This is a genomic window from Roseovarius sp. (assembly GCF_030373445.1).
Lineage (GTDB): Bacteria > Pseudomonadota > Alphaproteobacteria > Rhodobacterales > Rhodobacteraceae > Roseovarius.
This window is the reverse complement of the sequence record NZ_JAUCYU010000008.1, coordinates 55,398-166,476: the sequence shown is the minus strand read 5'-3', so window position 1 is coordinate 166,476 and position 111,079 is coordinate 55,398. Positions and strand designations below refer to the sequence as shown.

Sequence of the window (111,079 nt, the reverse complement as noted above, 5' to 3'; positions counted from 1 at the left end):
CATGTCCGGAAACAGCAAGAAGCCGCCGCGCCAGCAACAGGTGTTCACCCTACTGGTCGAGATCGGCCGGAAGGCTGGGGACGGGCTGCCGGACAAGGCCACCGGCGCGGCGCTGGTGGTTTACGCCAGCGGCGTGGACGAGGCCGAGGCCGTGCGCGAGACGGTGGCGATCCTGAAGCAGGCGGATACCGCGCCGCTGGACGTGTCGGGGTATGGCACGCTGGAGGAGCGGAAGGCCGAGGGGCACGAGATCAGCGACGAGGAGCGCGCGCTGATGCAGCGGGCACTGGACGAGAACGCGGTGATCGTGGCGCAGATGACGCCGTTCTACGACTAGGTTTTCAGAGGTCGACGATGACCCTCGTGCCCGGCCCCGATCCGTCGACCTTGAGCGTGGCGCCGAGGGAGTCGGTGAGCGCGGTGACGATGCTGCCGCCGACGCCCGGCACGCGGTCGTGGCCCGTGGTGTCGAGCCGGCCGCCGCTGTGTTCGGCGCGGTCACGCTGTTCCCTGATGCTGGCGGCGCCGAAAGGCCAGTTGTAGCCGTCGGGCATACCGTTGCCGTCATCCTGGACGGTGAGGCGGACGGTGCCGTCGTCGAGCCGCGTGAAGCGGACATCGACGGCGCCGGACTCGCGGCCCTCGAAGGCGTGTTCGAAGGCGTTGGTCACGAATTCCGACAGCAAGAGGCCAAGCCGGGCGGCGTGATCGACCGGAAGCGAGATGTCGTCGCACTCGACGTTGAGGCGGATCGCGCTGCGAGGCTCGAGACTGGCCACGACCGAGGCGATGCGGCTGAGATAGGCCCCGGCGGCGAGGTTCCTGTCGGGGTCGCCGGTATCGTTGGTATTGAGTAGCTCGTCGTAGAGGACCGAAAGCGCCTCGATCCGCCGGCTGATGGACTTGAGCGACTCGGCGGTGACCTCGCGCCGGGCCTGGATGCGGATCATGCTGACGATCATGGACAGGTGGTTCTTCACCCGGTGCTGCAATTCGCGGAGCAGCTGGAGCGACGTGTCCTCGGTGGCCTGCTGATCGTCCGTGTCGGGCACGGGCACGCTGCGCTGAAGGCCGAAATACCCGTTGAGCTGGCCCTGGGGGTCGTGGATGGGGGCGAGGAGAAGCTGGTTGCGGAAGGTGGTGCCGTCGGCGCGGTGATTGGTGAGGGTGATCTCGAATTCTTCCTCCGCGCGCAGCCCCTCGCGGATGCGGTCGATGGCCTCGGGCTCGGTTTCGGGGCCCTGCAGGAAGCGGCAGTTCCGGCCGACCGCGTAGTCGCGGCTGTAGAGGGTGAGCGCCTCGAACGCCTTGTTGACATAGGTGATCGGATTGTCGGGCAGGCGGGGATCGGTCAGCACCATCGCCAGCGGAGAACGGCGAATTGCGGTCGTAATCAATTGATCGTCGTCGCCGAGCCTTTCCTGATCCATCCGCAAAATCCCCTGAGATCGGCCGGACGGGTGGACGTGTTCCAGTGACGCCGACCGATTAATGTTAACGTGTCCTAATGATTTGATCTGTACGATATCGTACTAATTCGAAAATCCAAGCCCCCGGCCTCATGCGTTCGGTAGAAGCGTGTCGTAGGCGCTGCGCACGCGGTCGTAGCACTCGCAGCTGGCCTTGCGCAGCCCCTTGTGATCGGTGACGGCCATCCGGCCGTGGGAATAGGTAATGAGCCCCTCCTCTCGCAACTCCGCCGCGACCTTTGACACGGTCGCCCGGCGCACGCCCAGCATGTGCGAAAGGAATTCGTGGGTCAGGTTCATGTGCTGGCCGTCGGCGCGGTCATGCATGGTCAGCAGCCAGCGGGACAGGCGCTGTCGCGCGTCATGGGCCCCGTTGCAGGCGCCGGATACCATGACCTGGAACAGCACCGCCTGCACGGTGGAAAACAGCACGTGGCGGAAGTATTCTTCTTCCAGCAGGCTGACGAAGCGCGCAGCGGGAAGTTTCAGGGCCGTACCGCCGACCTGGATTTCATTGACGGTCAGCTGGGTCTCGCGGCCGAGCGTCAGGTTGATACCGGTACAGGCCTCGCGCCCGATATTGGCCATCTCGATGGTCGAGCCGTCGCCATAGGTGGCCAGCACCGAGATGACGGCGGATTCGGGAAAGTAGACCGCGTTGGTCTTTTCCCCGACCTGGTGAAGCACGGTGCGGGCGTCGAATTCGACAAGCTCGCACTGTTCCATCACCTCCTTGCGCGTGGCAGGCGGTAATGCCTTCAATACCCTGTTCTGTGTTTCCTGCACCATGCGGTTTGAACGCAAGCGGACGGAATTTGGTTCCGGGGGGTCAGGCCGCGCGGCTGCTGGCGAGGGTCACGGCCTCGAACGGTTTGAGGATCGGCCATGCGGGCTGGGCATGTTCAGGCAGGCGGTTCCGGTCAAACCCCGCGAGAACACTGGCCGCCAGCGCGTCGGGCTTGCGGCGGATACGGCCGATGAGCAGGCTGGAGAGGGCGCAGCCCGAGGCGATCACCGCCTCGTGGCCGGGCAGAAGGACCTGGTAGTAGGTCACCATCGCGGGCCCCTTGGCCCAGAAGGCCGAGACATTGTTGACGAGGTGCCGGGCGGGGACGAGCACGGCTTCGCGCCCGAACATGTATTCCACGTCGGAGCCGCGCATCACCAGCTTCTGGTTGGGCGAGACCGCGATATCGCGGGTCAGGCCGAAATAGCCGGCACGCAGGCGGATCGGGTGGAAACTGCCCTTGGCGGGGACGGTGCGGCGGACGACCTGGAGCACCGGCACCTGTTCGCCCCGGTCGGTGATCACCACGTCGCCGCGCCGGATGCGGTGGACGGGTGTCTCGCCCATGCTGGTCAGGATCGGGGTCTGCGAGGTGAGCCCCGGCATCGGGGCGACCGGCTCGATCCGGTCGGAGACGGCGTAGAAGGTCACCTCGCGGTCCATCTCGGTCTGGCCGCGGCGGAGGGAGATCTCGCGCAGGTCGTCGAGCACCATGGGGCGCGAGTTGGGCAGATCGACGGAATGGGTGCTGTTGGGATAGGGGCGTTCGATGCTCAGCCGGCCGGTGCGGCCGGGGGCATCCCAGCTGTAGGTCAGGCGCACCACGTCGGTGCGGTCATTGTAGGGGCAGGGCAGGATGGCGGTGCGGGTGTCGTCGCCCTGCGCCTCGATCAGCACGACGCTGCCGCCGGGCAGGGCCTGGAGCGAGAAGGTACCGGACCACGGGTGCGAGCGGCGGAAGGCCAGCAGGGTCTGGGGCCGATTGTCGGGGGACAGGCGGGTTTCGACCAGCAGGGTGCCGCGGGGCAGAAGGCTGTCGGGCGGGAAGCTCTCGGCCGCGGCCGGCGCGCCGGCGGGGCCCTCGAGCGAGAACCACGCGGAATTGCGATCCGTGACGCCGATCCAGGTCATGCGCGGACCGGCGCGGGTGTTATCGGACACTCGACATTCTCGATCATGCCTGCTTGCCCCGTCCCTTTTTGGTCGAGGCAGGCACCATGGCCGTGGCCGGACGCGAATGCTGCGCCCATGCCCATCGGGACAGTGTCGGATTGTCCGCTCGGTCCCCGGCCTGTTGCGGCCAGTATGGTTTGCCCTGCCTCGGGTTGTTTATTGAGGGTTGCCTAGCAGATTTGTGCTTGATTGTTAAGCGTTATTCGCGAGGTTGAAGAAACCGGCCAGACCCTGTGACCGGTGCCCGACCCAGCCGAAAGGAGCCTGCATGACCCAGCCCACCGACCCTGTCGCCCTGACCGCCGAGCTTATCCGTTGCCCCTCGGTGACGCCGGAGGAGGGCGGCGCGCTGGCGCTGTTGGAGACCAGGCTCAGCGAGGCGGGGTTTGCCTGTGCGCGGGCCGACCGGAACGGGGTGGCGAACCTTTTTGCCCGCTGGGGTGAGAAAGGGGCGGCGAAGAGCTTCGGTTTCAACGGGCACACCGACGTGGTGCCGGTGGGGGACGAGGCGGCGTGGACCGTCGCGCCCTTCGGGGCGGAGGAGAAGGACGGTTTCCTGTGGGGACGGGGAGCGACCGACATGAAGTCGGGCGTGGCCGCCTTTGCCGCCGCCGCGATCGATTTCGTGACGCAGACGCCGCCGGAGGGGGCCGTGATCCTGGCGATCACCGGCGACGAGGAGGGCGACGCGGTGGATGGCACGGCGGCGCTGCTCGACTGGATGGCGGGGGAAGGGGAGCGGATGGATGTCTGCCTTGTGGGCGAGCCGACCTGCCCCGACCGGATGGGCGAGATGATCAAGATCGGGCGGCGCGGGTCGCTTTCGGCGTGGTTCACGATCACCGGGGTGCAGGGGCATTCCGCCTATCCGCACCGGGCGAAGAACCCGCTGCCGGCGATGGCGCGGCTGATGGACAGGCTGGCGAGCGAGACGCTGGACGAGGGGACCGAGCATTTCGATCCCTCGACGCTGGCGGTGGTGACGATCGACACCGGGAACCCGGCGACGAATGTCATTCCGGCACAGAGCAGGGCGACGGTGAATATCCGGTTCAACGATGCGCATGAGAGCCGGGGGCTGATCGACTGGATGCAGGGGGAGCTGGACCGGGTGACCGAAGAGTTCGGTGTGACCGGCGAGATGGTGGTGAAGGTGTCGGGCGAGAGCTTCATCACCCCGCCGGGCGCGTTGTCGGAGATGGTGGCGAAGGCCGTGGAGGCCGAGACCGGCGTGGTGCCGGTGCTGTCGACCACGGGCGGAACATCGGATGCGCGCTTCGTCAAGGATCACTGCCCGGTGGTGGAGTTCGGCCTTGTGGGCCAGACCATGCACCAGGTGGACGAGCGGGTCGAGGTGGAGCAGATCCACCAGTTGAAGGCGGTCTATGGCCGGATCCTGCGGGAGTATTTCGGGTGACCCTGGAGATCGGGCCGACGGAGGAGATTGCCGCCTGTGCCGCCTTGCGCCGGGCGGTGTTCATCGAGGAGCAGGCCGTGCCGGAGGACGTGGAGCAGGATGGGCGTGACGGTGAGGCGCGTCACGTGCTGGCGGTGCTGGACGGGGTGCCCGTGGGGTGCGGGCGGATATTGCTCGACGGGGCAGCGGGGAAGATCGGGCGGGTCTGTGTCTTGCCGGAGCAACGCGGGCAGGGGATCGGGCTGGCGCTTGTCGGGGCCTGCCTGGAGGTGCTGCGCGGGGTGCCGGGGGTGACCCGGGCGGAGCTGGGGGCGCAGAGCTACGCGATCGGGCTTTACGAGCAATTAGGGTTTACGGCGTATGGCCCGGAATTCGCCGATGCCGGCGGGCAGCCGCACCGGATGATGGGCCGCAGCCTGTGAGGGCGCGGCGGCAGGTCGTGGTGATGCTGAAGGAGCCGCGGGCGGGGCGGGTGAAGACGCGGCTGGGCCGGGAGATCGGGATGGTCGAGGCGGCGTGGTGGTTTCGGCACCAGACGGCAAGGCTGTTGCGGCGAGTGGAAGACCCGCGCTGGCGGTTGGTGCTGGCGGTGACGCCGGACCGGGGCGGGATGGCCAGCCGGGTCTGGCCCGGGCACCTGCCGCGGGTGGCGCAGGGCGGCGGGGACCTGGGACACCGGATGGGGCGGCTGCTCAGGGGAATGCCGCCGGGGCCGGTCTGCATCATCGGGGGGGATATCCCGGGGGTGCGGAAGGCCCATTTGGCCAAGGCTTTCAGGATGTTGGGTCAGAATGACGCGGTCTTCGGACCGGCGGAGGACGGCGGCTTCTGGCTGGTCGGGATGAAGCGCGTGGCGCGGCCGCCGGCGGGGGTGTTCCGGGGCGTGCGGTGGTCGACGGGGGCGGCGCTGGAGGACAGCGTGGCGAGCCTTTCGGGGTGCCGCGTGGGGTATTGTGACACGTTGCGGGATGTGGACCGGGCGGCGGATTTGGTCGGGTAGGGGGTGATTTTCCCGCGGGGTGAGAGGTGGGTTTCACCCACCCTACGGGCCGGGATTCCGACGTCGGTATTACGTCGGTATTTTGTCGGTATTGCGTCGGTGCGGGGGACCGGGCGGCGGGGTTACGGATTGGGGTGTTTTCGCTTTGTTGCGGGTCCGAGCCGGGGGCTCATGCGGGGCGAGGTCCAGGCTCGGGGGCCGGGACGGGTGGGGGTGTGGTCGAGGTCCCGGCTCGGGGCCGGGACGGGGTGTGGTTGTCTGGGGGCGAGAGGTTTGGTTTTGCCGCCGATGCGGTTTGGGACGCGCCCGGAACAGGGCCGCGCCTTGGCGTGGCGCCGATGGCGGGACGGGACCGACATCGGGGTATCGTTGCCGGTTGGCAGCGGCTCCTGATCTGCCCGCCCCGGGCCTGACCCGGGGCCTCTGGAGGGGCGAGGTTCCCGCTGGGGCGCCGGGGCGGGGCAGTGTGAGGCGAAGTCCCGGCTCGGGGGCCGGGACGGGTGGGGCAGGGTGCGCCGGGTGGGCTTGCGCCTTGCCGGTGTCCGTGCGACGTAACCGCGACCACAAGCGGAGTTGACGATGCGCGTGCGGCTTGCCGTTCTTTGCCTGGCCTACGTGCTGAGCCAGTTCTTCCGGGCCTTCCTGGCCGTTCTGAGCGAGCCGCTGGGCCGCGATCTGGGCGTTACGGCGGAGGACCTGTCCTTTGCCTCGGGCCTGTGGTTCGTGACCTTCGCGCTGATGCAGCTGCCGGTGGGCTGGGCGCTGGACCGGATCGGGCCGCGGTGGACCGCGTCGGTGCTGCTGGGGATCGGCGGTGGCGGGGGAGCGGCGCTGTTCGCGGTGGCGACGCAGGGCTGGCATATCGACCTCGCCATGGTGCTGATCGGGATCGGGTGTTCGCCGGTGCTGATGGCCTCCTACTACATCTTCGCGCGGCAGTTTCCGCCCGCGCGGTTCGCGACGCTGGCGGCGCTGATGCTGGGGGTGGGGTCGGTGGGCAACCTCGTGGCCTCCTACCCCATGGCTCTGGCGGCGGAGACGATGGGATGGCGGGCGGCGCTGCTGGGGCTGGCCGGGGTCTCGCTGATCGTCTCGGTCGGGATCGGGGCATGGGTGCGCGACCCGGAGGCGCCCGAGGGGGAGGCGAAGGGATCGCTGGCCGACCTCCTGCGGATGCCGGTCCTGTGGACGATCATACCGCTGATGTTCATCGCCTATGCCCCATCGGCGGCCATCCGGGGGCTTTGGATGGGGCCGTACCTGGCGGATATCCACGGGCTGGATACCGGGCAGGTGGGGCAGGCGACGCTGGTGATGGGGATCGCGATGATCGCGGGCACGCTGGCCTATGGCCCGCTCGACCGGGTGTTCGGGAGCCGCAAGTGGGTCGTGTTCGGCGGCAACCTTCTGGCGGCCATCTGCCTGTTCCTGCTTGCCGCGATGGCGGAGGGTGGCGTGGCCGCCGTGGTGGTGCTGTGCGCGGCGATGGGGTTCTTCGGCGCCTCCTTCCCGATGATCATCGCGCATTCGCGGGGCTTCTTTCCGCCGCATCTTGCGGGGCGGGGCGTGACGCTGATGAACATGTTCGGGATCGGCGGCGCCGGCGTGGCGCAGTTCGGCTCGGGGCCGCTTCATGCCGCCGTGACGGCGCAGGCCGGGGCGGGCGCGGCCTATGCGGTGTTGTTCTCGGTTTTCGGCGCGGTCTTGCTGCTGGGGCTGGTGATCTATCTCTTCAGCCGCGACTCGATGGAATGAGATAACCGCTTTCACTCGGGCCGCTGACACTGTATGGAGGCCGCCGTTGATCCATTCCGATCAGGAGTCTGAATTATGGGATACAAGGTCGTCGTCGCGGGTGCCACGGGCAACGTGGGCCGTGAAATGCTGAACATCCTGGCCGAGCGCCAGTTTCCGGTGGACGAGATCGCCGCGCTTGCGTCGCGCCGTTCTCTGGGCACCGAGGTGAGCTTTGGCGACAAGACCCTCAAGACCCAGGATCTCGACACGTTCGATTTCACCGGCTGGGATATCGCGCTGTTCGCCATCGGCTCGGACGCGACCAAGACCTATGCGCCCAAGGCCGCCAAGGCGGGCTGCGTGGTGATCGACAACTCGTCGCTATACCGTTACGACCCGGACGTGCCGCTGGTGGTGCCGGAGTGCAACCCCGAGGCGGTCGAGGGCTATGCCAAGAAGAACATCATCGCCAACCCCAACTGCTCGACCGCGCAGATGGTCGTGGCGCTGAAGCCGATCCATGACCGCGCCAAGATCAAGCGCGTGGTGGTGAGCACCTACCAGTCCGTCTCGGGCGCCGGGAAGGAAGGGATGGACGAGCTTTGGGATCAGACCAAGGACATCTACAACCCGACCCGCGAGATCGCGCCGAAGAAATTCCAGAAGCAGATCGCGTTCAACGTGATCCCGCATATCGACGTGTTCATGGAAGACGGTTCCACCAAGGAAGAGTGGAAGATGGTGGTCGAGACCAAGAAGATCATCGACCCGTCGATCAAGGTCACGGCGACCTGCGTGCGGGTGCCGGTGCTGGTGGGTCACGCCGAGGCGGTGAACATCGAGACGGAAGAGTTCCTCGACGAGGACGAGGCGCGCGATATCCTGCGCGAGAGCCCGGGCATCATGGTCGTCGACAAGCGCGAGGATGGCGGCTATGTCACGCCGATCGAATGCGTGGGCGATTACGCGACCTTCATCAGCCGCATCCGGCAGGACCCGACGATCGACAACGGGCTGAACCTGTGGTGCGTCAGTGACAACCTGCGCAAGGGCGCGGCGCTGAACGCGGTGCAGATTGCCGAGACGCTGGGCAACCGGGTGCTGAAGAAGGCCTGACCGGCGCGTCAAGAGAGGTAAGAAAGGGGCGCCTTGGGGCGCCCTTTTTGCGTGGGTCAGAAGGGTTCGATCACCTCGCAGTCTTCATCCCGAGGGGCGGGGGAGAGCATGCGCTCGGCCAGCCAGGTGTGGCTGTGGCCGGGGAAGGGGGCGCCGAAGCGGCGCATGAGGCGGGCATAGCTGAAGCCCAGTTCGGACGCCTTGCAGAGGCGGCGGCCGCCGGGGTGGTCGTGCAGGGCAAGGCCGCCGCCGGCGGCGCGGAGGGCATAGCCCTTGTCGCGCAGGCGGCGCTCGAGGTCGGGCCAGTCCCGCGCATGGGCGAGGTCATCTGCGAGGCGCGCGCGCAAGGGCGCGAGGAGCCGCTCATCCGCCCTTACGGGCGGCTTCGCGTTTCGGGTGCGGGTGATTTCCCTTGAAAGCAGGTCGCGGACGAGCTGGCCCACGGAGATGTCGCGCCTTGCGGCCAGCGCATTGGCCGCGCGGTGCAAGTCGTCATGCAGGAGAATCTCGATCCGGGTTTCGCTCATTCCCCGATCAAACACCGGGTTTGATAAAAAATGCGTAAATTTGCGCAAGCCCGCCAAGAACCTTGTCTTCGGACGCGTCTAACGGAGATAGTCGACACGAAACACCCAGGAGCTTTCCCCATGCAACGTCTCGCTTTCGCCCTTGCCCTGTTGCCCACGGCCGTGCTGGCCGAGGATATCCCGCTGGCCAGTGACGTCACCGGCGTCACGCTTTACCCCAACGGCGCGACCGTGACGCGCCGGGTGCCGTTCAGCGCGCCGGCGGGGGCGCATCAGCTGGTGCTGACCGACCTTCCGCGCAGCACGCCGCTGGCCTCGGTCCGGGTGGCGGTCGAGGGGGCGCAGATGGGCAGTGTCAGCACGCGCAACGATTTCGTGCCGCCGCGGACGGAGGAGACCAATGCCGCCATCGAGGCCGCGGAGGACCGGGTCGAGCTTCTGGAAGAGGAGTTGCGGAACCGGGAGGCGGCGATCGAGTCGATCCGGCTGGAGGCGAAGGCGGCCGAGGCGCGGGTGGACTTTCTCGAGTCGCTCGGCAAGGGCGAAGGCGTGGCGGCGCTGGATGTGGAGAAGCTGATGGCGCTGTCGGAGATGATCGGCAGCGAGACGCTGGAAGCGTTGCAGGCCGCGCAGGGCGCCAGGCGCCGGGCCGAGGCGGCGGCAAGGGATCTGAAGGACCTGCAGGAGGATCTGAGGCGCGCGCGGCAGGCGTTGGCGGCGCTGGTGCCGGAGCAGGAGGACCGGGCGATGCTGGCCGTGGCCGTTCGGTCGGACGCGCCGGCGGAGGGCATGCTGACGGTGACCTACAATATCTACGAGGCGGGGTGGCAACCGGTCTATGATCTGCGGCTGGAGCGGGACACGGGCGACCTGGATATCGAGCGCGGCGCGCTGGTCTACCAGCAGACCGGCGAGAACTGGAGCGACGTGGCGCTTACGCTGTCGACGACGCGGCCGACCGAGCAGACGGTGCCCGGCGAGGTGTGGCCGTGGCTGCGGCGGATCTTCGACCCCGAGGTGCCCGTGCCGATGCCGAAGCCGCTGGTGCGCGCCGAGCCGGAGGCGGGCTATGCCGCCGACGCCGCGATGGAAGAGGCGCTGGTGGAGGCGGCGCCGGTGCAGGCGGCGGCGCAGTTCGACGGGCTGTCGGTGACCTACAGCTATCCGGAGACGGTCAATGTGGCCACGGGCGCCGACAACCTGCGGATCACGCTGGGCACGCTGGAGGCCGAGGCCGAGATGGTGGCGCAGGCGGTGCCGCTGACCGACACCAATGCCTATCTCATGGCGGAGTTCACCAACGAGGCCGAGGAGCTGATCCTGCCGACGCACGAGGCGAGCTTCTACCTCGACGGGCGGTTCATCGGGAAGCGCCCGCTGGACCTGATCCCCGCCGGGGGCGAGGCGGAGCTGTCCTTCGGGCCGATCGAGGGGCTGCGGCTGGAGCGCACGGTGCTGGGCCGGAACGAGGGGGATCGGGGCATGATCTCGCGCTCGACCGAGCTGACCGAGGAGGTGCGGATCGAGATCGAGAACCTGACCGGGGAAGCCTGGCCGATGCGGGTGCTCGACCGGGTGCCCTATTCGGAGCAGGAAGACCTCGAGATCGATTGGAACGCCGCGCCGCATGCCTCGGAGATGGACGTGGACGGCAAGCGCGGGGTGCTGGCGTGGGAGTTCGAGATCGCGGCGGGCGAGGAGAAGGAGATCACCCTGACGCATACGCTGGAATGGCCGGAGGGCATGGTTCTGCAGTGACCGGGGGCGATCTTCTCGATCCCGGCGGGCGGGAGCACCTTTTTGACGGGCTCGACCCCTCGCCCGCCGCGCTGTGCGGGGTTCTGCACGGGGTGATGATCCACGATCATTTCGGTGCGGTCTGCTACCCCGCGGTGCCGCCCGGCTTCGCCGATGCCTCGCGCGTGACGGTGCCGGTGGCGGTGCGGCTGGAGCAGATCGACAGGGGCGGGGCCGGGCTGGCACAGCGGCCGCCCGAGCAGCGCATCGTCGGCACCTGCCGCGACTTTGCCCTGATGTTCTGTGCCATGGCGCGGCATCACGGGTTGGAGGCCCGTCTTCGGTGCGGTTTCGCCGCCTACCTCGATCCGCCGGGGTGGGAGGATCACTGGGTTGCCGAGTATCGCGGGGCCGAGGCGGAAACCTGGGCACGGGCCGATGCGCAGATCGACGGGGCCCACATGGACCATCTGAAGGTCGGCTTCGATCCCGCGAGGCTTCCGGCGGGGGCGTTCCTGACGGGATGCGAGGCCTGGGCCGCCCTGCGCCGGGGAGAGGCCACGGCGGAGACGTTCGGCCACGGCAGCGCGCGCGGGGCGTGGTTCGTGAAGGTCAACCTGATGCGAGACCTGCTCTGCCGCCAGGGGCGGCCGGTGTCGGACTGGGACCGGTGGCGGGAGGTTGCGCCCGATGACCTGCACCGCGCGTTGCCCGATGCGTTGTGCGACAGGCTGGCGGAGGCGCCCCATGACATCCCGGCGCCGCCGCTTGGCGGCCGCGCCGGTTGAGCGGTCCGCCCCCCTTCAGATCGCCTCGAACACGTTCTTCCCGGCGTTGTACTGTTCCACCCCGCCCTCGCCGATATCGTGCCAGAGGCCGTGGAGGGTGAGGTCGCCCTTGTCGACGGCCTCCTTCACGAAGGGGAAGGTCATCAGGTTTTCCAGCGACACGAGGATCGCCTGTTTCTCGAGCGCCTTGGTGCGCTCGGTCTCGTCCTTGATCTTCTTCACCCGTTCGTAGCCGGGGCGCAGGATGTCCATCCAGCGGCCGACGAAGCTGGTCTTTTCCTCGAGTGCCGGGGCCTTGCCCGAGCACATTTCCTCGCAGCCCTTGACGCCGCCGCAGTTGGAATGGCCGAGCACGATGACATGCGCCACCTTGAGCGCGGTCACCGCGTATTCGACCGCCGCCGAGGTGCCGTGCTGGGCGCCGTCGGTGACGTAGGGGGGCACGAGGTTGGCGATGTTGCGGTGCAGGAAGAATTCGCCCTGGTCGGCGCCGAAGATCGAGGTGACATGCACGCGGCTGTCGCAGCAGCTGATGACCATGGCGCGTGGGTGTTGCCCCTGTTGCGCGAGATGGCGATACCACGCCGCGTTGTCCTTGTACTTGGTGGCCTTCCAGCCGTGGTAGCGTTCGACGAGATAGCCGGGCAGTGGCCGCGCGTTCTCCATGACGTCCCTCTTTCGCATCTGGTCTCAATCCGCGGTGATAGCCCGAATTCACCTAAGATTCGAGCGAGAAATCACCCGCGGCGCAACCCTTTGGGAACCGCGATCGGCGAAAACGGCGTCCGGGCCTTGGGGGGCTTTGGAATATGGGGTGTGACCGTGGAGCATGTGACGCTGTTGAAACAGAGTGAGAGGGTGCGGCTTGATCCGGACCGGCTGGACGAGCTGTACCTGCAGCTTGGCCAGCAACAGGCCGAGGACGTGGTTTGCCGGGCGCTGGAGGAGCTGGCGGCGCGGCTGACCCATGTCGAGCGGTTCTACAGGCAGGGCAAGACGCGGGAGATGCGCAAATGTGCCCGCAGCCTTGGGGCGATTGCCGGTCAGCTTGGCATGGATGCGCTGGCCCGGGTGGCGCGCGACGTGGGCGGCTGTTCGGAGGCCGGCGACGCGGTGGCGCTGGCGGCGGTGCTGGCGCGGCTGTTGCGGGTGGGCGAGATGTCCCTGACCGAGATCTGGGACGTGCCGGCCTATTGAGGCGAAAGGTAAAGGGCCCGACACCTTCGTGCCGGGCCCTTGCCGGTGACGTGCTGAGTGTGAGCGCGTTACCCGTATTGGTCGGTCGGTCTTACTCGGCCAGCGCCTCGAGCCGGGTGCGGAGTTCTGCATTCTCGGCCTCGAGCCGGGCCGTGCGGTCCTGCAGCGCGTCGGTGCGGTGGGCGAGCGCCTGGATCGCCGCCAGCGCGACACCGCTGGCATCGAGCGTGGCGATGGTGCGTTCGGAATCACCGGTGTTGAAGATGCGGTGGAAATCCTCGGCGAAGGGGCCGATATGGCGGATATCCTCGGCGTCCTTCCAGCTCCAGTGCGCGACCGGCAGGGCGGTGACTTTCTGCAGGATGTCGGAATGGTCGACCGGCGAGATCGCCGTCTTGCGCGCCCGGCTGGAGCCCTGGCTGAGCGAGCCGGTGATCGACAGGTTTCCGTTGGCGTCGAGCGACATTTCAGGGCCGTCGCCGTCGACGATGTTGTAGCGCAGTTCACCATCGGCGCCGGCATCGGTGAAAGTCACGTCGGCGCTGCTGTTCGGCGAGGCGCCGTTGGCCGTGAGCCTGAGGTTGTTGAAGGTTTCCGAGGACGTCAATTCGAGCGAGCCGTTGTGGTCGAGCGACATCTCGGGCCCGTCGCCATCGACGATGTTGTAGCGCAGCTCGCCCGAAGCGCCGCCGTCGGTATAGGTGATGTCGACCGACTGGTTGGGGTCGGCCGTCGTGGCGGTCATGCGCATGAAGACGTAGCTGTCGCCGCGTTCGATCTCGAGCGGGGCCAGCGGGTTGGTCCCGGCGCCGATGCCGACATCGCCGGCGGCGTCGATCACCAGCGCCTGGCTTGGGGCGCCGCCGGTCATGATCCGGAAGGGCAGGGTCGAGCCGCTGGTCGCGTCACGGATGAAGAAGCTGGTTTCGTTGCCGGCAATGTCCCATGTCTGGGCGGCGAAGCCCGAAGAGGTGTCCTGCTGCAGGCGGAGGGTCGGGGTGTTGCCTGTCTTGACGTCGATTTCGACAGCCGGGACCGAGGTGCCGAGGCCGAGGTCACCCTGGCTATCGACGTAGAGCGCGTTGGCCCGGGCGCCGGCATCGACGCGGAACACCTGCCGGTTGGCGGAGCGGTCGACGACGGCGAAGTAGTTGGCGCCGCCATTGTCGGTATCGTTGGCGTGGAGCCCCCAGTCGTTCCTGGGGAAAGAGCCCGAGGCCGACGTGTCGTCGAAAAAGACCCGGAGGTTGTTTTCCTTGAGGATGACCGTGTCGAACCCGAAGGCTTGTCCGAAGACGCAGTCGAATCCGACGCAGAGACTTCCGTCGATATAGACATTGCTTGAGAAGTTCGGCCCGGCGGCGTGGGCCTGCATGGCGCAGAATGTCGAAACGGTGGTGGCTAGCAGGAGGGCGCGGCGGTTCATGAGAAAACGTCCTTTTACAATTCAGGTCCCGACCCGTGCGTCGTTTCGCCGGATGCCCGGAAACCGGGCAGGTCGGATAAAAGAGCGTACCACAGGTTTCCGTCGCGTCAAAGCCATTCCGGTGCGCTGGCGCGCATGGCCCTGGCCTGTCGCTTCGCCGACGGAAGGGCTTGCAGGCGCGGCGCGGGCGGCTAGGCTGTGGCCGACGCAGTGACCTGACCGGAAAGTTTTGCCCATGTCCTTCGAATTCGCCCCGGCCGACGCGCCTGCCATTCCGCTGCACGTGATCGGGCAGGAGGAGGTGGAAAGCTGGACCGGGTCGCAGCCCGAGCGCGTGGCCGGCTGGGTCCGGGCGGCCGGGTTCAGCGGGGCGCTTGGCGCGACGCTGCTGGTGCCGGGCGAGGACGGTCGGATCGCGATGGCGCTGGCCGGGTACGGCACGGAACAGGCGCGGGCGCGGGGGCGGTTCCACCTGGCCGGGGCGGCGGCGGCTCTGCCCGAGGGGGCGTACCGGCTGGAGGGCTTGCCGAAGGAGCGCGCGGCCGAGGAGGCGCTGGGCTGGCTGCTGACCGCCTACGCGTTCGACCGCTATCGCGACCAGTCGCCGGCAAAGGCGCGGCTGGTGGCGCCCGAGGGGGTCGATGCCGCGCGGCTCGAGGCGATTGCCGAGGGCGAGGGGCTGACCCGCGACCTGATCAATACGCCGGCCTCGGACATGGGGCCGGAGGCGCTGGAGGCCGCCTGTACCGGGCTGGCCGAGGCCTATGGCGCGGAAATCGACGTGGTACGGGGCGAGGACCTGCTGGAGCAGAACTTCCCGATGATCCACGCGGTGGGTCGGGCCGCGGGGCAGGCGCCGCGGCTGATCGACATGCGCTGGGGCAGCGAGGGCCCGGCGCTGACGCTGGTGGGCAAGGGCGTGTGTTTCGACACCGGCGGGCTGAACCTCAAGCCCGGGGCCAGCATGGGCTTGATGAAGAAGGACATGGGTGGCGCGGCGACGGTGCTGGGGCTGGCGCGGATGATCATGGCGCTGGGGGTGCCGGTGAAGCTGCGGGTGCTGGTGCCGGCGGTGGAGAACTCGGTCTCGGCCAACGCGTTCCGGCCCGGCGACATCCTGACCGCGCGGAACGGGCTGACGGTCGAGATCAACAACACCGATGCCGAGGGGCGGCTGGTGCTGGCCGATGCGCTGAGCTTCGGGGCCGAGGACGACCCGGACCTGATGATCTCGATGGCGACGCTGACCGGGGCGGCCCGGGTGGCGGTGGGGCCGGACCTTGCGCCCTATTTCACCGATGACGGCGATTTCGCCGCGACGATCGATGCCGCCGGCGCGGCGGTGGCCGACCCGGTCTGGCGGCTGCCCTTCCATACGCCTTACGAGGCGCTGATCGAGCCGGGCATCGCCGATCTCGACAACGCGCCCAAGGGGGGCTTCGGCGGCGCGATCACCGCCGCGCTGTTCCTGCGCCGTTTCGCCGGGGGCACGCGCTACGCGCATTTCGACATCTACGGCTGGAGCACCGGCAACGGCCCGGCGCGGCCCAAGGGCGGGGTCGGCATGGGCGCGCGGGCCCTGCTCGAGGCGCTGCCCGGGATCATGAAACTGTGAGGCGGACCATGGCTTCTTCTTGGGCAAGATACTCCGGGGTGAATTGGTCCCGGACATCGTCCGGGGCCAAGAGGGGCAGCGCCCCTGATCTGCCATGACCGACCCGCGCCGACACCCCGCCAATGGCCGCGTCGCCGCCCTGCGCCTGCGCGGCGAGGTCGAGGCGCAGGGCTTCACCGAGGGCGTGCCGGCCCGGGTGGTGGTGCCGGTGGCCGACCTGCTGCGCGCCCCCGGCGGGCCGCGCGACCGCCAGTTCCTGCTGGGCGAGGAAGTGACCGTCTACGAAGAGCGCGACGGCTGGTCCTTCGTCGAGGCGTCGCGTGACGGCTACACCGGCTACCTGCCCGCCGCCGAGCTTTCGGGCGTGCAGGCGCCGACTCACCGGGTGACGGCGCGGGCCACGCATCTCTACCGCATGGCGGATTTCAAGACGCGCGAGCTGGCGGCGCTGAGCCACGGGGCAATGCTGACGGTGACGGGGCAGGAGGGGCGGTTTGCCGTGACGCCGCTGGGCTACGTGCCGTCGATGCACCTGTCGCCGCTGGAGGAGGTGGCGGACGACCCGGTGCGCGTGGCCGGGCTGTTTCTTGGCACGCCATACCTGTGGGGCGGGAACACGAGCTATGGGATCGACTGTTCGGGGCTGGTGCAGATGGCCTGTCTCGCCTGCGGCATCGATTGCCCCGGAGACAGCGACATGCAGGAGGCGGAGCTGGGCCACGCCCTGCCCGAGGATGCGCCGCTGGAGCGGGGCGACCTGCTGTTCTGGGAAACCCACGTGGCGTGGGTGGTTGACCGGGACACGTTGTTGCACGCCAATGCCTTCAGCATGGCCGTGAGTTACGAGCCGCTCGAAGCGGCGGTACACCGGATCGAGGCGCAGGGCGATGGCCCGGTGACCTCGCGCCGAAGACTGGGAGATCCAAGATGAGCGATCCGTTCTTTCACCCCGTATCGGGGTTCGACCTGCCGCGCTTTGCCGGGGTGCCGACCTTCATGCGCCTGCCCTACGTGCCGCCCGGGCACGAGCGGTTCGGCGACGTGCAGGTCGGGCTGATCGGCGTGCCGTGGGACAGCGGCACGACGAACCGCCCCGGCCCGCGCCACGGGCCGCGGCAGTTGCGCGATGCCTCGACCATGATCCGGGCCCAGCACGCGACCAGCGGGATGCGCCCGTTCGAGACGGTGAACTGTGCCGACCTTGGCGACGTGGGCCCGAACCCGGCGGATATTCAAGACAGCATGGAGCGGATCACCGCGTTCTACGACAAGGTGATGGCGGCCGGGATCGTGCCGCTGACGGGCGGGGGCGATCACCTGACCTCGCTGCCCGTTCTGCGGTCGGTGGCCAAGGAGGGCCCGGTGGGGATGGTGCATTTCGACAGCCATACCGACCTGTTCCATTCCTATTTCGGCGGGACCATGTACACCCATGGCACCCCCTTCCGCCGGGCGGTGGAGGAGGGGTTGCTGGACCCCAAGAAGGTGGTGCAGATCGGCCTTCGCGGCACGATGTACGACACCGAGGACCGGGATTTCGCCGAGGCGAACGGCATCCGCCTGATCCTGATCGAGGAGTTCCACGCCCGCGGCGTGGCGGACGTGATGGCCGAGGCGCGCGAGATCGCCGGCAGCGGGCCGACCTACGTGAGCTATGACATCGATTTCGTCGACCCGACCTTTGCCCCCGGCACCGGCACGCCCGAGGTGGGCGGCCCGAATTCCTTCGAGGCGTTGCAGGTGGTGCGGGAACTGGAGGGCCTGAACATCGTCGGCGCCGACATGGTCGAGGTCTCGCCGCCCTTCGATCCGTCGGGGGGCACGGCGTTCCTTGGCGTGTCGATCATGTTCGAGCTGCTGTGCGTGATGGCCGGGAAAATGGGGGCCGGGAAAATGGCGGCCGGGGCATGAGCGAGGGGCCGAACCGGGAGCAGGCGGAGTTCTGGTCATCCGACTCGGGCGAAAAGTGGGTGCGGAATGCGCGTGTGCTCGACGCCGCGATGGCGCCGGCGCTGGAGCGTGTCCTGGAGGCCGCGGCATTGCAGGCGGGGGAGCGGGTGCTCGATATCGGCTGCGGCACCGGGGCGAGCACGCTGGCGGCTGCAGGACAGGTCGGGCCGGGGGGCCGGGTGACGGGGGCCGATATCTCGCCAGTGATGCTGGAGGCGGCGCGGCGGCGCGCGGACGAGGCCGGGTGTGATACCGTCGATTTCCTGGTGGCGGATGCGCAGACCCACGGGTTCGAGCCGGGCGCCTTTGACGCGATCATCTCGCGCTTCGGGGTGATGTTCTTTGCCGACCCGGTGGCCGCGTTTGCCAACATGGCGCAGGCGTTGCGCCCCGGCGGGCGGATGCACGTGATCTGCTGGAGCGGGATGGCGCGGAACCCGTGGTTTTCCCTGCCACGGCAGGCGGCGGTCGACCGGCTGGGCGAGGTGGCGGCGGGCGATCCGCGGGCGCCGGGGCCAACGGCATTCGCCGAGCTGGACTACGTGCGCGGGATCCTCGAGGGTGCCGGTCTGAAGGCGGTGACCGCCGAGGAGGTGGAAGTCGACCTGACGCCGATGGGGACGGTGAAGGAGGTGGCGAAGTTCGCCGTCCATCTCGGCCCGGCGGCGCGCGTGCTGATGGAGAAGGGCGGCACGGCCGAGGACAAGGCGGCGATGGTCGACGCGCTGGCCGGCGAGTTCCAGGCCTATGCCACGCCGGAGGGCGTGCGCGTGCCGGCGGTGCTGACGCTGTACGGAGCGCGGCGGGGGTAAGGCGTTTCGCCTTAATCCAGCGCCAGCTTGCGCAGGGTCTGGCCCGAGAGTTCCTCGGAGAATGCCACGGGCAGCGGGTCTTTCCCCAGCCGGGCGCGGTAGATCGGCAGGCTTTCGGCGACGCGCATCACGTAGTTCTGGGTTTCGCGGAAGGGGATGTGTTCGATCCAGTCGACGATATCCACCTCGCCCAGCCGCGGGTCGCCGTATTCCTTCATCCAGCGCAGCGGGCGGCCCGGCCCGGCATTGTAGCCGGCCGCGACCATCACGACGTTGCCGTCGAAGCGGTTGACCAGCTCGGCGAGGTAGGCAGAGCCGAGGGTGGCGTTGTATTCCCAATCGGAGATCACGCGCGCGCCGGAATGGGACATGCCGAGCGCGCGGGCCATGTCGGAGGCGGTGCCGGGCATGAGCTGCATCAGCCCCTGCGCGCCGGCGCCGCTCTTGACGCGGTGGTCGAACTCGCTTTCCCGGCGGGCGATGGCGAGGGCCAGCTCGGCCGGAACCGGCAGGTCCATCTTCCGCATCGGGTGAAGCGCGTAGTAGGGGCCGGGCACGACGAGGCCGCGCTGGGCCGCGGCCTTGCCGACCATGACCTCGAGATGCGGCTCGCCCAGCGTGTCGAGCGCGTGGCCGAGGCGGTTGATCTCGTCGACCTCGAGCGTGTCGGTGAGGGCGGTGAAGAACTGTTCGGCGAGCGACAAGCGGTCGGTCTTGAGAAGCAGCACCCCGGCCTTGAAGAGGGCGGATTGCGCGAAGTCGGCATTGCGCCAGTCCGGGTCGGAGGGCACGCCCGCGAGCGCCGGGTCGGGCGGGACGCCGCCCTTCTCGGCGGCGAGCAGGCCGTAGAAGCTGGTCTGGTATTCGCCGCCGAAGGCATAGGCGAGCTGTGCGGCCTCGGGATCGCCGAGCGCATCCTGCGCCCGCCCGATCCAGTAGCCGGCGCGGCCGAGCGAGATGGGCGTTTCCACCGCCGCGCGGAAGCGCTGGAAATGGTCGAGCGCGAGGTCGGGCGCGTCGAGATAGGTCAGGGCCAGGTAGCCCGAGAGCCACTCGAGATCGGCATAGTTGGAGCCGTCGACGAGCTGGTGAATGGCGGCGAGCTGGTAGGCGGTTGCGATGTCGCCCTCGCGCATCTTGTCGCGGGCGAGGTAGCGCCGCCAGCCGGCCCAGCGGTCGGGCTCGCCCAGGCCGTTTTCCATGCGGCTCTGAGCCAGCATCAGCTTGATCGCCTCGTCGCTCTTGCCCGACTTGATGTGCTGGTTGAAGCGTTCGTAGGCGATGCCGGCATCCTTGGCCCCGCCCTCGGGGAGTTCGCTGTTCTTGAGCGAGACGCCGCGCTCGATCTTCTGGCGGGCCTCGGCCAGGGCGCGCGACTTCTTGTCGACCAGCGGCAGCATCTGCTGCACGTCGCGCAGGCCCCGCCAGAGCGCCATCTGCAGCCGCGCCTCGTGATGCGGTTCGAGCAATTCGTCATAGGCGTCGAGGAAGGCGTCATGCTCGGCGGTCGATAGGTCCATCGTGTGCCAGGCCATGACCACGGTCGCCTCGGCCTCGCCCTGCTGGCCGCGGGCGGTCAGGGCGCGGGCGAAGTTCAGCACGCCGTCGCCGGTCTGGGGGCGGTAATCCTCGTAGAACTCGAGCACCGTGTCGAAATCGGCGTGGGCCACGACCTCTTCGCTGCGCTTGCGCAGGTAATCGATGCCGGGCCAGTCGGGATGGGCGTCAAGGAAGGCCATCACCTCCTCCGGCGTGCCGCGGCCCTCGCGCAGGCGAATCCACTCGACCAGCGCCACGGCGGCGGGCCCGTCCCGTTCGGCGATGCGAGAGGCGTTTTCCCAACGGCCGTTGGCGATGGCGCCGAAGGCGAGCTGAAGCGGACGGGGGGCGATTCGCACCTCGTCCTCCTGTGCCGCCGAGGCGGCGGACAGGGTGAAAAACGTCAACAGGACAACAAGGCAGCGCAACATGGCTTGCATTTCCGGCCCATGCAAAGGATAGACACGCCCAGCCTAAGCGCGCGGCGCAGGACAAGTCCATTCACAACCTTGGCAGATGGGCGCCTTGCCGCTAGTGTCGCGCGCGTTTCACCGGGCCTTTTGGCCGTACAGTAACGCAAAACAATGGAGCGTGTCATGTTCAAAGGATCTTTTCCTGCCCTGGTCACGCCGTTCAAGAACGGCGAGCTGGATCTTGAGACGCTCAAGAAACTTGTTGAATGGCATATTGCCGAGGGGAGCCACGGCCTTGTGCCCGTGGGCACGACCGGCGAGAGCCCGACGCTGACCCATACCGAGCACGAGACGGTGGTCGAGGAGGTGGTGCGCGCCGCGGCCGGGCGGATTCCGGTGATCGCCGGGGCCGGGTCGAACAACACGGTCGAGGCGATCCGCTTCATGCGCCATGCCGAGAAGGTGGGCGCCGATGCCGCGCTGGTGGTGACGCCCTATTACAACAAGCCCACCCAGCGCGGGCTGATCGCGCATTTCACCGCGCTGCACGATTGCTGCGAGCTGCCGATCGTCATCTACAACATTCCGGGGCGGTCGGTGATCGACATGTCGCCCGAGACGATGGGCGAGCTGGCCAAGCTGCCGCGGATCATCGGGGTGAAGGACGCCACGGGCGACCTGGCCCGCGTGAGCGACCAGCGGATCACCTGCGGCAAGGACTTCGTGCAGATCTCGGGCGAGGACGCCACGGCGCACGGGTTCAACGCGCAGGGCGGCGTGGGCGTGATCTCGGTCACCGCGAACGTGGCGCCGCGGATGGTGGCGGACGTGCAGGAGGCCTGTCTTGCCGGTGACTACCGGAAGGCGCTGGAGACGCAGGACCGGCTGATGCCGCTGCACAAGGCGATCTTCACCGAGCCGGGGCTGGTGGGCGTGAAATACGCGATGTCGCTTCTGGGGCTTTGCAGCGACGAGGTGCGCTCGCCGCTGACGGGGCTGAGCGACGAGACCAAGGCGCTGGTCGAAGACGGGATGCGGCACGCGGGGCTGATGAACTGAGGCCGCGGGGTGGGTGCGAACCCACCTTGCGTCTTTTCAGCATGGAACGGTGGTGGGTTTCACCCACCCTACGGGCTATCGATTGACTTCGACCTCGTGGAGTTCTTCCATCATCGTCTTGCCCAGGTCGTCGCGCAGGGGCTGAAGCTCGGCGTCGATGGCGGAGAAATCGACATCTTCGGGGTGAAGCCGGTTCTCTGACAGGGCGGCGGGCAGGGAGGCGATGAACTCGATCCGCAGGGCCGTGGGTGGATGAGAATTGTCGACGCGCTTTTTCTCGCGGGCGGCCTCGGTGAGGTAGCGCGCGGCGGTTTCGGGGTCGGCATCGGAAACGGCGTGGCCCATGTGGTCGAAGATCCGCGCGCCCTGATCCCCGGTATAGGGGTAGAGATCGACGATGCTGCGCTGTGCCAGATCGCCGCGCGTGATCACTTCCAGCATGGCAATGACAGGTTCGGCCCCGGCGACCTGCATGGCGTGGGCATCGGCGCGATATTCCGCCCGTTGCGATTCGAAGAAGGAGAAGCGTGACAGGGCGCGCTGGTAGGTGCCGATCACCATGGCGGCGACGATCTGGGTCAGGTGACCCTCGTTGTAATAGTAATAGCTATCCAGTTCGAACGTGTCGTACCAGTTCGACAGGACCGCGTAGGCGCGTGCGAAGACGCCGGAGCGCATCGGGTCGTCATTCACCTTGTGTGCCATCTCGTGCGCCAGAAGGGCGATGCGCTGATCCGTGGACAAGGCCGCCCAGAGCGGCAGGCCGATGCCGAGCACCCATTCCTGTTGGCGGGAAAAGCGGGGGCGGAACTGCGTGATGTAGGCGTTGAAGTCCTCATCGAGGTGGATGCCGTCGGGGGCCGTGGTGCCAAGCCTTTCGGCAATCCGGTCAAGCAGGGAGAACAGCGCCGGCAGATCGGTGCGGCGGTAGGTTTTCGATCGGTTCCTGTGCCCCGGCGGCAGAAGGGTGACACCGAACCCCACAAGGATCAGGCCGAGGATGATCGGCCCGAGATCCGGGTAGCCGACAAGGCCCAGGGTGACGCCGGCGGCCATGGATACGTAGGGTGTTGCCAGGAGCAGGAAGGACAGCGCCCAGCCGATGGCAAGGCGGCCCGTCACGCGCGGGCGGGCGTGGTCGACTTCGCGTTTGGCCTGCTCGAGCAGCTGGTCGGCGAACCGCTCCTGCCAGCGGTCCATCAGATTTCCGATCATGCGTTGCCGCCTAGTAGCCGACTTCCCCCAGGTCAGGCTAAGAAGGCCGGGTTGCAAGTGCAAGCGCGACGTTGCCGGACCGGGCGGCGGTGTGGAGGTCGCGGGGCGGGCCCCCTTATTGCCGGGTTCCGGGCATGGCGGGTTTCACCCACCCAATGTTGAGCCTCAGTCGACGCGGCGCACCAGGAGCTGGTTGCCCGGGCCGGTCTTGGTTTCGAACACCTTCAACTCCTTCACCAGGTCGGAAAGCTTCTTCTTGCCGTAGGTCCTTGTGTCGAAATCGGGTTTGTCGGCCTGGATCTGCTGGCCGATGCGGCCCAGGGGGAACCAGTCGTCATCCTGGTCGATCTTTTCCATCGCGTCGGTGATCAGCTTGCGGGCCTCGCCCACGCGGCGGGTGTCGAGGCTTTGGTCCTTGCCGCGGGCGGGCGAGGTGTCTTCGGCGATGTTCTCGATCGCGACGAAGCGGTTGCAGGCGTTCTTGAGGGCGTCGGGCGCCTTGGCCTCGCCGATGCCGATGACGGTCAGGCCCTGTTCACGGATGCGGCTGGCCAGGCGGGTGAAATCGCTGTCGGAGGAGACGAGCACGAAGCCATCGAAATGGCCGGCGTGCAGGATATCCATCGCGTCGATTACCAGCCCGATATCGGAGGCGTTCTTGCCCTTGGTGTTGGCGGTCTGCTGGTGCTGGACGAGGCCGAGCTTCTGCGCGGTCTTGGTCCAGCCGGAGAGCTGCTGGTTGGACCAGTCGCCATAGACCCGGCGCAGGCCCGGCTCGCCGTAGGAGGTGACCTCCCGCAGGATCGCCTCGGCGTATTTCGAGGGGACGTTGTCGGCGTCGATGAGCACGGCGAGGAGCGGGGATTTCTCGGGCATGGGGGCCTCCTTTACCGGTGACCATGCCTGATTGCGGCGGCGGCGGAAACCGGAAACCTTGGGGCAGGCCGGTGGCGTGGCGCGAAATGCAAACCGGCCACCGCCGGTCAGGGCGATGGCCGGGGAAGGATGGTCTCGGGGTCGGATCAGGCGTTTTCGCCGATCTTGTCCTGTGTCTTCGTGTCGAAATCGCCGGCGTCGTGGCGTTCGTGGAGCTGCTCGTGCGGTTCGCCGAAGGTCTTGTTGACCATGCGCCCGCGCTTGACCGCCGGGCGCTCGTCGATCTTTTTCGCCCAGGCCATCATGTTCTCGTATTCATGGGTGCTGAGGAAGGTCGCCGCGTCCCCATAGGCCCGGCCGAGCGCGAGGTTGCCGTACCAGGGCCAGATCGCCATGTCGGCGATCGAGTACTCGTCGCCGGCGATGTAGGGCTTCTCGGCGAGTTCGCGGTCGAGCACGTCGAGCTGGCGCTTGGCTTCCATGGCGTAGCGGTTGATGGGGTATTCGTATTTCTCGGGCGCGTAGGCGTAGAAATGGCCGAAGCCGCCGCCGAGGAAGGGGGCGCTGCCCATCTGCCACATCAGCCAGTTGATCACCTCGGTGCGGCCCGGGCCGCTGGCGGGCAGGAAGGCGCCGAACTTCTCGGCCAGGTGCATCAGGATCGATCCGCTTTCGAAGACGCGCAGGGGCTTGTCGCCGGTATGGTCGACCATGGCGGGGATCTTGGAGTTCGGGTTGATCTCGGTGAAGCCGCTGCCGAACTGGTCGCCGTCGCCGATCTTGATGAGCCAGGCGTCGTACTCGGCGTCGAAGCCGGCCTCGAGCAGCTCCTCGAACATCACGGTGGTCTTCACCCCGTTGGGCGTGGCGAGCGAGTAGAGCTGGAAGGGATGCTTGCCGACCGGAAGCTCCTTGTCGTGGGTCGGCCCGGCGATCGGGCGGTTGGTCGAGGCGAACTGTCCGCCGTTTTCCTTGTCCCAGGTCCAGACCTTGGGCGGGGTGTAGGTGTCGTCGGTCATCTGTCGCTCCTTGGCGTGTGGGTTCCCCAGAGGTAACCGGTTGGTGGATCGATGCAAGGTGCATGAATGCACAGGGACGGCTGCGCGGGCTGCGATTTGCCGCCGACGGGTTCGGCCGGTTCCCGCCCATCACGCGATAACGATCAACTCACACAAGCGTGTCATCTGCTCTTCCGGGCATGGCGGCGCGTGCCCATGTCAGGCACCCGGGCAAATCCCCCGACCCCGGAGATAGGAGACTGCCATGAATATCATTCGCAAACGACTTTTGGCCGGTGTCACCGCTTCCGCAGTGGGTGTTGCCGGTCTTGCCGGCCTGTCCGCCGCGCCGGCCTATGCCGATAACGATACCGCCAAGTACATCGCCGGCGCTGCTGCCGTGGCGATTATCGGTGCCGCCATCGCGGATTCCAACGATGACCGGTATTACAACCCGGGCTACGCGACCCGCGACCGCTATTACGGCGGCTACAACCGGTACAACCGCCACCAGGGCTATGCCCGGAACAACCGCACCGGCTATCAGCGTGCCTACAACCAGGGCTACCGCGACGGCTATGCCAATAGCCACAGCAGCTATGGTTCCAGCAGCTACCGCGTCTACGACCGGTAACGACCCATGCACCGGGGCCGGGCGATCCGGCCCCGCAGCATCCCGCCGATCCGGCGGTATTTTCCCTGCTTCCCTTGGCTGGCCGCCGCGCCGGCCCATATATTGATTTACGCGGGGTCAGACCCGCGACAGTCCCGAACGGGAGAGCATCATGAAATCGATTACCCGCAAGAGCCTCGTGGCCGCGACCGCCGCGGCACTGGTTCTGTCCGCCGGCGCGGTCGTGTCGCCGGCGAAGGCCGATCCGGCCTTTTCGAGCGTCATCAACCGGTTCATCGACCATGCCATCGACCGGACCGAGCGGCGCGGCTACACCCGCGGCTACGATCGCTATCAGAGGGCGCGCCGCCATCACGATTATTACGGGTACGACCGCCAGGTTCGGCGGCGTCACCTGACGCCGGACGAGATGGAGTTGCGCGGCCTTTACGTGCCGGGCTACGACATCAACGGCGTGATGGATTACAACCGTTCCGGCCATCGCCACTGACGGCGGGCGGAACAGGAAAACGGGCGCCCCGGCTTGCCGGTGCGCCCGTCGTGGTGCGATGAGGGGCGGTCAGTAGACCACGACGCTGCGGATCGACTCGCCCGCGTGCATCATCTCGAAGCCCTTGTTGATCTCGTCGAGCTTGAGGGTGTGGGTGATCATCGGGTCGATCTCGATCTTGCCCTGCATGTACCAGTCGACGATCTTGGGCACGTCGGTGCGGCCGCGGGCGCCGCCGAAGGCGGTGCCTTTCCAGACCCGGCCGGTGACGAGCTGGAAGGGCCGCGTCGAGATTTCCGCGCCGGCGGGGGCCACGCCGATGATGACGCTTTCGCCCCAGCCCTTGTGCGCGCTTTCCAGCGCCTGGCGCATCACCTTGACGTTGCCGGTGGCGTCGAAGGTGTAATCGCCGCCGCCGCCCGTCAGCTCGACGAGGTGGCCGACGAGGTCGCCCTCCACGTCATTGGGATTGACGAAGTCGGTCATGCCGAAGCGCTTGGCCATCTCCACCTTGCCGGGGTTCAGGTCGACGCCGACGATCTGGTCGGCGCCGGCCAGCCGCAGGCCCTGGATCACGTTGAGGCCGATGCCGCCGAGGCCGAAGACCACGCAGCGGGAGCCCAGCTCCACCTTGGCGGTGTTCATGACCGCGCCGATGCCGGTGGTGACGCCGCAGCCGATGTAGCAGATCTTGTCGAACGGCGCGTCCTTGCGGACCTTGGCCAGCGCGATCTCGGGCAGGACGGTGTGGTTCGAGAAGGTCGAGCAGCCCATGTAATGCAGGATCGGCGTGCCGTCGGTCATCGAGAACCGGCTGGTGCCGTCGGGCATGACGCCCTGGCCTTGCGTCGAGCGGATCGCCTGGCAGAGGTTGGTTTTCGGGTTGAGGCAGTATTCGCATTCGCGGCATTCGGGCGTGTAGAGCGGGATCACGTGGTCGCCCGGTTCCAGCGAGGTGACGCCGGGGCCGACCTCGACCACGACGCCCGCACCCTCGTGCCCCAGGATCGCCGGGAAGGCGCCTTCGGGATCGGCGCCGGAGAGGGTGAAATCGTCGGTGTGGCACAGGCCCGTCGCCTTGATCTCGACCAGGACCTCGCCCGCTTTCGGGCCGTCGAGGTTCACTTCCATGATTTCCATCGGCTTGCCCGCTTCGAGGGCGACGGCGGCGGTGGTGCGCATTGATTGTACTCCCAATTCGATTTGCCGCGACTTTGGTCGAAAGCCGGGCGGTTTTCAATATCGGCCGTGGCGGTCTTGAAAGCAGCCATGGCCGTGACGACTTCAGTCTTTCACAGAAATGGAAGGACGGCACCATGCGCTTCGCGACACTGATACTGGCACTTGCGGCACTGGGTGCCTGCGTGCCCGATGCCGGCGAGGAGGACAACAGGGCCTCGGCCTGCGGGGCGGACGCGCTTCAGCCGCTGGTCGGAACACCCGTCGGAGAGCACGATTTCGCCGACGGCACGCGGATCATCCCGCCGGGTACGGCGGTGACGATGGATTTCCGCTCGGACCGGCTGAATGTGGAAACCGATGAAGGCGGGACGATCACGCGGATCTACTGCGGCTGATCTCCTGGCCGGCGTGGTGCAGTGAGTCCTTGGAGAACAGTGAAAGCGGGGGCGGGCGCCCGGCTTTCATCTTTCCGAAAATACTCATTGCGCGCCGCTCCCCTCGCGCGGTGCCGTGAGGGGAGGACTCGACTCGGGGCGGAGTGCGGCCTAGGTTGGAACAAAACATGAACATGATTGTTCGTCCGCTGCCGCCATGCCCGTTCGCCGTATCCTTTCCGTCTGGTTTCCCCGGCTCGGGGCCGAGCGCCTGTTGCGGCGCGTGGCCCCGCCGGAGGAGGTGCCCTTTGCCGTGGTGCGCGACACCGGGCAGATGCAGGTCTTGTCCTCGCTGTCGGCGGCGGCCGAGGCGGCGGGGCTGCGGGTGGGCCAGCCGCTTCGCGATGCGCATGCGATCTGCGGGCAGCTGGCGACGCGGCTGCAGAACCCGCAGGCGGAGGTGGATTTCCTGAAGGCGCTGGGCCGCTGGGCGGGGCGGTTCTCGCCCTGGGTGGCGGTGGACGGGCCGGACGGGCTGATGATGGAGATCACCGGCTGTGCGCATCTCTTCGACGGGGAAGAGGCGATGGTGGCGCGGATGGTCGAGGAGGCCGGTGCCCTGGGGCTGAGCGCGCGCTGCGGGCTGGCCGACACGGTGGGCGCGGCGTGGGCGCTGGCAAGGTATGCGGGTGTCGCGCCGGGGCATGCGCGGTCGGGCGATGCCATCGACCAGGAGGCGCGGGCGACCCGGTCAAGGGCGGCGAAGAAGCGGCACTGGGAGCGGGGCGGCGCGGCGCCCTTGCCGGGGGGCGGGGGGACGGAGCTGCCGGGGATCGCGCCGCCGGGCAAGGCCTATACGCTGCTGGCGCCGTTGCCGGTGGCCGCGCTGCGGCTGGAGCCGGGGGAGGCCGAGGCGCTGGCAAGGGTCGGGCTGCGCCGGGTGGGCGACCTGCTGGGCCAGCCACGCGCGCCGCTGGCGCGGCGGTTCGGGCGGGGGTTGGTGCTGCGGCTGGACCAGGCGGTGGGGGCGGCGCCCGAGCCGGTCTCGCCCGCGAAGGAGGTGCCGCGTTTCGCCACAAGGCTGACCCTGCCCGAGCCGATCGGGCTGACCGAGGACATGCTGGCCGCGCTCGACCGGCTGGTGCCGCGGCTGTGCGAGCTGCTGCGCGACAAGGGGCAGGGCGCGCGGCGGGTGCGGCTGCAGGCATGGCGGGTGGACGACACGATGCAGTGGCTCGACGCCGGGCTGGCCCGTGCCGCGGATGAGCCCGACCGCATCCGCCCGCTGCTGGCGCACCGGATCGACGAGATCGACGCGGGCTTCGGCATCGACATGCTGCGGCTGGAGGCGGTGCAGACCGAGGCGCTGCACCCCCGGACCATGACCGGCCACGTGGAGGCGACCGCCGCCAACCGCGCCCGGCTGGAGGGCGGCGCGCGGATGGACGACCTGCTGGGCCGGATCGGCGGGCGGCTGGGGATGGAGGCGATCACCCGGCGCCACCCGGTCGGCAGCCACCTGCCCGAAAAGACCGCGCAGGTGATGGCCGCCGCGTGGTCCGAGCCCGCCGGGCCGTGGCCCGCGCCGGCCGCGCCGCGCCCGCTTTTGCTGTGGCGGCCCGAGCCGGTGATGGCGCCGGATGCCCCGCGGTTGGCGGGGGAGTTCCGCTGGCGCGGGCGCACCCACCAGCTGGCCGAGGCGCGGGGGCCGGAGCGGATTGCGCCGGAATGGTGGCTGGACGACCCGGACTGGCGCAGCGGGCTGCGGGATTACTGGCAGGTGGTTACCGAGGGGGGCGAGCGGCTGTGGCTGTTCTATGCCCATGGCGCGGCGCTGAGCTCCGGCTGGTTCTGCCAGGGCCGGTTCGCCTGAGCGCGTGCCGGTCACGCCTTGGAGCGGCGCTCGCGCCAGAGGGTGAAGAGCCCCGCCGCCACGATCAGCGCCGTGCCGAGGGCGACGTTCATGCGGACGGACTCGTTGAACACGAGGATGCCGAGGATGCTGGCGAAGACGAGCTGGAGATAGGCGAAGGGCTGGACCGCGCTGGCCTCGGCCAGTTCGTAGCACTTGATCAGCGTGTAATGCCCCAGCGCCCCGGTGATGCAGAGCAGGATCATCCAGGCCCAGTCGGGTGCCGACATCGGTTCCCAGAACCAGGCGCCGACGGCGGTCATGGCGACCATGCCGACCGTGCCGGTCCAGAAGAAGCTGGTGGCGGCGCTGTCGCGCAGGCCGACATAGCGGGTGAGCAGGCCGTAAAGGGCGAACATCAGCGCGGCGATGAGGGGGACGACCGCCTCGGGCTGGAAGACGCCGAAGCCGGGTTCGAGGATGATCAGGATGCCGGCGAAGCCCACGCCGATGGCGACCCAGCGGCGCCAGCCCACGCGCTCGCCCAGCACCGGGCCGGAGAGCGCCGCGATCAGCAGCGGGTAGCAGGCGAAGACCGCGTGGCTTTCGACCAGCCCCAGCAGGGTGAAGCCGAAGACCATGACGCAGATCTCGGCCACCAGCAGCAGCGCGCGGAAGCCCTGCACCCACGGCACCGCGCTGGCCGCCGCCGCGCGCATTCCGCCGGCCTTGCGGCTGGCGACGGAAATGACGAAGGCCGCGAAGAACCAGTAGCGGATCATCACCACCATGTAGACGTTGTATTCCGACGCGAGGTGGCGCGAGAGCCCGTCCTGCGCCGCGAAGATGAAGGTCGTGGCGATCATGAACAGGATGCCGGCGCGGGTGTTCTGTTCGCTCATGGAGGGGGCTTTCAGGATGCGGGTTTCTCGGCACGGGTCATGTGCCTTTTCCGGCCATAGCCGGGAATGCGGGTGACTTCAAACCCCGCGGATTGCAGCCCGCGACGGACGAAGCCGGCGGCGGTGTAGGTGGCCGCGGTGCCGCCGGGGGAGGTGTGGGCGAAGACCTGTTGCATCAGGGGCTCCTCCCACAGCTCGGGGTTCCGGGCCGGGGAGAAGCCGTCGAGGAACCAGGCGTCGGCGGTGCGCTGCCAGTGGGGAAGCGTGGTGCGGGCATCGCCGGTGACGAGGCGGAAATCGAGGTCTGCCAGCGTGATGTACTCGGCGCCCCAGTGCGGGGCGAGGTCGGCGGCGAGGGGGGCGAGTTCGGGGAAGGCGCCCTGGGCGCGCCGCATCTCCTCGGGGGTGATCGGGAAGGCCTCGAAACTGGTGTAGCGCAGCATCCCCTCCTGCCCGCTGGCGCGCCAGGCCTGAAGGGTGGCCAGCAGGTTGAGGCCGGTGCCGAAGCCCAGCTCGGCCACGTGGAAGCCGAAACGGAAGCGGCCCGGCAGGTCGTTGCCCGACAGGAAGACGTGGCGGGTTTCCTCGAGCCCGTTCTCGAGGCTGAAATAGGGGTCGTCGAAGCGCGTCGAGACCGGCACGTCGTCGCGCCAGTCGAGCGGTGTGGAAGGCTCCGGGGGCGGGGTCACGGGCGTCCTTTCATGGCCCGGGCGGATATACAGCGGTTGTCGCCCGTGCGATACTTGGGGCGACACTGCAAAGGAGCGGCGGAAATGGCAAGGCCGGACGTCACGGTGATGGGCGCGGGCATCTTCGGGCTGTCGATCGCGTGGGCCTGTGCGAAGGCCGGCGCGCAGGTGCAGGTGATCGACCCGCACGGGCCGGGGGCGGGGGCCTCGGGCGGCGTGGTGGGGGCGCTGGCGCCGCATGTGCCGGAGAACTGGAACGACAAGAAGGCGTTCCAGCTGGAGAGCCTGTTGATGGCCGGGGCGTTCTGGGCGGATGTGGCAGCGGCTTCGGGCATTTCGGCGGGGTATGGCCGGCTGGGGCGGTTGCAGCCGGTCGCGGATGAGCGCGGGCTGGAGATGGCAAGGGCGCGGGAGGAGACGGCGAAGGCGTTGTGGGGCGATGCCGCGCTTTGGGAGGTGATCGCGCCGCCCGGGGATAGCTGGGCGCCGGTGTCGCCCACGGGTTACGTGATCCGGGATACGCTGTCGGCGCGGATGCATCCGCGGCGGGCCTGCCAGGCACTGGCGGCGGCGCTGCATGCGCGCGGCGCGTGGCTGGTGAAGGAGGGGGTGGCCGAGGGCAAGGTGGTGCATGCCACGGGGGTGGCCGGGCTGGAGGAGCTGTCGCGAGAGACGGGGCGCGCCGTGGGGAACGGGGTGAAGGGGCAGGGGGCGCTTCTGCATTTCGCCGCGCCGCATGCGCCGCAGCTTTTCGCGGAGGGGATTCACGTGGTGCCGCACGAGGACGGGACCACGGCGATCGGGTCGACCTCGGAACGGGAATACGACGACCCGGTGTCGACGGACGAGAAGCTGGACGAGGTGATCGAGCGGGCGATGCGGGCGGTGCCAGTGCTGCACGGGGCGCGGGTGGTGGAGCGGTGGGCCGGGCTGCGGCCGCGGGCGAAGTCGCGGGCGCCGATGCTGGGGGCACATCCGTTGAGGCCGGGGGAGTTCATCGCCAACGGGGGCTTCAAGATCGGGTTCGGGATGGCGCCGAAGGTGGCGGAGGTGATGGCAGCGCTTATATTGGAAGGAAGGGACGGGATTCCGGAGGGGTTCCGCCCGGTGGCATCGCTTTAAAGGAGCGTCGCATGATCCGTTATCGCACCTTCCTTCTTGGTCTTGCCCTGGCGCTGCCCGGCGCCGGCCTTGCGCAGGAGAGCGGGCCATCGGTCTGGGCGGCAGTATCGGGCGACGAGGTGATCCTCGATGGCGAGACCTACCGTCTGAGCGGGGTTTCGTGCCCCGATCCGGGCACCGAGGACGGGCGGGCGGCGAAGGCGCTGCTGAACACCTTCCTGCGGGGCGGGTATATCGAATGCCGGGTCGACGGTGGCCGGGCGAGTTGCAGCAAGGAAGGCAACGATATCGCCACCGGGCTGATCCGCAGCGGCTATTGCGAGGGCACGGGCGAGGCGCCGGTGCTTGACGAAAAGGACGTGCTGGCAAGGGATACGCGGCCCGGATACGTGGCGGGCGAGGCGCGCGAGGGGGAGTGCGACCCGGCGCGGGCGTCGGGGCAGTTCGTGGCGCAGTCGCAGGCCTTTGCCTGCGATGCGGGCTCGCCCTACAGCACCTGCGACGGGGTGAATGGAAAACGGCAATTCGGGCAGCACGTGGCCGGGTCGGACAATTACCGGGCGACGGGGGAGACCCTGCCGTATTTCCAGCCGAGGCGGTGCAACTAGCGGGACGCTGCCCGAGCTGGGGGATCCCGAACGGAAGATAGTTCTGGACCGGATAAATGTTCCTGTGTGACATTTAATGTCATGTGATTCCAGAATCAGGCAAGAGAATGCAGAAACCAGACGCGTCCGACGCGAACGCGCAGATCGGCGCCTGTATCAAGGTGGCGCGGACGGCGGAGAAGCTGACCCTGTCGGCACTGGCGGAGAAATGCGGGCTGACCGAGAGTTTCCTGTCGAAGCTCGAGAGGGGCGTCGCCTCGGCCTCGATCGCCAACCTGCTGCAGATCTGCGCCGCGCTGAATATCGAGATCGGGTCGCTGTTCGACGGGCTGGGCAATGCACCGGCGCGGACACGCGTGTCGGTTCACCGGCGGTCCGACGATTTCGCCTTCATCCCGTCGACCGGCTATTCGTGGAAGCGGGTCGGCGGCGGAAGCCCGAAGGACGAGATGGAGGTGTTCCACCTCGTCCTGCCCGAGACGGACAGGATGGAGGCCTATGTCTCGCATCCCGGGCAGGAGCATTGTTTTGTCATCAGCGGCGAGGTGCTGTTCGAGGTGGGCGAGGAAAGCTTTCACCTTTCCACCGGCGACAGCATCTTCATCGACTCGCAGCAGCCCCACCGGGCGCGCAGTGCGGGCGGGACGGATGCGCAGATCCTGATGACCGTGGCGGCCGCCGATATCTCGCGCATCGATTTCGACTGGTGGCGCCCGACACGCGCCGCCTTGCAGGAAAGACCCCAAGGCTCATCCAACGGGAGGACATCATGAGCAAGACCATTCCTGATACGGCCGAGAACAACGCCAAGCTGCAGGTCAGCAGGGAAGCATCTCGGAAAGACCACCAGCCTTATATCGTGCGCAACCTGAACGACCTCGAATGGGAGACCATCCGCTGGCCGGGGGAGACGGGCAAGATGGCGTTCCACCCGGAGCCGGAGAACCCGACGAACCCCAATGCCGGTATCCTGCGGCTGGAGCCCGGCGCGTACCATCCGGAGCATTACCATGGCTTCGCGCAGGTCTGGCACATCCTGAAGGGGGAGTTCGAGATCGGCGGCGAGATGTGCGGCGAGGGTAGCGTGATCTTCCACCCGGACCCGCATTACGAGGGCGAGTTCAAGACCGAGACGGGCGGCGATATCTTCATCGTGCAGTATCCTGGGCCGACCACAAGCGAGCGGCCGATCTATGCCGGGCGGTTCAACATGGAGAAACGCAACGCGGTGGAAAACGAGCGGGTGGATGTGTGACCCGTTTCCTGCCCGCCGAGGCGGGCAGGTCATTCAACCGAGCGCAGGCAGGCGGACATGACAGTCGAGACGATTCAATACCTGACGACGATCCGGTTTGGCGAGGGGGCCTCGGCCCTGCTGGCCGAGGAACTTGCGGGCCTGTCATTGCACCGGCCGCTGGTGATCAGTGACAAACCGCTGGTCGAGATCGGGCTGGTGGAACGGGTTACCGGTTCGCTGGGGGTGCCGGTGTTCGACGGCACGCCGTCGAACCCCACGGAAAGCGCGGCGGAGGCCGCGGCGGAGATGTATCGGGAGCATGGCTGCGATTGCCTCGTGGCCGTGGGCGGGGGGTCGCCCATCGACCTTGCGAAGGCGGTGGCGCTTCGCGTGACGCATGAGGGGCCGCTTGCCGGGTATGCCGCGATCGAGGGCGGGGTGGCGAAGATCACCGACCGCTGTGCGCCGGTGATTGCCGTGCCGACGACCGCCGGAACCGGCTCGGAAGTGGGGCGGGCGGCGTTGCTGACGGTGGCGGACGGGCGCAAGCTTGGCATCCTGAGCCCCTACCTGATCCCGGTGCGGGCGCTGTGCGATCCGGAGCTGACGCATGGGTTGCCGCCCGGCCTGACCGCCGCGACGGGGATGGATGCGATCACCCATTGCATCGAGACGTTCCTGAGCCCGAAGTTCAACCCGGTCGCCGATGCCATCGCGGTGGACGGGCTGGTGCGCGGGTGGGGCCATATCCGGACGGCGGTGGCACAGCCCGGCGACAGGGCGGCGCGGCGGGAGATGATGATGTGTTCGCTGCAGGGGGCGCTGACCTTCCAGAAGGGCTTGGGCGCGGTGCATTCGCTGTCGCATCCGCTGGGAGCGGTGAAATCCGTGAACCCGCATCACGGGACGCTGAACGCGATCCTGCTGCCGGAGGTTCTGAGGTATAATGAAGAGGCGGCGGGGGAGAAATACGCTCGGCTGCGGGTTGCGTTGGGGATGGCGGAGGGCGCCGATCTCGGCGCGGAGGTGCAGACGCTGACGGCGGAGATCGGGTTGCCGGCCACGCTGGGGGAATTGGGGCTGCAGGAGGGGATCATCGACGGGATCGCCGAGGCGGCGATGCGCGACCATTCCACGCCCACCAACGCGCGGGAGATGACGGGGGAGGCGTTCCGGCAGATACTGGTGGCGAGTTTCTGACGAAGCGGCCGTGTATTAGGCGGCGGTGCCGGTGAGGCATTGCCGCCCGTCGGGCCCGCGCACCCAGACCGTGCCGTCGGATTTCCAGCAGATTTCGGCCGTCTCGAAATGCATCAGCGGCGCCGTGGCACGGAAGGCGAAGCGGGTCAGGGTGCCGAGCTGGCGTTCGGCCAGCAGCATGGCGAGCTGGGCCAGCAGGGGGCCGTGGACGACGAGGCCATCATAGCCTTCGACGCCCGTTGCGTAGGGCAGGTCGTAATGGATGCGGTGGCCGTTGAAGGTGAGCGCCGAGTAGCGGAAGAGCATGGTGGTGTCGAAGCGTGCGGGCTCGGCCACATCCTCGTCGGTGGGCGCCTCGGGCGGGGTGGGCCTGGAGCCGGGCTTGGGATCTTCGCGGTAGACGATGTCCTGCCACTCGGCGATGCAGCGCGTGTCGCCCTGCCATGTCTCGTGGCGCATGGTAACGAAGCCGAGGGGGCCGGAGCGGCCTTCCTTCTGGGCGGTTTTCTCGACGTAGGTGAGGCGCTTTGCGGCGGTTCCGGCGAGCAGGGGCGCCTCGAACTCGAGCCGTCCGCCGGCCCACATACGGCGCGGCAGTCCCATGTCGGGGACCACGCGGCCGACCTTGGGATGGCCGTCGCGGCCCAGCTCCGCCGGGTCTTGCGGATCCCAGAAATAGAGCTGGTGGAAGAAGGGCGGCAGGGGGTCGCCCCTGTCGATCTGCGGGGTATGGCCGATGGTGGCCTGCATCGCCCGGGCGCGGGCCGGGTCGATCATGTCGGTCAGGGTTTGCACTGGGTCGCTCATGCGGGCAAGCTAGGCCGGAATCCGGGCCGCCACAACAGGGATCACCATGCCGCGCATTGCCTCTCTCGATCATCTTGTCCTGACGGTGCGGGACATTCCGGCAAGCTGCGCCTTCTACCGGAAGGTCCTGGGGATGGACGTGGTTACGTTCCGGCCGGTCGATGGTGTGGAACGCACGGCGCTGGCTTTCGGGTGCCAGAAGATCAACCTGCACCAGGCGGGGGCGGAGTTCGAGCCGAAGGCGGAGAGGCCGCAGCCGGGCAGTGCCGATCTGTGCTTTCTGAGCGAGACGCCGGTGGCGGACTGGGTGGCGCATCTGGAGGCCTGCGGCGTGGAGGTGATCGAGGGGCCGGTCAGGCGCACCGGGGCGACCGGGCCCCTGCTGTCAGTTTACATCCGTGATCCTGACGGGAACCTGATCGAGATATCGAACCTTCAGGACGGGTAGTTGGCCTCGGCAAAGCCTTCGGCGCAGAAGCGGCGGATTTGGAGCGTGTCGCTCCAGTGGTCGCGGGGGAGGCCGGCCTTCTGCTTGAGGGCGCCGAGGAACTCCTGCGGCTCTGGCAGGCTGTCCCAGACCATTGGCAGGAAGACGCCCCGCCGGCCCTTGTCGGACAGGATGAGGCCGTCGCGGCCGGGGTGAACCTTGGAGAGGAGGTCGGCCTCGTCCGTGACAGGCATCGGCTCGGACGGGGAAAGGACGGCGATCTTGAGGGTGATGCGGTCGAGCTCTTCGGCGGTGACGGGCGGGAAGCGCGGGTCTTCGGTGGCGGATTTCTGGGTGTTCTCGACCACGTCGGCGATCAGCGGCTGATGCGCGGTGAGCGAACCGATGCAGCCGCGCAGCTTGCCGTCCTTCTGGAGCGTGACGAAGGCCGCGCCGTGGGTGCGGAGGGGCGCGGCAAAGCTGTCGGTGTCGAGGTGGGGCGGCTTGCCCTTGGTGATGCGCGAGGTGAGGGCCTGGCGCGCGGCTTTCAGAAGGGCGGCGCGGTGGTCGGGGAGGAGGATTTCGTCGGTCACGCCGAAGAGCGCCCAGGCGCCGTAGCCGACGGTGCGGGTTTCGTCCCTGGTGACCGCCGCGCTGTTGGCCATGGCGAGGCGAAGCAGGCGGCTGCCCTGCCCGTGATCCGACAGCAGGTAGCCGCGGATCGCGGCGGCGCCGCAGGCATGGGCGCCGGTGAGGTCGCGGGGCTTGGCGGTTTCGATGAGCCGGGCGGTGGTGGCGTCGTGTTTGCGGGCGTCCTGGAGGGTGAGGAAATGGCTGAGATCGCTGGAGAGAACGAAGAGCGTGTCGCCCATCGCCGCCAGTGCGTCGATGGCCGCAGCCACCTGTTCATCCGGCGCGCGGCCGATCACCAGCGGGACAACGGGCGTGTCGGGATGCACCTGGTGGTGGAAGGGGAGCTGGGTTTCGACGCCATGCTCGCGGTCATGGGCGGCGTCTTCGACATGGGCGAGGTCACTGGAGATCAGCAGGTCGCGGGCGGCGGTGTCGATCGGCAAATCGAAGCCGGGCATGGCGTAGCGGTCCTGCGAGGGCAGGGCGATGCCGGTGAAGGCGTGCTGGTGTGAGGGGGAGAGGATGGCGATGCGGGCCGGGCGGGCGGTTTCGGTGGCGCGCCATGCCATGCCGGCGAGGCGGCCCGAGAAGGGGTAGCCGGCATGGGGCGAGATGATGGCTTTCGGAGGGGCGGCGGCGGGCGTGCCGTGGGCCAGGCAGTCGGCCACAGTGCGGGCCAGCTCGTCTGCCTCGCCCGGGAAAAAGCGACCGGCCACAGCCGAATGTCGCGCCGTTATATCTGACTGCCGGTTCATCTTGGCCCTTTCGGAACTTACATATGAACCGGACCGACGGAAGGAAAGACCACCCCCATGCACCCCGCGCGCCACTGGACCGAGGAAGAGGATGGCCGGCTGAAATGCACGCTTTGCCCGCGTTTCTGTACCCTGCGGGACGGCCAGCGTGGCATGTGCTTCGTGCGGATGCGCGAGGGCGACCGGATGGTGCTGGACACCTACGGGCGGTCGACGGGGTTCTGCATCGACCCGATCGAGAAGAAGCCGCTCAATCATTTCCTGCCGGGATCGCCGGTCTTGTCCTTCGGGACGGCGGGGTGCAACCTGGCCTGCAAGTTCTGTCAGAACCACGAGATTTCGAAGAGCCGGGAGGTCGACAGCTTGGCGCATAGCGCCAGCCCGGAGGCGATTGCGAGGGTGGCGCGGGAGAAGGGCTGTGCCTCGGTCGCGTTCACCTACAACGACCCGGTGATCTTCCATGAATACGCGCTGGATACCGCCGCGGCGTGCCGTGAGGCTGGGGTGCGCAGCGTGGCGGTGACCGCCGGTTACATCTGTGAAGAGCCGCGGGCGGAGTTCTTTCCGGCGATGGATGCGGCGAATATCGATTTGAAGGGGTTTTCGGAGGCGTTCTATCGCAAGCTGACTGGGGCGCAGATCGGCCCGGTGCTGGAGGCGATCGAGTACGCGGTGCATGAAACCGTGTGCTGGGTGGAACTGACCACGCTGCTGATCCCCGGCGAGAATGACAGCCAGGCCGAGCTGGAGGAAATGTGCCAGTGGGTGGCCGAGCGCTGTGGGCCGGATGTGCCGGTGCATTTCACCGCATTTCACCCCGATCACCGGATGCTGAGCCACCAGCGGACGCCGCTGGAAACGCTGCTCAGGGCGCGGCAGGTGGCGCAGGCGGCCGGGCTACGGCATGTCTATATCGGCAACGTGCATCACGAGCCTGCGCAGTCGAGCTATTGCAGCGGGTGCGGGGAGAAGGTGATCGGGCGCGACTGGCACGAACTGTCGGAATGGCGGCTGGATGACACGGGCCATTGCACCGCCTGCGGCACGGCGTTTCCGGGGGTGATCGAGGGGCCGCCGGGCCGCTGGGGGCGCCGGCGGGAGCCTGTACTGATGCGCGAGGGTTAGGAGACGCGGTCGCGCAGGGCGGTCATCCTGGTGTTGAGCACCTTGAGATAGCGCTCGTTGAGCAGCCGGCCTTCGGCGTCGAACTCGTCGCCCGCGGTGGCGACACAGAGCGTCGGGCCCGGCAGCACGTCGGCCTGATGCGGAACGAGGCAGTGGAGCACCATGTATTGCCCCGTCTCGCCGCCGGTGCGCCCGGCATTGGCCGACATCACCACCGTCGGCTTGTTCTTGAAGGCGCTGCCCGGGACGCGGCTGATCCAGTCGAGGGCGTTCTTGAGCACGCCGCTGATGCCCTTGTTGTACTCGGGCGAGGAGATCACCACCGCGTCGGCCGCCTTGATCTGTTCGACCAGGGCCTGAACGCTTGCCGGCACGCCCTCGGCCTCTTCGAGGTCGCCGTCGTAGAGGGGCAGGTTCAGGTCGGCCTCGGTCACCTCGGCGGGGCCGAAGGCGCGCACGGCTTCGGCCAGGAGCATGCGGTTGTAGGCGCCCTTCCGAAGCGAGCCGGAAATGGTGAGCAGCTTGGGGTCGGCCATGACGTTGTTCCCTTCGGTCGGTGTCCTGTCTGGCCCCAATCTGTCATGCAGCGCACGAAAGGCAACCGGCAGGGGCGCACACTGGCTGTGTGACGCGGCGGCAGGGGCCCCATGAAAAAGCCCCCGGATGCGCGGGGCACCGGGGGCGAGGCTGTCAGGCGGGAAACGTAGAGGCGGCTTACCAGTCGGTCGGGCCCTTGTCGGCAAAGGCATTGACCAGGAAATCGATGAAGGCGCGCACCTTGGGCTGGGTGAACCGGCCCGGCGGGTAGACCGCGTAGATGCCTTGCGTCTCGAAGGGCAGGTCGGGGATCACGTCGACGACCTGTCCCGCCTTCATGGCGTTGGCGTAGAGGAAGCTGGGCAGGTAGGCGATGCCGAGGCCGGAGATCGCGGCGTTCAGAAGCGACTGGCCGTCATTGACCGACAGACCGCCGGCGGTGCGCACCTGCCGCTTTTCGCCCGAGGGCGCGGTCAGCTTCCAGACCGAGCCGTTCGACTGGCTGGAATAGTGCAGGAGCTTGTGTTCGTTCAGGTCGTCGATCTTGGCCGGGCGCCCGTACTTGTCGAGGTAGCCGGGGCTGGCGATCATCCGCTTGGTGGTGTCGGTCAGCTTGCGGGCGCGCAGCGTGCTGTCTTCCAGTTCGCCGATGCGGATGGCCATGTCGAAGCCTTCCGAGATCAGCTCGACATAGCGGTTGTTGAGCACCATGTTGACGGTGATGTCGGGGAATTCCTCGAGGAACTGGCCGAGCACCGGGCTCAGATGATTGACGCCGAAATCGGTGGCGACCGAGATTCGCAGAAGGCCGGACGGATCGGACTGCATCGAGCTGACCAGCGCGTCGGCCTCTCCGGCGTCGTTGAGCACGCGCAGGGCGCGGTCGTAATAGGCCAGGCCGATCTCCGTCGGGCTGACGCGTCGCGTCGTCCGGTTCAGGAGGCGGGCGCCGAGCCGTGCCTCGAGCGACGAGACATGCTTGGACACGGCGGATTTCGAAATCCCCATCTTGCGCGCCGCGTCGGTGAAGCCACCCTGGTCCACCACGGTCGCGAAAGCCTCCATTTCGGTAAGGCGATCCATACTCGATACCTCTGTGCGTTATTCCTTGAGGCCTTATCGGATCAAAATCGGGCACAACTGCGGCGTATGGCCGACAATATCTGGGTTTTCCTTTGCATCGTTCGTGACAAGGAAACAGGGAAACAGGCGTTTCCATCTGTGGAGATCACGCCACCTACGCTATGATGACCTTACGGCAAGCAGGGAGGATTCGATGAAGGCATTGCTGTTGAGTATCGGAATGGCGGCCGGGCTGGCAAGCGCGCCGGCGCTCGCTGGGGACACGCCGGCGCCCGAGGGGGCGAAGGTGTATTTCGTCAATATCGAGGACGGTGCGACGGTGTCGTCGCCGGTGACGGTGATCTTCGGGCTGAGCGGCATGGGCGTGGCCCCGGCCGGGACGGAGAAGGAGAATACCGGCCATCACCATGTCCTTGTCGACCGGCCGCCCTTCGGCGACGGGCCGGAAGACGGGGAGATGTCGGAAGGCGGTCTCTACTCGGACGACAACCACCGCCATTTCGGCGGCGGGCAGACCGAGGTGTCGCTGGAGCTGGCGCCGGGCGAGCATACGCTGCAACTGGTGCTGGGCGACCAGAACCACGTGCCGCATGATCCGCCCGTGACGTCGGAGCAGATCACGATCACGGTGGAATAGACCACCCGGTCAGAGCGTGGCGGCCAACCGCGTGCCCTGGTCTATGGCGCGCTTGGCATCCAGCTCGGCGGCGACATCCGCGCCGCCGATCACGTGTACCTTGCGGCCTTTCTCTTCCAGCGCATCGGCCAGCGTGCGCTGGCTGAGCTGGCCGGCGCAGAGCACGATGGTGTCGGCCTCGATCAGGGTGGGGTTCTCGCGGGCCTCGCCGAAGGTGATGTGCAGGCCCTTGTCGTCGATGCGTTCGTAATTGACGCCCGCGACCATCTCGACATCCTTCATGCGGAGCGAGGCGCGGTGGATCCAGCCGGTGGTCTTGCCGAGGCGCTTGCCGGGGCGTTCGGACTTGCGCTGCAGGAGCGTGACCTTGCGCGCGGCCGGGTCGGGCTGCGGGCCCTCGGGGGCGAGGCCGCCGCGGGTTTCGGCCGGGTCGCCGACGCCCCATTCCTCTTTCCATTCTGACAGGTTCTCGGTCGGGCTTTCGCCGTCGTGGACGAGGAATTCGGCCACGTCGAAGCCGATGCCGCCGGCGCCGACGATGGCAACGCGCTGGCCGACCTTGGCCTGGCCGCGCAGGACGTCGATGTAGTTCAGGACGTTGTCGCCATCCTGGCCGGGGATCTCGGGGTCGCGGGGGATGACGCCGGTTGCGATGATGGTTTCGTCGAAGCCGTCAAGCGTATCGGCGGTGACCTCGGTGCCGAGTTTGACCGTGATGCCGAGCTCTTCGACCATCGTTTCGAACCATGAAACGAAGCCGTGGAATTCCTCCTTGCCGGGGATTTCGCGGGCCATGTTGAGCTGGCCGCCGAGGCGGTCGTCGCGGTCGAAGAGGGTGACGGTGTGGCCGCGCTGGGCGGCGGTCATGGCCGCCGAGAGGCCCGCGGGGCCGGCGCCGACGACGGCGATGGACTTGGGCTGGCTGGCCGGGTCGATGGGCAGCTCGGTTTCATAGCAGGCGCGGGGATTGACGAGGCAGGTGGAGATCTTGCCGCTGAACGTGTGGTCGAGGCAGGCCTGGTTGCAGGCGATGCAGGGGGCGATGGTGGCGGCCTTGCCGTCCATCGCCTTTTTCACGAAATCCGGGTCGGCGAGGAAGGGGCGGGCCATGCTGACCATGTCGGCGGCACCGCCGGAGAGGACGTCTTCGGCGACTTCCGGCGTGTTGATGCGGTTCGAGGTGATGACCGGGATGCCGACCTTGCCCATCAGCTTTTTCGTGACCCAGGTGAAGGCCGCGCGGGGGACGGAGGTGGCGATGGTGGGGATGCGCGCCTCGTGCCAGCCGATGCCGGTATTGATGATCGAGGCGCCGGCTTTCTCGACTTCCTGCGCCAGTTGGACCACCTCGTCGAAGGTCGAGCCGTCGGGGACGAGGTCGATCATGGAGAGCCGATAAATAAGGATGAAATCGGGGCCGACGGCCTCGCGGACGCGGCGGACGACCTCCAGCGCGAGGCGCATGCGGTTCTCGTAGGAGCCGCCCCAGCGGTCCTCGCGTTTGTTGGTGTGGCGGACGAGGAACTGGTTGAGGAGGTAGCCCTCGGAGCCCATGATTTCGACCCCGTCGTAGCCCGCCTGGCGGGCGCGGGTGGCGGCGGTGACGATGTCGGCGATCTGCTTCTCGATCCCCTCCTCGTCGAGCTCGTTCGGGGGGAAGGGGGAGATGGGGGACTTGACCGGCGAGGGGGCCACGCATTCCTTGCCATAGGCGTAGCGGCCGGCGTGCAGGATCTGCATGGCGATGAGGCCGCCCGCGTCGTGCACCCGGTCGGTGACGATACGGTGGTTGGCGATGTCCTCTTCGGTGTAAAGCCCTGCGGCGCCTGGGAAAACCCCGCCTTCGCGGTTGGGAGCCATGCCGCCGGTGACCATCAGGCCGACGCCGCCGCGGGCGCGGGTGGCGTAGAATTCGGCGACGCGGTTCCAGTCTTTCGTCTCTTCCAGACCGGTATGCATCGAGCCCATCAGGACACGGTTTTTCAGGGTCACGTGCCCGAGGTCGAGCGGGGCGAGAAGGTGGGGATATTGGGTCATGTGCGGCCTCCCGTAGTTGGAAGCAACATGGCGCGGGGCGGGCGGAATGTCACCCCGGAACGCTGCGTTAAAGATTGGGCCAGAAGGGGCCGAATGCGACGTCGGTATAACGTCGGTATTTTGTCGGTATTGCGTCGGTGCGGGAAAAGGTTAACGGGCGGCGGTGCTCGTCAGCCCTTGCGGGCTGCCTCGCGGGGGATCAGGCGTCCTTCATCAGGCGGAGCGCGTCGTAGATTGCCGCGTGGGTGTTGCGGGAGGCTATGGCGTCGCCGATGCGGAAGAGCCGGAAGCCTGAAGGCCCGCCGGTGAGGGTTTGGGGTTTGCCCGCGACCAGCGCCTCGTAATCGACGGCGCCGAGGTTTTCCGACAATGGCTTCAGTTCGAAATAGAGCTCGTCCATGGGCGTGATGCCGTGGTTGACGACGATCTGGTCGACGGAGCGGTGCCGGGTGGCGTCGGAATAGTCGGAGCCGAGCGTGGCCTTCAGGCGGTTGCCGTCGCGGTCGATGGCGGTGAGGCGCCAGGTGACGGTGAAGGTCACGTCCTTGTGCTGCAGCTTGCGGATGAAGGGGACGAAGGTGATGCCGGACACGTCGACCGAGGCACCCTGGTAGGGGCTGACGACCTCGACCGTCGCACCGGCATCGGCGAGCTTTTCGGCGGCCTGAAGCGCGGCGTAGTCGCCGACCTCGTCGTAGATCAGGACGTTCTCGCCGGGCTTCGCGTCGCCGGAGAGGATGTCCCAGGTGGTGACGGCCAGCTCCTGCCCGTGCTTGACGATATCGGTGTTGGCGAGCCCGCCGGTGGCGAGGACGACGATATCGGGGTTGAGCGCCAGAACGTCGTCTTTTTCGGCATAGGTGTTGTAGCGGAAGGTGACGCCCAGTTTCTCGCATTGGGCGACGCGCCAGTCGATCAGGCCGATCATGTCGGCGCGGCTTCTGGTCTGGGCGGTGAGGCGGACCTGTCCGCCGGGCTGGTCGGCGGCTTCGAAGACGGTGACCTTGTGGCCGCGTTCGGCGGCGACGCGGGCGGCCTCGAGCCCGCCGGGGCCGGCGCCGACGATGGCGATGGTCTTGGGCGTGTCGGTCTTGGCGATCTCGTGCGGGAGGAAGGTTTCGCGGCCCGTGGAGGGGTTGTGGACGCAGAGCGCCGCCTCGCCGTAATAGGCGCGGCCGAGGCAGTAGGTGGCGCCGACGCAGGGGCGGATATCGTCTTCGCGGTTCTCGGTGATCTTGCGGACGATATGCGGGTCGGCCATGTGGGCGCGGGTCATGCCGACCATGTCGAGCTGGCCGGTGGCGACGGCGTGGCGGGCGGTAGCGACGTCGGCGATCTTGGCGGCGTGGAAGGCCGGCAGGCCCACCTCGTGCCGGATGCGGCCGGCGAAATCCAAGTGAGGCGCGGAGCGCATGCCCTGGACGGGGATGACGTCGGCCAATGCCGCGTCGGTGTGGATGCGGCCCTTGATGATGTTGATGAAGTCGATCAGCCCTGCGTCCTTGAGGCGGCGGGCGAAGGTGACGCCTTCCTCGACCGGGATGCCGCCGGGTTCGCTTTCGTCGGCGACGTAGCGGATGCCGAGGATGAAGTCGTCACCCACACGCTTGCGGCAGGCGGTGAGGACTTCGGTCGCGAAGCGCAGGCGGTTGTCGAAGTCGCCGCCATAGGGGCCGGTGAGGGCGTTGGTGAGCGGGCTGAGGAACTGGTCGGGCAGGTGGCCGTAGCATTCGTATTCGACGCCATCGAGGCCGGCGGCCTTCATACGTTCGGTGGCGTCGGCGTAGTCCTCGACGATGCGGGCGATATCCCAGTCTTCGGCCACCTTTGGGAAGGCGCGGTGGGCCGGTTCGCGGGAGGGGCCGGCGCCGATGGTGGGGAGCCAATCGCCGGTGTCCCAGCGGGCGCGGCGGCCGAGATGGGTGAGCTGGATCATCACCGCGCAGCCGTGATCGTGGCATTCGTCGGTGAGTTTCCGCATCCAGCCCACGACGGCGTCGTCATAGGCGAGGATGTTGCCGAAGGCCGGGGGGCTGTCGGGGGAGACCACCGCCGAGCCGGCCGTCATGGTGAGGGCAAGGCCGCCCTTGGCGCGTTCCACGTGGTAGGCGCGGTAGCGGTCTTTCGGCATCCCGTCCTCGGTATAGGCGGGTTCGTGGCTGGAGACCATCAGCCGGTTCTTCAGCGTCAGGTGCTTGAGCGTGTAGGGCTGGAGGAGGGGATCGGTGCTCATGGATGTCAGGCCGAGGCGGCCCAGTCCCAGTACATGTCGCGCACGCGGCGGGTGACCGGGCCGACCTGGTAGCTGGTGTCGTCGAAGGCGGTGATGGGGGTGACCTTCATCATGTTGCCGGAGAGGAAGATCTCGTCGGCGTCGTGGAAATCGTCGAAGGACATGACGGTCTCGTGGACGGTGACGCCATCGGCGCGGAGGTTGGTGATGTGGCGCGCGCGGGTGATGCCCGAGAGGAACGTGCCGTTGGGGACCGGCGTGAAGACCTCGCCATCCTTGACGGCGAAGACATTGGCGGTGGCGGCCTCGGCGACATTGCCGAGGGCGTCGGCGACGAGCGCGTTGGTGAAGCCCTTGTCGCGGGCCTCGGCCAGCATGCGGGCGTTGTTGGGGTAGAGGCAGGCGGCCTTGGCGTTGACGACCGCATCCTCGAGCACCGGGCGGCGGAAGCGGGTGCGGGTGAGGGTGGCGGAGGCGTCGGGGGCGGCCATCGGGATTTCCTCGAGCGAGATGGCGAAGCCGGTGCGGCTGTCGTCCTTGGGCACGATGGCGGACATACCGCCGTCGATGGCCCAGTACATCGGGCGGATGTAGACGGCGGTGTCTTTCGGGTACATTTTCAGCCCCTCGTGAACGATCTCGACCATTTCCTCGGTGGTGACGGTGGGGGTGACCATCAGTGCCTCGGCGGAGGCGTTGACGCGGGCGCAGTGCTTGTCGAGATCGGGGGTGAGTCCGTGGGCGAGGCGGGCGCCGTCGAACACATTGGAGCCCAGCCACATGCCGTGATCGGCGGCGTTCATCACGGCGATGTCGGCGTCGTGCCAGGTGCCGTTGAAATAGGTCTTGATGTTGGTGCCTGTGGGCATGGCGCAGTCTCCCCTCGTCAATTCGGGGGCAGGTTAGGCCGGGCGCGCGGTGGCGTCCAGAGGGGGCGGGGCGCGAAAGCGGGTGACAGGCCGGGCGCCGGGCGGGTATTGGTCATGGCGAGGTTCCGGCGGCAGGCCGGGCGCGCGAAGGGTGATCGATGGGACGAGTGGCGGGGGCCCGTGCGGGCCTTGGATGGTGGCTGGGTGTGCTCGGGCTTGCGTGGCTGGCGGGCTGTGCCGGGGCGCCGCCGCAGGTGGCGGGCGCGGTGCCGGCGCGGGCGGATTTCCGGATGGCGACCTATAACGTGCATTACCTCGACCTCGATGCCGGGCCGGGGGACGAGTGGGGCCTGTCGGAATGGCAGAAGCGGCGCGGGCCGCTGGTGGCGCAGGTGCGCCAGATCGGGGCGGATATCGTTACCTTCCAGGAGCTGGAGACGCGCGGGCAGGGCGCCGGGGCGGATGCATGGGAGGCGTGGCTGCTGGGGGCGTTGCCGGAGTACCGGGTTGCCGCCACGGATTTCGGCCGCGGCGTGGAGGTGGGGCAGCCGATCTTCTACCGGCCGGGGGCGTTCCGGCTGCTGGATGACGGGTTCGCCTTCTTCTCGCGGCCGGATGCGCGGTTCCGCTCGATCCGGGCGATTGCCGGGTATCCGGACGCGGTGACATGGGCGCGGCTTCGGCACCGGGAGAGCGGGCGGGCGGTGACGGTGTTCAACGTGCATTTCCATTTCATCGACACGACGCAGCGGCTGCGTTCGGCCGAGCGGGTGCTGCAGATGGCGGAGGTGGCCCGGGCGCGGGGCGACGCGGTGCTGGTGGCGGGGGATTTCAACGCGCGGCGGAATTCGCGGGCGCTGAGGATTTTCTACGAGGGCGGCTTCCAGCGGGCCAGCCAGCGGGGGGCGACGTTTCATTTCAACGAGGGGCTGCACCTGTTCGGGGCGATCGACCACATGCTGCACGACGACCGCGCCGTGCCGCTGGGGCGGACGGGGACGGGCACCGCGCAGGTGGGCGAGACGTGGCCGTCGGACCATTACCCGCTATGGACGGATTTCCGGCTGGGCCGGGGCGGGTAAGGCGGCCGCGCAGAGTGTCGCGGGCGCTTGAGCCGGGCGGGGCGGGTGCCTATCTGTTCTGAGAACCCAGCCATGAAAGGCCCTGGACCATGTTCAACTCTCTCATCGAAGCGGCCTTCCGGCGGGCGCAGGAGAATGGCGACCTCGACGATCTGAAAGGGGCCGGCAAGCCGATTGCCGAAAGCAGCCTGAACGCCGACCCGTTCGCGCATGTCTATGCGGAGAGCGGGGCGATGACGCCGTTTTCCGAGCTGCGGCGGAAGATCGAAGAGGCGAGGGCGCGGCTGGCGGCGGCAAGCGATCCGGAGGAGCGGCGGGCGATCCAGACCGAGATTTCCGGGCTGGAGATGCGCAAGGCGATCGAGATGGAGACTTGGAAGCGTTACGGGTGAGCGGCCCGCGATTTCGACAACGCGACGGAGGGCCGGGCCATGACCATTACCCATGAAGACGAGCTTGAGGGCCTGCGGGTCATCGGCCGGATCGTCGCCAATACCATGCAGACCATGGCGAAGGCGATGGAGCCGGGGATGACCACGGCGGAGCTGGACTTGATCGGGCGCGATTATCTCGACGCCCACGGTGCCGAGCCCGCGCCGGAGGCGGTTTATGGCTTTCCGGGCGCCACCTGCATCAGCGTCAACGAGGAGATCGCCCACGGCATCCCCGGCGAGCGGGTGATCGCGGCGGGGGATTTGGTGAATATCGACGTCTCGGCCTCGAAGGACGGGTATTTCGCCGATACCGGCGCAACCTTTCGCGTGAAGCCGGTGGCGGCGTCGCTCGACCGGCTGTGCCGGGACGGGAGGCGGGCGATGCAGATCGGCATCGCGCAGGTGGGCGCCGGGCGCCCGCTGGCGGGGATCGGGCGGGCGATCGAGGCGTTTTCGTCGAAGCGGGGCTATACGCTGATCCGCAACCTTGCGAGCCACGGGGTGGGGCGGTCGTTGCACGAGTATCCCGAGACGATCCCCACATGGGCGGTGAAGGGGGAGCGGCGGCGGATCGAAAAGGGGCTGGTGTTCACGGTGGAGCCGTTCCTGTCGACAGGCGGGCTGTGGGCCGAGGAGCGCGGTGACGGCTGGACGCTGTATGCCGAGCCCGCGGCGCAGGCGGTTCAGTACGAGCACACGGTGGTGGCGACGGGGCGCGGGGCGTTGGTGGTGACGTTGCCGGGGTGAGGTGGCGCATTCTTTAAAAGAATGCGGGGCGAAATCTTTTAAAGATTTCGGGGTGTTGCGGGTTCCTGTTGGGTGATGCAGTGGATGCCGCCGCCGCCGGTGGCGAGCGTGGTGATATCGACCATGCGGACGTCGTGGTTGGGGAGGTGTTCCTCGAAGAGTTCGCGCACCCGCCCGTCTTCGGGCAGGTTGTATTGCGGGACGATGACGGCGCCGTTGCAGATATAGGCGTTCACGTAGGAATCGCAGAAATTGTCGCTGTCGGTGTCGTAATCGAAGGCGTCGGGGCAGTGGACGAGTTTCAGCGGGCGGCCGCGCGCGTCGGTCTGGCCGTCGAGGGCCGCGAGGTTGGCGGCGTGGATGTGGCGCCAGTGGTGGTCGGGGCGGTCATTGCCCTGCACCATCAGCAGGCCGGGGGCGAGGAACATGGCGATGCCGTCAACATGGCCGTCGGTTTCGGTTTCTTCCGTGTTGCCGGGGAGCCAGATGACCTTCTCGGCGCCCAGCATCTCCTTCAGTTCGGTTTCGATCTGCTCGAGTGTCCAGCCGGGGTTGCGGTTGGCGTTGGGAAAGCAGCTGCGGGTGGTGATGATGGTGCCTTCGCCGTCGGTGGTGATGCCGCCGCCCTCGGCGATGAGTTGCGACGTGAAGGCGCGGACGCCGGCGGCGGCGAGGATGGCGTCGGAGGCGCTGTCGTCGCCGTCGTAGGGCGCGTACTTGCCGCCCCAGGCGTTGAAGCGGAAGCTGGTGCCGGCGCGTTGGCCTGTCGCGTCGGTGAGGAAGCAGGGGCCGGCGTCGCGGGCCCAGCTGTCGTCTATGGGGTGGGGCAGGAGGTCGATATCAGAGCCGAGGAGGGCGCGGGCGCCGGCTTCGTCCTCGGGCCGGACAAGCATGGTGACGGGTTCGAACTCGCGGATGGCGTGGGCCACGTCGCCGTAGTTGCGGCGGGTGGCGTCCATGTCGGCCCAGACCTCGGCCCGGCAGGGCCACATCATCCAGGTGCGGGCGTGGGGTGCCCATTCTGCGGGCATGGTGAAGCCCGCCTGCAAGGGGGTTTCCGGGGTGGTCATGGCGGTCTCCGCGTTGGTGCCGCCTTGGTGTAGCGCGTGGGGCGCCGTTTGTCTTCCACGCTGCACGGGCAGGTGATCGGGGGCGGGCTCCGTTGCAGCGGTGCGCCGCCTCCGACCTTCAGCGTTCAGCCCGATGGCGGGGTATTACTGCGAGACCCTGATGCGCACCGGGTCGCCCTGGATCCTGACCGTTTCGCGGCCGGGCGTGGTGGCGTTGAAGATAAGCTCGACCGCCGGGGTGGGGCCGTTGCAGTTCCCGCTGTTGCGCCAGCCCTTGCGGCCGAGGGTGAAATTGCCGGTCGAGGTGGCCGGAACGCGGATCGAGTTGCTCGCCGGGTAGCTGCCGCAATCGCCGCGGAAGCCGTAGACGACCATGGACTGGCCGACGGTCAGGTTGACCTCGCGCTGCCACTTGATCTGGGGCCCGCTTGTCTGGGCGGTGGCCTCCCCGCTGATACCGGCCAACAGCAACGCGGCGGCGATGGCATGAGTCAGTTTGGTTTTCATGATGTCTGGCCTCCCATGGAATGAGCGGCACTGAAAGTTGGTCGGGGAAAGTCGCTGCTCTTGTTCAATGCCTGGTTTGAAGATTGTCCGAAAGGCGCCGGGAATTGACGCCGTCCGGGGTAGCTATTGCTTTCGGGGCCGCTGGCGGGGCCCTGACGGCCGGGGGGCCGGCGTTGCACGCCGCTTTGCCTTTCCGAGCGTCGAGCCGAGCCGTAGCCGGACCATGACCCGCGCTACCATGGGGGCGCGGCGCGCTTCAATCACACCGGGGTGGGATAAGGGGAGGGCGAGGGGGAAAATCCCGGCGGTGCTACTCGATCAGGCGCCGGGCCCGTTTCCACGTCTTGCGCACCGTCGAGCGGACGCCGGGGCCCTGCGGGTCGGCGTGGTAGCGGGCCTCGTCGTCGGGGGTGACGGCGCCGGTATATTGCTGGATCGCGGCAAGCTGGGCGCGGATGGCGCGGCGTTGTTCCTCGGTCAGCTCGTCGACTTTCATGCCCTCCAGCGTCTTGTTGGCGCTGCGCAGGAGGTTGTGGAGGCGGGTGAATCCCAGGAGGCGGTCCTGGTTGCCCTTGAGCGTGTCCATCAGGGCCATCGCGGCGAGGGCTGTATTCTCGGCCCTGGCCGGATCGCTGACCAGCGGCAGGAGGCGGTTGGCGCCGGGCTTGTCGAGGGGGCGGTTCTCGCCCTCGGGCTGGCGCTCGGCGATGCCGTTATCCTCGGCCAGCGAGCGGGGCACCCAGTTGCGGGTGACGGGCGGCACCGGGTCGGTGAAGGGGAAGTAGTGGAGGATGTTGCGGTCGAGCGTGTCGCGGGCGCGGACCATGGCGAAGCCGATGCGGCGCCAGATCTTGGCGAGGTGGGGCTGCTGGACCGAGGCGAGCTGGGCCTGGAGGGCGGTGAAGGTTTCCTCCTGCGCGGCGAGGCGCTGGAAGCGGCCGGGTTCGCCCACCCAGTCGAGGTAGTCCTCGGCGAGGGCGAGCTCGGCCAGTTCGCGGTCGATCGCGTCGGGGCCGGGGAAGCGGTAGGCCTCGACCACCCGGTCGGGGCCCATGTCGGCGGCGTGCTGGCGCAGCTTGAGACGGCGGTTGATCCAGCCGTAATCGAGCTTGAGGTCGGGGGCCATCTGGAGGGCGGCCTCGATGAACTCGATCTCCTGTTCGGTGAGCCCCTCGGGGAGGACGGCGGCGCGGACGGTGGAGAAGCCGCCGTAGCGGTCGGGGTCGGTGGCGATAAGCTGGCGCATGGAGGCGAGGCGGCGGTTGCCGTTGAGCACGGTGCCGTCCTCGCGGATCAGGAGGGGATCGGTCTGGCGGCCGAAGCGTTCGAGCTCGGCATAGATCGGGCCGCCGGGGTCGCGGGCCTTGTCGATCAGGAGGTCATGCAGGAGGTGCTGGATGTCGCCGGTGTCGGCGTTCGACTTGAGGGTGTCGAGCGGGGTGTCGCGGGCCCGGGCGGCGTCGGTGAGTTCCGACAGGACGCGGCCGTTGTCGGCGCGGTAGACGAGGTGCCGCTGGTCCAGCTCGACCACGGGCACCTCGAGATAGCCGGACTCGGCGGGCACGAAATGGGTGGCGTCGCCGGCCCGGGCCACGGCCCGGTCGATGTGGTCCGTGCGGTCGGGTTTGGGGGTTGGGGTCAGGTCGGGGGCGGGGTCTGGTCCTTCTGGGCTCATGCCGTTCGAGATAGGGCCGGAGGTGCCGTTTCTCAATGCAAGGCGGGTCAGGGCGCCTCGGCCAGCAATGCCTCGAGGTCGAGCGGGGCGTTGGACATGGCGAGGTTGCCCTGGGGGTCGCGGGGCCATTCGGCCTCGGGCCGGTCGCGGTAGAGCTCGACGCCGTTGCCGTCGGGATCGTTGAGGTAGATCGCCTCGCTCACCCCGTGGTCGGCGGCGCCGGTCAGCGGGATGCCCGCCTCGACAACGCGGCGGAGCGCGTCGCCCAACTGCGCGCGGTCGGGGTAGAGGAAGGCGGTGTGGTAGAGGCCGGTATGGCCCGGCGGCGGGGGCGTGCCGCCCGCGCTTTCCCAGGTGTTGAGGCCGATATGGTGGTGGTAGCCGCCGGCCGAGAGGAAGGCGGCGGAGCGGCCGAAGCGCTGTTGCAGCTCGAAGCCGAGGACGCCGGCATAGAAGCCGATGGCGCGTTCGAGGTCGGCCACCTTGAGGTGGACGTGGCCGATGCGGGCGGCGGGGTGGACGGGGGCTGTCATGGCGTGGGGGCCTTTCGGTGATCTGTTGACGGGGAAGATAGGCCGCCGCCCGGGCGCTGCGCAATTGCCGGAATACGATCCGTCTCTGTGCGTGGTTGCACGGAACGCTGTTCCGGTCCGGGAGCGGAGAAAAGGCAGCATGGCGGGCCGTGGCGTGCTAGGCTGCGGGCGATTGAGACGGCAATTTCCCAGATGGAGGCGATCATGGCCAAGGACGGAACGCGGACGACGAAGGGGCGCGGCAAGCTCTATGACAGCGTGGTGGACACGATCGGCGATACGCCGGTGATCCGGGTCAACAACCTCGCGCCCGAGGGGGTGGAGGTCTACGTGAAGGCCGAGGCGTTCAACCCGGCGGCGTCGGTCAAGGACCGGCTGGCGATTTCGATCATCGAGGCGGCGGAGAAGGACGGCACGCTCAAGCCCGGCCAGACGGTGGTGGAGGCCACGAGCGGCAATACCGGGATCGGGCTGGCGATGGTCTGTGCCGCGAAGGGCTATCCGCTGGTGGTGACGATGGCCGAAAGCTTCTCGATCGAGCGGCGGCGGCTGATGCGGATGCTGGGGGCGAAGGTGGTTCTGACGCCCAAGGCGCAGAAGGGGTTCGGCATGTACCAGAAGGCGGTCGAGCTGGCAGAGAAGAACGGCTGGTTCCTGGCGCACCAGTTCGAGACGGAGGCGAACGCCGATATCCACGAGGCCACCACGGCGCGCGAGATCATGGGCGATTTCGAGGGGCACAGGCTGGATTACGTGGTGACCGGCTATGGCACCGGCGGCACGGTCAGCGGTCTGGGCCGGGTGCTCAAGAAGGAGCGGCCGGAGACGAAGATCGTGCTGTCCGAGCCCGCGAACGCGGCGCTGGTGTCGAGTGGCACGGCGCAGGAGCGTGATGGCAAGGGCCAGCCGTCGGCGAGCCACCCGGCGTTTGAACCGCACCCGATCCAGGGCTGGACGCCGGATTTCATTCCGCTGGTTCTGCAGGAGGCGATCGACAACGGGTATTACGACGAACTGATCCCGGTGCCGGGGCCGGAGGGGATCGACTGGGCGAGGAAGCTGGCGGCGAAGGAGGGGATATTCACCGGCGTGTCCGGCGGGTCGACCTTCGCGATTGCCATGCGGCTGGCTGAGAAGGCGGAGCCGGGGACGGTGATTTTGGCCATGCTGCCGGATACCGGGGAGCGGTACATGACGACGCCTTTGTTCGAGGATATCCCGGAGGATATGAGCGAGGAGGAAGAGGCGATTTCGAAGTCGACGCCGGGGTACCAGATGGGGTGAATGTGCGCCCGCCCCGGGCTTGACCCGGGGCCTCTGGCGTCGTCGTTGGGGGCGGTTTTCATGTAATGCACGCAGGGTGAGAGGTGGGTTGGCACCAACCCTTCGCTTCGTGGTGAGGTCCCGGCTCGGGGGCCGGGACGGGGGAGAATGCGCGAGGCTCGGGGTTTTCCGACCGGTGCGGGTAGGCACGCGCCCGGAACAGAGTCCGAAGGCCGCCGGGCGAGCGCCGGCCCGTCCCGGCGGGCAGGCGCTTTGGCGGGTGATGCGTTACGTCTCTTAGGTAGGAAGTACTCGGCACCATAAAGTGCGGGCCGGTTCCGTTGCAGCGCGTCCCCACGGACCGGCGCTCGCCCGGCGGGGCAAATGTTGGGAGTAAGACGGGGGAGCACAGAGGCCCCGGGTCAGGCCCGGGGCGGCTGATCCTCGCTCAGTACGGGTTCTTCGGTTCGCGGTCGCCCGACAGGCTGGCTTGCGTGCGGTGGACGAGCGTTTCGATGGCGTGGGCGAGGTGTTTTTCCTCGATGTGGGTATCGCCGCGCGCAACGCGATCGCGGTGGGCCTCGATCATCACGTCGGCATGCGAGCAGCCCCGCGGTGGCTCGAAACGGTAGCAGGCCAGTTCGATCAGGAAGCCCAGCGGATCCTTGAAGTAGATCGAATCCATGAACCCCCGGTCCTTGGGCCCGGAATGGGGGATGCCGCGGGCGTCGAGCCGGTCGGCGACCTGCGAGAAGGTCGCGTGGCTGACGTTGAAGGCGAGGTGGTGGACGCAACCCGGGTCGGTGGGGGTGCGGTTGTGGACGGGCTTGCGGCTCTCGTTGGTGAAGATCGTGATCAGCCGCCCGTCGCCGGGGTCGAAATAGAGGTGCCCCTCGTCGGGGTCGTCGAGATTGGGCTGGTCGAAGATGAAGGGCATGCCGAGCACGCCTTCCCAGAAGTCGATGGATGTCTGCCGGTCGGCGCCGGTCAGCGTGATGTGGTGTACGCCCTGGACCTGTAGCTTGTGCATGGCTGGCTCCTTTCCCTTGGTTGCCTTCAAGTATGGGGTGGTGCGGCTGTGCGGCAAGGGAGGCATGTCTGCACCGGCTGCGGGCGATGGTGCGCGGATGCGCGGGCAGGGGCGTTCCGGCTTGCCAAGGAACGGGGCGCAGGTAGGGTGCATCGGATGGAAAACCATGTGGATATCAACCGCGATCACTGGAACGGGATGGCGGAGGAGTGGGTCGCGGCGGGCGAAAAGGCCTGGGCGAGCGAGAGCCCCTATTGGGGCATCTGGGAGGTGCCCGAGCGGGAGCTGGGGCTGCTGCCGGAGGATATGGCCGGCATGGAGGCGGTCGAGCTGGGCTGTGGCACGGGCTATGTCTCGGGCTGGATGGCGCGGCGCGGGGCGCGGGTTTCGGCGATCGACGTTTCAGAGGGACAGCTGGCCACGGCGCGGCGGCTGGCGGGCGAGCACGGGGCGGATATCCGGTTCGAGGAGGGCAATGCCGAGGTGTTGCCCTTTGCCGACGGGGCGTTCGATTTCGCGATCTCGGAATATGGCGCGGCGATCTGGTGCGATCCGCAGGTGTGGCTGCGGGAGGCGTGGCGGGTGCTGCGCCCCGGCGGGCGGCTGGTGTTCCTTGGCCATCATGCCTTTGTCTACCTGACCACGCCTCTGAACGGGGCGCCCTGCGAGCGGGTGCTGCACCGGGCGTATCGCGGCATCGGGCGGGTGGACTGGACGCAGGTGGAGATTGACCCGGGCGGGATCGAGTATTCCCTCACCTTCGCGGACTGGATCACGCTGTTCCGGGAGATCGGCTTTTCGGTGGAGGGGCTGAAGGAGGTCTATGCGCCGGAGGGGGCGGACGGCGAGGAGTTCGGGATCCCGGCGGAGTGGTCGCGGGATTTCCCGGCGGAGCATGTTTGGTGGCTGCGGAAGGGGTGACCGGTTGTGGTTGGCGCCGGGGCGAGGCCCCGGGCCAGGCCCGGGCGGGGAGTGGTTTCGGGGCGGCGCGGGTTACTTTCGGGCGTCCTGTCTGAACCGGGCTGCCCAGTCTTCGTTCACGGCGTCGGAGAGGCGGGCGGTGGCGGGTGTGATGGTGGCCGGGTCGGGGGCGGGCTGGCCGAGGGCCTGGCAGATGCGGGCGAGGCTGGCGGCGGGGTTGTTCACGAGGATTTCGTAGGAGAGTGACAGGGGCGTGATGTCCTGGGCCGCGAACCAGCGGTGCCAGGCCGCATCCTGCGCCTCGATATTGGCCAGCGTGGCCGAGAGCAGGGCGTAATCGTAGGCGGGGGTTTTGGCCGGGGCGGTGCGTTCGATCTCGGTGCCGTCGCGGGCGCGGTGCCAGAGGCCGGATTGCCGGGCGCGGACGAGGGAGATGGCCTGGGCCAGCTTGTCGCCGCGGGAGATGTGGAGGTAGGCGAGCCGCCCGAAGGCCCGTTCGAGGCGGGCGCGGTCGGTGGGCAGGCCGGGGAAGAGGGTGTCGAGGATGGCGGAGAGCTCGGGCAGGGTTTCCTGCATCAGGCGGAGGCCGAAGACCGGGGTGCCGCCGCGGCCCTCGGCGATGGCGGCGGCGAGGTAGGCGCGCTGGAAGGCGGGCTCGCCGACCGTATCGCGCGGGGGCAGGCCCCAGCCTTCGGGCCAGTCGGCGATATCCTCGCGGCGGTAGAAGGAATGCGGCGCGCCGAGCCCATGATCGGTGAGCAACCCGCAGAGCAGGGTGCTGCCGGTGCGGGGGGTGCCGCAGAGGATGTAGGCGGGCCGGGTCATGTGCTGTCTCAAGGGGTGTTCGGGCGGAGTATCGGGTTTCGGTTCAGTGGGGGCAAGGTGGGCCCTGGCACGGCGGCTTGGCGAAGTTTCGCCGGTTCGCCGCCGCGGCGCAGGATTCCGTAACGTAAACTTGTTCGACTCTGACGCTCACGCTATCGTGAATGGGTCAACCCGTGGTTGCGGGCGGCCGGGCTTGAGGGGGCGCATCGGCCTGCGGACATGGCGGGTTTCCGGGTATCGGTACACGGAGGAAACGTACCATGATCGGCAAGGTGAAGCATTTCGGGAAAGGTGAGGGTATCGGGTGCGTCGCGCTGGCGGCGGTGATGGCGCTGGGCGTCGGGGTGGTGCCGGGCGGGCCGGCGCGGGCGGCGGAGTGCCTGCTCGACACGAACAACAACAACCTGGCGGACACCGGCGTGGACACGACCGGGGGCGCCAACGACAACGGTGTCGCCTCGGCGACGGCCTGTGGCACCGACGCCGAGGCGTCGGAGCCGGACACGGTGGCCGTGGGTAACAGCACCGAGGCGAGCGCGCTGGGCGCGGTGGCAATCGGGGGTGATCCGAATGCGACCGGGCTGGGCACGCGGGCGTCGGGAGAATACGCGGTGGCGATAGGTGGCGACGCGGATGCGGATGCGGCGCAGGCCATCGCCATCGGCGGAGAGGCGGATGCCGCCGGCCCCGGCGCGGTGGCGATGGGCGGCGATCTGGACGGCAACGACCAGGGCGCGCTGGCCGTGGGGACCGGGGCGGTCGCGGTGGGGGCGGACAGCCGGGCCACGGCCGCGCGCGCGGTCGGCCTCGGTCTGCAGGCGAGCGCGACCGGCGCCGACTCGGTGGCCATTGGCGGCAACGTCGACGCGAACGGACCCGGCGCGGTGGCCATCGGCGGTGACCCGAACGCGAATGGCTTCGGCACGCGGGCCGCGGGCGCTTATTCCGTGTCGATCGGCGGTGACGCGGAGGCCAGTGCCTCTCAGGCCGTCGCGGTGGGCGGAACCGCGATTGCCGGTGCGACCGGCGCCATCGCGATCGGCGGAGCGGCCATGGGCAGCGGCATCGGCGCCCTGGCCAACGGGCAGGATGCGGTGGCCATCGGGGCGAGCGCCTCGGCCACGGCAACCGACTCGGTGGCGATCGGGCGGCAGGCGGCGGCGACCCATGCCAATGCGGCCGCCATCGGGGCCAACGCGGCGACCACGCGGGACAACCAGATGATGTTCGGAACCGTCGCGAATACCTATACCGCGCCCGGCATCACCTCGGCCGCAAGTGCCGCGGCGCAGACCGGGCCGGTGCAGGTGGTGACCTCGGACGCATCTGGCAATCTTGCCACCGACGGCGGGGCGCTGTTCGCCGCCGCGGCGGCGATACCGGGGCTGCGGCGGGACGTGGACCGCAACCGGGAAGGGGTGGCGATGGCGATGGCGCTGGACGTGCCTTACGTGCCGCCGTCGGAGACCTTCGCGCTGGGCGGGGGCTTGGGCTTCTTCGACGGGTCGTCGGCCTTTGCGCTGTCGGGCGCCGTGCGGATCAGCCCGAGCGCGCAGCTTGACGCGGGGCTGGCCTACGGGTTCGACCGGGACACGCTGGGCGGCCGGGTCGGGATGACCTTCAGCTGGTGAGGTCGATGCGGGCGGCATGGCTGGCGGTGGTGGTCGCGCTGATGCTGGCGCAGGGGGCGGCGGCGCAGGAGGCGGCGCCGGCGCCGCCCGGCCGGTCGGAGACGGCAAGGCTGGTGTGGTCGACGCTGATCGCGGTGGACCATGCCAACCGGACTGGGAATTACGCCGTGCTGCGCGACCTTGGTGCGCCGGATTTCCGCAATGCCAACGACCCGGCGAAGCTGGCGGCGATTTTCGCGTCGATCCGGGAGAGGGACCTGGGGCTGGAGCGGGTGGTTCTGTCGAACCCGGTCTATGCCGAGCCGCCGGCGCTGACCGAGACGGGGCTGTTCGAGGTGAAAGGCAGCTTTCCGGCGCGGCCGGAGGGGGTTTCCTTCGAGCTGTATTTCCAGCATGTCGAGGGCGACTGGAAGCTCTACGGGCTGGGGATCTTCGCGCTGGAGGCAGAGGCCGAGGCCGAGGCGGCGGAGTAGGGCCCTGGCCGTACGCCACCGGCACCCGGCGGGGCCGATGGCGTGGGGGCCGTCGGGGCGGGCGTCAGGCGATCTCGACCTTCGAGATCAGGCCGTCGGCCAGTTCGAACCGGTAGGTCAGGTCGACCGGGCTGCCCTTGAAATCACCGGTGAGGCGGCATTCCATGGTGGCCGTGTCACCGTCGTGGCCGCAGGAGAGGATATCCTGCCGGTAGTCGATCCTGGCGACGCCCTCGCGCCACTTGCGGATCTCGGCGCGGCCGCGATGGGTCTGGCGTTCGTCGGTGGCGATGCCATCCTCGGTGAAGCAGTCGGCGATTTCCCCGGGCGAGCGGGCGGCGACGTAGCGGATGACGGGAAGCGGAAGCGTGTCGGTCATCGGGGGATCCTTCTGGTTGGATTTGCGATGAGGGATATTTGCGGTTACATGCAAAACGAAACAAGAACGCACCGGAAAGTGCGGTACGCACCGGGAAGTAAGCGCATGGAAGATGCCACGGAAATTCCGCCCCACGGCTACACGCGGGAGACCGCGACGGCCGGGATCGAGGGGGCGCTGAAGGTGATCGAGGGCCGCTGGAAGCTGGAGATCCTGTTCCAGTTGTTCGGCGGGCAGGTCCTGCGGTTCTCGGAACTGGAGCGGGCGATCCCGGAGGTTTCGCAGAAGATGCTGATCCAGCAGTTGCGGCAGTTGGAGAGTGACGGGGTGGTCAGGCGCACCGTCTACCCGGAGGTGCCGCCGAGGGTGGAGTATGGCCTGACGGACTGGGGGCAGGCGCTATGCCCGGCGCTGGATGCGCTGCTGGGCTGGGCGGCGGCGCGGCCGGAGTGAGCGGGGCGGGCGCGGATAGGTCGCGCCATGGGGGTGTTCCCGCGCGGCGCCTGCCTGGCGACCCGGAATTTGCGCAAATTCCGGGGGTGGAAAATGCGCATTTTCCATCCCGGTTTCCGCGCGGGAAACGGGGCCCTCAGGCCCCGACCATGCCCATGATCTGGTAGGTTTTCTTCAGGATCGGCGCGGCGATGGCGCGGGCGCGGTCGGCGCCGGCGGCGAGGATGCGGTCGATCTCGGCCACGTCTTCCATCAGGCGGGACATCTCGGTCGAGATGGGCGCGAGCCGGTCGACGGCGAGGTCGGCCAGCGCCGGCTTGAACTCGGAGAAGGGTTTGCCGCCGTGTTCGGCCAGCACCTGATCGACGCTCAGGTCGGCCAGCGCCGCGTAGATGTTGACGAGGTTCCGGGCCTCGGGCCGGTCGTCGAGCGGGCCCTTCTCGGAGGGCAGCGGCTCGGGGTCGGTCTTGGCCTTGCGGATCTTCCTGGCGATCGTGTCGGCATCGTCGGTGAGGTTGATGCGGGACATGTCGGAGGGGTCGGATTTGGACATCTTCTTCGAGCCGTCGCGCAGGCTCATGACGCGGGTCGCCGCGCCCTCGATGACGGGCTGGGTCTCGGGGAAGAAATCGACCTCGAAATCGTGGTTGAACTTGCGGGCGATCTCCTGCGTGAGCTCGAGATGCTGTTTCTGGTCCTCGCCCACGGGCACGTGGGTGGCGTGGTAGACGAGGATGTCGGCCGCCATCAGCGCCGGGTAGCCGAAGAGCCCGAGCGAGGCGTTCTCGGCGTTCTTGCCGGCCTTGTCCTTGAACTGGGTCATACGCTTCATCCAGCCCATGCGGGCGACGCAGTTGAAGACCCAGGCCATCTGGGTGTGCTCGGCCACCTGGCTCTGGTTGAAGAGGATCGATTTCGTCGGGTCGATGCCCGAGGCGATGAAGCCGGCGGCCAGCTCGCGGGTGGCGTGGCGCAGGTCATCGGGTTCCTGCCAGACGGTGACGGCGTGCAGGTCGACCATGCAGAAGATCGACTCGATGCCTTCCTCTTGGCTGTCGGCGAAGCGCTTGAGCGCGCCGAGGTAGTTGCCAAGATGCAGGTTGCCGGTGGGCTGGATGCCCGAGAAAACGCGCGGTGTGTGGACCACCTCGGTCATGGGGTGTGCTCCGTCTGGAATGCCGTGTTGGCCTCGCTTACTTCCGGGGGCGGATCGCGTCAAGGAGAGCGGGGGGTGAGGGGGCCTGCGGTTTGGGTCGGTCGCCTTGCCGGTGGCCGGTGCCTCGTTCGAGCGAGGCAACCGGATCTGGTGTCGCGATCAAACGGCTGACCGGCCCGGCGCGAGATCCTCGACCAGAACGAACCGTTCCCAGATGACCTGCATGTCCTGTGAAAACCCGCCGTTCCGTTCGAAATAGCCCTTGTGACCAGCGCGCCAGCCCTCGAGGCTGTCATCCTCGCCTTCGGCCAGGGCCATCTCTTCGGTCACCTCGTCGAACCGGCACTGGATCAGTTCTGCGGTCTCGATCACGAGGGCCGGTGTATCGTCCCAGTTGAGGCAGATATCCCGCCGGCCGACTTCCGGCAGGGGCTCGTCCTTCCCGAAGTCGCGGAGGGCGCTGCAGGTTGCCGTTTTCCGGCCACGCCGCACCAGCGAGACCAGTGCGTCGGACAGTGCGGCGCTGTCGCCGAACTTGAAGGTGCTGGCGGAGGGGTAGCGCGCCCTCAGCGCGGCCAGGTTATCGGGCATGTCCGGTCTTCTTCTTTCGAGCGTCGTTGCCGGGTATCATCTCGCAGGTTCGTGACCCTTCGCAAGGGCGCCGGGATCAGCGGCGCATGGCGGCCTTGAACTCGGCGATGCGGAAGGCGCCGAGGAGCTGGCCCAGGAGGAAATAGGCCAGGGTGCCGGAGGCGATCAGCCCGAGCAGCGCCAGCCAGCGCCAGCCGCCCAGGCCGAAGGCCGGGGTGAGCAGGGCCGAGACCGCCCAGAGCACCACGCCCATCAGCACCGAGGCCAGCACGATGCGCCAGATGCGGCGGCGGAAGCGGTCGTCGAAGCGGGCGACCTCGCCGAAGCGGCGGCCGCCGCGGGCCAGTTGCCAGACCATGACCCAGGCCGCCGCGGTTGTGGCGATGGCCGCCGCGAGCCAGCCGATGGCGAAGGCGAGGCCGATGGCGAGGACGGCGTTCACCACCATGGCGACGAGGGCGTAATGGAAGGGGCTTTTCGTGTCCTCGCGGGCGAAGAAGAGCGGTTGCAGGATCTTCTGCAGCACGAAGGCGGGCAGGCCGAGGCCGTAGATGGCGACCGCCAGCGCCGTGGCGGCGGTGTCGTCGGCCCCGAAGGCGCCGCGCTCGAACAGGACCGAGACCAGCGGCAGGGGGATGATCATCAGCGCCACGGCGCAGGGGATGGTCAGCGCCAGCGACAGCTCGCCCGCGCGGGAGAGGGCGTTGCGGGCGCCCGCGTCGTCGCCCGCCTTGAGGCGGCGGGAGAGGTCGGGGAGCAGCACGATACCCACCGCGATGCCGACCACGCCCAAGGGGAGCTGGTAGAGGCGGTCGGCGGAGTAGAGCCAGCTGACCGCCTTGTCGTAGTTCGACGCCACGAGCTGGCCCACCAGCAGGTTGACCTGGACCACGCCCCCGGCCAGCGCGGCGGGCACGGCGACGCGGACGAGGTTCTTCATTTCGGGGGTCCAGCGGGGGCGGACGGGGCGGATGCGCAGGCCGGCCTTGTCGGCGGCGATCCAGACCAGTGCGAGTTGGGCGATGCCGGCGAAGGGGATTGTCCAGACCAGCGCCTTTGCCACCTCGCCGCCCATCGCCCAGGCGACGGTCATGGCCGTGACCAGCATCACGTTGAGCAGCACCGGCGCGGCGGCGGCGGCGGCGAAGCGGCCGGTGGCGTTGAGCACGCCCGAAAGGAGCGCGGCGAGCGAGATGAAGAGCACGTAGGGAAAGACGATGCGCCCGTAATCGACGGTCACGTCGAAGCGGGCGTCGCCGTAGAACCCTTCGGCCGTGGCGTAGACCAGTGCCGGCATGAAGATCATCGACAGCGCCGTGAGGGTGAGCAGCACGAGGCTGAGGCCGGAGAGGGCGAGGCTGGCGAAGGCTTCGGGGGATTCGTCGGCCTCGAGCCGCTTGGAGAACATCGGCACGAAGGCCGCGTTGAACGCCCCTTCGGCGAAGAAGCGGCGGAACATGTTGGGCAGCCGGAAGGCCGCGACGAAGGCGTCCATCAGGACGCCGGGCCCGAGGAAGCCCGCGATCAGCACGTCGCGGGCGAAGCCCAGCAGGCGGCTCATGAGCGTCCAGCCGCCGACCGTGAGGATGCCGGAGAGAAGGCGGATGGGCTTCATGGGGGGTGGCCTTTTCGGCTTGGGGTGTGTCGTTTGCCGAGGAGTAGCGGATTGCCGGGGGCGGGGGAAGAGTGGCTGAAAGGCCGCGGCGGCGGGGTGCCGGGGGCCGTGACGGGGGCTGGAGCGATCCGGAACAGGGTGAGCGTTCCCTGGCAGGTCGGCACGCCGTCATGAACAGTTTCGCCCTGTCCACATCATGCTAAGATACCGAGAAATCGAGGATGTTCACATGACGAGCCGTTGGCCAGACGACTACTTTGAGAAAAATATTGCAGACAGGATCAAGGCCGTCGGCCATCGTCAATATGTCGGAGGGTTTTCAGATCAGCTCTGGTACGAAATTGGAAAGCTGCAATATCACTTCCTTGTGCAGCAAGGCCTTAAGCCCGAGCACGTGTTTTACGATGTTGCCTGTGGATCGTTGCGGCTCGGACAGTACCTGATTCCGTACCTGAACGACGGGCGATATCACGGTCTGGACCTGGATCAGACCTTGATCGATATCGGAATTGAGAAGGAATTCTATACTGATATCATCGCTCTAAGAAATCCGCGTTTCTTTGTTAACGAAGAATTCGATTTCGGAATTTCTCCGAATTTCGACTTTGCAATCGCGCAGTCACTTTTTACTCATCTCGACCCGGATGACATCAGGTCGTGCCTGAGCGCGATGCGAGGAAAGTGCCACGCTCACAGCCAGTTTTACTTTACCGTCTTCTTGAAAGAAGGACGTAGCCCGGAAAACCCCGGTGGACCCTCGGATCCGAACAAGAACTGGTTCTATCGTAAAGAAGACATTGAAGACTTTTGCGAGACGACAGGGTGGTATGCAGACTTCATCGGCGATTGGCGGCACCCTGCTAACCAGATGATGTTCCGCGCCCGTCCAGCAGGACGTTGAGCAGCATGGCCGATACACTGAAGATTGTTCGAGAAGAAGAGCGCGTTGCTCTCTACGACGGCTCAAGATTATTCATGTCCGCGCCTGCCGAGTCGGCGTCTAGTGTGTTCGAATACGCCCTTGACCTGTGCGATGAATCCGTCGGTCACATACAAGTATCGGCTGGTCGTTTCCAGTTGACCAAGCCGATCCGGGTCGACAAACCCGTAACCCTTGAGGGGGCCGGCTACGCGACCAAGTTGATACCGCCCGCAGGGCAATATGCAATTGAGGTCAACGCCAGCTTGCGCAGCCCCACGAGGCGCCAGGTCATACGCGATTCCACAACGTGGCTCTACAACATGGAAATCCGTACCCATGGAATCGTGTTGCGTGATCTGTGCATTGACGGCGAAGGTCAGGGAAAGGGGCTTTCCGTCGAATTCCTTATCGAGGGCATGTTCTCGGGGCTGTTCATTCATCGAACACGGGACGGGCCGGGCTTGCGTCTTGGTCCTTCGGTCATGGAAACGGGCTTTCATGATATTCACATGCTGGATTGTGGAACGCCCGATCAGGCTGCAGTGTCGCTCGAAGCGCAACCCGAGGGTGATGCCTGCAACAATGTCATTTTCCAATCGGTCTTCATCATCTTTCCAAATGGTTGTGCAATGGAGATCGGAGCTGGAATGGGAGTACAAAAACCCAGACTTATTACCCTTCGCGACTGCATGATGCATGGCTGGCTTCCGTGGCAGAAAACCGCAAAGGGGCCTCTGTTGCGGATATCGGGATTGGATCCGGTACGAGGGTTAAAGGTTTTTGGAGGAAGAGTGACGTGCGGGCATGTCGAGTCGCCATGCGTGAGCCTGTTGGAAGGCAGAGCGAAATTCTTCGGAGTGTCGTTCGGCGGCGGCGGCGGCTCTTGTGCAATCATGACCAAGCCAGACACACATGCCGTTATCCGGGATTGCGACTTTCATGGTTTGCGCGGCAAGGATACCATTGGTGATATTGCGCATATTTCCGGAGATGTTCACTTCGAGTCGAACGTTTGCGAAGCGAATTCGGGCCGCTTGATCTTTAATGAACCGGCGCAAGGTTTCGTCACCCATAACCATTTCCTCAAGAATAACGCCAATCGGCCTTTGCTGTTGCGCCATGGCAAGGCCGAGACTCAAGTGGTCGTTTCTGCCAACCGCTTTGGCTGCCAGCGCGATCTTGACGATGCTGATCCCGCGATGCGCAACATACTTTCCGACCGTTGAATTCCCCCGAGGTCTCGCCGTTCTGGTGACAGGGCAGGCGGCGCGACGTCCGGCGCGCCTGGAAAGTCAGCCGGTACGGGGGGTCAGGCGGGGCGGTCGAGGAACTCCGCCTCGGTGTAGACCTTCGACAGGGCGTCGCGGCGGAAGTCGATATGGACGATGCGGCGGGTGCGGTTGTCGTCGCCGACGCGGCGGAAATGGAAATCGTCGTCGGTGAAATGCCCGTCCTGCATGATCCAGCGGACCATGCTTTTCGTCAGGCCGCGATAGGGCGCCATGATGTCGACGATCCACAGGCGGTCGCCGCTGTTCCAGTCTTCGGGGCGGAGGTCTTCCCCGGTGATCAGGCGGCGCTCGGCCTCGGTGCCGAGCCAGCCCCAGGTGTAGAGGCCGCGGGCCACGCCGTCGAACCGGAACAGGCGGAACTGGCCCAGCAGCAGCGGCGGTTCGAGGTAGGTGCGGAGCTGGGCCACCGGCATGCGCGCGTGGCGCGGGCTGCGGAAGGCGAGGAACATCATGTCGCCATAGGCGCGCAGGCGTTCGGGCGAGGGGGCCTCGATATCGGGGAGGGTCTTGCCGGTATCGTCGGTGAGGGCGGTCATGAGGCGATCCTCCGGTCCTGGGCGTGCCCGTTGAGCAGGGCGGTTTCCCACGGGCGCAGCACCATGCGGGCGGTTTCCGGGGCGCCGGTGCCGCGGGCGAGCTCGGGGAAGAGGCGGAAAAGCTCGGCGCGGGTGTCCTCGGCGAGGTCGCGGAGGGCGTATTCGCCGGGGTGGAAGCTTTCGGTGGGCAGGCCCTCGGTCAGCATGATCTCGTGCCGGTCGAAGAGGACGTGGAAATAATCGACCCCGGGGGCGGCATGGTCGATGCGGATGGTCAGGTCGTTGACCAGCCCCTTGGCGGGCACCAGCACCTGCGCGGCGCCGAAGAACAGCTCGGCCCGCCAGTCGTCGAGGAGGATGCGGTGCTGGGGCGAGACGGTGAGGTCGCGCCCGGGCTGGCCCGGGCCGAAGGCGCCGGCGGCGATGCGGACGGGGCGAAGCGAGGGGTCGGCGGCCAGCTCGGCCGCCGGGACATGGCGGCAGCCGATCCAGCGGACGGGGCGGGCCGGGCCGTCGAGGGTGCAGACGCGGTCGCCGATGCGCAGCTCCTCGACCGGGACGGGGCCCGTTTCGGTGTCGATCAGGGTGCCGCGGGCGACGCAGATCGTCACGTTGATGATGATCGTGTCGGTGTCGGTGCCCTGGCTGTCGCGGCCGGTGACGGAGATCACGATGGTCTGGTCGGAGCCGGAGGCCAGGATCGCCTCGCGGTCGACGTGGAACTCGAACTCGCCGGTGGCGGGGTCGTATTCGAGGTCGCCGTACTCTCCGCCCTGGGTGACGGTGAAGGTGTAGCCCTGTGTGGCTTCGCTGGCACCGCCGCCCATCATCGGGACTTCGTCGAAGTCGCCGGAGACGGTGGTGACGTCGGCACCGGTGAGGGCGACGTCGAATGTCCACGTGTCGATCCCGGATGTGCCACCGCCGGTGGCACCCGTGGTTTCGCTGATGTTGTAACCCACTGCTCTGTCCTGCCTGTGTCAGCTCGTTTCGGCTGATTTGTGAGCAGTTTACCGCGTGTTGCCGGGTTTGTCGACGTGGTCGGGGCCTGCCGGGGGGAACCGTGGCGGCGGGGTCGCAGGTGGGACGATATCTTTAAAAGATATCGGGTCGAATTCTTTTAAAGAATTCGGGCGGTGGCGTGGTGGGAGGCCCCGGATCAGGTCCGGGGCGGGGATCATTCGGAGGCGCGCTCGACGCCCTTGTCGATGGCTTCGCGCAGCTTGCGTTCGAGGACGCGCTGCTTGCTTTCGGTGTAGAATTTCAGGCCGAACATGTCCTTCACGTAGAAGGTGTCGACCACCTGCTCGCCATAGGTCGCGATGACGGCGGAGTTGATGTAGACATTGCCCGCCGCCAGCGTGCGGGTGAGGTCGTAGAGCAGGCCGGGGCGGTCGCGGGTGTCGACCTCGATGATGGTGTAGATCTCCGAGCCTTCGTTGTCGAAGGTGATATGGGTCGGCACCTTGAAGGCGCGTTCGCGTTTCTTGAGCTTGTCGCGCGATTGCATGGCGTCGCGGGCGACGACCTCTCCCTTGAGGGTCTTGGTGATCATCTGGCGCAGGCGGGGGAGGCGTTCGGATTCGTAGGGGTGGCCTTCGCTGTCCTGGATCCAGAAGACCGCCGTGGCGAAGCCGTCTTTCGAGGTGTAGGTGCGCGCGTCGACCACGTTGGCGCCGACGAGGGCCAGCGCGCCCGCGAGGCGCGAGAAGATGCCCGGGTGATCGGCCAGCGCGAAGCAGGCGCGGGTGGCGTCGCGGTCGTCGTCGACGGCGAGGTCGATGGCGATCTCGTCTTCCTTGAGGTCGCGCAGGAGCCGCGCGAAGACCACGTGCGCCGTGACGTGCAGCCCCTGCCAGTAGGGCGGGTAATGGCGGGCGGTTTCGGCCTTGAGATCCTTCGGATCCCAGTCGGCCAGCTCCTCGCGGAGGTTGCGCTTGGCGTCGGAGCCACGCTGTTCGCGGTTGAGCTCTTCGAGCCCGCCTTCCATGGCGCGGCGTGTCTGGCGGTAGAGCGCCCGCAGGAGCGAGGCCTTCCAGTTGTTCCAGGTGGTCGGGCCCACGCCGCGGATGTCGCAGACGGTGAGCACGCAGAGAAGGTCGAGCCTTTCCTTGGTCTGCACCGCCTTGGCGAAGTCGCGCACGGTGCGGGGGTCGGCGATGTCGCGTTTCTGGGCCATGTCCGACATCAGCAGGTGATAGCGGACGAGCCATTCGACGGTATCGACCTCCTTGGGCTTGAGCCCGAGGCGAGGACCGACCTTGCGGGCGATCTGGGCGCCGAGGATCGAGTGATCCTCGTCCCGGCCCTTGCCGATGTCGTGCAGCAGCAGCGCCACGTAGAGCACGCGGCGGTTCACCCCCTCCTCGAGGATCGAGGAGGCCACCGGAAGGGCCTCCTTCAGCTCGTGGCGTTCGATCTTGTCGAGCTGGGAGATGCACTGGATGATATGCTCGTCGACCGTGTAGCTGTGATACATGTTGAACTGCATCAGCGCGCGGATCGGTTCGAATTCCGGCAGGTAGGCCGAGAGCACGCCCAGCTCGTTCATCCGGCGGAGCGCCCGTTCGGGGTTGCCGTGTTTCAGCAGCAGGTCGAGGAACAGCTTGCGCGCCTTGGGGTCGTTGCGGAAGCTTTCGTCGATGAGTTTCAGGTTGGCCGTCACCAGGCGCATGGCGTCGGGGTGGATGAGCAGACCGGTGCGCAGCCCTTCCTCGAAGAGCCGGAGGAGGTTGATCCGGTCGGAGAGGAATTTCTTCTCGTCGACGATGGCAAGGCGGCCATGCACCTCGGCGTAATTGTCCTTGAGCTTGCGCTTGCGCTTGAAGAGCCGTTGCAGGAGCGGCTGGGATTTCACGTGCGACGCTTCCAGCTTGGTCAGCAGGATGCGCGTCAGCTCGCCCACCGCCGTGGCGTGGCGGAAATAATCCTGCATGAAGTGCTCGACCGCGCGGCGGCCGGGCGTGTCGACATAGCCCATGCGGGCCGCGACATCGACCTGAAGGTCGAAGGTGAGCTGCTCGGTGGCGCGCCCGGTGATCAGGTGCATGTGGCAGCGCACCGCCCAGAGGAAGTTGTGGGCCTTGGCGAAGGTGGCGAATTCCTCCTCGGCGAAGAGGCCGAGGGTGACGAGATCGGCCACGTCGTCGACCCGGTGAACATACTTGGCGACCCAGAACAGGCATTGCAGGTCGCGCAGCCCGCCCTTGCCCTCCTTCACGTTGGGCTCGACCATGTAGCGGACGCCCTGCTTCTGGTGCCGGCTGCCGCGTTCCTCGAGCTTGGCCTCGATGAATTCGCGCTCGGTGCCTTCGAAGAGCTCTTCGCGCAGGCGGGTGTGGAGGGTCTCGCCCAGCGCGGCATCGCCGTAGATGAAGCGTTTCTCCAGCAGGGCCGTGCGGATGGTGAAATCCTCGGCCCCGAGGCGCAGGCAATCCTTCACCGTGCGGCTGGAATGGCCGACCTTCAGGCGCAGGTCCCACAGGATGTAGAGGGTGCTTTCAATGACGCTCTCGGCCCAGGGGGTGATCTTGTAGGGCGTCAGGAACAGCAGGTCGACATCGGAGAACGGCGCCATCTCGCCCCGGCCGTAGCCGCCGACGGCGAAGACGGCGATGCGCTCGGATTCGGTGGGGGTGGGCAGCGGGTGCAAGTGGCGGGCGGCCACGTCGAGCGCGGCGCGGACCACGCAATCGGTCAGCCAACTGTAGGAGCGGATCGCCGCCTCGGCGGCGAAGGGGTCGGCCGAGAGGCCGGCCGCGATGGCGTCGCGCCCGTCCTCCATCGCCGCGGCGAGCGTGTCGACCACCGCCTTGCGCTGAGCCGCGGCATCGCTGCCCGCGGTGCCGATGGCCGCGTCGAGCGCGCGACCGACGGCATCCTCGTCGAAGATACCGTCGGCCGGGCCGATCAGGTCAGCCGGAGGGGGCGTTGCGTCTTTCATTCCGGTCCGGTCGGCGCGGGATCAGAAGCCCGCGCCTTCGAAGCCTTGCGGCGCCGGGCTGAGCACCTTGACCTGCTTGTCCTGGATCGTGGCGACGGCGAGGCCGCGCTCGTTCGAGCCGTTGGGCAGGAAGCGGAACACGCCGTTCACGCCCTGGAAGCCGGCGGGCTGTGTCAGCGCCTCCTTCGAGAGCGCGTTGCGGGCGCCGCCGGTGGCCAGGGCGCCGACCGCCGCGATGCCGTCATAGGCCAGCCCGCTGAGCGCGTGCGGGGCCGCGCCGTAGGCCGCCTGGAAGCGGCTCTGGAACTGGGCCGAGCGGCCCGGGTCGGGCAGGGCGAACCAGCCGCCCTGGACGCCCGGCAGTTCGAGCGTCTGCGGGGGCGTGTCCCAGCGGGCGAGGCCGATATACTGCACCTTGTCCGCACCCAGCCCGTTCTCGGGCAGCATCTGCGAGAAGAGCGGCAGGGCACCGGCGGTGTTGGCGGTGAGGAAGATGGCGTTGGCGTCGGTCTGCTGGGCGGTGTTCTTGATCTTGGGCAGGGCCGCGACGACGCCCTGTTGCGAGAACTCGTAGCTGACGGCGCCCGAGGGGACGGCCCCGTTTCGGGTGATCGCCTCCTGGATCGCGGCGCGGCCGAGGCGGCCGGCGAGGTTGTTGGAATAGACCGTCATGATGCGGTTGCGCCCCTGGGAGGCGGCATAGCTGACCAGCCGGTTGGCGGTGGTGTCGAAGGTCTGTCCCAGCACGAAGAGGTTGCCCCCGGCGATGGTGGGGTTGTTGGAGAAGGCCAGCACGTTCACGCCCCGGCCCGCGACGGCGAGCGCCGCCGCGTTGGCGGATTCGGCGTGCAGCGGCCCGATGATGATCTTGGCACCTTCGGCCACGGCCTCCGCCGCGACCTGGCCCGCCTTCTCGGCATTGCCGGCGGTGCCGTAGACACGCAGGTCGACCTGCACGCCGCCCAGGTCGGAGACCGCCATGCGGGCGGCGTTCTCGAGGTCTTTCGCGAGCTTCTGCTCATTGGTGTCGGCCGAGCCGTAGGGCACCAGAAGGGCCACCGGCACCGGAGCCGAGGGGTTGATCGAGGGGCCGGAGCCGATGATCGGCCCGCTCGCGCAGGCGGCGAGCAGGACAATGGAGAGGAGAGCCAGCGGCCCGAGGATGAGCTTGCGAAGCTTGGTGAAAACGGCGAACATGAACGAGAAGCGCTCCCTTCTGACGGCGGGACAGGGTCCCGTACGGGTTTCGGGCCGATCATAGACGTCATGCGGGAGGGGTCCAGTGGTGATTCCGGTCAACCCGGAGCTGGCTCCGGGGCTATACCTGATTGCAACGCCGATCGGCGCGGCGCGCGACATCACGCTGCGCGCGCTCGATATTCTGCACTCGGCCGACATGCTGGCGGCCGAGGACACGCGGAGCCTGCGCAAGCTGATGGACATCCACGGGGTGCCGCTGGGGGACCGGCCGCTGGTGAGCTACCACGATCACAATGCAGGCCGCGCGCGGCCAAGGATCATGGCGGCGCTGGAGGCGGGAAAATCAGTGGTTTACGCCTCGGAGGCCGGCACGCCCATGGTGTCGGACCCCGGGTTCGACCTGGCCCGCGCGGCCGTGGAGGGCGGGCACGGGCTGATCTCGGCGCCGGGTCCATCGGCGGCGGTGACCGCGCTGACGCTCTCGGGCCTGCCGGCGGACCGGTTCTTCTTCGCGGGCTTCCTGCCGCAGGGCGGATCCAAGCGGAAATCCGCGCTTGGGCAGTTTGCCGCGGTGCCCGGGACGCTGATCTTCTACGAATCGCCGAAGCGGGTGGCGGCGATGCTGCGGGATGCGGTGGAGGTGCTGGGCGGCGCGCGACCGGCGGCGATGTGCCGGGAACTGACCAAGAAATTCGAGGAAGTCCGGCGCGGCACGCTCGAGGAGCTGGCAGAGGAAATGGCGGGGCGGACGCTGAAGGGAGAGATCGTCGTGCTGGTGGGGCAGGGGAATTCAGGAACTGTTAGCGAAATTGATTTAGATTCGGCTTTGAGCGAGGCGCTGGAGGGGCGTTCGGTGCGGGATGCGGCGGATATCGTGGCGGCGCAGTTGGGCATGAAACGGCGTCCGGTGTATCAGCGTGCGCTTGAGCTGGCGAAGGCGCGTGAGTGAGGTTCGTCGGTTCGAGGTTTCTTGCCGGGCCGGGCTTTGGCTGTTGGATTGGACGTTGTTCCTAGTCCGGGCATTGCTTTGCGGAAGGAGAAGGCATGACGACGCATTTCAGGTTCGACGAGGGGGGCACGGCCACCGCGGTGCCGGCGGCGAAGCGGCGGCGCGGGCGGCGTGCCTACCTTTCGGGGGTCAGCGCCGAGAAGGCGGTTGCGCGGGAATATGACCGGCGCGGCGCGGACCTTCTGGAAACGCGCTGGCGCGGGCAGGCGGGCGAGATCGACCTGATCTTCCTGGATCGCGGCGTCTATGTCTTCTGCGAGGTGAAGAAGGCCTCGAGCTTCGATGCGGCGGCGGAGCGGCTGCGCGTCGACCAGATGCAGCGCATTCACCTGGCGGCCTCGGAATACCTGGGCAACACGCCGCAGGGGCAGCTTTCCGAGGTGCGGTTCGACCTGGCGGTGGTGGATGACCGCGGACAGGTCGAAATTCGGGATGCGGCCTTCAGCCATTTCTGAGCGGCGCATTTCGGATTTGCACACCGGCCGGGATTGGCCCATGTAAAGGCTGCACGCATTTGCCGGGGACAGCCTATGAAAATCGCCTTTCAGATGGATCCGATTGGGCCGATCGATATCAACGCGGACAGCACGTTCCGGCTGGCGGAGGAAGCGCAGGCGCGGGGGCACGAGCTCTATTATTACACGCCGGACCGGCTGGCCTATAACCAGGGCCGGGTGGAGGCGCGGGGCTGGCCGCTGGAGGTGCGGCGGGAGAAGGGCAATCACTTCACGCTGGGCGAGGAGCAGCTGTTCGACCTGTCGGAGATGGACGTGGTCTGGCTTCGGCAGGATCCGCCTTTCGACATGTTCTACATCACCACCACCCACCTGCTGCAGCGGCTGAGCCCCGGCACGCTGGTGGTGAACGATCCGTTCTGGGTGAGGAACTTTCCCGAGAAGCTGCTGATCCTCGACTTCCCCGAACTGATGCCGCCCACGGCGATTGCCCGCGATCTTGCCACGATCAAGGCGTTCCGGGCCGAGCATGGCGACATCATCGTCAAGCCGCTTTACGGCAATGGCGGGGCGGGGGTGTTTCACCTGCCCGAGAGCGACCGCAACCTCGCCTCGTTGCACGAGATGTTCACCGGGTTCAGCCGCGAACCGCTGATCGCGCAGAAATACCTGCCGGAGATCAAGAAGGGCGACAAGCGGGTGATCCTGGTCGATGGCGAGCCGGTGGGGGCGATCAACCGCATTCCCGGCGAGGGCGAGACGCGGTCGAACATGCATGTGGGCGGGCGCCCCGAGAAGGTGGAGCTGACCGAACGTGACCGGGAGATCTGCCGCATCATCGGGCCGCGGCTGCGGGAGTGCGGGCAGGTTTTCGTAGGGATCGACGTGATCGGCACCTACCTGACCGAGATCAACGTGACCTCGCCCACCGGCATCCAGGAGCTGGAGCGGTTCGACGGGGTGAACGTCGCCGGAAAGATCTGGGAGGCGATCGAGGGCAAGCGGGCGTGAGCGTCGCGCGGCGCCTCCTGAACCCCTACCTGCGTTTCACCGAGAAGCGGTACATGGAACGCGCGGAGGAGCCGGCCGCGCTGCGCCGGAATTTCGAGTTCAAGGCACGGCTGTTCTTCCGGGCGCCGTTCGGCACGCGCTACGAGCGCGGCGTGCTGGGCGGGGTGCCGGTGCAATGGGCGCGGGCGAAGGGCGTGCGCCGGGAGGCCGGGCCGCTGATGTTGCACCTGCATGGCGGCGGCTACGTGTTCGGCTCGTCGACGACGCACCGGGCGATGCTGGGGCGGTTGTCGGCGCTGGCCGGGCTGCCGGCCTGCCTGCCCGATTACCGGCTGGCGCCGGAGCATCCGTTTCCGGCGGCGGTCGAGGATGCGCTGGCGGTTTACCGGGCCGTGGAGGACTGGCCCGGCGGGGTGGTGATCGGCGGGGACAGTGCCGGCGGCGGGCTGGCGCTGGCGGTGGTGGCGGAGGTGTTGCGAGCCGGGGGCAAGCTGCCGCTGGGGGTGTTCGCGATGTCGCCGCTGACCGACATGGGGTTTACGGGCGAGAGCATGCGAACCAATGCCGCGGCCGACGTGATGCTGCCCGCGAGCCGGGCGGCGGAGACGGCGGAGATGTATCTCGACGGGGCGGATGCGGAAGACCCGCGGGCCTCGCCGCTGTTTGCCGATTTCACGGGCGGGCCGCCGGTGTGGCTTTGCGTCGGGGATACGGAGATTCTGCTGGATGACACGCGGCGCATGGCCGAACGGCTGGCGGCGCAGGGGGTCGAGGTGGAGATGCGGATCGAGCATGACCTGCCGCATGTCTGGCCGTATTTCCAAGGGCTTATGCCGGAGGCGATGGTGACGCTGCGGGAGATTGCAGAGTGGATCAGCTCTCTTTCGCGGCGGAGAGGCGGAAGCTGACCGCCTCGGCCACGTGGGGCCGGCGGATGGTGTCGGAGCCGTCGAGATCCGCGATGGTGCGGGCGACGCGCAGGACGCGGTGATAGCCGCGGGCCGAGAGGCCGAAGCGGTCGGCCACCTTGGTGAGAAGCTCGCGGCCCTCGGTATCGGGCGTGGCGATGTCTGTGAGCATCTCGCCTTCGGCATCGGCGTTGAGGCGCATGCCGGGATGGTCGCGGTAGCGGGCGTGCTGGAGGTCGCGCGCCGCCTGCACCCGGGCGGCGACGGTGGCGGAGGGCTCGCCCGAGCTTGGCAGGTCGAGATCGGTATAGGCGACGGGGGGCACCTCGATCCGGAGGTCGAACCGGTCCATCAGGGGGCCGGAAATGCGGCCCATGTAGTCGTCTCCGCAGGCGGGCGCGCGGGCGCAGGCGCGGGAGGCGTCGGGCAGGTAGCCGCATTTGCAGGGGTTGGCGGCGGCGACCAGCATGAAGCGGCAGGGGTATTTCACGTGGGCGTTGGCGCGGGCGACGACGACCTCGCCCGATTCGACGGGCTGGCGGAGGGTTTCGAGCACGGAGCGGGTGAATTCGGGGAACTCGTCCATGAAGAGCACGCCGTTATGGGCCAGCGAAATCTCCCCCGGCGAGGCGCGTCGGCCGCCGCCGACGATGGCCGCCATCGAGGCGGTGTGGTGCGGTTCGCGGAAGGGGCGGGCGCGGTTGATGCCGCCTTCCTCGATCAGCCCGGCGAGGGAGTGGATCATCGAGGTTTCCAGCGCCTCCTGTGCCGTCAGCGGCGGAAGGAGGCCGGGCAGGCGGGCGGCCAGCATGGATTTGCCGGAGCCGGGCGTGCCGACCATCATCAGGTGGTGGCGCCCGGCGGCGGCGATTTCCAGCGCCCGCTTGGCGCGTTCCTGGCCTTTCACGTCGGTGAGGTCGCGGCCGGAGCTGTCGGGGATCACTTCGCCCGGTTCGGCCGGGGGGAGGGGGGACTGGCCGGTGTAGTGGCGGACGACATCGGCCAGCGTGGCGGCGCCGATGACGCGGGCGGCGTCGACCCAGGCGGCCTCGGGCCCCGACCCCTTGGGGCAGAGGAGGGTGCGGTCGGCCTCGGCCGCCGAGAGTGCGGCGGGGAGGGCGCCGATCACGGGCAGGAGGGAGCCGTCGAGGGACAGCTCGCCCAGCGAGCAGGTGCCTTCGACCGCGTCGGCGGGGATGATTTCGAGGGCGGCGAGGAGGGCCAGGGCGATGGGCAGGTCGAAATGGCTGCCCTCCTTCGGCATGTCGGCGGGGGAGAGGTTGATGGTGATGCGCTTGGACGGGAGGGCGATGGCCATGGAGGTGAGCGCCGTGCGCACGCGGTCGCGCGCCTCGGTCACCGCCTTGTCGGGCAGGCCCACGAGGGAGAAGCCGGGAATCCCGGCGGTGACGGCGCATTGCACCTCGACCGTTTTCGCCTCGACCCCCTCGAACGCGACCGTGTAGGCGCGGGCCACCATCGCGCATCCCTTGCGTTGCCAGATTTGGTTAACAAGGTGGGCGGGAATGGTTGAGGATTGGTTAACGCCTTGAGGGCGGGGTGGTCAGAGGCGGCCGAACACGTCTTGCAGGATGGCGGAGAGGCCGGTGCTGTCTTCCTCGGTGAAGGCGTCTGGCTGGTCGCTGTCGATGTCGAGCACGGCGATGATCTCGCCCGCGCCGTTGCGGACGGGCAGGACGATTTCCGACCGGGTGGAGGCGGCGCAGGCGATGTGGTCGGAGAAGGCCTCGACATCCGCCACCAGTTGCACGTGCCCTGTCCGGGCCGCAGCCCCGCAGACGCCGCGGGAGAAGGGGATGACGAGGCAGCCATGCCCGCCCTGGTAGGGGCCGATCTTGAGCAGTTCGGGTTCGGTCACGCGGTAGAAGCCTGTCCAGTCGAAGCGGTCGTCGGCGTGGTGCAGTTCGCAGACGATCGTGGCCATGAGCGCGACGTCGTCGGATTCGCCCTCGGTCAAGGCGGCGATGGTCTTGGCGGTGGTGGCGTAGTCGATCCTCATGGGCGTGGATATGGCACGCGCCGGGGCCTTCCGCCAGCCCCGGCCTTGCATCGCCCCCGGGGGATATGGCAGGTGCGGCCCCCGACACGCGATTTTCGGCCGAAGGAGAGACATATGACGACCCTGAGCCTGCGCCATAACGAGGAGCGCGACCTTGCCCCGCTTGCGGGGCTGCTGAAGGACGAGGGCGACATGGCCCTCGTGAACCCGCATGCGCGGTATCCGTTCGACGAGGGCGAGTGGAAGATGCGGTGGTTGCAGGAGGTGGATGACGAGTCGTTCTACCTGCTGGACGGCCAGGGCCGCGAGGTGGGGTTCTTTGCGCTGCGCGTGGGTGTTGGGCCGGAGGTGCGGCACCTGACTTACGTGTTCGTCGAGGAGGAGATGCGGGGCGGCACCGGAGAGGAGCTGGCGAAGCTTGCGGAGGAGGCGGCGCGGGACCTTGGGGCGCTGAGCATCACGCTGAAGGTGGAGCTGGACAACGAGGCGGCGCTGCGGCTTTACCAGAAGTCGGGCTACGAGGAATTGTCGCGCCGCGGTGGCATGGCCACGATGCGGCGCGACCTGGATCGCTAGACCCTACGGTGGCGTAGGGTTCAGGCGCGTTCGATGGCGATGGCCGTGCCCTCGCCGCCGCCGATGCAGATGGCCGCGACGCCGCGCTTCAGGCCGCGTTTCTCCAGCGCGTTCAGCAGGGTGACCATGATGCGTGCGCCGCTGGCGCCGATCGGGTGGCCCAGCGCGCAGGCGCCCCCGTTTACATTGACCTTTTCGCGGGGCAGGCCCATTTCCTGCATGAAGGCCATGGGGACGACGGCGAAGGCCTCGTTCACCTCCCACAGGTCGACATCGTCTTTCGACCAGCCGAGTTTTTTCAGCAGTTTCTGGGCCGCCGGGACGGGGGCCGTGGTGAACCAGCCGGGCGCCTGGGCGTGGCTGGCATGGCCGAGGATACGGCCCCGTATGTTGAGGCCGTTGGCCTTGGCCGCATCCCCCGAGGCGAGCACCAGCGCCGCCGCGCCGTCGGAGATCGACGAGGAGTTGGCGGGGGTGACCGTGCCGTCCTTGCGGAAGGCGGGCTTGAGGTGCGGGATCTTGTCGGGGCGGGCCTTGGCGGGCTGTTCGTCTTCGGAAATCGTGACCTCGCCCTTGCGGGTGGTCAGGGTGACGGGGGTGATCTCGCCCTCGAAGGCGCCGGATTTCTGGGCGGCGAGCGCGCCTTCGAGCGAGCCGATGGCGTATTCGTCCTGCGCTTCGCGGGTGAACTGGAACTTCTCGGCGCAATCCTCGGCGAAGGTGCCCATCAGGCGGCCCTTGTCATAGGCGTCCTCCAGCCCGTCGAGAAACATGTGGTCCTTGACCTCGGCATGGCCGATGCGGGCGCCGCCGCGCATCTTGGGCAGAAGGTAGGGCGCGGTCGACATGCTTTCCATGCCGCCCGCGATCATCAGGTCGGTGTCGCCCAGCGCGATCTGGTCGAAGCCGATCATCGCGGCCTTCATGCCCGAGCCGCACATCTTGTTGAGGGTGGTGGCCGGCACGTCTTCGCCAAGGCCGCCATGGAAGCCGGCCTGGCGGGCGGGGGCCTGGCCCTGGCCGGCGGGCAGGACGCAGCCCATCAGCACCTCGTTCACGGTTTCGGCTTTCGCGTCGGCCAGCGCGGCGCGGATCGCGGTGCCGCCCAGAAGGCTGGCCTCGACCCCGTCGAAATCTCCCTGGAACCCGCCCATGGGGGTGCGGGCGGCTCCGGCTATGACAACGTCTTTCATGGGTAGTGATCCTCCTCGGATTTTGATGCCGCAGAATACCGAATGGTAACCAATGCGGTCTAGCCTGCGTCGTATTAGTACCTAAGGCGGAGTGCGCATGGAACTCGACAGCAGCAGTCTGAACGGCGTGCAGGTGATTTCGGTGATGGCGGACCGGATCGATTCGGCCGGCGCAATCCGGTTCAAGGACGCGGTGCGCGCCGTGGTGGACGAGGATGCGCCGCGGGTGGTGCTTGACCTCGGGCGGGTCGGGTTCGTCGATTCGAGCGGTCTTGGCGCCATCGTGGCGGTGATGAAGTTCCTCGGGCCGGAGCGCAAGCTGGACCTGGCGGCGCTGACGCCGAACGTGGACAAGGTGTTCCGGCTGACGCGGATGGACACGGTGTTCGGAATTTACGGGGATGTCGACAGTGCCACGCGCCGCGCGGCCGGGTGAGCGGGCCGTGCCGTCCGGGCGGATCGGGGTGGCGGAGGGCGTTCGCCTTTCGCTGGCGATCCGGGCCACGCCGGAGGCCACGCGCGAGGCGGTTGCGGCCGTGCGTGGGATCATGGCGCGGGCCGGGGCGGCGCCGGGCCTGCTGTTCCGGGTCGAGCTGGTGCTGGCGGAGGTGCTGAACAACATCGGCGAACATGCCTATGGCGGGGCCGGCGGGCGCGTTTGGCTGAAGGCAGGGATGGAGGGCGATGCGCTTTGCGTGACGATCGCCGACCGGGGCCGGCCAATGCCCGGCAACGAGATGCCGGAGGGCGCGCTGCCGGATATGGATGTGCCCTGCGAGCGGCAGCCCGAGGGAGGATTCGGCTGGTACCTGATTCACAGCCAGGCGGATGCGGTGACTTACAGCCGGAGCGAGGGTCAAAACACCCTTGGGTTGCGGTTTGCGCCGCGATCGGGGGCGTGAGGGGGCAAAAACCTTAATCTCGCCGCAATCATTACGAAAAACCGCCCGAAACAAAGGTCATAACCGGTCTTGTAGCTGCATATGGCTTCCCTCGGCGCCGCGTTTAACAGCCCCCACCCAGTGCGCGGCGTCGAGGTACTTACCCCCCCTGAAACCTGCAATTGCCTATCCGGTTCGCCGGTTTGTTGGCATTCCCGCGCGGCGGCCTTAGTGTCGCGGCGAGAGGTTCAGAGGAGGGCTTTCATCCATGCGCGATCTTCATCTTCCGGGCCGGTCGCCCGTTCTGGCGGCCAATGGCATGTGCGCCACGTCCCATCCGCTGGCGGCGAAGGCGGCGGTGGACATTCTCGAACGTGGCGGCAACGCGGTGGACGCGGCAATTGCCGGGGCCGTGCTGCTGGGGATCTGCGAGCCGCAGATGACCGGGATCGGCGGCGATTGCTTCGTGCTGTTCAGCGAGACGGGAAGCGATGAGGTGCGGGCGCTGAACGGGTCGGGCCGGGCCCCGGCGGCGGCGGATGCGGCGGCGCTGCGGGACAAGGGGCAGGAGACGGTGCCGGTGCACGGGGTCGAGGCGGTGACGATGCCGGGGGCGGTGGATGCGTTCTGTCGTTTGTCAGCGGATCACGGGCGGCTGGGGCTGGACGCGGTGCTGGCGCCGGCGATCCACTATGCCGAGGCCGGGGTTCCGGTGGCCGAGCGGGTGGCGTTCGATTTTCCCGGTGACGTGAAGGTGCTTCAGGGTCACGGGGTGGCGCATTATTCCGATGGCGGCCAACCGCTGACGGCGGGGCAGCTGTTCCGCGCGCCGGGGCAGGCGGAGGTTCTGCGCCGGGTGGCGAAGGACGGCCGCAAGGCCTTCTACGAGGGCGAGGTGGCCGAGGACATGCTGGCCGCGCTGGGCGGAATGGGCGGCGTGCACACGGCCGAGGATTTTGCGGGCGTGGCGTGCGAGTACACGCAGCCGTTGGCGGGGACGTATGGCGGGACGGAGCTGGTCGAGCATCCGCCGAACGGGCAGGGGGCGACGGCGATCCTGATGCTGAACATCCTCAAGCAGTTCGATATCGCGGGGATGGATCCGTGGGGCGCCGAGCGGGCGCATATCGAGGCGGAGGCGGCGAAGCTCGCCTACGATGCGCGGAACCGGTTCATTGCCGACCCGGATCACACCGCGCGGCTGGATCACATGCTGGCGCCGGAGACGGCGGAGCGGCTGGCGGCGCTGATCGACCCGAAGCGGGCGATGGCCAAGGCGGCGCCGGTGGCCGAGGCGGTGCACAAGGACACGGTCTATATCACCGTGGTGGACAAGGACCGGATGGCGGTGTCGCTAATCTATTCGATCTTCCACGGGTTCGGGTCCGGCATCGCGTCGGAGAAATTCGGCATCCTGTTCCAGAACCGGGGGGCGGGGTTCACCCTGACGCCGGGCCATCCGAACGAGCTGGGCGGCGGGAAGCGGCCGATGCACACGATCATTCCGGGCATGCTGCGCGAGGGCGGCCGGGTGGTGATGCCGTTCGGGGTGATGGGCGGGGCCTATCAGCCGAACGGGCATGCGCGGTTCGTGAGCAACCTGCGCGATTTCGGACTGTCGCCGCAGGCGGCGATCGACGCGCCGCGGAGTTTCGCCGATGGCGGCGAATTGCGGGTCGAGCGCGGGTATCGGGAGGCGGTGCGGCGGGCCCTGGCCGACATGGGCCACGAGGTGGTGGTGCCCGACGAGCCGATCGGCGGGGCGCAGGCGATATTGATGCACGAGAGCGGGGTCCTGGAAGGCGGGAGCGATCCGCGCAAGGACGGGTGTGCGCTGGGGTATTGAGCCGGTGGTGGGTTGGCACCCACCCTACGGATGACGGCGAGTGGGGGCTTTATGCCCGCCCTGCACATCAGGGGATTGTAGGGTGGGTGTGAACCCACCAGCGGATATGTTGCGTCGTGGCGGGCCGACAGCCACCCTACGCCTCCCGCGACCGTAGGGTGGGTGCAACCCACCGCCCGGTCAGTTCAGCTGGAAATGCAGCGGGTAGTGGCCGTCTTCGAACGGACCGAACAGATCGGGGATGTCGGGGTGGCCGACCGGTTCGCCGGAATAGTCGGCGATCAGGTTCTGTTCGCTGACATAGGCGACGTAATAGCTTTGGTCGTTCTCGGCCAGCAGGTGGTAGAAGGGCTGTTCCTTCGACGGCCGGCTTTCCTCGGGGAGGGATTCGTACCACTCCTCGGTATTGGAAAATTCGGGATCGACGTCGAAGACCACCCCCCGGAACGGATGCTTCCGGTGGCGCACGACCTGACCCAAGTGATATTTCGCACGTGTCGTATACATTCAAAACAGCCCCTAAAGGCAGACATTACCCGTTTCAAGGTCCGTTTGTCCAATGCCCGCTGGCAAAACCGCGAGAAACAGTGTGTGAACCCGCCCATGACAGTATCCGGGCCCGGATTCGCCATTTCCCAAAGCCGCGGGATGCGCTAGAATGGCAAAAAAGACCATAAAAAAAGCGAGAGGCAGATGAGCAGACTCTTTCGCGCGGTCCTGTTGCTGTTGTTGGTGGCGTCGTGTGGCGGCCGCAGCAGCGGCCCCGCGCCCGACAATCTCGACGACGCCTGCGTGATCCTTCGCGAGCGTCCGCAATACGCCCGAGCCTTCCGTGCCGCCGAGCGGCAATGGGGGGTTCCCGTCCACGTGCAGATGGCCACGATCTACCAGGAGAGCAAGTTCGACGGGGAGGCGCGCACGCCCTTCCGCTGGACGCTCGGGGTGATCCCGATGGGCCGGATCAGCTCGGCCTATGGATACAGCCAGGCCCTGGACGGCACGTGGGAGGAATATCTCGAGGAGCGCGGGCGGTACAACGCGCGCCGCAACGATATTCACGACGCCGCCGATTTCATGGGGTGGTACATGTCGAAGACCACCGAGCACCTCGGGATTTCCCAGCATGACACTCGCAACCAGTACCTTGCCTATCACGAGGGGCGGGGCGGGTTCAGAAGTGGCAGCTACAACAAGAAGGCTTGGCTGTTGCGGGTGGCCGACAAGACGGCGGCGCGGGCCAATACCTACCAGGCGCAGCTGGCGCGCTGCGGGCGGTACTGAAGGAAGAGCCGCTGCCCGGGGCCGGGCGGCGGCTCTTACCTGTGCGCTGACGTATCTGGTGCCCGGGCCGGGCTTGATTGCACGCCCCGCCCGGACCCCGGGCGCCGCCCGGCTTGCAGCTCTAGCGGTCGATCGTCTCGACGCCCACGCCCGGAATGACGAAGCGGTCATCGCTGATCGAGACGCCGGTTTTCAGGTCACCCAGCACCACGGTCGTTCGGGTGCCGGTGTCGTCGGTGACGACCCACTGGCGCAGTTCGACCGGGTTGTCGGTGAACACCAGCTCGATGCTGCCGTAATCGGGGTTTTCCGGGTCCTGCGCGCGTACCGTTGTCGTCTTGCCGTCGCTGTCATGGCCCGTGACCATCCGCTCGCGGGTGAAATCCACGTTGTTGGCCAGCACGATCTTGAGGGGCGTGCGATGCAGCGGATAGGCCTCGGGCCCGGTGTTCGACTTGGGGTCGATCACGCCGACGCGGGTGCCGTCGGCGAGAACCAGGGTTTCCTCGGGCGGATCGTATTCGAAGCGCACCCGGCCAGGACGCTTGATGTAGATCTGGCCGGTCGAGATCGTCTGATCCTCGTTGATCTGGGTGAACTTTCCCTGGGCCGCCTGAAAGCTGTTCAGGTAGCTGGAAATCTCGCCCAGCGAGAGCTTCTCGGCCGCCGCGGGCAGGGCCGCGAGAGAGAGGGCGGCCGAGGCTAGGAGGGTGCGTATCATGGTCATGAAGTGTATTTAGGCGCTGGTGCGGAGAATTGCACCATGGCGATCACCGAAATGTGTGGGCGTGGTGGAATGGCGCCGACATCTTGCGGCAAAGGAAACGGGCCCCGGCGGGGCCCGCTCCGCTTTCACGGTCAGGTTGCGGGGGTGCCGTCAGCGGCTGGAGTTGGCCCGCCCGGTGCTTGATGCCGAGGAGGTGGCCGGGCTGCCATCGTTCAGAACCATGCCCAGACCGGCGGCGAGTGCGACCGGAGACGCGACCGCGCCGGCGGTCATGAGGCCCTGGTTGGCGGCGGCCGGCGCGCTCTGTGAAGACACGAACGGGTTGTTGGTCGCGTTGCTGCCCGCCTGTTGCGCGGTGGCGGGGGCTGCGAGCGCGACGGTCATCGCGGTACATGCGAGTGCTGTGGTGATTTTCTTCATGGCTTGCTCCGTGAGTGTTTGCCAGAGTGTGAGCCTGGCGTGAGTGGCTAGTGATACAAGGCATACGTGTGTGCCCTGGTGGTCACAAAGGAAGCGAAGAGCATGGGGAAGGACCGGCAATGCGGCGCACAAAACGCGTGATCGGGTAAGCGCGAGGCCGCTTGCATTGAGGCAGGGGTGTGTCAGGGCCCGCGCGGTGTGCTGAAAGACCGTGCAACCGGCATGACCTTGCCGACTTTATGTACCCGGGGCGGCGAGGCCCCGGGTCAGGCCCGGGAGGGGAGGGGCCCCGGCACGAGGGCCGGGGCGGGGATTATTGCTCGGGGACGAGGATTTCGCGCTTGCCGACGTGGTTGGCCGGGCTGACGACGCCTTCGTCTTCCATCTGTTCCACGAGGCGCGCGGCCTTGTTGTAGCCGATGGCCAGCTTGCGCTGGATGTAGGAGGTCGAGCATTTGCGGTCGGTGATGGCGATCTGCACGGCCTGGTCGTAGAGCGCGTCCTCGCCATCGGTGTTGCCGCCGGTGTTGAGGCCGAGCACCGCGTCGATGTCGCTGGCCTTCTCGTCCTCGGGGCCTTCCTGGACGCCGCCCACATAGTCGGGTGGGCCGTAGGCCTTGAGGTGGCTGACCACTTCCTCGACTTCCTCGTCCGAGACGAAGGGACCGTGGCAGCGGGTGATCTTGCCGCCGCCGGCCATGTAGAGCATGTCGCCCATGCCTAGGAGCTGTTCGGCGCCCATTTCGCCGAGGATGGTGCGGCTGTCGACCTTGGAGGTCACCTGGAAGGAGATCCTTGTGGGGAAGTTGGCCTTGATCGTGCCGGTGATGACGTCGACCGAGGGGCGCTGGGTGGCCATGATGAGGTGGATGCCGGAGGCGCGGGCCATCTGGGCGAGACGCTGGATGCAGGCCTCGATTTCCTTGCCGGCGACCATCATCAGGTCGGCCATCTCGTCGACGATGACGACGATGAAGGGCATCTTCTCGGGCGCGAATTCGTCGGTCTCGAAGACGGGTTCGCCGGTGTCGTCGTCGAAGCCCGTCTGGACGGTGCGCGAGAACATCTCGCCGCGCGAGAGCGCGTCTTCGACGCGGCTGTTGTAGCCGTCGATGTTGCGCACGCCCATCTTGGACATCTTGCGGTAGCGTTCCTCCATCTCGGCCACGACCCATTTCAGGGCGACCACGGCCTTCTTCGGGTCGGTCACCACGGGCGAGAGCAGGTGCGGGATGCCGTCATAGACGGAGAGTTCCAGCATTTTGGGGTCGATCATGATCAGGCGGCATTCCTCGGGCGTGAGCTTGTAGAGGAGGCTGAGGATCATGGTGTTGATGGCCACGGACTTGCCCGAGCCGGTGGTGCCGGCGATGAGCAGGTGGGGCATCTTGGCGAGGCTGGAGATCACCGGGTCGCCGCCGATATCCTTGCCGAGCGCGAGCGGCAGGCGCATGTTGCTGTCGCCGAAATCGCGGGAGGCGAGGAGTTCGCGCAGGACCACCATCTCGCGGTGGTCGTTGGGCAGTTCGATGCCGATCACGCTGCGGCCCGGCACGGTGGAGACGCGGGCCGAGAGGGCCGACATGGAGCGGGCAATGTCGTCGGCGAGGCCGATGACGCGGGAGGCCTTGAGGCCCGGGGCCGGTTCCAGCTCGTACATGGTGACGACGGGGCCGGGGCGGACCGAGACGATCTCGCCCTTGACGCCGTAATCGTCGAGCACGTTTTCCAGCATCCGGGCGTTTTCCTCGAGCGCCTCGTCGCTGAGGTGGAGGCGTTCGATCTTCGAGGGGTTGGTCAGCAGGCTGAGCGCGGGGAGTTCGAACTCGAACTGCGGCTTCTCCTCGAACTGCAGGGCGGGCTGGGCCTCGGCCTGGGCGCGGGCGGAGGGTTGCGGGGCCTTGCGCGGCGGGTGCTGCACGACCTTCTTCGGCTCGGCCGCTGGGACGCGGGGCCGGGCCTGCATGACCGGCTCGGCGGGCGTGTCGTTGCCATCGAGGTAGACGTTGTAGTCGTCATCATCCCAGGCGTCGTCATACGCGTTGCCGTCGGCGAAATCGTTGACCATCTGCGGCGCGGCGGCCGGTGCCGTTGTCGGGGCCGGGGCCGCGGGGGCGTGGGCCGCGGTGAGCGGCGGCTCGGGCGGCAGTTTCGCGGTGCGCGGCGCGAGCAGCAGCGGGTCGGGACCACGGCCGCGGCCCTTGGTCAGCGGCTTGTCGTGGGGGATTTCCTGGACCGCGATCTCGTCCTCGGCCGGGCGGCGGCGCGAGCGGACGGCATCGGCGATCTTGGCGCGGATGCGGTCGGGGCCGGGGGTGTCGGGCATTTCGCCATCGTAGGAGCGGTCGATCAGCTCGGGCTCGGGCTCCGGCTCGGGGCGGCGGATGAGCGAGGGCATCCGGGCCAGCAGGCCGCCGGATTTCTCGGGCTCGGCCTTGGCGGCCGGTTTCGGCGCCGGGGCCGGGGCGGCCACGGGTTGCGGTGCGGCGCGGCGAACGGCGGCGGGCGCGGCATGGAGGGCCGGCTCGGCGCGCAGCTTGCGGGCGGGCGCACCCGGCACGATGCGGGCGGCGCGTTCCTCTTCCTCGGCATAGGCGGCATCCTCGGCACGGCGTTCGGCGCGGCGCTGGAGGTGGCCCTGGACATTGGACTTGAGCCCCATCGAGGCATGTGCCGCCCCGGTGGCGCCGCGGCCGAGGGCCGAGCGCATGGCGACGTAGGTCATGATCACGCCGACCAGCAGGAAGCGGGCAGCGAGGAGGAGTTCGCGGCGCGAGGCGCCCAGCACGAAGAGCCCGACGGTGACGGCGAGGCCGGCCATGATCAGCGACAGGATCTTGAGGCTGAACCCCGCGCCGAAGGGAAGAAGGCCGAGGAAGGTGGCGAGAACCGTGTCGCCGAAGAGCCCGCCGAGGCCGAAGCTGTGGGTGGCGGACCAGCTTGTGCCCGGCGTCAGCGTGGCGGCGAAGAGCGACAGGAGCGCGAGCCAGATCGGCGCGAAGATCAGCCGGCCGACCGCGCGTTCCTCGCCCCGGTGGAGGGTGAAGCGCAGGCCCCAGGCGCAGATCATCACGGCGAAGCCCAGCGCGCCCCAGCCGATCACCATGAACACGGTGGCCGCGAGAGAGGCGCCGAGATGGCCCATCCAGTTCTTCACCGGCGCGTCGGTGGCCGACATCCAGCTCGGGTCGTCGGGGTGGTAGGACAGGATCATCGCCGTCGCCATCATGCCGATCGCCAGCAGCACGAGCCCGGCAAGTTCCTTGCCGCGCTTCTCGATCGCCTCGGCCATCGAACTGTCAAGCAACGGGTCCCGCCCGCGTGTCTGGTATGCCATGTTTCGCCTCGTCCTCGTTCATGTGTAGAGACAGTCGCGCAGCCGTGTGAGGCCCTCCGCCATCTCGTCTTTTGGGGCCACCATCGCGGCCCGGATGTAATTTTTGCCGGGGTTGCCGGTGTCTGTGTCGCGGCTGAGATAGGCGCCGGGGAGCACCCGGACGCCGGTCTTCTTCCAGAGCCGCAGCGCCGCTTCCTCTCCATCCGCCACGGGCAGCCAGAGGAAGAACCCGGCCTCGGGCGGGTTGTAGCCCGGCACGCGGTGCATGATCTCGTCGGCCAGCGCGTATTTCTCCTGGTAGAGGGCGCGGTTCTCGTCGACATGCACCTCGTCGGCCCAGAGCTTTTCGGCTGCCCGCTGCAGGGGCATGGGCAGGGGCGTGCCGGCATAGGCGCGGAGCTGTTTCAGGCGGCGGATCGATTCCGGCCCGCCCGCCACGAAGCCCGAGCGCAGGCCCGGCAGGTTCGAGCGTTTCGACAGGCTGTGGAAGATCAGCACGCGCTCGGGGTCGGCGCCCATTTCGCGGGCGACCTGGAGCGCGCCGACGGGCGGCTCATCCCGGTAGATCTCGGAATAGCATTCGTCGGCGAAGATCTTGAAATCGTAGAGCTCGGCGAGGCCGATCAGGTGGGCCCAGTCCTCGCGCGTGGCCACCGCGCCCTGCGGGTTGGAGGGCGAGCAGAGATAGGCCACGGTGACCTGGTTGAGGATGTCGCCCGGCACCTCGCTGAAATCGGGCAGGAAGCCGTTCTCCTTTGTTGCGGGCAGGAAGACCGGCTCGGCGCCGACGCTGAGCGCGGCGACCATGTAGACCTGGTAGAACGGGTTGGGGATGAGGACCATCGGCCACTTGCCGTTCTTCGCCTCGGGGCAGAGCGCCATCATGGCGTTGTAGAGCCCTTCGCGGGTGCCGTTGAGCGCCATCACCTGGGTGTCGGGCCTGAGCGTGACCTTGTAGCGGCGCTTGACCCACTCGCAGATCGACTGGCGCAGCTCGGGCGTGCCCTCGTTCACGGGGTAGTTGCCGAACTCGTGGGCGTGGTTCGAGATGACATCGGTGATCCAGGCCGGAAACGGGTGTTTCGGCTCGCCAATGGTCATATGCAACGTGTCGCCGCCGGGTTTGTGCGAATCCAGCAACGCCCGCAAACGCGGGAATGCATATTCCGGTAGGTTCGAAAACCGCTCGGGAAACATCTCGTCCTGCCTCAGATACCGGGATCGTTGGTGCCCCGTTTGCGTAAAATGTACCGGAGGACTTGCATCAGGTCCAGCGAAACCAATGCCTTGACAGAGGGTTGTGGCATTTTGGCAGTGGGTCAGGCCGGGGGTGGCAGGCGGCCCTCGCGGATGTGTTTCGCCAGCGATTCCATGTCGTTGGTGAGCGGGCGGTCGGTGTCGATCTGCGGCGAGAGGGCGCGTATGGCGCGGTAGAGGCCCGTCATGGGCGGGCCGAGGTCGGCGGTGATGCCGCGCAGGTCGGCCGCCTGGGCGCCGACCATCAGCTCGATCGCGGTCAGGCGGCGGCCGAGCTCGGTGATGCGGGTGAGGGTGCGGGCGGCGACCGGGGCGGAGGTGAGGCTGTCTTCGACGCCGTTGGCGTTGATCGAGGGCCAGACGGGCTGGGGCATGGCGGCCTGGGTGATTTCGGCGGCGAGGTCCTCGGCCAGCTTGAGCACCGGCGCGAAGGCGTTGGAGCCGCTGTCGGGCCGGGCGAGGAAGAGGGGGAGGCCGGTGAAATCGGGGTCCATCATGCGGGCGATGCGGGCCACCTGGCCCATGGCGAGGTGCTGCCAGGCGCGGGAGACGGATTCGAGGGCGAGGCCCAGTTCGGTGCTGTGATAGGCGCCGCAGGAAATGACCTCGCCGGTTTCGGCGATGGCGATGGGGTTGTCGGAGGCGCCGTTGAGTTCCGTCTCGACGATTGGGCGGGCGCTGGCGAGGGCGGCGGCGGTACCGCCGTGGATCTGGACGGTGTTGCGTATGGAGAGCGGGTCTTGCAGGCGGCGGGCGGCGCCGGGCTGCCAGAGCGCGGAGCCTTCGAGCAGGGTGCGGAGGCCCTCGGCGGCGATGGTCTGGCCGGGCAGGGGTTTGGCGGCCAGCGCCCGCGGGTCGAGCGGGGTGAGGTTGGCGCGGAAGCCTTCCATGGTCAGGCAGGCCGCCGCCTGTGCGGCCGCGAAGCCGGTGAGGGCGCTGTCGAGCGCCAGCGCGCCCTGGCCCGCGGTGAAGCCGGTGTGGTTGGCCAGCGCCAGCCCGTCGCGCGGGGCGAGTTGAAGCGGTTCGATGCCGGCGGCGCGGAGCATGTCGGCGGAGGGGCCTTTCTGCCCGTCGGCGTTGGTCATCTTTCCTTCGCCGATCAGTGCAAGCGCGACTGTGGCGTTGAGGACAAGGTCGCCGCCGCCGATCGAGCCGAGCCCGCCCGCGACGGGCACGAGGTTGGCGTCGAGGACGGCAGCGAGGTACTCCGCCACCTCCGGACGTGCGCCGCTGTACCCGGTGAGGAGCGTGTTGAGCCTTGCCAGCATCAGGGCGCGAACGGTGTCGCGCGGCATGGGCTCGCCCACGGCATGGGCGCGGCCGCGAACGGTTTGCAGGGAAAACCCGGCCAGCGTTTCGGCATCCAGCGCCTCGGTCGAGCGCGCGCCGAGGCCGGTGGTGACGCCGTAGACGGGGATGCGGTTCTCGATGGCGTGGTCGATCAACGCGCGGGTCTCGCGCATCTTTGCCAGCCCGCTCTCGGCCAGCGTCACGCCGCCGGTGCCACGCGCCGCCGCCGCCAGTGCCTCGACCGTCAGACCTGTTCCGTCCAGCAGCAGCTTTGCCATGTCCCGTCTTTCATCTTTCCAGAAATACTCAAATTCCGACGCAAGCCACGCGCGTCACGCCAGCGCCTTTTCGACCGCGCTGGCCACGCGCAGCAGGTGTTCCTCGCCGAAGGGTTTGCCGCAGAGCATCAGCCCGCAACTTGGCGTGCCGGTGGGCAGGCTCATGGACGACAGACCCATCAGGTTGGCGACGCGGGTGTTGCGCAGGGTGAGGATGTTCTCGGTGACGTAGAACTCGTCATCGGTCATCAGGCGTTCGGCATTTGGCGGCATGTTGGGGGCCGAGGGCAGGATCACCGCGTCGTAGCCCGCGACGCGCGCGTGCCAGTCGCGGCGGAGTTGTTCGAGGCGGCGCCACGCCGCCACGTAGGTTGGGGCGGAGATGTCACGGCCGCCGCGGAAGCGTTCGAGGATGGGTTTGAACATGCGGTCGGGCGCGGCCTCGATCGTGTCGTGCCAGATGCCGTAGGCCTCGGCGGTGAAGAGGATGCCGGACATGGGCATGGCTTCTTCGATCTCGGGCGAGTCGATGGGCTCGATGGTGGCGCCGGCGTCCTTGAGGCGTTCCACGGCGTCGGCATAGGCCTTGGCGGGGCCGTCGCGCACGTCATCCATCACCACCGTTTGCAGGGCGGCGAAGCGGGCGCCTTTCAACGATGCGCCTTTCAGGTCGGCGGGGTGCGTGCCTTCGAGGGCGGCGAGGACGAGGGCGCAATCCTCGACCGAGCGAGACAATGGCCCGACGGTGTCGAACTTCTCGCAAAGCGGCACGACGCCGGTGAGCGGGATGCGGCCGGAGGTGGTTTTCAGCCCCGTGAGGTCGTTCCAGGCCGAGGGGATTCGGACGGAGCCGCCGGTGTCGCTGCCGATGCCGCAGGCGGCGAGGCCTTGGGCGACGCTGGCCGCCGCGCCGGAGGAGGAGCCGCCGGGCACCGCCTCGGGGTCGTTGATGTTGGGGGGCGTGGCCGTCATCGGGTTGAGGCCGAGGCCGGAGAAGGCGAACTCGCTCATATGGGTCTTGCCGAGGCAGACCAGCCCGGCGCGCGTGGCGGTGGCCAGCACCGGCGCGTCATGCTCGGGCACGCGGTCTTCCAACAGGCGGGAGCCGGAGGAGGTGGCGAGGCCGGCCGTGTCGAAGAGGTCTTTCCAGCTGACCGGCACGCCGTCGAGGGGGCCGCGGCGGAGCTTTGCCTCGGCGCGGGCCTTGGCGGCCTTCGCCTCGGCGCGGGCGCGATCATGGGTGACGATGGTGTAGATCCGGTCGCGGGCGGGGTGGGCGTCGATGGCCGAGAGGTAGGTGTCGCAGAGGGTGACCGGGTCGATCTCGCCCTTCTCGATGCCGCGGCCGAGGTCGGCCGCCGTCATGTGTAGCCAGTCTTTCATCCCCGCTGCCCCTTCCTGCCGCTTGCCTTCGGAAAGCGACCGTAGCGGCAGTGCGGCGCATGGACAATCCCGCAGGGCTGTCCATATTGAGGGGCATGAGCGAGATGAGCGATATCCTGATTGTCGGCGGGGGGTTGAACGGCCCGGCGCTGGCGCTTGCGCTGGCCCAGGCGGGGCGCAGCGTGACCGTGATCGATGCGCTTCCCGAGACCGTGCGCAAGGATGCGGCGTTCGACGGGCGGGGCTATGCGCTGGCGCTGGCCTCGGTGCGGCTTCTGCGGCGGATCGGTGTGTGGGAGCGGGTCGAGGACCATGCCCAGCCGATGCTGGAGATCAAGGTGTCGGACGGGCGCGCGGGCGAGGGGCCGTCGCCGTTTTTCCTGCATTTCGACCACGCCGAGATCGAGGAAGGCCCGATGGGGCAGATGATCGAGGACCGGTATTTGCGGCGGGCCTTGCTGGAGACGATGGACGAGGCCGAGGGGATCACCCAGGTCACCGACAGCGTTTCGGCGCAGGAGGTTGACGCGCGCGGTGTGACGCTGACGCTGGCCTCGGGGAAGACCGTGTCGGGCCGGATGGTCGTGGGCTGTGACGGGCGTGCGTCGGGGACGGCGGTACGGGCCGGGATCCGGCGGACGGGCTGGGGCTATGGGCAGACGGCGCTGGTGGCGGCGGTGGCGCATGAGTTGCCGCATCACGGGATTGCGCACCAGTTTTTCATGCCGCCCGGGCCGCTGGCGATTTTGCCCCTGCCGGGGAATGTAAGTTCGATCGTCTGGAGCGAGAGTGAGGCGACGGCGGCGTCGTTTGCGGCGCTGAGCGACGACGATTTCATGGAGGTGCTGCGGCCGCGCTTCGGCGATTTCCTTGGGGAAATTAGCCTGAAGGGCAAGCGGTATACCTATCCGCTTGGCCTGACCATCGCCAACAGTTTCGTGGCCGAGCGGCTGGCGCTTGTCGGCGACGCAGCGCACGGGATGCACCCGATTGCCGGGCAGGGGCTGAATGCCGGGCTGCGCGATGTGGGGGCTTTGGCGCAGGTGGTGAGCGAGGCCGCGCGGCGGGGCGAGGATTTCGCGGCGCCGGATGTTCTGGAGCGCTACCAGCAGTGGCGGCGGTTCGATACGGCGACGCTGGCGGCGGTGACGGATGCGACGAACCGGCTGTTTTCGAATGACAATCCGGTGTTGCGGCTGGGTCGCGATATCGGGATGGGCGTGCTTGGCGCGATGCCGGGGCTGCGGCGCGGGTTCATTCGCGAGGCGGCGGGGCTGACCGGAGATCTGCCGGAGTTGATGAAGGGTTGAGTTATGGGGGCGCTGCCCCCAACGTTGAATTTCCCTTGGAAATTCAACGCCTCCCCCGGGATATTTTTGGCCAGAAGAAGCTCAGGGGTTGGCGCGTTCCAAGAGGCGGATGAAGGTGTCGCCGTAGCGGCGCTCGTCTAGGAGGGTGAGGCCGTCTGGCGGGGTGATGTCGGCGCTTTCTTCCCAGATGATCAGGGCGTCATGAGCGAGCCAGCCCTGTGTAATGGCGGCGGCGAGGGCCTGTTCGCCAAGGCCCTTGCCATAAGGCGGGTCGAGGAAGACGAGGGTGCAGGGCGCGGGGGCGGGGCCGGGTTTGCGGGCGTCGCGGGGGAGGATTTGCGTCAGGTCTTCGGCACCGCAGAGGCGGATGTTCTCGCGCAGGAGTTTCTGGGCCGCGCGGCCGCTTTCGACGAAGGTGACATGGGCCGCGCCGCGGGAGAGGGCCTCGAGCCCCAGGGCGCCGGTGCCGGCGAAGAGGTCGAGCACGCGGGCGTCGTCCAGCCGGTCGGCATGGGCGTTGGCGAGCACGTTGAAGAGGCTTTCGCGCACCCGGTCGGAGGTGGGGCGGAGATGCGCGGCCGCATCGCCCTTGCCCACCGACGCCAGCCGGCGGCCGCGGAAGGCGCCGCCGATGATCCTCATGCTTTCAGGAGCGCCTTGAGATCGGTGTCGACATTCTCGATGGCGTCGGGATCAGGCGATTTGCCGGCGTCGATCAGGCGTTTGCCGACCATGTAGGCGCGGGCGTCGTTCATGGCGTCGACGGCGAGCAGGTTGTCGCCCTTGTAGTACCAGAAGGACGCCGCGTTCTCATGCTCGCCCGGGCGGGCGATCACGCGGTCATAGCCGGTGTTCAGCCCGGCGATCTGCAGCTTGACGTCGTACTGGTCGGACCAGAACCACGGCTGGGGGACGTAAGACTTGTCGGCGCCCATGATGTTTTCGGCCACCAGTTCGGCCATGTCGATGGCGTTGGGCACGCTTTCCTGCCGGATGCGGGCGCCGTCATGGGGGAAGGAGGCGCAATCGCCCGCGGCCCAGATGGCGGCGTCGGAGGTGCGGCCGTGGTCGTCGGTCTTGATGCCATTCTCGACCTCGAGACCTGCGGCTTCGGCCAGGGCGGTGGCGGGCGTGATGCCGACGCCGACGATGACGAAATCGGTCTCGATCTCCGTGCCGTCGGAGAGGCGCGCGCCGGTGACGTGGCCGTCGCCGGTGAGGGTGTCGAGGCCGATGCCTTCGCGGATATCGACGCCGTGATCGGTGTGAAGCTTGCGGAAATAGTCGGAGGTTTCCTTGCAGGCGACGCGCTGGAGAATGCGGTCGGCCATTTCCACCAGCGTGACCTTGAGCCCCTTCGAGGCCGCGACCGCCGCTGCTTCGAGCCCGATATAGCCGCCGCCGACGATGAGCACGCGTTTGCCTTCGGTAAATTCGGGCGCCATCGTGTCGACATCGTTCAGGTCGCGCATCACGTAGACGCCGCGCAGTTCGCCGCCAATGCTGCCGGGGAGGCGGCGGGGGACGGAGCCGGTGGTGAGCACAAGATGCTCGTAGGGGATGGATTTGCCGCCGGCGATCACCAGCTTGCCCTGCCGGTCGATGGCGTCGACGCGGGTGTCGAGGTGCAGGTCGATCCCGTTCTCGCCATAGAAGCTTTCGGGGCGGAGGAAGAGGCGTTCGAGCTCCATCTCGCCGAGCAGGTATTTCTTGGAGAGCGGCGGGCGCTGGTAGGGGGGCGCGTGTTCCTCACCGATGAGGGCGACCTGGCCCTCGTAACCCAGCGCGCGCAGTTTGGTCACCAGCGAGGCGCCTGCCTGCCCCGCTCCGATCACGACTATGCCGGGCATGCCCGATCCTCCCGATTTATCATGGTCAGTCCGTCGACGTGACCCTATATCTACCCCCGATGGAAACGCAATTGATAGACAGGATGCGACAATGACGATCACTGTTGGCGACAAGCTTCCCGATGCAACGCTGGTTCAGATGGGGGGTGAAGGGCCGGAACCGGTCGAGCTTTCCTCGAAAACCGATGGGCGCAAGGTTGTGATCTTCGCCGTGCCGGGGGCGTTCACGCCCACCTGCCATTCGGCGCATGTGCCGAGCTTCATCCGCACCAAGGACCAGTTTGCCGAGAAAGGCGTGGACGAGATCATCTGCGTCAGCGTGAACGACCCGTTCGTGATGGGCAACTGGGGCGAGGCGACCGGCGCGTCGGATGCCGGGATCACCATGCTGGGCGATCCGGAGGCGAAATTCACCAAGGCGTTGGGCATGGACTTCTCGGCGCCGCCCGCGGGCCTGATCGACCGCTCGAAGCGCTATGCGATGCTGGTCGAGGACGGCAAGGTGAGCGTGCTGAACCTCGAGGACAGCCCGGGCACCTGCGAAGTGTCGGCGGGCGAGGGCCTTCTGGCCGATATGTAAGCCTTTCGGGCTTTGCCGGGGCGGGCAGTGCGCCGCGCCCCGGCTTTCATCTTTCCAAAAATACTCAATTCCCCCCGCCCGACGCGTACGATGGCGTCAGGATATGGCGCAGGAGTGCCACCGGGTGCGCCTTGAGCGAGAGCCGTGTGGCGACATAATCCTCGACCACCTCCTCGCCCAGGGTCATCTGCGGCAGGTGGGCGGCGGGCTCAAGGATGGCCTCGCCCTCCATGTCGCCGGCGAAGAGCGGCAGGGGTTTGTCGCCGGCCAGCGCGCGCGCTTCCCACAGCGCCTCGCGGCGGGTCAGGCCGAGCGCGGCGAAGGCGTCGGCCTCGGCCAGCCGGGTGAGGGTGGCGGGTGGCACGCCGGCGCGGCGCCAGATGTCGGAGACCTGCGTGTAGCCGTTGCCGCGGGCGGCCGTGATCCAGCCCGCGTCTTCCTCGGACAGGCCCTTGACCTGTCGGAAGCCGAGGCGGAGGGCGAGGCTGCCGCGCTCGTCGGGTTCGAGGACGTTGTCGTAGTAGCTTGACTGGATGCAGACCGGCCGCACCTCGACCCCGTGCTCGCGGGCGTCGCGGACGATCTGCGCCGGGGCGTAGAAGCCCATCGGCTGGGAGTTCAGCAGCGCGCAGGCGAAGACGGCGGGGTGGTGGCGCTTGATCCAGGCGCTGGCATAGACCAGCAGCGCGAAGGAGGCCGCGTGGCTTTCGGGGAAGCCGTAGGAGCCGAAGCCCTCGATCTGGGAAAAGCAGCGTTCGGCGAAGTCGGCGTCGTAGCCATTCTTCGCCATGCCGCTGAGGAAGCGGGTGCGGAATTCGCTGACCGAGCCGTTTTTCTTGAAGGTGGCGAGCGAGCGGCGGAGGCGGTCGGCCTCTTCCGGGGTGAAGCCCGCGCCGGTGATGGCGATCTGCATCGCCTGTTCCTGGAAGAGCGGCACGCCGAGGGTTTTTCCGAGGACCTGGCCCAGCTCGTCGGAGGGGAATTCGACGGCCTCTTCGCCGTTGCGGCGGCGGATATAGGGGTGGACCATGTCCCCCTGGATCGGGCCAGGGCGGATGATGGCGACCTCGATGACGAGGTCGTAGAAGCAGCGGGGCCGCATCCGGGGGAGGAAGTTCATCTGGGCCCGGCTTTCCACCTGGAAGACGCCGATGCTGTCGGCCGCGCAGAGCATGTCGTAGACGACCGGGTCTTCGGGCGGCAGGGTGGCGAGGGTGTAGTTGGTCCCGTGGTGTTGTTGCAGGAGGGTGAAGGCCTTGCGGATGCAGGTGAGCATGCCAAGCGCCAGCACGTCGACCTTTAGGATGCCGAGGCTGTCGATATCGTCCTTGTCCCAGCAGATGACGGTGCGGTTTTCCATGGTGGCGTTTTCAATGGGGACCAGTTCGTCGAGCCGCCCCTCGGTGATGACGAAGCCGCCGACGTGTTGGCTGAGGTGGCGGGGGAAGCCCTCGATCTCGCGCATCAGCTCCATGGTCTGGCGCAGGCGGGGGTCGTCGGGGTCGAGGCCGATTTCCTGAAGCCGCTGGCGTTCGAGGTTGCCGGCGGCGAAGAAGCCCCAGAGTTGTGACGACAGCGCGCCGACGGTGTCCTGTGAGAGGCCCATGGCGGCGCCGACCTCGCGGATCGCCCGCTTGCCGCGGTAGTGGATGACCGTGGCGCAGAGCCCGGCGCGGTGGCGGCCGTAGCGCTCGTAGATGTGCTGGATCACCTCCTCGCGGCGTTCGTGCTCGAAATCGACGTCGATATCGGGCGGCTCGTTCCGGGCCTCGGAGACGAAGCGCTCGAAGACCATTGTGCCGGTTTCGGGCGAGACGCTGGTGACGCCCAGGCAGTAGCAGACCACCGAGTTGGCCGCCGAGCCGCGCCCCTGGCAGAGGATGTCGCGGGAGCGGGCGAAGGCGACCACGTCGTTCACGGTGAGGAAGTAGGGCTCGTATTTCAGCTTGGCGATGAGGGCGAGCTCGTGTTCGAGCATGTTTTTCACCTTCTCGGGCGCGCCGTAGGGGTAGCGCCAGCGCAGGCCTTCATAGGCGAGGCGGCGCAGGCGGCTGGCGGGGGTTTCGCCGTCGGAGAGCTCGCTTGGGTATTCGTAGCGCAGCTCGTCGAGGGAAAAGGCGAGGGTGTCGGCAAGCTCTCCGGTGCGGTGGACGGCGTCCTCGTGGCCGGGGAAGAGGCGGAGCATTTCGGTGTGGGAGCGCAGGCGGCATTCGCCGTTGGCGAGCGCGTCGCGGCCCAGCGCCTCCACCCGGCGGCCGGTGCGGATGGCGGTGAGCACGTCGGCGAGGCGGCGGCGGCGGGCGTGGTGCATCATTGGCGTGGCCGAGGCGATGGTGGGCAGGCCGAGGCGGCGGGCGAGCTCGGCGAGGGTGTCGAAGCGGGCCCGGTCCTGCCCGTCGTAGCGGGGGGCCATGAGGAGGTGCATGTCGGCGCCGTAACGGCGGATGAGGCGGCGGGCGCCTCTGGCCCAGTCGCGCTTGTCCTGGCGCCCGGGCGGGTGGAGGAGGAGGGCCATGTGGCCGCCGTTTTCCAGCAGGTCGGCGATGGTCAGGCGGCAGGTGCCCTTCTCGGCGCGCAGGCGGCCGGTGCTGATTAGCCGGCAGAGGCGCGCCCAGCCGGTGCGGTCGCGCGGCAGGGCGGTCAGCTCGATCCCTTCGGTGAGGCAGAGGCGGGCGGCGGGGATGAGGCGCGGTGTGTGGGCCCATTCGGGCGGTTGCGGATCGGGGGCGGGCGGGCCGATGGGGCCGTTCTGCGATTCGAGTGCGCGGCGTTCGGCGACCTGGCGGGCGATCTCGCGGGCTTCGGTGTGGGCGCGGACGATGCCGGCCACGGAATTGGTGTCGGCGATGGCGAGCGCCGGCAGGCCGAGAAAGGCCGCCCGGCTTATGTATTCCTCGGGGTGGGAGGCGCCGGTCAGGAAGGTGAAATTGGAGGTGGCGGAGAGCTCGGTGAACATGACTCGGGGAGTATATTCACGTTTTGTTCTTATTTGGAGTCGTAAGTTGAAGGTGCCCCGGGACCCCTAGCGTTTTGAGAAGAGGCCCCGGCTCGGGGGTCGGGGCGGGTTGGAAAGGTGGCGGTGGTTTGGAGACTTGCTACCCGTCCCGGGCCTGACCCGGGACCTCTGGCGGTTGGATGGCGAGGCTCGGGGAACGGGGCGGGGAGAGCTAGGCCACGCCGGCGATCGTCGCGCGGAGGGTGGCGAGGCCGTCGCCCTTTTCGCTGGAGGTCAGGATGATCTCGGGGAAGGCGGCGGGGTGTTTGGCCAGCTTGCCGCGGACCTGTGTCAGCACCGTCTCGCGGTCCTGGGCCTTGACCTTGTCGGCCTTGGTCAGGACGCATTGGAAGGTGACGGCGGCGGAATCGAGGAGCGAGAGGATCTCCTCGTCGACCTCCTTGATGCCGTGGCGGGCGTCGATCAGGACGAAGGCGCGGCGCAGGGTGGCGCGGCCGGAGAGGTATTGCTTCAAGAGCGCCTGCCACGCCGCGACCTTGGGCAGGGGGGCGTTGGCGTAGCCGTAGCCGGGCAGGTCGACGAGGTAGTGGCTGTCGCCCAGGGCAAAGTAGTTGATTTCCTGCGTGCGGCCCGGCGTGTTGGAGGCGCGGGCGAGCGCCTTGCGGCCGGTGAGCGCATTGATCAGCGAGGATTTCCCCACGTTCGAGCGGCCGGCGAAGCAGACCTCGGCCCGGTCGGCAGGGGGCAGGCCGGACATGGCGACCACGCCTTTCACGAAATCGACTTGCCCGGCAAAGAGCTTGCGGCCCGTCTCGGAGGCGTGCTGGTCGGGCTCGGGGGCGAGGGGGAAGGGGAGCGCCATCAGAGCGGCTCGACGCTGTCGCCGGTGGCGATCTCGCCGGTCCTGGTGACGAGGGCGTAGATTCCGAAATTCTGGTGGCCATGGACGGATTTGAGCGCGCCCAGCGTGTCGGCGTCGCGCGCGCCCGTGGCCGGGTTGGCCGTGGTGGCGAGGCAGCGGACGATGGGCTCGCGCACCTCCAGCTCGGCGGTGCCGATGCGGATTGTCTTGCCGACGAGGTCAAACTCCGACCATGCGGGCAGGCCGGTGAGGTGGATGTTGGCCCGCCAGCGGAGCGGCGAGAGGTCCTGCTCCATCTCGCCGGCGAGCGCGTCGTTCGAGGCGAGGTTGATCAGGCTGATGGAGGAGAAATCGGTGTCAGTCATGCCGCGGCCCTCGACCCGGACGATGCGGGTAGACTGGGCCCGGTTTTCCGGCATGAGCGGGCGGACCCAGTCGAGGAAGGCGCGCGACTCGGTGTCGGGGTCGAAGGTGACGGGGGGCCGGTCGGGATGGGTGAGGGTGACCGTGCCGGTGGCCTCGTCCGTTCGGGCGTCGATGGCCATGAGCGCGGGCACCTTGGCGCCGCGTGAAAACTCGGCACAGGGGGCCCATTCGGACCCGTCGGCGCGGGCCGCCTCGTGGGCGACGGCCCAGCGCCGGTCATAGGGCATGGTCTGCCCCTCGGTCAGGGTGACGCGGTCCAGCGTCTCGCGCCCGTGGCCCTTGATCGGGTGACGCCAGAGCGCGGCGACCGTGGTCATTACTTGCCCCCGGACTTGTTGGGCTTCTTGGCGTCCTCGGTGGCTTTGGGCTTCTTCTTGAAGCTCGACTTGATGTTGCCGAAGACATCCGGCTTGTAGCCCTGGCTGCGCATGATCAGGTATTGCTGGGCGAAGGTGATGGTGTTGTTCGCGATCCAGTAGAGGACCAGGCCGCTGGCGAAGCTGCCGAGCATGAACATGAACACCCACGGCATCCAGGCGAAGATCATCTGTTGCGTCGGGTCGGTGGGGGCCGGGTTCAGTTTCTGCTGCAGCCACATCGAGATGCCGAGGCCCAGCGGCAGGATGCCGATGAAGATCAGCGCGAGGATCGAGCCGGGTTCCGGCGCGGCCCAGGGCAGCAGGCCCCAGAGATTGTAGAGCGACGAGGGATCGGGCGCCGAGAGGTCGCGGATCCAGCCGACCCACGGCGCGTGGCGCAGTTCGAGGGTGACGAAGATCACCTTGTAGAGCGAGAAGAAGATCGGGATCTGCAGCAGGATCGGCAGGCAGCCCGAGGCGGGGTTCACCTTTTCCTTCTTGTAGAGCGCCATCATCTCCTGCTGAAGCTTCTGGCGGTCGTCGCCGGCGCTTTCCTTGATCTTCTCCATCTGCGGCTGGAGTTCCTTCATCTTCGCCATCGAGACGTAGGACTTGTACGCGAGCGGCAGCAGCAGCGCCTTGATGATGAGCGTGAGCGCGATGATCGCCCAGCCCATGTTGCCGATCATGGCGTTGAGCCAGTGCAGCACGGCGAAGATCGGCTTGGTCAGGAAAAAGAACCAGCCCCAGTCGATCGAGTCGAGGAATTTCGGGACGTCCTGCTCGTTCTGGTAGTCGCGGATGGTGGCCCATTCCTTGGCCCCGGCGAAGACGCGGGTCGAGCTGGTGGCGGATTCGCCGGCGGCGAGGGTGACGGTGGGGTGGCGCGCGGTGGTCTGGTAGATGTCGCGGCGGCCGTCGCGGAAGGTGCTGATCTTGGTGCCGGCGCGCTGTTCGGGAATCAGCGTGGTCATCCAGTAGTGATCGGTGAAGCCGGTCCAGGCGGCCTCTTCCACGGCGAGGGTTTCGTGGTTCGAGGCGGGTTCGAAATCGTCGTAGTCGATCTCGGTCAGCTCGCCGTCGACGATGCGGATGCCGCCCTCGTGCAGGATGAAGAAGTTCTTCAGGTCCGGCGGCGTGCCGTGGCGGGCGAGGATGCCGTAGGGGGCGAGAGACCGGGTGTCATCGCCGGTATTCTCGACCGACTGGGTGACGGTGAACATGAACTTGTCGTCGACGCTCATCTCGCGGCGGAAGGTCAGGCCGGCGCCGTTGTCCCAGGTCAGCACGATGGGGCTGTCGGGGGTGAGCGTGCCGTCGCCCTCGAGCTCCCACAGGGTGTTGGCGCCCGGCACCTCGTCACGCGAGAGGCCGCTGCCGGGGGCCCAGCCGAAGAGCGCGTAATAGGGGGTATCGCTGCCGACGGGCGAGAGCAGGCTGACGATGTCGGAGTCGGGGTCGAGCGTCTCGCGGTAGTCCTTGAGCGCGAGCTGGTCGATGCGCCCGCCGCGGAGCGAGATGGAGCCCAGAAGCTCGGGCGTGTCGATCTGGACGCGGGGCGCCTCGTCCTCGGCGGGGGCTTCCTCGGTGGCGGCGGCCGTGGCGGTGCCGGTGTCGGCGCCGGGGTCGGCCGAGCCGGGGGCGACGGCGACATCGCCGGTGTCGTCGGTGCCCTGCTGGCCGGTCTGCTGGGAGGTTTCCTGTGTCGTCGTGTCGGCCGTGTCCGTCGCCTCGGGCGGCGGGAACAGCACGAACCACAGCAAGATCACCACGAAGCTGAGCGCGGTTGCAAGGATGAGGTTCTTGTTCTGGTCGTCCATCGCCAGCGGCACCCGTGGTTGAGAAAGTTTGACGGGGTTCAACAGAGTGCAGGACGAAAGGTCAAGGGGATTCAGGGCAATTCGCGGCTAGGTGCGGCCAGATGCCGTGCCGTCAGACCGCGCCCTTGCGCAGGTCCGGCGGGGCCTGAAGCTTGCCCGAATGGGTGCGCAGCCACGGCAGCGTGGCCTCGGGCGGCATCGGCCGGGCGATGCCGAACCCCTGCACATGGCCACAGCCGAGCTGGGCCAGGAGGGAGTGTTCGCCGGCGGTCTCGACCCCTTCGGCGAGGGTTTCGAGTTCGAGCTGTTCGGCCATGGTCAGGATCGCCGCGACCATGCGCTGCTGGCGCGGGTCGGTGTCGATGCCGCGCACGAAGGAGCGGTCGATCTTGAGCCGGTCGATGGAAAACCGCTTGAGCGAGGAGATCGAGGCGTGGCCGGTGCCGAAATCGTCGAGGTCGATGCGGCAACCGAGGTCGGAGAGGCGGCGGATGTTGCGGGCGGTGTCGTCATCCGGAGAGGTGGACACGACGGTTTCGAGGATCTCGATCTTGAGGCGGGACGGGGCGAGATCGTTGCGGTCGAGCTCCCACGCGATGGTGTCGGGGAGGGCGGGGTCGCGCAGGTCGGTGGGCGAGAAGTTGACACCGACGCCGGGGATGGTGAACCCCGCACCGTCCCAGCGGCCAACCGCCTCCAGCGCCTCGCGCAGCATGATCGCCTGGAGCGTGCCGGTCAGGCCGGCCTTTTCGACATGCGGCAGGAAGGCACCGGGCAGGAGTACGCCGCGTTGCGGATGGCGCCAGCGCGCCAGTGCCTCGAAGCCCGACACGCGGCCGGTATCGGTGCAAAGCTGGGGCTGGTACCAGGCGATGATTTCCCCGCCGTTGAGGGCCTGTGCGATTTCGTCCTGCGGGCGGGCGGGTCGGATGCCCGGTGCCGGGATGCCCGGTTCGGGCCGGCGAACGCGGATCGCGGACGGCCCGTGCGTCGCGGCCTCGCGCAGGGCCGCAGTGGCGACGGCCGCGAGGCCGGACCCGTTTTCCGCAAGGCCGCCGGCGGACAGGCAGATGCCGATGGCCGCGGTGAAGCGCGGCCCCTCCGGTGCTGCGGGGGCGGGGCGCTGCGCCTCGCCTTGGAGGCGGGCGGCAAGCTTGCATACGGCCTCGGGCGTCATGGAGCGGGGCGGGGAGAGAACGATGCCGAAGATCGCATCGTCGAAGCGGAACACCCTGTCCCGCCGGCGCAGGCAGGCGTTCAGCCGGTCGGCGACGCGGTCGGCGGCCTGCCCGGTCGCGGCGTCGCCATGTGTGTTGCGGAGTGCGGCGTGGTTTTCCAGTTCCAGCATCATGCAGGCGGTCATACCGCCCTGGTCGCGGGCGCGCAGGAGGGCGGCATCGATCGCCTCCTCCAGCGAGGCGCCGGGGGCGGGCGGGCCGGTCTCCATGCCGGCGGGTGCGGGCGTGCGGCCGAAGACACCGGCCACGACGAGCAGGGCAGGGAAGGCGACGGTTGACCAGAGCAGGGCCGATTCGCCCCCTGCCCAGTAACCCGCCAGCAGGAGCGCCGGCAAAAGGGCCAGCGCCAGCGGCCCGGTCAACAGGTCGGCGAGCTGTCGGCGCAGCAGGGCACAGGTTTGTCGGATGCGTAGAATCATGGACGTTCCCGGTTTGTGCCCGGACGCTACGTCCTGTCGCTCAATTTTTCCTTAACGCAGCTTCGGCGGTGCGTCCGGCCCGTTTTGCAAGGCCGTATCCTCTGCGTTCCGCCGCTGGAGGCCGGCGAAATCGAAGAGGCCCGAATCGAGCAGGTGGGACGGCCGGGCGTTCATCAGTGACCGGAACATGACCTGCCGGCGGCCGGGGGAATTGCGTTCCCAGCCATCGAGGATCTGCTTGACCTGCTGGCGCTGGAGCCCGTCCTGCGAGCCGCAGAGGTCGCAGGGGATGATCGGGTAGTTCATGGCCTTGGCGAAGCGCTCGCAATCGGCCTCGGCGACGAAGGAGAGGGGGCGGTAGAGGAAGAGGTCGCCCTCTTCGTTGACCAGTTTCGGGGGCATGGTGGCAAGGCGGCCGCCGTGGAAGAGGTTCATGAAGAACGTCTCGAGGATGTCGTCGCGGTGGTGACCGAGTACGACGGCCGAACAGCCTTCCTCGCGGGCGATGCGGTAGAGGTGGCCGCGGCGGAGGCGCGAGCAGAGGGCACAGTAGGTGCGGCCCTGCGGGACCTTGTCGACGACGACGGAATAGGTGTCCTGGTACTCGATCCGGTGGGGCACGCCCATTTTCTCGAGGAACTCGGGCAGGACAGTGGCTGGGAAGCCGGGCTGGCCCTGGTCGAGGTTGCAGGCCAGCAGCTCGACCGGCAGGAGGCCGCGCCATTTCAGCTCGTAGAGAATGGCCAGCAGGGTGTAGCTGTCTTTCCCTCCGGAAAGGCAGACGAGCCACTTGGCACCCTTTTCGACCATGCCGTACTGTTCCACCGCCTCGCGCGTCTGGCGCACGATGCGTTTGCGGAGTTTCTTGAACTCGGTGCTTGAGGGGGCGCCCTCGAACAGCGGGTGGATATCGTCGGCGTTGTCGAACATGGAACGGGCCTTAGACCTTCCCGCGCCATCCGGCAAGAGATGTCAGCCGGAGGCGCCGTCCTCGATCAACGCCCTGAGAATCGCCTTGGCGCTGTCGGAGTTCCAGTGGGCGTCGCCCTGCATCCGCGCGATCTCCTGCCCGTCGCGGTTCAGGATGACGGTGATCGGCAGGCCGAGGATGCCCATCTCGCGCGAGATCTGCATCTTGGGGTCGCGGTGGAGGGGGAGATTGTCGACGCCGATCTCGTCGAAGAAGGATTTCATTGCCGGGGGCGGGTTGCGGCCGGTGGCGATGGTGACGACGTCGAAATCCTCGCCGCCCAGGTCGGATTGCAGCTCGGAGAGCATGGGCATTTCCTTGCGGCAGGGGGCGCACCAGGTGGCCCAGAAGTTCACCACCGCGATCTTGCCCTGGTAATCGGCGAGCGAACCGGTGCTGCCGTCTTCCATGGTGTAGCTGGCCTGCGAGACCTCCTTCGGCTCGGAATGGAAGGAGAGTTTCTTCATGTCGCCCTCGCGCATGGCGGCGAGCTTGTTCATGTCGGCCGCGGCGGCGTTTGCACCGAGGATCATGCATGTATAAAGGACGAGCGCAGACAGGATTTTCATATTCCCTCCGAAGGGCCAAGACATGACTGACACGACCTCGAACCAGATGTGGGGCGGCCGCTTTGCCGCCGGACCGGACGCGATCATGGAGGCAATTAACGCCTCGATCGGGTTCGACAAGCGTCTGGCGGCACAGGATATCGCCGGCTCGAGGGCCCATGCCGCCATGCTGGCCGCGACGGGCATCGTCAGTGATAAGGATGCCGAGGCGATGAGGGAAGGGCTGCTCACGGTCTTGTCAGAGATCGAAGGCGGCACGTTCGAATTTTCCACCGCGCTGGAGGACATTCACATGAATGTCGAGGCGCGGCTGAAGGAGGTGATCGGCGAGCCTGCCGGGCGTCTGCACACGGGCCGGAGCCGGAATGACCAGGTGGCGACGGATTTCCGGTTGTGGGTGCGCGATCAGCTGGATGCGGCGGAGGCGGGGCTCGTCACGCTCTTGCAAGCGTGCCTCGCGCAGGCGGAGGCCGGGGCGGACTGGGTCATGCCGGGGTTCACGCATCTGCAGGTGGCGCAGCCGGTGACATGGGGCCATCACATGATGGCCTATGTGGAGATGTTCGGGCGGGATCTGAGCCGGGTGCGCGATGCGCGGAAGCGGATGAACGAATGCCCGCTGGGCGCGGCGGCGCTGGCGGGCACGTCTTTCCCGATCGACCGGGAGATGACGGCGGAGGCGCTGGGGTTTGACCGGCCCTGTGCCAACAGCCTCGATGCGGTGAGCGACCGGGATTTCGCGCTGGAATTCCTGGGTGTGGCCAGCATCTGCGCGATGCACCTGAGCCGGTTTGCCGAGGAGCTGGTGATCTGGTCATCGGCGCAGTTCCGGTTCGTGGCGCTCTCCGACCGGTTCTCGACCGGGTCGTCGATCATGCCGCAGAAGAAGAATCCCGACGCGGCGGAGCTTCTGCGGGCCAAGGTGGGGCGGATCTTCGGGGCGAACGTGGCGCTGATGACGGTGATGAAGGGGCTGCCCTTGGCCTATTCCAAGGACATGCAGGAGGACAAGGAGCAGGTCTTCGACGCGGCCGATCACCTGATGCTGGCGCTGGCGGCGATGGAGGGGATGGTGCGCGACATGACACCGTTGCGCGAGAACCTCGAGGCGGCGGCGGCGACCGGGTTCTCGACCGCCACGGACCTGGCCGACTGGCTGGTGCGGGTGCTGGGCATGCCGTTCCGGGAGGCGCATCACGTGACCGGATCGCTGGTGGCGATGGCCGAGAAGAAAGGGTGCGATTTGCCGGATTTGAGCCTCGAGGACATGCAAACGGTGCACGGGGCGATCACGGGGGATGTATTCGACGTGCTGGGTGTGCATAATTCGGTGGCGTCCCGGACGAGCCTTGGCGGCACCGCACCGGTACGCGTGCGCGAACAGATAGCCCGGTGGAAGGAGATCCTGTCATGAAACGCGTCTTCGTTCTTGTGAGCCTCGCGGCGCTGGCGGCCTGTGGCGCCGATGGCGAACCGATCCAGCCGTCGATGAATGCCAATGTCGGGATGGGCTCGAACGGGCTGAGCGGCGGGGTCGGCGCCGATTTCGTCTCGGGACGGTTCACGATGGGTGTGGGCACAAGCCTCTGAATCCCCCGGGGGTGATTTGCCGGATGGTCTGTGCCCACCGGATGCGGTATCGCGGGCCCTGGCCGGGGAATTGAGTATTTCCGGAAAGATGAAACGCCGGGGTGAGGCTGAGAGATGGACCATTTCCTGTATCGGGACGGGGTGCTGCATGCCGAGGACGTGCCGGTGGCCGAGATCGCGGCCGCGGTGGGCACGCCGTTCTATTGCTATTCCACTGCCACGCTGACGCGGCATTTCCGGCTGTTCGACGAGGCGCTGGCCGGCATGGACCACCTTGTCTGCTACGCGATGAAGGCGGCGAGCAACCAGGCGATCCTGAAGACGCTGGCGGGGCTTGGCGCGGGGATGGACGTGGTCTCGGGCGGGGAATACGCGCGGGCGAAGGCGGCGGGCGTGCCGGGGGAGCGGGTCGTGTTCTCGGGCGTCGGCAAGACACGCGACGAGATGCGGCTGGCGATCGAAGGCGGTATCCGGCAGTTCAACGTCGAGAGCGAGCCGGAGTTGCGGGCGCTGAGCGAGGTGGCGGCGGGCCTTGGCGCGACGGTGCCGGTGACGATCCGGGTGAACCCGGACGTGGACGCGAAGACCCATGCCAAGATCGCCACGGGCAAGAGCGAGAACAAGTTCGGCATTCCCATCGCACGGGCCCGCGAGGTCTATGCCGAGGCCGCGGCCCTGCCGGGGCTGAAGGTGATCGGGGTCGACGTGCATATCGGCAGTCAGCTCACCGATCTGGAGCCGTTCCGGCTGGCCTATCGGAAGGTGGCGGAACTGACCGAGACGCTCAGGGCCGACGGGCATGACATCCGGCGGCTCGACCTCGGCGGAGGCCTCGGCATTCCCTACACGCGGAGCAACGAGGCGCCGCCGCTGCCGCTGGATTACGGCGCGATGATTCGCGAGGAGCTGGGGCATCTGGGCTGCGAGATCGAGATCGAGCCGGGGCGGCTGGTGGTCGGAAATGCCGGAATTTTGGTCAGCCGGGTGATTTACCTCAAGGAGGGCGAGGGGCGGAATTTCCTGATCCTCGACGGGGCGATGAACGACCTGATCCGCCCGGCCATGTACGAGGCGCACCACGATATCGTGCCGGTGATCGAGCCCGACGCGGCGGTCGAGCAGGCGCCGTATGATATCGTCGGGCCTGTCTGTGAAAGCGGCGATACCTTTGCCAAGGGCCGGATCATGCCGCCGGTGGGCGAGGGCGACCTCGTGGCATTTCGCAGTGCCGGGGCCTATGGCGCGGTGATGGCGAGCGAGTACAACACCCGGCCCCTGGTGCCGGAAGTGCTGGTGCATGGGCATCAATTTGCCGTCATCAGGGCGCGTCCGACCTTTGACGAGATGATAAATCGCGATACCATTCCGGAATGGCTGTAAGAGTGCGACAGGTGCGGCAGCCCCCGATCCGGAAGGGAGCATGGCCAGACAGACCCCTCTGACCCCCGTGATGAGCCGTTTGCGGCGTCCGCTCAGCCTGACATGGGCCGGGCTGATCGCGGAACGGCTGGTGCGGGCGTTCTGGCCGTTCTGGACGGTGCTGGCGGCGACGGCTGCCGTGCTGATCCTTGGATTGCAGGATTTGATGCCGGTCGAGGTGGTCTGGGTGGGCTTCGTGCTGGCCGGGCTGGGCCTGATCGGTTTTGCCATTCATGGCGCGATGCGGTTCCGCTGGCCGAGGCGGCAGGAGGCCGTCGACCGGATGGACAGCGTGATGCCGGGCCGGCCGCTGGCGGCGCTGGGCGACCGGCAGGCGATCGGCGGGGGCGACCCGGCCTCGGAAGCCCTGTGGCAGGCGCATCTGCGGCGCATGGCCGAGCGGGCGAGCGCCGCGAAGGCGGTGGAGCCGGACCTTGCGCTGGCGCCGCGTGACCCGTTCGGGCTGCGCTACGTTGCCTTGCTGGGGCTGGTCGTGGCGCTGCTCTTCGGGTCGGTCATGCGGGTGGGTTCGGTTTCGCAGATGGGGCCGGGGAGCGGCCCGGACATCGCGACGGGCCCTGCCTGGGAAGGCTGGATCGAACCGCCGACCTATACCGGGCTGCCGAGCCTCTACCTCAACGACCAGAAGGGCGAGATCCGGGTGCCGGAGGGCAGCCGGGTGACCGTGCGGCTTTACGGGGAGGTCGGTGCGCTGAGCGTGGCCGAGACCGTCTCGGGCCGGACGGAGGACGTGGGCGCGGCGACGGACACGGAACATTCCTTCGTGATCGTGTCGGACGGCACGCTGAGCATCGACGGACCGGGCGGAAAGTCGTGGACGATCGTGGCGATCCCCGACCGGGAACCGCAGGTTTCGCTTGTCTCGGACGGGGCGAAGACGACCTTCGACGGGCAGATGAGCCAGCCGTTCAAGGCCGAGGACGATCACGGCGTGGTGGCGGGCAAGGCGACCTTCCGGCTGGACCTCGACGCGGTGGAACGGCGTTACGGGCTGGCGGTGGAGCCGGAGCCGCGGGAGCCGATCTCGATCGACCTGCCGATGCCGATCACCGGCGACCGGGCGGAGTTTACCGAAACCCTGATCGAGAACCTGTCGCAGCATCCCTGGGCGCACCTGCCGGTGACGCTGGAGCTGGAAGTGCGCGATGCAGCCGAGCAGGCCGGGCAGAGCGCGCCGGAGGAGATGCGCCTGCCGGCGCGGCGGTTCTTTGATCCGCTGGCGGCCTCGGTCATCGAGATGCGGCGCGACCTGTTGTGGTCGCGCGACAATGCGAAGCGCGTGGCGCAGGTGCTGCGGGCGGTGTCGCATGCGCCGGAAGAGGGGTTGTTCCGGTCGGAGACGGCCTATCTGCGGCTGCGGGTGATCCTTCGGCGGCTGGAAACGCTGACGGCGCATGACAGCCTGACGACCGAGGCGCGGGACGAGGTGGCGCAGGCGCTTTGGGACCTGGCGCTGGTGCTGGAGGATGGCGATATCGGCGACGCGCTGGAGCGGATGCGCGAGGCTCAGGAGCGGTTGAGCGAGGCGATGCGCAACGGCGCCAGCGAGGACGAGATCGCCCGGCTGATGCAGGAGCTTCGGGATGCCACGCAGGACTACCTGCGGCAGAAGTCGCAGCAGGCGCAGCGCGATGGCGAGCAGCAGCAGGGCGACCAACAGCTGTCCGAGAACATGATGACGCTGAACCAGCAGGATCTGCAGGACATGATGGACCGGATCCAGGAGCTGATGGAGGAAGGGCGCTATGCCGAGGCCGAACAGGCGCTGCAGGAATTCCAGGAGATGATGGAGAACCTGCGGATGACCGAGGGCCAGCAGGGTCAACAGGGCCAGAACCCCGGGCAGGAGGCGATGGAGGGGCTGGCCGAGACGCTGCGCGATCAGCAGGGCCTGTCGGACCAGGCGTTCCGCGACCTGCAGGAGCAGTTCAACCCCAATTCCCAGCAGGGCCAGTCGCAGCAGAACGAGGGCCGCGATGGCTCGCAAGGGCGGGGCCAAAGCCACCAGCAGGGCCAGGGCAACCAGCCCGGCCAGCAGCCAGGGCAGCAGCAGGGCCAGAACGGTCAGGAAGGGCAGCAGGGCCAGCAGGGTTCGCTCGCCGACCGGCAGGAGGCGCTGCGGCGCGAGCTGGAACGGCAGCGCGGCAACCTGCCCGGCGCCGGCAGCGAGGCGGGCGACGCGGCACGCGAGTCGCTCGACCGGGCCGACCAGGCGATGCGGGGTGCCAAGGATGCGCTGCGGCAGGATGACCTGGCCGAGGCGATCGACCGGCAATCGGAGGCGATGGAAGCGCTGCGCGAGGGGATGCGGAACCTTGGGGAGGCGATGGCCGAGAACAACCAGACCCAGGGCGCGCAAGGGCAGGCCCGCGGCCAGTTCGGCGACCAGCAGAACGATCCGCTGGGCCGGGCGCCCGGCCAGGGTTCACAGGTGGGCACGCAGGACAACCTGTTGCAGGGCGAGGACGTTTACCGCCGGGCGCGGGAGTTGCTGGACGAGATCCGCCGGCGCTCGGGCGAGGGCGAGCGGCCGGACGTGGAACTGGAATATCTCAAGCGGCTGCTGGAGCGGTTCTGAGGCGGGGCGGTACCGCTACCCGCCGATCATTTCCTGAACCTGCGCCACGAGCGGTGCGACCGCCTCGTTCAACTGCGCCCGCCAGCCATTCACCGTTTCGACGTAGGCAATCAGCGGTTCTGCCGTGGCCGGGATGGTTTCGGCGATCACCGGCGAGAAGATGTAGACCGCGGTGGCGATGATCGCCAGCAGCACGGCCAGGCGCAGACCGCGGCGGAAGCCGCCGGTCGAGCGCTCGGGCGCGGCGACCGTGCTGCCATCGCGGGCGGAGAGATCTTCCTTCGCGGCGGGCTGGGCCGAGGCGATGGTGGAGTTGATGTCATCGATATCCGGGAGCAGGCCACGGCGGGTTGCCGGGTCTATATCCTCGTCCTCGGCGGGGTCATCCTGGGGGGTGGCCGCTCCGCGGAGGCGTGCCATGCGGGCCTTGGCCTGGTGCGAGCGCCGGTCACTGTCGTCATGCGCCCCGTCGAGCCCGAGATCGGGCTGCGTTTCCAGCCAGCCCTTCTCGGCCGCGCGAGCCTGCTTTTCGCGCGAGGCCTCCTCGCGCAGGACGCTGGCGACATCGGGGTCGAGCTCGCGCCGGGAGGGCGTATCTTCGGCCGGGGTCGCGGTCAGGTCTTCGGCTTCGTCGTCATCGACCTCGACCCAGTCGGGCGTGTCTTCATCCTCATCGGCGGCCACATCCGCATCCGCAACCGCGACAGTCTCGCCGGGCTCGGCCGGTTCATCGGGCTCGGCGGTATGGGGGTGATCTGGGTGCGACTGAAACCAGGTGTCCCCGCAATTGGAACACTGTACGTCACGCCCGTCTTCCGGAATAACCTCGTCCGGAACCTCGTACTGTGCCCCGCAATTCGGGCAAATGAGCCTCATTTCGCCATCCGTCGCCTGATCCCCGGCAGCCGCCTTTTTAAGTCCGGCGGTCAGCTTGACCTTATGTGTAACGGCTGGTTTGTCAAAGAGCAAAGCAATTTGGGGCAGTTACCGTTGCACTGCCGCATGCCTTGGGGCATGAAAGGGCTGTTTCGCGAAGGGGCAGGCTTTGATCGAGCTGGAGAACGTGGCCTACAATTACGGCGGGGGCGAGTTGCTGAGTGAGATATCGCTCAAGCTGCAGCCCGGGTCGTTTCATTTCCTGACGGGGCCGTCGGGGGCGGGCAAGACGACGCTGCTGAAGCTGTGTTACGGGGCGCTTCTGCCCACGTCGGGGCAGGTGCGGCTGTTCACGTCGGACGTGCGCGACATGGAGCGGGACGATATCGCGCTGGCGCGGCGACGGATCGGGGTGGTGCACCAGGATTGCCAGTTTCTCGACCATCTGAACGTGTCGGACAATATCGCGCTGCCCCTGATGGTGGCCGGGCGCGACCTGCTGGCCGAGGGGGCGAACCTGAAGGAGCTGACAAGCTGGGTGGGCCTGACGGCGCGGGCGGGTGCGCTGCCGCCGGAGCTGTCGGGCGGCGAGCGGCAGAGGGCGGCGCTGGCACGGGCGGTGATCATGTCGCCCGACGTGGTGCTGGCGGACGAGCCCACGGGGAACATCGACTGGGACATGTCACAGCGCCTGTTGCGGTTGCTGATCGAGCTGAACCGGATGGGCAAGACGATCATGGTGGCGACCCATGACCTTGCCTTGATCCGGGCGGCGAAGACTCATGTGCAGGCGCGCGTGCTG

At 67.8% G+C, this 111,079-nt stretch carries 106 protein-coding genes (1 of these 106 running past the window's edge); 52 read left to right on the top strand and 54 right to left on the bottom strand.

What is annotated here, in order from left to right:
* Position 1: 1 nt before the first annotated feature.
* Complete coding sequence (locus QUV18_RS15520; RefSeq protein ID WP_300894920.1) at positions 2-337, top strand: hypothetical protein; 336 nt, start codon at positions 2-4, stop codon at positions 335-337.
* Positions 338-341: 4 nt separating this feature from the next.
* Here the strand turns inward: QUV18_RS15520 and QUV18_RS15515 are convergent, their stop codons facing one another.
* The 3 genes from QUV18_RS15515 to QUV18_RS15505 form a co-directional block, all read right to left on the bottom strand.
* Positions 342-1,430, bottom strand: a complete 1,089-nt coding sequence (locus QUV18_RS15515) for a PAS domain-containing protein (protein ID WP_300894919.1) — start codon at positions 1,428-1,430, stop codon at positions 342-344.
* 129 nt (positions 1,431-1,559) lie between these two features.
* Positions 1,560-2,195: a Crp/Fnr family transcriptional regulator gene (locus QUV18_RS15510; RefSeq protein ID WP_300894918.1), complete on the bottom strand. Its 636-nt coding sequence runs from the start codon at positions 2,193-2,195 to the stop codon at positions 1,560-1,562.
* Positions 2,196-2,298: 103 nt separating this feature from the next.
* Positions 2,299-3,387, bottom strand: a complete 1,089-nt coding sequence (locus tag QUV18_RS15505) for a Hint domain-containing protein (protein WP_300894917.1) — start codon at positions 3,385-3,387, stop codon at positions 2,299-2,301.
* A 310-nt stretch (positions 3,388-3,697) separates the two neighbouring features.
* On the opposite strand from QUV18_RS15505, the gene dapE reads away from it, so the two are divergent.
* The 5 genes from dapE to QUV18_RS15480 all read left to right on the top strand — a co-directional run bounded on the left by dapE (position 3,698) and on the right by QUV18_RS15480 (position 8,699).
* Positions 3,698-4,846, top strand: a complete 1,149-nt coding sequence (gene dapE / locus QUV18_RS15500) for a succinyl-diaminopimelate desuccinylase (RefSeq protein ID WP_300894916.1) — start codon at positions 3,698-3,700, stop codon at positions 4,844-4,846.
* Positions 4,843-5,268, top strand: coding sequence for a GNAT family N-acetyltransferase (locus tag QUV18_RS15495; RefSeq protein ID WP_300894915.1), 426 nt, complete (start codon positions 4,843-4,845; stop codon positions 5,266-5,268). Before dapE ends, QUV18_RS15495 begins: the two co-directional genes overlap by 4 nt.
* A 23-nt stretch (positions 5,269-5,291) precedes the next feature.
* Complete coding sequence (locus QUV18_RS15490) at positions 5,292-5,846, top strand: TIGR04282 family arsenosugar biosynthesis glycosyltransferase (RefSeq protein WP_300894914.1); 555 nt, start codon at positions 5,292-5,294, stop codon at positions 5,844-5,846.
* Between the two features lie 579 nt (positions 5,847-6,425).
* Positions 6,426-7,601: an MFS transporter gene (locus QUV18_RS15485; protein ID WP_300894913.1), complete on the top strand. Its 1,176-nt coding sequence runs from the start codon at positions 6,426-6,428 to the stop codon at positions 7,599-7,601.
* Between the two features lie 75 nt (positions 7,602-7,676).
* A complete protein-coding gene (locus QUV18_RS15480) occupies positions 7,677-8,699 on the top strand; it encodes an aspartate-semialdehyde dehydrogenase (RefSeq protein WP_300894912.1) in 1,023 nt (340 codons plus the stop codon).
* A gap of 56 nt (positions 8,700-8,755) precedes the next feature.
* On the opposite strand, the gene QUV18_RS15475 is transcribed toward QUV18_RS15480, so the two are convergent.
* Positions 8,756-9,226 (bottom strand): hypothetical protein, encoded by a 471-nt coding sequence (locus QUV18_RS15475; protein ID WP_300894911.1) that lies wholly within the window; start codon positions 9,224-9,226, stop codon positions 8,756-8,758.
* 120 nt (positions 9,227-9,346) lie between these two features.
* Between QUV18_RS15475 and QUV18_RS15470 the strand changes: the two genes are divergently transcribed.
* Entirely contained in the window at positions 9,347-10,984 is a 1,638-nt protein-coding gene (locus tag QUV18_RS15470) for a DUF4139 domain-containing protein (protein ID WP_300894910.1), read from the top strand.
* Positions 10,981-11,751, top strand: a complete 771-nt coding sequence (locus QUV18_RS15465) for a transglutaminase domain-containing protein (protein WP_300894909.1) — start codon at positions 10,981-10,983, stop codon at positions 11,749-11,751. Before QUV18_RS15470 ends, QUV18_RS15465 begins: the two co-directional genes overlap by 4 nt.
* Before the next feature lie 15 nt (positions 11,752-11,766).
* On the opposite strand, the gene QUV18_RS15460 is transcribed toward QUV18_RS15465, so the two are convergent.
* Positions 11,767-12,417 (bottom strand): carbonic anhydrase, encoded by a 651-nt coding sequence (locus tag QUV18_RS15460; RefSeq protein ID WP_300895001.1) that lies wholly within the window; start codon positions 12,415-12,417, stop codon positions 11,767-11,769.
* Positions 12,418-12,573: 156 nt separating this feature from the next.
* Between QUV18_RS15460 and QUV18_RS15455 the strand changes: the two genes are divergently transcribed.
* The gene (locus QUV18_RS15455) at positions 12,574-12,948 is read left to right on the top strand and encodes a hypothetical protein (protein WP_300895000.1); all 375 of its coding nucleotides are present in this window, start codon (positions 12,574-12,576) and stop codon (positions 12,946-12,948) included.
* Positions 12,949-13,039: 91 nt separating this feature from the next.
* On the opposite strand, the gene QUV18_RS15450 is transcribed toward QUV18_RS15455, so the two are convergent.
* Entirely contained in the window at positions 13,040-14,374 is a 1,335-nt protein-coding gene (locus tag QUV18_RS15450) for a tail fiber domain-containing protein (RefSeq protein ID WP_300894908.1), read from the bottom strand.
* Positions 14,375-14,609: 235 nt separating this feature from the next.
* Between QUV18_RS15450 and QUV18_RS15445 the strand changes: the two genes are divergently transcribed.
* The 4 genes from QUV18_RS15445 (at position 14,610) to QUV18_RS15430 (ending at position 18,751) form a co-directional block, all read left to right on the top strand.
* Positions 14,610-15,989: a M17 family metallopeptidase gene (locus QUV18_RS15445; RefSeq protein ID WP_300894907.1), complete on the top strand. Its 1,380-nt coding sequence runs from the start codon at positions 14,610-14,612 to the stop codon at positions 15,987-15,989.
* 94 nt (positions 15,990-16,083) lie between these two features.
* Complete coding sequence (locus tag QUV18_RS15440) at positions 16,084-16,920, top strand: NlpC/P60 family protein (RefSeq protein ID WP_300894906.1); 837 nt, start codon at positions 16,084-16,086, stop codon at positions 16,918-16,920.
* Positions 16,917-17,900: an agmatinase gene (gene speB / locus QUV18_RS15435; RefSeq protein ID WP_300894905.1), complete on the top strand. Its 984-nt coding sequence runs from the start codon at positions 16,917-16,919 to the stop codon at positions 17,898-17,900. Before QUV18_RS15440 ends, speB begins: the two co-directional genes overlap by 4 nt.
* Positions 17,897-18,751 carry a class I SAM-dependent methyltransferase gene (locus QUV18_RS15430; RefSeq protein WP_300894904.1) on the top strand — a complete coding sequence of 285 codons (855 nt, stop codon included), beginning with the start codon at positions 17,897-17,899 and terminating at the stop codon, positions 18,749-18,751. Before speB ends, QUV18_RS15430 begins: the two co-directional genes overlap by 4 nt.
* An 11-nt stretch (positions 18,752-18,762) precedes the next feature.
* Here QUV18_RS15430 and QUV18_RS15425 read toward each other — a convergent pair whose 3' ends face one another.
* Entirely contained in the window at positions 18,763-20,697 is a 1,935-nt protein-coding gene (locus tag QUV18_RS15425) for a lytic transglycosylase domain-containing protein (protein WP_300894903.1), read from the bottom strand.
* A gap of 189 nt (positions 20,698-20,886) precedes the next feature.
* Here QUV18_RS15425 and dapA point away from each other — a divergent pair, with 189 nt between their 5' ends.
* On the top strand, positions 20,887-21,762 hold the full coding sequence (gene dapA, locus QUV18_RS15420) for a 4-hydroxy-tetrahydrodipicolinate synthase (RefSeq protein WP_300894902.1): 876 nt from the start codon (positions 20,887-20,889) through the stop codon (positions 21,760-21,762).
* A 75-nt stretch (positions 21,763-21,837) separates the two neighbouring features.
* On the opposite strand, the gene QUV18_RS15415 is transcribed toward dapA, so the two are convergent.
* The 3 genes from QUV18_RS15415 to yghU form a co-directional block, all read right to left on the bottom strand.
* On the bottom strand, positions 21,838-22,977 hold the full coding sequence (locus tag QUV18_RS15415) for a M48 family metallopeptidase (protein ID WP_300894901.1): 1,140 nt from the start codon (positions 22,975-22,977) through the stop codon (positions 21,838-21,840).
* A 165-nt stretch (positions 22,978-23,142) separates the two neighbouring features.
* Positions 23,143-23,853 carry an NYN domain-containing protein gene (locus tag QUV18_RS15410; protein ID WP_300894900.1) on the bottom strand — a complete coding sequence of 237 codons (711 nt, stop codon included), beginning with the start codon at positions 23,851-23,853 and terminating at the stop codon, positions 23,143-23,145.
* 146 nt (positions 23,854-23,999) lie between these two features.
* On the bottom strand, positions 24,000-24,872 hold the full coding sequence (yghU, locus tag QUV18_RS15405) for a glutathione-dependent disulfide-bond oxidoreductase (protein ID WP_300894899.1): 873 nt from the start codon (positions 24,870-24,872) through the stop codon (positions 24,000-24,002).
* Positions 24,873-25,116: 244 nt separating this feature from the next.
* Between yghU and QUV18_RS15400 the strand changes: the two genes are divergently transcribed.
* Complete coding sequence (locus QUV18_RS15400) at positions 25,117-25,485, top strand: hypothetical protein (protein WP_300894898.1); 369 nt, start codon at positions 25,117-25,119, stop codon at positions 25,483-25,485.
* Between the two features lie 151 nt (positions 25,486-25,636).
* Positions 25,637-25,975: a hypothetical protein gene (locus tag QUV18_RS15395; RefSeq protein ID WP_300894897.1), complete on the top strand. Its 339-nt coding sequence runs from the start codon at positions 25,637-25,639 to the stop codon at positions 25,973-25,975.
* Between the two features lie 69 nt (positions 25,976-26,044).
* Here the strand turns inward: QUV18_RS15395 and QUV18_RS15390 are convergent, their stop codons facing one another.
* Positions 26,045-27,157, bottom strand: a complete 1,113-nt coding sequence (locus tag QUV18_RS15390; protein WP_300894896.1) for an S-(hydroxymethyl)glutathione dehydrogenase/class III alcohol dehydrogenase — start codon at positions 27,155-27,157, stop codon at positions 26,045-26,047.
* 134 nt (positions 27,158-27,291) lie between these two features.
* Here QUV18_RS15390 and QUV18_RS15385 point away from each other — a divergent pair, with 134 nt between their 5' ends.
* Both QUV18_RS15385 and QUV18_RS15380 read left to right on the top strand, forming a co-directional pair.
* Positions 27,292-27,552: an I78 family peptidase inhibitor gene (locus QUV18_RS15385; RefSeq protein WP_300894895.1), complete on the top strand. Its 261-nt coding sequence runs from the start codon at positions 27,292-27,294 to the stop codon at positions 27,550-27,552.
* A 196-nt stretch (positions 27,553-27,748) separates the two neighbouring features.
* Entirely contained in the window at positions 27,749-29,404 is a 1,656-nt protein-coding gene (locus QUV18_RS15380) for a DNA polymerase Y family protein (RefSeq protein WP_300894894.1), read from the top strand.
* An 11-nt stretch (positions 29,405-29,415) separates the two neighbouring features.
* Here QUV18_RS15380 and QUV18_RS15375 read toward each other — a convergent pair whose 3' ends face one another.
* Together QUV18_RS15375 and mnmD are read right to left on the bottom strand one after the other, a co-directional pair.
* Positions 29,416-30,285: a DMT family transporter gene (locus tag QUV18_RS15375; protein ID WP_300894893.1), complete on the bottom strand. Its 870-nt coding sequence runs from the start codon at positions 30,283-30,285 to the stop codon at positions 29,416-29,418.
* Between the two features lie 11 nt (positions 30,286-30,296).
* Positions 30,297-30,974, bottom strand: coding sequence for a tRNA (5-methylaminomethyl-2-thiouridine)(34)-methyltransferase MnmD (gene mnmD, locus QUV18_RS15370; protein ID WP_300894892.1), 678 nt, complete (start codon positions 30,972-30,974; stop codon positions 30,297-30,299).
* An 84-nt stretch (positions 30,975-31,058) separates the two neighbouring features.
* Between mnmD and QUV18_RS15365 the strand changes: the two genes are divergently transcribed.
* The 5 genes from QUV18_RS15365 (at position 31,059) to QUV18_RS15345 (ending at position 35,141) form a co-directional block, all read left to right on the top strand.
* Entirely contained in the window at positions 31,059-32,096 is a 1,038-nt protein-coding gene (locus QUV18_RS15365) for an FAD-binding oxidoreductase (protein ID WP_300894891.1), read from the top strand.
* A gap of 11 nt (positions 32,097-32,107) precedes the next feature.
* Entirely contained in the window at positions 32,108-32,704 is a 597-nt protein-coding gene (locus tag QUV18_RS15360; RefSeq protein WP_300894890.1) for a hypothetical protein, read from the top strand.
* A gap of 107 nt (positions 32,705-32,811) precedes the next feature.
* A complete protein-coding gene (locus QUV18_RS15355; RefSeq protein ID WP_300894889.1) occupies positions 32,812-33,477 on the top strand; it encodes a cupin domain-containing protein in 666 nt (221 codons plus the stop codon).
* Positions 33,474-33,959: a hypothetical protein gene (locus tag QUV18_RS15350; RefSeq protein ID WP_300894888.1), complete on the top strand. Its 486-nt coding sequence runs from the start codon at positions 33,474-33,476 to the stop codon at positions 33,957-33,959. The genes QUV18_RS15355 and QUV18_RS15350 overlap by 4 nt, the downstream gene beginning before the upstream one ends.
* A 57-nt stretch (positions 33,960-34,016) precedes the next feature.
* On the top strand, positions 34,017-35,141 hold the full coding sequence (locus QUV18_RS15345; protein WP_300894887.1) for an iron-containing alcohol dehydrogenase: 1,125 nt from the start codon (positions 34,017-34,019) through the stop codon (positions 35,139-35,141).
* A 15-nt stretch (positions 35,142-35,156) separates the two neighbouring features.
* On the opposite strand, the gene QUV18_RS15340 is transcribed toward QUV18_RS15345, so the two are convergent.
* Positions 35,157-35,948, bottom strand: coding sequence for a MaoC family dehydratase N-terminal domain-containing protein (locus QUV18_RS15340; RefSeq protein WP_300894886.1), 792 nt, complete (start codon positions 35,946-35,948; stop codon positions 35,157-35,159).
* Between the two features lie 46 nt (positions 35,949-35,994).
* Here QUV18_RS15340 and QUV18_RS15335 point away from each other — a divergent pair, with 46 nt between their 5' ends.
* Positions 35,995-36,396: a VOC family protein gene (locus tag QUV18_RS15335; RefSeq protein ID WP_300894885.1), complete on the top strand. Its 402-nt coding sequence runs from the start codon at positions 35,995-35,997 to the stop codon at positions 36,394-36,396.
* On the opposite strand, the gene amrA is transcribed toward QUV18_RS15335, so the two are convergent.
* Positions 36,384-37,724, bottom strand: a complete 1,341-nt coding sequence (gene amrA / locus QUV18_RS15330; protein ID WP_300894884.1) for an AmmeMemoRadiSam system protein A — start codon at positions 37,722-37,724, stop codon at positions 36,384-36,386. The genes QUV18_RS15335 and amrA overlap by 13 nt on opposite strands.
* A 96-nt stretch (positions 37,725-37,820) precedes the next feature.
* Between amrA and amrS the strand changes: the two genes are divergently transcribed.
* Complete coding sequence (amrS, locus tag QUV18_RS15325) at positions 37,821-38,888, top strand: AmmeMemoRadiSam system radical SAM enzyme (protein ID WP_300894883.1); 1,068 nt, start codon at positions 37,821-37,823, stop codon at positions 38,886-38,888.
* On the opposite strand, the gene QUV18_RS15320 is transcribed toward amrS, so the two are convergent.
* Together QUV18_RS15320 and QUV18_RS15315 are read right to left on the bottom strand one after the other, a co-directional pair.
* Entirely contained in the window at positions 38,885-39,424 is a 540-nt protein-coding gene (locus QUV18_RS15320) for an NADPH-dependent FMN reductase (protein WP_300894882.1), read from the bottom strand. The genes amrS and QUV18_RS15320 overlap by 4 nt on opposite strands.
* 178 nt (positions 39,425-39,602) lie before the next feature.
* Positions 39,603-40,508, bottom strand: coding sequence for a LysR family transcriptional regulator (locus tag QUV18_RS15315; RefSeq protein WP_300894881.1), 906 nt, complete (start codon positions 40,506-40,508; stop codon positions 39,603-39,605).
* A gap of 193 nt (positions 40,509-40,701) precedes the next feature.
* Here QUV18_RS15315 and QUV18_RS15310 point away from each other — a divergent pair, with 193 nt between their 5' ends.
* A complete protein-coding gene (locus QUV18_RS15310; RefSeq protein WP_300894880.1) occupies positions 40,702-41,145 on the top strand; it encodes a DUF4399 domain-containing protein in 444 nt (147 codons plus the stop codon).
* 9 nt (positions 41,146-41,154) lie between these two features.
* On the opposite strand, the gene QUV18_RS15305 is transcribed toward QUV18_RS15310, so the two are convergent.
* From QUV18_RS15305 to QUV18_RS15295, 3 genes are all read right to left on the bottom strand, one after another.
* Positions 41,155-43,182 carry an NADPH-dependent 2,4-dienoyl-CoA reductase gene (locus QUV18_RS15305; RefSeq protein ID WP_300894879.1) on the bottom strand — a complete coding sequence of 676 codons (2,028 nt, stop codon included), beginning with the start codon at positions 43,180-43,182 and terminating at the stop codon, positions 41,155-41,157.
* Positions 43,183-43,381: 199 nt separating this feature from the next.
* Positions 43,382-45,415 carry an FAD-dependent oxidoreductase gene (locus QUV18_RS15300; RefSeq protein WP_300894878.1) on the bottom strand — a complete coding sequence of 678 codons (2,034 nt, stop codon included), beginning with the start codon at positions 45,413-45,415 and terminating at the stop codon, positions 43,382-43,384.
* Between the two features lie 5 nt (positions 45,416-45,420).
* Positions 45,421-46,284: a branched-chain amino acid aminotransferase gene (locus tag QUV18_RS15295; protein ID WP_300894877.1), complete on the bottom strand. Its 864-nt coding sequence runs from the start codon at positions 46,282-46,284 to the stop codon at positions 45,421-45,423.
* Positions 46,285-46,442: 158 nt separating this feature from the next.
* On the opposite strand from QUV18_RS15295, the gene QUV18_RS15290 reads away from it, so the two are divergent.
* The 3 genes from QUV18_RS15290 to map all read left to right on the top strand — a co-directional run bounded on the left by QUV18_RS15290 (position 46,443) and on the right by map (position 48,547).
* Positions 46,443-47,366, top strand: a complete 924-nt coding sequence (locus tag QUV18_RS15290) for an endonuclease/exonuclease/phosphatase family protein (RefSeq protein ID WP_300894876.1) — start codon at positions 46,443-46,445, stop codon at positions 47,364-47,366.
* A gap of 89 nt (positions 47,367-47,455) precedes the next feature.
* Positions 47,456-47,758 carry a DnaJ family domain-containing protein gene (locus QUV18_RS15285; RefSeq protein WP_300894875.1) on the top strand — a complete coding sequence of 101 codons (303 nt, stop codon included), beginning with the start codon at positions 47,456-47,458 and terminating at the stop codon, positions 47,756-47,758.
* Between the two features lie 39 nt (positions 47,759-47,797).
* Positions 47,798-48,547: a type I methionyl aminopeptidase gene (gene map, locus QUV18_RS15280; protein ID WP_300894874.1), complete on the top strand. Its 750-nt coding sequence runs from the start codon at positions 47,798-47,800 to the stop codon at positions 48,545-48,547.
* A gap of 38 nt (positions 48,548-48,585) precedes the next feature.
* On the opposite strand, the gene QUV18_RS15275 is transcribed toward map, so the two are convergent.
* From QUV18_RS15275 to QUV18_RS15260, 4 genes are all read right to left on the bottom strand, one after another.
* Positions 48,586-49,617 carry an agmatine/peptidylarginine deiminase gene (locus QUV18_RS15275; RefSeq protein ID WP_300894873.1) on the bottom strand — a complete coding sequence of 344 codons (1,032 nt, stop codon included), beginning with the start codon at positions 49,615-49,617 and terminating at the stop codon, positions 48,586-48,588.
* A 144-nt stretch (positions 49,618-49,761) separates the two neighbouring features.
* A complete protein-coding gene (locus QUV18_RS15270; protein ID WP_300894872.1) occupies positions 49,762-50,124 on the bottom strand; it encodes a hypothetical protein in 363 nt (120 codons plus the stop codon).
* A 310-nt stretch (positions 50,125-50,434) separates the two neighbouring features.
* Positions 50,435-51,799 carry a hypothetical protein gene (locus QUV18_RS15265; RefSeq protein WP_300894871.1) on the bottom strand — a complete coding sequence of 455 codons (1,365 nt, stop codon included), beginning with the start codon at positions 51,797-51,799 and terminating at the stop codon, positions 50,435-50,437.
* Positions 51,800-51,846: 47 nt separating this feature from the next.
* Positions 51,847-52,332: a VOC family protein gene (locus QUV18_RS15260; RefSeq protein ID WP_300894870.1), complete on the bottom strand. Its 486-nt coding sequence runs from the start codon at positions 52,330-52,332 to the stop codon at positions 51,847-51,849.
* A gap of 204 nt (positions 52,333-52,536) precedes the next feature.
* Here QUV18_RS15260 and cysK point away from each other — a divergent pair, with 204 nt between their 5' ends.
* Positions 52,537-53,616 carry a cysteine synthase A gene (gene cysK / locus QUV18_RS15255; protein ID WP_300894869.1) on the top strand — a complete coding sequence of 360 codons (1,080 nt, stop codon included), beginning with the start codon at positions 52,537-52,539 and terminating at the stop codon, positions 53,614-53,616.
* Between the two features lie 427 nt (positions 53,617-54,043).
* On the opposite strand, the gene QUV18_RS15250 is transcribed toward cysK, so the two are convergent.
* The gene (locus QUV18_RS15250) at positions 54,044-54,625 is read right to left on the bottom strand and encodes a VOC family protein (protein ID WP_300894868.1); all 582 of its coding nucleotides are present in this window, start codon (positions 54,623-54,625) and stop codon (positions 54,044-54,046) included.
* A gap of 156 nt (positions 54,626-54,781) precedes the next feature.
* Here QUV18_RS15250 and QUV18_RS15245 point away from each other — a divergent pair, with 156 nt between their 5' ends.
* Positions 54,782-55,546: a class I SAM-dependent methyltransferase gene (locus tag QUV18_RS15245; RefSeq protein WP_300894867.1), complete on the top strand. Its 765-nt coding sequence runs from the start codon at positions 54,782-54,784 to the stop codon at positions 55,544-55,546.
* Between the two features lie 72 nt (positions 55,547-55,618).
* Here the strand turns inward: QUV18_RS15245 and QUV18_RS15240 are convergent, their stop codons facing one another.
* Positions 55,619-56,371: a Stf0 family sulfotransferase gene (locus QUV18_RS15240; RefSeq protein ID WP_300894866.1), complete on the bottom strand. Its 753-nt coding sequence runs from the start codon at positions 56,369-56,371 to the stop codon at positions 55,619-55,621.
* A gap of 260 nt (positions 56,372-56,631) precedes the next feature.
* Between QUV18_RS15240 and QUV18_RS15235 the strand changes: the two genes are divergently transcribed.
* Positions 56,632-58,002, top strand: a complete 1,371-nt coding sequence (locus tag QUV18_RS15235) for a YadA-like family protein (protein WP_300894865.1) — start codon at positions 56,632-56,634, stop codon at positions 58,000-58,002.
* Positions 57,999-58,475 (top strand): hypothetical protein, encoded by a 477-nt coding sequence (locus QUV18_RS15230; RefSeq protein ID WP_300894864.1) that lies wholly within the window; start codon positions 57,999-58,001, stop codon positions 58,473-58,475. Before QUV18_RS15235 ends, QUV18_RS15230 begins: the two co-directional genes overlap by 4 nt.
* Positions 58,476-58,539: 64 nt before the next feature.
* Here QUV18_RS15230 and QUV18_RS15225 read toward each other — a convergent pair whose 3' ends face one another.
* Positions 58,540-58,854 carry a nuclear transport factor 2 family protein gene (locus tag QUV18_RS15225; RefSeq protein ID WP_300894863.1) on the bottom strand — a complete coding sequence of 105 codons (315 nt, stop codon included), beginning with the start codon at positions 58,852-58,854 and terminating at the stop codon, positions 58,540-58,542.
* 105 nt (positions 58,855-58,959) lie between these two features.
* Between QUV18_RS15225 and QUV18_RS15220 the strand changes: the two genes are divergently transcribed.
* Positions 58,960-59,307, top strand: coding sequence for a helix-turn-helix domain-containing protein (locus tag QUV18_RS15220; RefSeq protein ID WP_300894862.1), 348 nt, complete (start codon positions 58,960-58,962; stop codon positions 59,305-59,307).
* Between the two features lie 136 nt (positions 59,308-59,443).
* On the opposite strand, the gene trpS is transcribed toward QUV18_RS15220, so the two are convergent.
* From trpS to murJ, 3 genes are all read right to left on the bottom strand, one after another.
* Entirely contained in the window at positions 59,444-60,463 is a 1,020-nt protein-coding gene (trpS, locus tag QUV18_RS15215; protein ID WP_300894861.1) for a tryptophan--tRNA ligase, read from the bottom strand.
* Positions 60,464-60,622: 159 nt separating this feature from the next.
* Entirely contained in the window at positions 60,623-61,054 is a 432-nt protein-coding gene (locus QUV18_RS15210; protein WP_300894860.1) for an ASCH domain-containing protein, read from the bottom strand.
* Between the two features lie 76 nt (positions 61,055-61,130).
* Positions 61,131-62,669 carry a murein biosynthesis integral membrane protein MurJ gene (gene murJ / locus QUV18_RS15205; protein WP_300894859.1) on the bottom strand — a complete coding sequence of 513 codons (1,539 nt, stop codon included), beginning with the start codon at positions 62,667-62,669 and terminating at the stop codon, positions 61,131-61,133.
* A gap of 229 nt (positions 62,670-62,898) precedes the next feature.
* On the opposite strand from murJ, the gene QUV18_RS15200 reads away from it, so the two are divergent.
* Positions 62,899-63,570, top strand: a complete 672-nt coding sequence (locus QUV18_RS15200) for a class I SAM-dependent methyltransferase (protein ID WP_300894858.1) — start codon at positions 62,899-62,901, stop codon at positions 63,568-63,570.
* Positions 63,571-63,575: 5 nt separating this feature from the next.
* A complete protein-coding gene (locus QUV18_RS15195; RefSeq protein WP_300894857.1) occupies positions 63,576-64,817 on the top strand; it encodes a hypothetical protein in 1,242 nt (413 codons plus the stop codon).
* Between the two features lie 83 nt (positions 64,818-64,900).
* Here QUV18_RS15195 and QUV18_RS15190 read toward each other — a convergent pair whose 3' ends face one another.
* The 4 genes from QUV18_RS15190 to QUV18_RS15175 form a co-directional block, all read right to left on the bottom strand.
* Positions 64,901-65,419: a toxin-activating lysine-acyltransferase gene (locus QUV18_RS15190; RefSeq protein ID WP_300894856.1), complete on the bottom strand. Its 519-nt coding sequence runs from the start codon at positions 65,417-65,419 to the stop codon at positions 64,901-64,903.
* Positions 65,416-66,381, bottom strand: coding sequence for a Hint domain-containing protein (locus QUV18_RS15185; RefSeq protein WP_300894855.1), 966 nt, complete (start codon positions 66,379-66,381; stop codon positions 65,416-65,418). Before QUV18_RS15185 ends, QUV18_RS15190 begins: the two co-directional genes overlap by 4 nt.
* A gap of 215 nt (positions 66,382-66,596) precedes the next feature.
* Complete coding sequence (locus QUV18_RS15180; protein WP_300894854.1) at positions 66,597-69,362, bottom strand: [protein-PII] uridylyltransferase; 2,766 nt, start codon at positions 69,360-69,362, stop codon at positions 66,597-66,599.
* A 21-nt stretch (positions 69,363-69,383) separates the two neighbouring features.
* The gene (locus tag QUV18_RS15175) at positions 69,384-70,559 is read right to left on the bottom strand and encodes a penicillin-binding protein activator (protein ID WP_300894853.1); all 1,176 of its coding nucleotides are present in this window, start codon (positions 70,557-70,559) and stop codon (positions 69,384-69,386) included.
* Positions 70,560-70,644: 85 nt separating this feature from the next.
* Here QUV18_RS15175 and rsmI point away from each other — a divergent pair, with 85 nt between their 5' ends.
* The 4 genes from rsmI (at position 70,645) to QUV18_RS15155 (ending at position 73,945) form a co-directional block, all read left to right on the top strand.
* Positions 70,645-71,511: a 16S rRNA (cytidine(1402)-2'-O)-methyltransferase gene (gene rsmI, locus QUV18_RS15170; RefSeq protein WP_300894852.1), complete on the top strand. Its 867-nt coding sequence runs from the start codon at positions 70,645-70,647 to the stop codon at positions 71,509-71,511.
* A 95-nt stretch (positions 71,512-71,606) separates the two neighbouring features.
* Positions 71,607-72,026, top strand: a complete 420-nt coding sequence (locus QUV18_RS15165; RefSeq protein WP_300894851.1) for a YraN family protein — start codon at positions 71,607-71,609, stop codon at positions 72,024-72,026.
* A gap of 75 nt (positions 72,027-72,101) precedes the next feature.
* Entirely contained in the window at positions 72,102-73,037 is a 936-nt protein-coding gene (gshB, locus tag QUV18_RS15160) for a glutathione synthase (RefSeq protein WP_300894850.1), read from the top strand.
* Positions 73,034-73,945, top strand: a complete 912-nt coding sequence (locus QUV18_RS15155) for an alpha/beta hydrolase (protein ID WP_300894849.1) — start codon at positions 73,034-73,036, stop codon at positions 73,943-73,945. The genes gshB and QUV18_RS15155 overlap by 4 nt, the downstream gene beginning before the upstream one ends.
* Here QUV18_RS15155 and QUV18_RS15150 read toward each other — a convergent pair.
* On the bottom strand, positions 73,911-75,425 hold the full coding sequence (locus tag QUV18_RS15150; RefSeq protein WP_300894848.1) for a YifB family Mg chelatase-like AAA ATPase: 1,515 nt from the start codon (positions 75,423-75,425) through the stop codon (positions 73,911-73,913). The two genes, QUV18_RS15155 and QUV18_RS15150, sit on opposite strands and share 35 nt — an antisense overlap.
* 84 nt (positions 75,426-75,509) lie before the next feature.
* Positions 75,510-75,965: a GAF domain-containing protein gene (locus QUV18_RS15145; protein ID WP_300894847.1), complete on the bottom strand. Its 456-nt coding sequence runs from the start codon at positions 75,963-75,965 to the stop codon at positions 75,510-75,512.
* A 114-nt stretch (positions 75,966-76,079) separates the two neighbouring features.
* On the opposite strand from QUV18_RS15145, the gene QUV18_RS15140 reads away from it, so the two are divergent.
* On the top strand, positions 76,080-76,541 hold the full coding sequence (locus tag QUV18_RS15140) for a GNAT family N-acetyltransferase (RefSeq protein WP_300894846.1): 462 nt from the start codon (positions 76,080-76,082) through the stop codon (positions 76,539-76,541).
* Between the two features lie 20 nt (positions 76,542-76,561).
* Here QUV18_RS15140 and QUV18_RS15135 read toward each other — a convergent pair whose 3' ends face one another.
* Complete coding sequence (locus QUV18_RS15135) at positions 76,562-77,734, bottom strand: acetyl-CoA C-acyltransferase (protein ID WP_300894845.1); 1,173 nt, start codon at positions 77,732-77,734, stop codon at positions 76,562-76,564.
* 97 nt (positions 77,735-77,831) lie between these two features.
* Here QUV18_RS15135 and QUV18_RS15130 point away from each other — a divergent pair, with 97 nt between their 5' ends.
* The 3 genes from QUV18_RS15130 to QUV18_RS15120 all read left to right on the top strand — a co-directional run bounded on the left by QUV18_RS15130 (position 77,832) and on the right by QUV18_RS15120 (position 80,461).
* On the top strand, positions 77,832-78,170 hold the full coding sequence (locus QUV18_RS15130) for an STAS domain-containing protein (protein ID WP_300894844.1): 339 nt from the start codon (positions 77,832-77,834) through the stop codon (positions 78,168-78,170).
* Positions 78,136-78,636, top strand: coding sequence for an ATP-binding protein (locus QUV18_RS15125; protein WP_300894843.1), 501 nt, complete (start codon positions 78,136-78,138; stop codon positions 78,634-78,636). The genes QUV18_RS15130 and QUV18_RS15125 overlap by 35 nt, the downstream gene beginning before the upstream one ends.
* A 247-nt stretch (positions 78,637-78,883) precedes the next feature.
* Complete coding sequence (locus tag QUV18_RS15120) at positions 78,884-80,461, top strand: gamma-glutamyltransferase family protein (RefSeq protein WP_300894842.1); 1,578 nt, start codon at positions 78,884-78,886, stop codon at positions 80,459-80,461.
* A gap of 180 nt (positions 80,462-80,641) precedes the next feature.
* Here QUV18_RS15120 and hspQ read toward each other — a convergent pair whose 3' ends face one another.
* Entirely contained in the window at positions 80,642-80,968 is a 327-nt protein-coding gene (hspQ, locus tag QUV18_RS15115; RefSeq protein ID WP_300894841.1) for a heat shock protein HspQ, read from the bottom strand.
* 186 nt (positions 80,969-81,154) lie between these two features.
* Here hspQ and QUV18_RS15110 point away from each other — a divergent pair, with 186 nt between their 5' ends.
* Entirely contained in the window at positions 81,155-81,742 is a 588-nt protein-coding gene (locus QUV18_RS15110; protein ID WP_300894840.1) for a lytic transglycosylase, read from the top strand.
* A 121-nt stretch (positions 81,743-81,863) separates the two neighbouring features.
* Here QUV18_RS15110 and QUV18_RS15105 read toward each other — a convergent pair whose 3' ends face one another.
* The 6 genes from QUV18_RS15105 to QUV18_RS15080 form a co-directional block, all read right to left on the bottom strand.
* Complete coding sequence (locus QUV18_RS15105; protein WP_300894839.1) at positions 81,864-82,469, bottom strand: outer membrane lipoprotein carrier protein LolA; 606 nt, start codon at positions 82,467-82,469, stop codon at positions 81,864-81,866.
* A gap of 150 nt (positions 82,470-82,619) precedes the next feature.
* Positions 82,620-82,889, bottom strand: coding sequence for a hypothetical protein (locus tag QUV18_RS15100; protein ID WP_300894838.1), 270 nt, complete (start codon positions 82,887-82,889; stop codon positions 82,620-82,622).
* Between the two features lie 313 nt (positions 82,890-83,202).
* Positions 83,203-86,226: a DNA translocase FtsK gene (locus QUV18_RS15095; RefSeq protein WP_300894837.1), complete on the bottom strand. Its 3,024-nt coding sequence runs from the start codon at positions 86,224-86,226 to the stop codon at positions 83,203-83,205.
* 18 nt (positions 86,227-86,244) lie between these two features.
* Positions 86,245-87,423 carry an aminotransferase class I/II-fold pyridoxal phosphate-dependent enzyme gene (locus QUV18_RS15090; protein WP_300894836.1) on the bottom strand — a complete coding sequence of 393 codons (1,179 nt, stop codon included), beginning with the start codon at positions 87,421-87,423 and terminating at the stop codon, positions 86,245-86,247.
* Between the two features lie 122 nt (positions 87,424-87,545).
* Positions 87,546-89,051 (bottom strand): aromatic amino acid lyase, encoded by a 1,506-nt coding sequence (locus tag QUV18_RS15085; RefSeq protein ID WP_300894835.1) that lies wholly within the window; start codon positions 89,049-89,051, stop codon positions 87,546-87,548.
* Between the two features lie 54 nt (positions 89,052-89,105).
* Positions 89,106-90,434 (bottom strand): amidase family protein, encoded by a 1,329-nt coding sequence (locus QUV18_RS15080; protein ID WP_300894834.1) that lies wholly within the window; start codon positions 90,432-90,434, stop codon positions 89,106-89,108.
* Positions 90,435-90,529: 95 nt separating this feature from the next.
* Here QUV18_RS15080 and QUV18_RS15075 point away from each other — a divergent pair, with 95 nt between their 5' ends.
* On the top strand, positions 90,530-91,744 hold the full coding sequence (locus QUV18_RS15075; protein WP_300894833.1) for an FAD-dependent monooxygenase: 1,215 nt from the start codon (positions 90,530-90,532) through the stop codon (positions 91,742-91,744).
* A gap of 81 nt (positions 91,745-91,825) precedes the next feature.
* On the opposite strand, the gene rsmD is transcribed toward QUV18_RS15075, so the two are convergent.
* The gene (gene rsmD / locus QUV18_RS15070) at positions 91,826-92,386 is read right to left on the bottom strand and encodes a 16S rRNA (guanine(966)-N(2))-methyltransferase RsmD (RefSeq protein WP_300894832.1); all 561 of its coding nucleotides are present in this window, start codon (positions 92,384-92,386) and stop codon (positions 91,826-91,828) included.
* On the bottom strand, positions 92,383-93,594 hold the full coding sequence (locus tag QUV18_RS15065) for an FAD/NAD(P)-binding oxidoreductase (RefSeq protein WP_300894831.1): 1,212 nt from the start codon (positions 93,592-93,594) through the stop codon (positions 92,383-92,385). The genes rsmD and QUV18_RS15065 overlap by 4 nt, the downstream gene beginning before the upstream one ends.
* A 91-nt stretch (positions 93,595-93,685) precedes the next feature.
* Here QUV18_RS15065 and QUV18_RS15060 point away from each other — a divergent pair, with 91 nt between their 5' ends.
* On the top strand, positions 93,686-94,174 hold the full coding sequence (locus QUV18_RS15060; RefSeq protein WP_300894830.1) for a peroxiredoxin: 489 nt from the start codon (positions 93,686-93,688) through the stop codon (positions 94,172-94,174).
* A 64-nt stretch (positions 94,175-94,238) separates the two neighbouring features.
* Here the strand turns inward: QUV18_RS15060 and QUV18_RS15055 are convergent, their stop codons facing one another.
* From QUV18_RS15055 to QUV18_RS15025, 7 genes are all read right to left on the bottom strand, one after another.
* Positions 94,239-97,130, bottom strand: coding sequence for an error-prone DNA polymerase (locus QUV18_RS15055; RefSeq protein ID WP_300894829.1), 2,892 nt, complete (start codon positions 97,128-97,130; stop codon positions 94,239-94,241).
* Between the two features lie 211 nt (positions 97,131-97,341).
* A complete protein-coding gene (gene yihA / locus QUV18_RS15050; protein ID WP_300894828.1) occupies positions 97,342-97,992 on the bottom strand; it encodes a ribosome biogenesis GTP-binding protein YihA/YsxC in 651 nt (216 codons plus the stop codon).
* Positions 97,992-98,735, bottom strand: coding sequence for an MOSC domain-containing protein (locus QUV18_RS15045; RefSeq protein ID WP_300894827.1), 744 nt, complete (start codon positions 98,733-98,735; stop codon positions 97,992-97,994). Before QUV18_RS15045 ends, yihA begins: the two co-directional genes overlap by 1 nt.
* Complete coding sequence (yidC, locus tag QUV18_RS15040) at positions 98,735-100,597, bottom strand: membrane protein insertase YidC (RefSeq protein ID WP_300894826.1); 1,863 nt, start codon at positions 100,595-100,597, stop codon at positions 98,735-98,737. Before yidC ends, QUV18_RS15045 begins: the two co-directional genes overlap by 1 nt.
* A 112-nt stretch (positions 100,598-100,709) precedes the next feature.
* Entirely contained in the window at positions 100,710-102,254 is a 1,545-nt protein-coding gene (locus QUV18_RS15035) for a bifunctional diguanylate cyclase/phosphodiesterase (protein WP_300894825.1), read from the bottom strand.
* A gap of 51 nt (positions 102,255-102,305) precedes the next feature.
* Positions 102,306-103,184: a tRNA 2-thiocytidine(32) synthetase TtcA gene (ttcA, locus tag QUV18_RS15030; protein WP_300894824.1), complete on the bottom strand. Its 879-nt coding sequence runs from the start codon at positions 103,182-103,184 to the stop codon at positions 102,306-102,308.
* Between the two features lie 42 nt (positions 103,185-103,226).
* Entirely contained in the window at positions 103,227-103,757 is a 531-nt protein-coding gene (locus tag QUV18_RS15025; RefSeq protein ID WP_300894823.1) for a TlpA disulfide reductase family protein, read from the bottom strand.
* A 58-nt stretch (positions 103,758-103,815) separates the two neighbouring features.
* Here QUV18_RS15025 and argH point away from each other — a divergent pair, with 58 nt between their 5' ends.
* The 4 genes from argH to QUV18_RS15005 all read left to right on the top strand — a co-directional run bounded on the left by argH (position 103,816) and on the right by QUV18_RS15005 (position 109,401).
* Positions 103,816-105,207, top strand: coding sequence for an argininosuccinate lyase (argH, locus tag QUV18_RS15020; protein WP_300894822.1), 1,392 nt, complete (start codon positions 103,816-103,818; stop codon positions 105,205-105,207).
* On the top strand, positions 105,204-105,383 hold the full coding sequence (locus QUV18_RS15015) for an argininosuccinate lyase (RefSeq protein WP_300894821.1): 180 nt from the start codon (positions 105,204-105,206) through the stop codon (positions 105,381-105,383). The genes argH and QUV18_RS15015 overlap by 4 nt, the downstream gene beginning before the upstream one ends.
* A 114-nt stretch (positions 105,384-105,497) precedes the next feature.
* Positions 105,498-106,763 (top strand): diaminopimelate decarboxylase, encoded by a 1,266-nt coding sequence (gene lysA / locus QUV18_RS15010; protein WP_300894820.1) that lies wholly within the window; start codon positions 105,498-105,500, stop codon positions 106,761-106,763.
* Positions 106,764-106,833: 70 nt separating this feature from the next.
* A complete protein-coding gene (locus QUV18_RS15005) occupies positions 106,834-109,401 on the top strand; it encodes a TIGR02302 family protein (RefSeq protein ID WP_300894819.1) in 2,568 nt (855 codons plus the stop codon).
* A gap of 15 nt (positions 109,402-109,416) precedes the next feature.
* On the opposite strand, the gene QUV18_RS15000 is transcribed toward QUV18_RS15005, so the two are convergent.
* Positions 109,417-110,277, bottom strand: a complete 861-nt coding sequence (locus QUV18_RS15000; protein WP_300894818.1) for a zinc-ribbon domain-containing protein — start codon at positions 110,275-110,277, stop codon at positions 109,417-109,419.
* A gap of 169 nt (positions 110,278-110,446) precedes the next feature.
* Between QUV18_RS15000 and QUV18_RS14995 the strand changes: the two genes are divergently transcribed.
* Positions 110,447-111,079: the 5' portion of an ATP-binding cassette domain-containing protein gene (locus QUV18_RS14995; RefSeq protein WP_300894817.1), read on the top strand. Its footprint extends 45 nt past the window's final position; only the first 633 of its 678 coding nucleotides appear in the window; the start codon lies at positions 110,447-110,449; its stop codon lies off the right edge, out of view.

Bases quoted from the DNA above. Each gene is read 5' to 3' on its own strand.
- QUV18_RS15355 (WP_300894889.1), top strand. From the start codon at position 32,812: ATGCAGAAACCAGACGCGTCCGACGCGAACGCGCAGATCGGCGCCTGT.
- QUV18_RS15400 (WP_300894898.1), top strand. From the start codon at position 25,117: ATGAATATCATTCGCAAACGACTTTTGGCCGGTGTCACCGCTTCCGCA.
- QUV18_RS15460 (WP_300895001.1), bottom strand. From the start codon at position 12,417: ATGGAGAACGCGCGGCCACTGCCCGGCTATCTCGTCGAACGCTACCAC.
- QUV18_RS15035 (WP_300894825.1), bottom strand. From the start codon at position 102,254: ATGATTCTACGCATCCGACAAACCTGTGCCCTGCTGCGCCGACAGCTC.
- QUV18_RS15175 (WP_300894853.1), bottom strand. From the start codon at position 70,559: ATGTTCGCCGTTTTCACCAAGCTTCGCAAGCTCATCCTCGGGCCGCTG.
- QUV18_RS15235 (WP_300894865.1), top strand. From the start codon at position 56,632: ATGATCGGCAAGGTGAAGCATTTCGGGAAAGGTGAGGGTATCGGGTGC.
- QUV18_RS15335 (WP_300894885.1), top strand. From the start codon at position 35,995: ATGCCGCGCATTGCCTCTCTCGATCATCTTGTCCTGACGGTGCGGGAC.
- QUV18_RS15485 (WP_300894913.1), top strand. From the start codon at position 6,426: ATGCGCGTGCGGCTTGCCGTTCTTTGCCTGGCCTACGTGCTGAGCCAG.
- QUV18_RS15210 (WP_300894860.1), bottom strand. From the start codon at position 61,054: ATGCCCGATAACCTGGCCGCGCTGAGGGCGCGCTACCCCTCCGCCAGC.
- QUV18_RS15285 (WP_300894875.1), top strand. From the start codon at position 47,456: ATGTTCAACTCTCTCATCGAAGCGGCCTTCCGGCGGGCGCAGGAGAAT.
- QUV18_RS15135 (WP_300894845.1), bottom strand. From the start codon at position 77,734: ATGAAAGACGTTGTCATAGCCGGAGCCGCCCGCACCCCCATGGGCGGG.
- QUV18_RS15510 (WP_300894918.1), bottom strand. From the start codon at position 2,195: ATGGAACAGTGCGAGCTTGTCGAATTCGACGCCCGCACCGTGCTTCAC.
- QUV18_RS15245 (WP_300894867.1), top strand. From the start codon at position 54,782: ATGGAAAACCATGTGGATATCAACCGCGATCACTGGAACGGGATGGCG.
- QUV18_RS15000 (WP_300894818.1), bottom strand. From the start codon at position 110,277: ATGAGGCTCATTTGCCCGAATTGCGGGGCACAGTACGAGGTTCCGGAC.
- QUV18_RS15440 (WP_300894906.1), top strand. From the start codon at position 16,084: ATGACCGACCCGCGCCGACACCCCGCCAATGGCCGCGTCGCCGCCCTG.
- QUV18_RS15350 (WP_300894888.1), top strand. From the start codon at position 33,474: ATGAGCAAGACCATTCCTGATACGGCCGAGAACAACGCCAAGCTGCAG.
- QUV18_RS15165 (WP_300894851.1), top strand. From the start codon at position 71,607: ATGACGACGCATTTCAGGTTCGACGAGGGGGGCACGGCCACCGCGGTG.
- QUV18_RS15045 (WP_300894827.1), bottom strand. From the start codon at position 98,735: ATGACCACGGTCGCCGCGCTCTGGCGTCACCCGATCAAGGGCCACGGG.
- QUV18_RS15275 (WP_300894873.1), bottom strand. From the start codon at position 49,617: ATGACCACCCCGGAAACCCCCTTGCAGGCGGGCTTCACCATGCCCGCA.
- QUV18_RS15015 (WP_300894821.1), top strand. From the start codon at position 105,204: ATGAAACGCGTCTTCGTTCTTGTGAGCCTCGCGGCGCTGGCGGCCTGT.
- QUV18_RS15310 (WP_300894880.1), top strand. From the start codon at position 40,702: ATGAAGGCATTGCTGTTGAGTATCGGAATGGCGGCCGGGCTGGCAAGC.
- QUV18_RS15085 (WP_300894835.1), bottom strand. From the start codon at position 89,051: ATGGCAAAGCTGCTGCTGGACGGAACAGGTCTGACGGTCGAGGCACTG.
- QUV18_RS15475 (WP_300894911.1), bottom strand. From the start codon at position 9,226: ATGAGCGAAACCCGGATCGAGATTCTCCTGCATGACGACTTGCACCGC.
- QUV18_RS15315 (WP_300894881.1), bottom strand. From the start codon at position 40,508: ATGGATCGCCTTACCGAAATGGAGGCTTTCGCGACCGTGGTGGACCAG.
- QUV18_RS15340 (WP_300894886.1), bottom strand. From the start codon at position 35,948: ATGAGCGACCCAGTGCAAACCCTGACCGACATGATCGACCCGGCCCGC.
- QUV18_RS15520 (WP_300894920.1), top strand. From the start codon at position 2: ATGTCCGGAAACAGCAAGAAGCCGCCGCGCCAGCAACAGGTGTTCACC.
- yihA (WP_300894828.1), bottom strand. From the start codon at position 97,992: ATGGCGCTCCCCTTCCCCCTCGCCCCCGAGCCCGACCAGCACGCCTCC.
- QUV18_RS15430 (WP_300894904.1), top strand. From the start codon at position 17,897: ATGAGCGAGGGGCCGAACCGGGAGCAGGCGGAGTTCTGGTCATCCGAC.
- dapE (WP_300894916.1), top strand. From the start codon at position 3,698: ATGACCCAGCCCACCGACCCTGTCGCCCTGACCGCCGAGCTTATCCGT.
- cysK (WP_300894869.1), top strand. From the start codon at position 52,537: ATGGCCAAGGACGGAACGCGGACGACGAAGGGGCGCGGCAAGCTCTAT.
- QUV18_RS15345 (WP_300894887.1), top strand. From the start codon at position 34,017: ATGACAGTCGAGACGATTCAATACCTGACGACGATCCGGTTTGGCGAG.
- QUV18_RS15065 (WP_300894831.1), bottom strand. From the start codon at position 93,594: ATGCCCGGCATAGTCGTGATCGGAGCGGGGCAGGCAGGCGCCTCGCTG.
- QUV18_RS15180 (WP_300894854.1), bottom strand. From the start codon at position 69,362: ATGAAAGACGCAACGCCCCCTCCGGCTGACCTGATCGGCCCGGCCGAC.
- QUV18_RS15375 (WP_300894893.1), bottom strand. From the start codon at position 30,285: ATGAGCGAACAGAACACCCGCGCCGGCATCCTGTTCATGATCGCCACG.
- QUV18_RS15445 (WP_300894907.1), top strand. From the start codon at position 14,610: ATGTCCTTCGAATTCGCCCCGGCCGACGCGCCTGCCATTCCGCTGCAC.
- yghU (WP_300894899.1), bottom strand. From the start codon at position 24,872: ATGACCGACGACACCTACACCCCGCCCAAGGTCTGGACCTGGGACAAG.
- QUV18_RS15055 (WP_300894829.1), bottom strand. From the start codon at position 97,130: ATGTTCACCGAGCTCTCCGCCACCTCCAATTTCACCTTCCTGACCGGC.
- QUV18_RS15395 (WP_300894897.1), top strand. From the start codon at position 25,637: ATGAAATCGATTACCCGCAAGAGCCTCGTGGCCGCGACCGCCGCGGCA.
- QUV18_RS15300 (WP_300894878.1), bottom strand. From the start codon at position 45,415: ATGAGCACCGATCCCCTCCTCCAGCCCTACACGCTCAAGCACCTGACG.
- QUV18_RS15320 (WP_300894882.1), bottom strand. From the start codon at position 39,424: ATGGCCGACCCCAAGCTGCTCACCATTTCCGGCTCGCTTCGGAAGGGC.
- QUV18_RS15505 (WP_300894917.1), bottom strand. From the start codon at position 3,387: ATGACCTGGATCGGCGTCACGGATCGCAATTCCGCGTGGTTCTCGCTC.
- lysA (WP_300894820.1), top strand. From the start codon at position 105,498: ATGGACCATTTCCTGTATCGGGACGGGGTGCTGCATGCCGAGGACGTG.
- QUV18_RS15515 (WP_300894919.1), bottom strand. From the start codon at position 1,430: ATGGATCAGGAAAGGCTCGGCGACGACGATCAATTGATTACGACCGCA.
- rsmD (WP_300894832.1), bottom strand. From the start codon at position 92,386: ATGAGGATCATCGGCGGCGCCTTCCGCGGCCGCCGGCTGGCGTCGGTG.
- QUV18_RS15360 (WP_300894890.1), top strand. From the start codon at position 32,108: ATGATCCGTTATCGCACCTTCCTTCTTGGTCTTGCCCTGGCGCTGCCC.
- yidC (WP_300894826.1), bottom strand. From the start codon at position 100,597: ATGGACGACCAGAACAAGAACCTCATCCTTGCAACCGCGCTCAGCTTC.
- QUV18_RS15095 (WP_300894837.1), bottom strand. From the start codon at position 86,226: ATGGCATACCAGACACGCGGGCGGGACCCGTTGCTTGACAGTTCGATG.
- QUV18_RS15075 (WP_300894833.1), top strand. From the start codon at position 90,530: ATGAGCGAGATGAGCGATATCCTGATTGTCGGCGGGGGGTTGAACGGC.
- gshB (WP_300894850.1), top strand. From the start codon at position 72,102: ATGAAAATCGCCTTTCAGATGGATCCGATTGGGCCGATCGATATCAAC.
- QUV18_RS15260 (WP_300894870.1), bottom strand. From the start codon at position 52,332: ATGACAGCCCCCGTCCACCCCGCCGCCCGCATCGGCCACGTCCACCTC.
- QUV18_RS15130 (WP_300894844.1), top strand. From the start codon at position 77,832: ATGGAACTCGACAGCAGCAGTCTGAACGGCGTGCAGGTGATTTCGGTG.
- QUV18_RS15295 (WP_300894877.1), bottom strand. From the start codon at position 46,284: ATGCCCACAGGCACCAACATCAAGACCTATTTCAACGGCACCTGGCAC.
- QUV18_RS15200 (WP_300894858.1), top strand. From the start codon at position 62,899: ATGACGAGCCGTTGGCCAGACGACTACTTTGAGAAAAATATTGCAGAC.
- QUV18_RS15190 (WP_300894856.1), bottom strand. From the start codon at position 65,419: ATGACCGCCCTCACCGACGATACCGGCAAGACCCTCCCCGATATCGAG.
- QUV18_RS15365 (WP_300894891.1), top strand. From the start codon at position 31,059: ATGGCAAGGCCGGACGTCACGGTGATGGGCGCGGGCATCTTCGGGCTG.
- QUV18_RS15100 (WP_300894838.1), bottom strand. From the start codon at position 82,889: ATGAAGAAAATCACCACAGCACTCGCATGTACCGCGATGACCGTCGCG.
- dapA (WP_300894902.1), top strand. From the start codon at position 20,887: ATGTTCAAAGGATCTTTTCCTGCCCTGGTCACGCCGTTCAAGAACGGC.
- argH (WP_300894822.1), top strand. From the start codon at position 103,816: ATGACTGACACGACCTCGAACCAGATGTGGGGCGGCCGCTTTGCCGCC.
- QUV18_RS15060 (WP_300894830.1), top strand. From the start codon at position 93,686: ATGACGATCACTGTTGGCGACAAGCTTCCCGATGCAACGCTGGTTCAG.
- QUV18_RS15450 (WP_300894908.1), bottom strand. From the start codon at position 14,374: ATGAACCGCCGCGCCCTCCTGCTAGCCACCACCGTTTCGACATTCTGC.
- QUV18_RS15225 (WP_300894863.1), bottom strand. From the start codon at position 58,854: ATGACCGACACGCTTCCGCTTCCCGTCATCCGCTACGTCGCCGCCCGC.
- QUV18_RS15250 (WP_300894868.1), bottom strand. From the start codon at position 54,625: ATGCACAAGCTACAGGTCCAGGGCGTACACCACATCACGCTGACCGGC.
- QUV18_RS15120 (WP_300894842.1), top strand. From the start codon at position 78,884: ATGCGCGATCTTCATCTTCCGGGCCGGTCGCCCGTTCTGGCGGCCAAT.
- QUV18_RS15080 (WP_300894834.1), bottom strand. From the start codon at position 90,434: ATGAAAGACTGGCTACACATGACGGCGGCCGACCTCGGCCGCGGCATC.
- QUV18_RS15380 (WP_300894894.1), top strand. From the start codon at position 27,749: ATGCCCGTTCGCCGTATCCTTTCCGTCTGGTTTCCCCGGCTCGGGGCC.
- murJ (WP_300894859.1), bottom strand. From the start codon at position 62,669: ATGAAGCCCATCCGCCTTCTCTCCGGCATCCTCACGGTCGGCGGCTGG.
- QUV18_RS15470 (WP_300894910.1), top strand. From the start codon at position 9,347: ATGCAACGTCTCGCTTTCGCCCTTGCCCTGTTGCCCACGGCCGTGCTG.
- QUV18_RS15265 (WP_300894871.1), bottom strand. From the start codon at position 51,799: ATGAGCCCAGAAGGACCAGACCCCGCCCCCGACCTGACCCCAACCCCC.
- QUV18_RS15240 (WP_300894866.1), bottom strand. From the start codon at position 56,371: ATGACCCGGCCCGCCTACATCCTCTGCGGCACCCCCCGCACCGGCAGC.
- QUV18_RS15410 (WP_300894900.1), bottom strand. From the start codon at position 23,853: ATGCCCGAGAAATCCCCGCTCCTCGCCGTGCTCATCGACGCCGACAAC.
- QUV18_RS15140 (WP_300894846.1), top strand. From the start codon at position 76,080: ATGACGACCCTGAGCCTGCGCCATAACGAGGAGCGCGACCTTGCCCCG.
- QUV18_RS15220 (WP_300894862.1), top strand. From the start codon at position 58,960: ATGGAAGATGCCACGGAAATTCCGCCCCACGGCTACACGCGGGAGACC.
- QUV18_RS15385 (WP_300894895.1), top strand. From the start codon at position 27,292: ATGCGCTTCGCGACACTGATACTGGCACTTGCGGCACTGGGTGCCTGC.
- amrS (WP_300894883.1), top strand. From the start codon at position 37,821: ATGCACCCCGCGCGCCACTGGACCGAGGAAGAGGATGGCCGGCTGAAA.
- QUV18_RS15150 (WP_300894848.1), bottom strand. From the start codon at position 75,425: ATGGTGGCCCGCGCCTACACGGTCGCGTTCGAGGGGGTCGAGGCGAAA.
- QUV18_RS15195 (WP_300894857.1), top strand. From the start codon at position 63,576: ATGGCCGATACACTGAAGATTGTTCGAGAAGAAGAGCGCGTTGCTCTC.
- speB (WP_300894905.1), top strand. From the start codon at position 16,917: ATGAGCGATCCGTTCTTTCACCCCGTATCGGGGTTCGACCTGCCGCGC.
- QUV18_RS15090 (WP_300894836.1), bottom strand. From the start codon at position 87,423: ATGTTTCCCGAGCGGTTTTCGAACCTACCGGAATATGCATTCCCGCGT.
- QUV18_RS15305 (WP_300894879.1), bottom strand. From the start codon at position 43,182: ATGACCCAATATCCCCACCTTCTCGCCCCGCTCGACCTCGGGCACGTG.
- QUV18_RS15105 (WP_300894839.1), bottom strand. From the start codon at position 82,469: ATGACCATGATACGCACCCTCCTAGCCTCGGCCGCCCTCTCTCTCGCG.
- trpS (WP_300894861.1), bottom strand. From the start codon at position 60,463: ATGACCGAGGTGGTCCACACACCGCGCGTTTTCTCGGGCATCCAGCCC.
- QUV18_RS15125 (WP_300894843.1), top strand. From the start codon at position 78,136: ATGTCGACAGTGCCACGCGCCGCGCGGCCGGGTGAGCGGGCCGTGCCG.
- QUV18_RS15005 (WP_300894819.1), top strand. From the start codon at position 106,834: ATGAGCCGTTTGCGGCGTCCGCTCAGCCTGACATGGGCCGGGCTGATC.
- QUV18_RS15415 (WP_300894901.1), bottom strand. From the start codon at position 22,977: ATGATCGGAAATCTGATGGACCGCTGGCAGGAGCGGTTCGCCGACCAG.
- ttcA (WP_300894824.1), bottom strand. From the start codon at position 103,184: ATGTTCGACAACGCCGACGATATCCACCCGCTGTTCGAGGGCGCCCCC.
- QUV18_RS15110 (WP_300894840.1), top strand. From the start codon at position 81,155: ATGAGCAGACTCTTTCGCGCGGTCCTGTTGCTGTTGTTGGTGGCGTCG.
- QUV18_RS15490 (WP_300894914.1), top strand. From the start codon at position 5,292: ATGCTGAAGGAGCCGCGGGCGGGGCGGGTGAAGACGCGGCTGGGCCGG.
- map (WP_300894874.1), top strand. From the start codon at position 47,798: ATGACCATTACCCATGAAGACGAGCTTGAGGGCCTGCGGGTCATCGGC.
- QUV18_RS15025 (WP_300894823.1), bottom strand. From the start codon at position 103,757: ATGATCCTCGGTGCAAACGCCGCCGCGGCCGACATGAACAAGCTCGCC.
- QUV18_RS15270 (WP_300894872.1), bottom strand. From the start codon at position 50,124: ATGAAAACCAAACTGACTCATGCCATCGCCGCCGCGTTGCTGTTGGCC.
- QUV18_RS15290 (WP_300894876.1), top strand. From the start codon at position 46,443: ATGGGACGAGTGGCGGGGGCCCGTGCGGGCCTTGGATGGTGGCTGGGT.
- hspQ (WP_300894841.1), bottom strand. From the start codon at position 80,968: ATGTATACGACACGTGCGAAATATCACTTGGGTCAGGTCGTGCGCCAC.
- QUV18_RS15390 (WP_300894896.1), bottom strand. From the start codon at position 27,157: ATGCGCACCACCGCCGCCGTCGCCCTCGAAGCGGGCAAGCCGATGGAA.
- QUV18_RS15480 (WP_300894912.1), top strand. From the start codon at position 7,677: ATGGGATACAAGGTCGTCGTCGCGGGTGCCACGGGCAACGTGGGCCGT.
- QUV18_RS15145 (WP_300894847.1), bottom strand. From the start codon at position 75,965: ATGAGGATCGACTACGCCACCACCGCCAAGACCATCGCCGCCTTGACC.